The sequence below is a fragment of the Kitasatospora sp. NPDC058444 genome, from assembly GCF_042721415.1.
Taxonomy (GTDB): Bacteria; Actinomycetota; Actinomycetes; order Streptomycetales; family Streptomycetaceae; genus Kitasatospora.
Genome location: NZ_JBHXLL010000007.1, coordinates 168,612 through 272,606, shown reverse-complemented (window position 1 = coordinate 272,606; position 103,995 = coordinate 168,612). Strand labels below are relative to the sequence as shown.

At 73.8% G+C, this 103,995-nt stretch carries 82 protein-coding genes, 1 tRNA gene and 2 pseudogenes; 37 read left to right on the top strand and 48 right to left on the bottom strand.

Annotation, left to right across the window (positions count from 1 at the left end):
- Positions 1-348: 348 nt before the first annotated feature.
- Entirely contained in the window at positions 349-1,344 is a 996-nt protein-coding gene (locus tag ACFWP2_RS11645; protein WP_380450175.1) for a hypothetical protein, read from the bottom strand.
- Positions 1,345-1,562: 218 nt separating this feature from the next.
- Here ACFWP2_RS11645 and ACFWP2_RS11640 point away from each other — a divergent pair, with 218 nt between their 5' ends.
- From ACFWP2_RS11640 to ACFWP2_RS11630, 3 genes are all read left to right on the top strand, one after another.
- The gene (locus ACFWP2_RS11640) at positions 1,563-2,156 is read left to right on the top strand and encodes a transglutaminase family protein (RefSeq protein WP_380450174.1); all 594 of its coding nucleotides are present in this window, start codon (positions 1,563-1,565) and stop codon (positions 2,154-2,156) included.
- Between the two features lie 407 nt (positions 2,157-2,563).
- The gene (locus tag ACFWP2_RS11635; RefSeq protein WP_380450173.1) at positions 2,564-2,746 is read left to right on the top strand and encodes a hypothetical protein; all 183 of its coding nucleotides are present in this window, start codon (positions 2,564-2,566) and stop codon (positions 2,744-2,746) included.
- 189 nt (positions 2,747-2,935) lie between these two features.
- Positions 2,936-4,414, top strand: a complete 1,479-nt coding sequence (locus tag ACFWP2_RS11630; RefSeq protein WP_380450172.1) for a purine-cytosine permease family protein — start codon at positions 2,936-2,938, stop codon at positions 4,412-4,414.
- Between the two features lie 221 nt (positions 4,415-4,635).
- On the opposite strand, the gene ACFWP2_RS11625 is transcribed toward ACFWP2_RS11630, so the two are convergent.
- Positions 4,636-4,706, bottom strand: a tRNA-Cys gene (locus tag ACFWP2_RS11625).
- Between the two features lie 193 nt (positions 4,707-4,899).
- On the opposite strand from ACFWP2_RS11625, the gene ACFWP2_RS11620 reads away from it, so the two are divergent.
- Positions 4,900-5,724: a hypothetical protein gene (locus tag ACFWP2_RS11620; protein WP_380450171.1), complete on the top strand. Its 825-nt coding sequence runs from the start codon at positions 4,900-4,902 to the stop codon at positions 5,722-5,724.
- A gap of 6 nt (positions 5,725-5,730) precedes the next feature.
- Here the strand turns inward: ACFWP2_RS11620 and ACFWP2_RS11615 are convergent, their stop codons facing one another.
- From ACFWP2_RS11615 to ACFWP2_RS11605, 3 genes are all read right to left on the bottom strand, one after another.
- Positions 5,731-6,402, bottom strand: coding sequence for a polysaccharide deacetylase family protein (locus ACFWP2_RS11615; RefSeq protein WP_380450170.1), 672 nt, complete (start codon positions 6,400-6,402; stop codon positions 5,731-5,733).
- A 324-nt stretch (positions 6,403-6,726) separates the two neighbouring features.
- Positions 6,727-7,539 (bottom strand): hypothetical protein, encoded by an 813-nt coding sequence (locus tag ACFWP2_RS11610; protein WP_380450169.1) that lies wholly within the window; start codon positions 7,537-7,539, stop codon positions 6,727-6,729.
- Entirely contained in the window at positions 7,536-8,069 is a 534-nt protein-coding gene (locus tag ACFWP2_RS11605; protein WP_360354423.1) for a SigE family RNA polymerase sigma factor, read from the bottom strand. Before ACFWP2_RS11605 ends, ACFWP2_RS11610 begins: the two co-directional genes overlap by 4 nt.
- 309 nt (positions 8,070-8,378) lie before the next feature.
- On the opposite strand from ACFWP2_RS11605, the gene ACFWP2_RS11600 reads away from it, so the two are divergent.
- The 4 genes from ACFWP2_RS11600 (at position 8,379) to ACFWP2_RS11585 (ending at position 15,837) form a co-directional block, all read left to right on the top strand.
- Positions 8,379-11,822: a S8 family serine peptidase gene (locus tag ACFWP2_RS11600; RefSeq protein ID WP_380450168.1), complete on the top strand. Its 3,444-nt coding sequence runs from the start codon at positions 8,379-8,381 to the stop codon at positions 11,820-11,822.
- Positions 11,823-12,059: 237 nt separating this feature from the next.
- The gene (locus ACFWP2_RS11595; protein ID WP_380450167.1) at positions 12,060-13,553 is read left to right on the top strand and encodes an SDR family oxidoreductase; all 1,494 of its coding nucleotides are present in this window, start codon (positions 12,060-12,062) and stop codon (positions 13,551-13,553) included.
- Between the two features lie 181 nt (positions 13,554-13,734).
- Positions 13,735-14,820 (top strand): hypothetical protein, encoded by a 1,086-nt coding sequence (locus ACFWP2_RS11590; protein WP_380450166.1) that lies wholly within the window; start codon positions 13,735-13,737, stop codon positions 14,818-14,820.
- Between the two features lie 225 nt (positions 14,821-15,045).
- Positions 15,046-15,837, top strand: a complete 792-nt coding sequence (locus ACFWP2_RS11585; RefSeq protein ID WP_380450165.1) for an FAD-dependent oxidoreductase — start codon at positions 15,046-15,048, stop codon at positions 15,835-15,837.
- Between the two features lie 123 nt (positions 15,838-15,960).
- Here the strand turns inward: ACFWP2_RS11585 and ACFWP2_RS11580 are convergent, their stop codons facing one another.
- The 5 genes from ACFWP2_RS11580 to ACFWP2_RS11560 all read right to left on the bottom strand — a co-directional run bounded on the left by ACFWP2_RS11580 (position 15,961) and on the right by ACFWP2_RS11560 (position 20,953).
- Positions 15,961-18,309: an FtsX-like permease family protein gene (locus ACFWP2_RS11580; RefSeq protein WP_380450164.1), complete on the bottom strand. Its 2,349-nt coding sequence runs from the start codon at positions 18,307-18,309 to the stop codon at positions 15,961-15,963.
- Positions 18,306-18,992 carry an ABC transporter ATP-binding protein gene (locus ACFWP2_RS11575; protein WP_380450163.1) on the bottom strand — a complete coding sequence of 229 codons (687 nt, stop codon included), beginning with the start codon at positions 18,990-18,992 and terminating at the stop codon, positions 18,306-18,308. The genes ACFWP2_RS11580 and ACFWP2_RS11575 overlap by 4 nt, the downstream gene beginning before the upstream one ends.
- The gene (locus ACFWP2_RS11570) at positions 18,989-19,522 is read right to left on the bottom strand and encodes a PadR family transcriptional regulator (RefSeq protein WP_380450162.1); all 534 of its coding nucleotides are present in this window, start codon (positions 19,520-19,522) and stop codon (positions 18,989-18,991) included. The genes ACFWP2_RS11575 and ACFWP2_RS11570 overlap by 4 nt, the downstream gene beginning before the upstream one ends.
- A gap of 151 nt (positions 19,523-19,673) precedes the next feature.
- On the bottom strand, positions 19,674-20,159 hold the full coding sequence (locus tag ACFWP2_RS11565) for a hypothetical protein (protein WP_380450161.1): 486 nt from the start codon (positions 20,157-20,159) through the stop codon (positions 19,674-19,676).
- 110 nt (positions 20,160-20,269) lie between these two features.
- The gene (locus ACFWP2_RS11560) at positions 20,270-20,953 is read right to left on the bottom strand and encodes an aspartate/glutamate racemase family protein (protein ID WP_380450160.1); all 684 of its coding nucleotides are present in this window, start codon (positions 20,951-20,953) and stop codon (positions 20,270-20,272) included.
- 141 nt (positions 20,954-21,094) lie between these two features.
- Here ACFWP2_RS11560 and ACFWP2_RS11555 point away from each other — a divergent pair, with 141 nt between their 5' ends.
- Positions 21,095-21,364, top strand: a complete 270-nt coding sequence (locus ACFWP2_RS11555) for a hypothetical protein (protein WP_380450159.1) — start codon at positions 21,095-21,097, stop codon at positions 21,362-21,364.
- A gap of 27 nt (positions 21,365-21,391) precedes the next feature.
- Here ACFWP2_RS11555 and ACFWP2_RS11550 read toward each other — a convergent pair whose 3' ends face one another.
- Entirely contained in the window at positions 21,392-22,204 is an 813-nt protein-coding gene (locus tag ACFWP2_RS11550) for a maleylpyruvate isomerase family mycothiol-dependent enzyme (RefSeq protein WP_380450158.1), read from the bottom strand.
- A 427-nt stretch (positions 22,205-22,631) separates the two neighbouring features.
- Here ACFWP2_RS11550 and ACFWP2_RS11545 point away from each other — a divergent pair, with 427 nt between their 5' ends.
- From ACFWP2_RS11545 to ACFWP2_RS11525, 5 genes are all read left to right on the top strand, one after another.
- Positions 22,632-23,168 (top strand): EF-hand domain-containing protein, encoded by a 537-nt coding sequence (locus ACFWP2_RS11545; RefSeq protein WP_380450157.1) that lies wholly within the window; start codon positions 22,632-22,634, stop codon positions 23,166-23,168.
- A complete protein-coding gene (locus ACFWP2_RS11540) occupies positions 23,165-24,301 on the top strand; it encodes an isocitrate/isopropylmalate family dehydrogenase (RefSeq protein ID WP_380450156.1) in 1,137 nt (378 codons plus the stop codon). The genes ACFWP2_RS11545 and ACFWP2_RS11540 overlap by 4 nt, the downstream gene beginning before the upstream one ends.
- Positions 24,298-24,957 carry a cysteine hydrolase family protein gene (locus tag ACFWP2_RS11535; protein WP_380450155.1) on the top strand — a complete coding sequence of 220 codons (660 nt, stop codon included), beginning with the start codon at positions 24,298-24,300 and terminating at the stop codon, positions 24,955-24,957. The genes ACFWP2_RS11540 and ACFWP2_RS11535 overlap by 4 nt, the downstream gene beginning before the upstream one ends.
- Positions 24,945-25,925 carry an SAM-dependent methyltransferase gene (locus ACFWP2_RS11530; RefSeq protein ID WP_380450154.1) on the top strand — a complete coding sequence of 327 codons (981 nt, stop codon included), beginning with the start codon at positions 24,945-24,947 and terminating at the stop codon, positions 25,923-25,925. Before ACFWP2_RS11535 ends, ACFWP2_RS11530 begins: the two co-directional genes overlap by 13 nt.
- A gap of 66 nt (positions 25,926-25,991) precedes the next feature.
- Positions 25,992-26,249, top strand: a complete 258-nt coding sequence (locus ACFWP2_RS11525) for a hypothetical protein (RefSeq protein WP_380450153.1) — start codon at positions 25,992-25,994, stop codon at positions 26,247-26,249.
- Between the two features lie 149 nt (positions 26,250-26,398).
- Here ACFWP2_RS11525 and ACFWP2_RS11520 read toward each other — a convergent pair.
- Both ACFWP2_RS11520 and ACFWP2_RS11515 read right to left on the bottom strand, forming a co-directional pair.
- Positions 26,399-26,524 (bottom strand): annotated as a pseudogene (locus tag ACFWP2_RS11520) (carbohydrate-binding protein); the annotation flags it as partial.
- A gap of 12 nt (positions 26,525-26,536) precedes the next feature.
- Positions 26,537-28,438: pseudogene (locus ACFWP2_RS11515) on the bottom strand (M4 family metallopeptidase); the annotation flags it as partial.
- An 891-nt stretch (positions 28,439-29,329) separates the two neighbouring features.
- On the opposite strand from ACFWP2_RS11515, the gene ACFWP2_RS11510 reads away from it, so the two are divergent.
- From ACFWP2_RS11510 to ACFWP2_RS11480, 7 genes are all read left to right on the top strand, one after another.
- A complete protein-coding gene (locus ACFWP2_RS11510) occupies positions 29,330-30,712 on the top strand; it encodes a PLP-dependent aminotransferase family protein (RefSeq protein ID WP_380450152.1) in 1,383 nt (460 codons plus the stop codon).
- Positions 30,709-31,824 carry a 3,5-dihydroxyphenylacetyl-CoA synthase DpgA gene (gene dpgA / locus ACFWP2_RS11505; RefSeq protein ID WP_380450151.1) on the top strand — a complete coding sequence of 372 codons (1,116 nt, stop codon included), beginning with the start codon at positions 30,709-30,711 and terminating at the stop codon, positions 31,822-31,824. Before ACFWP2_RS11510 ends, dpgA begins: the two co-directional genes overlap by 4 nt.
- Before the next feature lie 22 nt (positions 31,825-31,846).
- Positions 31,847-32,530, top strand: coding sequence for an enoyl-CoA-hydratase DpgB (dpgB, locus tag ACFWP2_RS11500; RefSeq protein WP_380450150.1), 684 nt, complete (start codon positions 31,847-31,849; stop codon positions 32,528-32,530).
- The gene (gene dpgC / locus ACFWP2_RS11495) at positions 32,527-33,828 is read left to right on the top strand and encodes a (3,5-dihydroxyphenyl)acetyl-CoA 1,2-dioxygenase DpgC (protein ID WP_380450149.1); all 1,302 of its coding nucleotides are present in this window, start codon (positions 32,527-32,529) and stop codon (positions 33,826-33,828) included. Before dpgB ends, dpgC begins: the two co-directional genes overlap by 4 nt.
- A 75-nt stretch (positions 33,829-33,903) precedes the next feature.
- On the top strand, positions 33,904-34,131 hold the full coding sequence (locus tag ACFWP2_RS11490) for an MbtH family protein (RefSeq protein ID WP_380450148.1): 228 nt from the start codon (positions 33,904-33,906) through the stop codon (positions 34,129-34,131).
- Positions 34,128-36,149, top strand: coding sequence for an ABC transporter transmembrane domain-containing protein (locus ACFWP2_RS11485; RefSeq protein WP_380450147.1), 2,022 nt, complete (start codon positions 34,128-34,130; stop codon positions 36,147-36,149). The genes ACFWP2_RS11490 and ACFWP2_RS11485 overlap by 4 nt, the downstream gene beginning before the upstream one ends.
- Positions 36,149-41,200, top strand: a complete 5,052-nt coding sequence (locus tag ACFWP2_RS11480; RefSeq protein ID WP_380450146.1) for an amino acid adenylation domain-containing protein — start codon at positions 36,149-36,151, stop codon at positions 41,198-41,200. Before ACFWP2_RS11485 ends, ACFWP2_RS11480 begins: the two co-directional genes overlap by 1 nt.
- A gap of 43 nt (positions 41,201-41,243) precedes the next feature.
- On the opposite strand, the gene dpgD is transcribed toward ACFWP2_RS11480, so the two are convergent.
- From dpgD to ACFWP2_RS11460, 4 genes are all read right to left on the bottom strand, one after another.
- Complete coding sequence (gene dpgD / locus ACFWP2_RS11475) at positions 41,244-42,080, bottom strand: enoyl-CoA-hydratase DpgD (protein ID WP_380450145.1); 837 nt, start codon at positions 42,078-42,080, stop codon at positions 41,244-41,246.
- Between the two features lie 74 nt (positions 42,081-42,154).
- Positions 42,155-43,705 (bottom strand): hypothetical protein, encoded by a 1,551-nt coding sequence (locus tag ACFWP2_RS11470; protein WP_380450144.1) that lies wholly within the window; start codon positions 43,703-43,705, stop codon positions 42,155-42,157.
- A 14-nt stretch (positions 43,706-43,719) separates the two neighbouring features.
- Positions 43,720-45,765 (bottom strand): hypothetical protein, encoded by a 2,046-nt coding sequence (locus ACFWP2_RS11465; protein WP_380450143.1) that lies wholly within the window; start codon positions 45,763-45,765, stop codon positions 43,720-43,722.
- Positions 45,766-45,996: 231 nt separating this feature from the next.
- Positions 45,997-47,046 (bottom strand): hypothetical protein, encoded by a 1,050-nt coding sequence (locus ACFWP2_RS11460; RefSeq protein ID WP_380450142.1) that lies wholly within the window; start codon positions 47,044-47,046, stop codon positions 45,997-45,999.
- 355 nt (positions 47,047-47,401) lie between these two features.
- Here ACFWP2_RS11460 and ACFWP2_RS11455 point away from each other — a divergent pair, with 355 nt between their 5' ends.
- Complete coding sequence (locus tag ACFWP2_RS11455) at positions 47,402-47,869, top strand: helix-turn-helix domain-containing protein (protein WP_380450141.1); 468 nt, start codon at positions 47,402-47,404, stop codon at positions 47,867-47,869.
- Positions 47,870-47,993: 124 nt separating this feature from the next.
- On the opposite strand, the gene ACFWP2_RS11450 is transcribed toward ACFWP2_RS11455, so the two are convergent.
- On the bottom strand, positions 47,994-48,506 hold the full coding sequence (locus ACFWP2_RS11450; RefSeq protein ID WP_380450140.1) for a hypothetical protein: 513 nt from the start codon (positions 48,504-48,506) through the stop codon (positions 47,994-47,996).
- A gap of 106 nt (positions 48,507-48,612) precedes the next feature.
- The gene (locus ACFWP2_RS11445) at positions 48,613-50,160 is read right to left on the bottom strand and encodes an RICIN domain-containing protein (RefSeq protein ID WP_380450139.1); all 1,548 of its coding nucleotides are present in this window, start codon (positions 50,158-50,160) and stop codon (positions 48,613-48,615) included.
- Between the two features lie 487 nt (positions 50,161-50,647).
- Between ACFWP2_RS11445 and ACFWP2_RS11440 the strand changes: the two genes are divergently transcribed.
- Entirely contained in the window at positions 50,648-53,521 is a 2,874-nt protein-coding gene (locus ACFWP2_RS11440; protein ID WP_380450138.1) for a M48 family metalloprotease, read from the top strand.
- A 31-nt stretch (positions 53,522-53,552) separates the two neighbouring features.
- On the opposite strand, the gene ACFWP2_RS11435 is transcribed toward ACFWP2_RS11440, so the two are convergent.
- A complete protein-coding gene (locus tag ACFWP2_RS11435) occupies positions 53,553-54,392 on the bottom strand; it encodes an arylamine N-acetyltransferase (protein ID WP_380450137.1) in 840 nt (279 codons plus the stop codon).
- A gap of 272 nt (positions 54,393-54,664) precedes the next feature.
- Between ACFWP2_RS11435 and ACFWP2_RS11430 the strand changes: the two genes are divergently transcribed.
- On the top strand, positions 54,665-57,409 hold the full coding sequence (locus ACFWP2_RS11430; protein WP_380450136.1) for a WD40 repeat domain-containing protein: 2,745 nt from the start codon (positions 54,665-54,667) through the stop codon (positions 57,407-57,409).
- 53 nt (positions 57,410-57,462) lie between these two features.
- On the opposite strand, the gene ACFWP2_RS11425 is transcribed toward ACFWP2_RS11430, so the two are convergent.
- From ACFWP2_RS11425 to ACFWP2_RS11380, 10 genes are all read right to left on the bottom strand, one after another.
- The gene (locus ACFWP2_RS11425) at positions 57,463-58,080 is read right to left on the bottom strand and encodes an RICIN domain-containing protein (protein ID WP_380450135.1); all 618 of its coding nucleotides are present in this window, start codon (positions 58,078-58,080) and stop codon (positions 57,463-57,465) included.
- Positions 58,081-58,115: 35 nt separating this feature from the next.
- A complete protein-coding gene (locus ACFWP2_RS11420) occupies positions 58,116-58,754 on the bottom strand; it encodes a hypothetical protein (protein WP_380450134.1) in 639 nt (212 codons plus the stop codon).
- Positions 58,755-59,034: 280 nt separating this feature from the next.
- On the bottom strand, positions 59,035-61,098 hold the full coding sequence (gene ligA / locus ACFWP2_RS11415; RefSeq protein ID WP_380450133.1) for an NAD-dependent DNA ligase LigA: 2,064 nt from the start codon (positions 61,096-61,098) through the stop codon (positions 59,035-59,037).
- Between the two features lie 85 nt (positions 61,099-61,183).
- Positions 61,184-62,122: a hypothetical protein gene (locus tag ACFWP2_RS11410; protein WP_380450132.1), complete on the bottom strand. Its 939-nt coding sequence runs from the start codon at positions 62,120-62,122 to the stop codon at positions 61,184-61,186.
- Positions 62,119-63,597 (bottom strand): phenylacetate--CoA ligase family protein, encoded by a 1,479-nt coding sequence (locus tag ACFWP2_RS11405; RefSeq protein ID WP_380450131.1) that lies wholly within the window; start codon positions 63,595-63,597, stop codon positions 62,119-62,121. Before ACFWP2_RS11405 ends, ACFWP2_RS11410 begins: the two co-directional genes overlap by 4 nt.
- Positions 63,598-63,962: 365 nt before the next feature.
- Positions 63,963-64,958 (bottom strand): 3-oxoacyl-[acyl-carrier-protein] synthase III C-terminal domain-containing protein, encoded by a 996-nt coding sequence (locus ACFWP2_RS11400; protein WP_380450130.1) that lies wholly within the window; start codon positions 64,956-64,958, stop codon positions 63,963-63,965.
- A 240-nt stretch (positions 64,959-65,198) separates the two neighbouring features.
- The gene (locus ACFWP2_RS11395; RefSeq protein ID WP_380450129.1) at positions 65,199-66,350 is read right to left on the bottom strand and encodes a hypothetical protein; all 1,152 of its coding nucleotides are present in this window, start codon (positions 66,348-66,350) and stop codon (positions 65,199-65,201) included.
- Between the two features lie 433 nt (positions 66,351-66,783).
- The gene (locus ACFWP2_RS11390) at positions 66,784-67,203 is read right to left on the bottom strand and encodes an SRPBCC family protein (protein WP_380450128.1); all 420 of its coding nucleotides are present in this window, start codon (positions 67,201-67,203) and stop codon (positions 66,784-66,786) included.
- Between the two features lie 51 nt (positions 67,204-67,254).
- Positions 67,255-68,265 carry an aldo/keto reductase gene (locus ACFWP2_RS11385; protein WP_380450127.1) on the bottom strand — a complete coding sequence of 337 codons (1,011 nt, stop codon included), beginning with the start codon at positions 68,263-68,265 and terminating at the stop codon, positions 67,255-67,257.
- A 221-nt stretch (positions 68,266-68,486) separates the two neighbouring features.
- Positions 68,487-70,043: an alkaline phosphatase family protein gene (locus ACFWP2_RS11380; RefSeq protein ID WP_380450126.1), complete on the bottom strand. Its 1,557-nt coding sequence runs from the start codon at positions 70,041-70,043 to the stop codon at positions 68,487-68,489.
- Positions 70,044-70,293: 250 nt separating this feature from the next.
- Between ACFWP2_RS11380 and ACFWP2_RS11375 the strand changes: the two genes are divergently transcribed.
- Entirely contained in the window at positions 70,294-71,076 is a 783-nt protein-coding gene (locus tag ACFWP2_RS11375) for a GntR family transcriptional regulator (protein ID WP_380450125.1), read from the top strand.
- A gap of 28 nt (positions 71,077-71,104) precedes the next feature.
- On the opposite strand, the gene ACFWP2_RS11370 is transcribed toward ACFWP2_RS11375, so the two are convergent.
- Complete coding sequence (locus ACFWP2_RS11370) at positions 71,105-71,626, bottom strand: hypothetical protein (protein ID WP_380450124.1); 522 nt, start codon at positions 71,624-71,626, stop codon at positions 71,105-71,107.
- A 326-nt stretch (positions 71,627-71,952) separates the two neighbouring features.
- Here ACFWP2_RS11370 and ACFWP2_RS11365 point away from each other — a divergent pair, with 326 nt between their 5' ends.
- From ACFWP2_RS11365 to ACFWP2_RS11355, 3 genes are all read left to right on the top strand, one after another.
- A complete protein-coding gene (locus ACFWP2_RS11365) occupies positions 71,953-72,972 on the top strand; it encodes a helix-turn-helix domain-containing protein (RefSeq protein ID WP_380450123.1) in 1,020 nt (339 codons plus the stop codon).
- Positions 72,973-73,052: 80 nt separating this feature from the next.
- Complete coding sequence (locus tag ACFWP2_RS11360; protein ID WP_380450122.1) at positions 73,053-73,808, top strand: alpha/beta fold hydrolase; 756 nt, start codon at positions 73,053-73,055, stop codon at positions 73,806-73,808.
- Positions 73,801-74,259, top strand: coding sequence for a MarR family winged helix-turn-helix transcriptional regulator (locus ACFWP2_RS11355; protein ID WP_380450121.1), 459 nt, complete (start codon positions 73,801-73,803; stop codon positions 74,257-74,259). Before ACFWP2_RS11360 ends, ACFWP2_RS11355 begins: the two co-directional genes overlap by 8 nt.
- A gap of 341 nt (positions 74,260-74,600) precedes the next feature.
- On the opposite strand, the gene ACFWP2_RS11350 is transcribed toward ACFWP2_RS11355, so the two are convergent.
- Both ACFWP2_RS11350 and ACFWP2_RS11345 read right to left on the bottom strand, forming a co-directional pair.
- On the bottom strand, positions 74,601-75,443 hold the full coding sequence (locus tag ACFWP2_RS11350) for a hypothetical protein (RefSeq protein ID WP_380450120.1): 843 nt from the start codon (positions 75,441-75,443) through the stop codon (positions 74,601-74,603).
- 59 nt (positions 75,444-75,502) lie between these two features.
- Positions 75,503-76,519 carry a DUF4232 domain-containing protein gene (locus ACFWP2_RS11345; protein ID WP_380450119.1) on the bottom strand — a complete coding sequence of 339 codons (1,017 nt, stop codon included), beginning with the start codon at positions 76,517-76,519 and terminating at the stop codon, positions 75,503-75,505.
- 180 nt (positions 76,520-76,699) lie between these two features.
- On the opposite strand from ACFWP2_RS11345, the gene ACFWP2_RS11340 reads away from it, so the two are divergent.
- Both ACFWP2_RS11340 and ACFWP2_RS11335 read left to right on the top strand, forming a co-directional pair.
- Positions 76,700-76,993: a DUF6087 family protein gene (locus tag ACFWP2_RS11340; protein WP_380450118.1), complete on the top strand. Its 294-nt coding sequence runs from the start codon at positions 76,700-76,702 to the stop codon at positions 76,991-76,993.
- Positions 76,994-77,148: 155 nt separating this feature from the next.
- The gene (locus ACFWP2_RS11335; protein ID WP_380450117.1) at positions 77,149-77,715 is read left to right on the top strand and encodes a DUF6245 family protein; all 567 of its coding nucleotides are present in this window, start codon (positions 77,149-77,151) and stop codon (positions 77,713-77,715) included.
- 114 nt (positions 77,716-77,829) lie between these two features.
- Here the strand turns inward: ACFWP2_RS11335 and ACFWP2_RS11330 are convergent, their stop codons facing one another.
- The 6 genes from ACFWP2_RS11330 to ACFWP2_RS11305 all read right to left on the bottom strand — a co-directional run bounded on the left by ACFWP2_RS11330 (position 77,830) and on the right by ACFWP2_RS11305 (position 81,705).
- A complete protein-coding gene (locus ACFWP2_RS11330; protein WP_380450116.1) occupies positions 77,830-78,483 on the bottom strand; it encodes a LysE family translocator in 654 nt (217 codons plus the stop codon).
- A 90-nt stretch (positions 78,484-78,573) separates the two neighbouring features.
- Entirely contained in the window at positions 78,574-79,158 is a 585-nt protein-coding gene (locus tag ACFWP2_RS11325) for a DinB family protein (RefSeq protein ID WP_380450115.1), read from the bottom strand.
- Positions 79,159-79,315: 157 nt separating this feature from the next.
- Positions 79,316-80,164 carry a helix-turn-helix domain-containing protein gene (locus ACFWP2_RS11320; RefSeq protein ID WP_380450114.1) on the bottom strand — a complete coding sequence of 283 codons (849 nt, stop codon included), beginning with the start codon at positions 80,162-80,164 and terminating at the stop codon, positions 79,316-79,318.
- Positions 80,165-80,194: 30 nt separating this feature from the next.
- The gene (locus ACFWP2_RS11315; protein WP_380450113.1) at positions 80,195-80,725 is read right to left on the bottom strand and encodes a DUF6879 family protein; all 531 of its coding nucleotides are present in this window, start codon (positions 80,723-80,725) and stop codon (positions 80,195-80,197) included.
- A 369-nt stretch (positions 80,726-81,094) separates the two neighbouring features.
- Positions 81,095-81,340 (bottom strand): hypothetical protein, encoded by a 246-nt coding sequence (locus ACFWP2_RS11310; protein WP_380450112.1) that lies wholly within the window; start codon positions 81,338-81,340, stop codon positions 81,095-81,097.
- Complete coding sequence (locus tag ACFWP2_RS11305; protein ID WP_380450111.1) at positions 81,337-81,705, bottom strand: ATP-binding protein; 369 nt, start codon at positions 81,703-81,705, stop codon at positions 81,337-81,339. The genes ACFWP2_RS11310 and ACFWP2_RS11305 overlap by 4 nt, the downstream gene beginning before the upstream one ends.
- 73 nt (positions 81,706-81,778) lie before the next feature.
- On the opposite strand from ACFWP2_RS11305, the gene ACFWP2_RS11300 reads away from it, so the two are divergent.
- The 3 genes from ACFWP2_RS11300 to ACFWP2_RS11290 all read left to right on the top strand — a co-directional run bounded on the left by ACFWP2_RS11300 (position 81,779) and on the right by ACFWP2_RS11290 (position 83,355).
- The gene (locus ACFWP2_RS11300; protein ID WP_380450182.1) at positions 81,779-82,810 is read left to right on the top strand and encodes a helix-turn-helix domain-containing protein; all 1,032 of its coding nucleotides are present in this window, start codon (positions 81,779-81,781) and stop codon (positions 82,808-82,810) included.
- Positions 82,811-82,820: 10 nt separating this feature from the next.
- The gene (locus tag ACFWP2_RS11295; RefSeq protein ID WP_380450110.1) at positions 82,821-83,012 is read left to right on the top strand and encodes a DUF397 domain-containing protein; all 192 of its coding nucleotides are present in this window, start codon (positions 82,821-82,823) and stop codon (positions 83,010-83,012) included.
- A 73-nt stretch (positions 83,013-83,085) separates the two neighbouring features.
- Entirely contained in the window at positions 83,086-83,355 is a 270-nt protein-coding gene (locus ACFWP2_RS11290; RefSeq protein WP_380450109.1) for a DUF397 domain-containing protein, read from the top strand.
- Here ACFWP2_RS11290 and ACFWP2_RS11285 read toward each other — a convergent pair whose 3' ends face one another.
- Positions 83,356-84,105: an SDR family oxidoreductase gene (locus ACFWP2_RS11285; protein ID WP_380450108.1), complete on the bottom strand. Its 750-nt coding sequence runs from the start codon at positions 84,103-84,105 to the stop codon at positions 83,356-83,358.
- 155 nt (positions 84,106-84,260) lie between these two features.
- Positions 84,261-85,154, bottom strand: coding sequence for an AraC family transcriptional regulator N-terminal domain-containing protein (locus tag ACFWP2_RS11280; RefSeq protein ID WP_380450107.1), 894 nt, complete (start codon positions 85,152-85,154; stop codon positions 84,261-84,263).
- Between the two features lie 144 nt (positions 85,155-85,298).
- Here ACFWP2_RS11280 and ACFWP2_RS11275 point away from each other — a divergent pair, with 144 nt between their 5' ends.
- Together ACFWP2_RS11275 and ACFWP2_RS11270 are read left to right on the top strand one after the other, a co-directional pair.
- Entirely contained in the window at positions 85,299-85,616 is a 318-nt protein-coding gene (locus ACFWP2_RS11275) for an antibiotic biosynthesis monooxygenase (RefSeq protein WP_350600099.1), read from the top strand.
- Positions 85,617-85,719: 103 nt separating this feature from the next.
- Positions 85,720-86,688, top strand: coding sequence for an alpha/beta hydrolase (locus tag ACFWP2_RS11270; protein ID WP_380450106.1), 969 nt, complete (start codon positions 85,720-85,722; stop codon positions 86,686-86,688).
- 47 nt (positions 86,689-86,735) lie between these two features.
- Here the strand turns inward: ACFWP2_RS11270 and ACFWP2_RS11265 are convergent, their stop codons facing one another.
- Both ACFWP2_RS11265 and ACFWP2_RS11260 read right to left on the bottom strand, forming a co-directional pair.
- The gene (locus ACFWP2_RS11265; RefSeq protein WP_380450105.1) at positions 86,736-86,864 is read right to left on the bottom strand and encodes a hypothetical protein; all 129 of its coding nucleotides are present in this window, start codon (positions 86,862-86,864) and stop codon (positions 86,736-86,738) included.
- A gap of 101 nt (positions 86,865-86,965) precedes the next feature.
- Positions 86,966-88,462 carry an alpha/beta hydrolase family protein gene (locus tag ACFWP2_RS11260; protein WP_380450104.1) on the bottom strand — a complete coding sequence of 499 codons (1,497 nt, stop codon included), beginning with the start codon at positions 88,460-88,462 and terminating at the stop codon, positions 86,966-86,968.
- A gap of 271 nt (positions 88,463-88,733) precedes the next feature.
- Between ACFWP2_RS11260 and ACFWP2_RS11255 the strand changes: the two genes are divergently transcribed.
- Complete coding sequence (locus tag ACFWP2_RS11255) at positions 88,734-90,086, top strand: sensor histidine kinase (RefSeq protein ID WP_380450103.1); 1,353 nt, start codon at positions 88,734-88,736, stop codon at positions 90,084-90,086.
- Positions 90,083-90,772, top strand: coding sequence for a response regulator (locus ACFWP2_RS11250; protein WP_380450102.1), 690 nt, complete (start codon positions 90,083-90,085; stop codon positions 90,770-90,772). Before ACFWP2_RS11255 ends, ACFWP2_RS11250 begins: the two co-directional genes overlap by 4 nt.
- Before the next feature lie 79 nt (positions 90,773-90,851).
- On the opposite strand, the gene ACFWP2_RS11245 is transcribed toward ACFWP2_RS11250, so the two are convergent.
- The 5 genes from ACFWP2_RS11245 to ACFWP2_RS11225 form a co-directional block, all read right to left on the bottom strand.
- The gene (locus tag ACFWP2_RS11245) at positions 90,852-91,097 is read right to left on the bottom strand and encodes a contact-dependent growth inhibition system immunity protein (protein ID WP_380450101.1); all 246 of its coding nucleotides are present in this window, start codon (positions 91,095-91,097) and stop codon (positions 90,852-90,854) included.
- A 198-nt stretch (positions 91,098-91,295) separates the two neighbouring features.
- Positions 91,296-91,643: a hypothetical protein gene (locus ACFWP2_RS11240; RefSeq protein WP_380450100.1), complete on the bottom strand. Its 348-nt coding sequence runs from the start codon at positions 91,641-91,643 to the stop codon at positions 91,296-91,298.
- Positions 91,644-92,116: 473 nt separating this feature from the next.
- Complete coding sequence (locus ACFWP2_RS11235) at positions 92,117-92,335, bottom strand: hypothetical protein (protein WP_380450099.1); 219 nt, start codon at positions 92,333-92,335, stop codon at positions 92,117-92,119.
- A gap of 59 nt (positions 92,336-92,394) precedes the next feature.
- On the bottom strand, positions 92,395-92,910 hold the full coding sequence (locus ACFWP2_RS11230) for a hypothetical protein (RefSeq protein ID WP_380450098.1): 516 nt from the start codon (positions 92,908-92,910) through the stop codon (positions 92,395-92,397).
- A 3-nt stretch (positions 92,911-92,913) separates the two neighbouring features.
- Positions 92,914-103,575: a LamG-like jellyroll fold domain-containing protein gene (locus tag ACFWP2_RS11225; RefSeq protein ID WP_380450097.1), complete on the bottom strand. Its 10,662-nt coding sequence runs from the start codon at positions 103,573-103,575 to the stop codon at positions 92,914-92,916.
- Positions 103,576-103,995: the final 420 nt, after the last annotated feature.

Here is a 103,995-nt window from a genome sequence, read left to right as displayed (position 1 = left end):
GGAGCCGGTGTGGCTGGCGACGAATGCCAAGTTGCCAGACCGCGACGGCCGCCGCCAAGGCCCTCCCGCTACGATCCGCGGTCGTAGCCGGGAGGTCGGCTCCGAATCGAAGGGCGCACGGCCCGCGGCGCGCCCACCCCTCCCGGCCTGCGCGAACGCCCGCCGCCCCCACCGCGACGCGGGGCGGAACGGACACTGCTAGGTGCCGTCGTGCCCCCGCATCCGTGTGTGAGCGCACTCACCGCCCCCGCCCCGGCGACCTCACCGACCGGCCCGCCGCCACCACGCCGAGTCAGCACCGACCGGCCGCCGATGAGACCGCCGCCACAGGCGTGGCGCCCTGGACGGTCAGGGGCGGCCGCCGCGCTCGGCCGGCCCGGCGGGCGGGGTCGGACCGGCGTCACGTGGCGCGAGGGCTGCGGCGCGAGTGCGCTCCAACCAGTCCACGACCCGGTACAGCGTGACGAGGTCGAGGGTGCCGGTGAGTTCCCGGACGGCCTGGTGGTCCTCGTCGGTGAGGCGGTGCAGGCCGGCGCGCTCCAGGGCGCCGTAGAGGGTCTCGGTGGTGGGGCAGGCCGGGCAGCGGTGGGTGTCGGTGGCCCGGTGGGCGGGGCCCGCCGTCGGGTGGGCCCCGCCGCCGGCCTCGCGGGCGCGGGCGGCGATCTGCCGCCGGTGACGGTCCCGGCGCAGGGCCCGCTGGAGTTCGGGGTCCTCGTCCGGGTCGTAGAGCGGGGCGGCGGTGGCGGCGATGTGGTCGTGGATGCGCTGCCATTCGTCGCGGGCGGTGGCGGCCCGGCGGGCGGCTTCCCGGTCCCCGGGGTCGGTCTGCCGGTAGGCGGTGCGCAGGGTCTCCCGGGTGGCGGCGAGGCTCCGGCCGATGGCGCGCAGGCCCGTCCCGGCGGCCCGGCGGCGGACCCGGTACCGGACGTCGCCGAGCAGCCCGTGCTCCTGGTCGTCCGGGTCCTCCCGCTCACCGTCGGCCGGGCCGACGGGATGCCGGACGAGGACGGCGTGCAGGGTCGCCCCGGCCTGCCAGGCGTCGGCGTGCACCACCGGCGCGCCGTCGCCGGTGACGACGATCCGGCCGCCCAGCAGGGCCACCCAGCCGTCCAGGCCGTCGACATCCTTCTCCACCCAGCCGCGGGCGAGGCCGCCGTCCTGGTGCAGGGTGCGGATGCCGTCGTGGCCGGTCCAGCGCAGCCAGAGCGATCCGTCCACCGGCGGGGAGTCGAGGAGCGCCGAGCCGAGGTCGCGGTCGGCGGGTGCGGGGCGGCTGGGGGCCTCGGCCAGGCCGAGGCGGGGTGGGACGGCGAGGTCGAGGACGGGGCGGGCGGGATCGGTCATCGCAGGTGCCTTCCAGGGCGGGGACGCGGGTCGGGGCGGCCGGAACGGGGACTGGGACGAGCGGTGCCCGCGGCGGCGAGGTGCGCCGCGGCTGCCGGTACCGTGCCCTTCGACCCGCCACCCAGGCAAGGCGGGCGGCGCCCGTCCCCGTGGCCCCGCCCTGTCCGGGGAGTGGAATTCCGCCCCCGGTGGACGGTGCTCGCGGCACCGTGGACGGCATGATTCTGCGACCGGAGACCGACGACCTCGCCGCCTACCTCGCGGCGGACGAGGCGATCGACCACCAGCACCCGGAGCTGCGGCGGCTGGCCGCCGGGCTGGCCACACCGGAGGCGGCGTTCCACCACGTCCGCGACCGGGTGGCGCACTCCGCGGACGCCGGTGCGTACAGCGGGGCGTTCCGCGCCTCCGAGGTGCTGGCCGCGGGCAACGCGATCTGCCACGGCAAGTCCCACCTGCTGGCCGCACTGCTGCGGGCGCAGGGCGTGCCGACCGGCCTGTGCTACCAGCGGCTGGCGGACGGCGAGGGCGGATTCGCGCTGCACGCCCTCAACGCCGTTCACCTGCGCGGGCGCTGGTCCCGCCTGGACGCCCGGGGCAACCGGGAGGGGGTGGACGCGCGGTACGACCTGGACCGGGAACGGCTGGCCTGGCCGGTCCGGCCGGAGCTGGGCGAGCGCGACCACCCCGGGATCTTCGCCGCACCACCGGCCCCGCTGCTCCGGGCGCTCGCCCGGGCGGTGCCGGGCCGGGCCGGCTACGGCCACCTGCCGGCCGAACTTCCGGGCGGGGCGGCGGCCGGCCCCGCGTGAGGCGGGCCACGGCACCGGGACTGTCCGTGGGGGTGCGTATCGTCCGGTCGTCCGGGGCAGCAGGTGCCACGGACGTGAGAAGGAAGAGGTGGGGGCGGGCATGGACGAGCTCGGGCCGCAGACGCGCGAGTACCTCGACGGGCTGTTCACCCCGGGTGTGCGGATCGGCGGCAATCCGCACACCCCGTACAGCTGGATCGAGATCGCCGAGGTGCGGGAGGTCACCACGATCCGGCTGCCGAGCGGCCGGCTGGTCGTGGACTCGCCCTGGATCACCGGGGCGCCGCGCGAGCTCGCGCTCCGCGTCCCGCCCGGCGAGTACCGGGTGGACGTCTCCTGGGCCGACTCGCCCCGCCTCTTCGACGGCTACTACAGCGAACAGGCGGGAGACCGAGGAGCAGGCCGGCTTGGTCCGCCGGCAGCTCTGCGAGGGCTGGTTCGACCTGGTCCGCGACGAGGAGCACCGGGCCGACCTGCTGTCCTTCGGCGTCCCGGAAGGCTGGGGCCAGGTCTGGGAAGGCCGTGCCCGCGACGGCGGGACGGCGGTGATCGTCGCCCCCGGCCCGGTGTCCACCAGCCCGTGGGACTGAAACGGCCCGGCGCCCGGGCGGCCGCCCCTCGCGGGGCCGTGGTCGGGGACGGCCCGCCGGTCGGGCCGATCCGGGACCGAAGTGGACAAAGTAGGATGGCTGAACTCCCGCGCTACGCGCGAAGAGTTCCATAAATGTTCCATTTGTCTGTTTTCTTCTCCCCCGCTTCACACGCACGGAGCCACCCACATGGACAACCTGTCCACCGTCGACGACGACGGCGCGATAGAGACCCGCGGTATCGAACCCGTCCCGGACCACGAGCGCCGGGGCAGAGTCCGCGAGCTCTTCCCCACCTGGGTCGCGGCGAACATCAGCGTCCTGCTCCTCACCATGGGTGCGGCCCTGGTGGTGTTCAACCGGCTGAACTTCTGGCAGGTCCTGATCGTCGCCGCGTGCGCCGCGGTCGTCTCCTTCGGCATGGTCGGCGTGGTGTCGGTCTCCGGGAAGTGGGGCGGCGCCCCGGGTGCCACGCTCTCCCGGGCCACCTTCGGTGTGCGCGGCAACCTCTTCCCCGGCGCGATCCTCTGGGTCGCCCGGTTCGGCTGGGAGACGATCAACGCCGTCACCGGCGCCTACGCCGTGCTGACCGTCCTCGACCTGCTCTTCGGCGTCAAGAGCAACACCGCGCTGATCGTCATCACGCTCCTCGCCTTCGTCGCCTGCACCTTCCTGGTCTCCGGCATGGGCCGCAAGGCGCTGAACGTCTGCAACACCTGGTCGACGTACCTCTTCGGCGTCTTCAGCATCCTGGTGCTGGGCTACCTGGTCGCGACCATCCACTGGAGCGAGGTCTTCGCCAAGCCCGCGGGCACCACCGCGATGATGATCGCCGGCATCGGGACCATCGCCGCCGGCGGCATCAGCTGGGTCCCCACCGGCCCGGACTTCGCCCGCTACCTGCCGCACTCCGCCTCCGGCCGGAAGATCGCCGGCGTGACGGTCTCCGGCGCCGCCCTGGTGATGGTGCCGATGGTGCTGATGGGCGCCGTGATGGCGGTGGCCTCGCCCGGCCTGGCGCAGGCCACGGACCCGGTCTCCTTCCTCGGCGACCTGCTGCCGACCTGGCTGGCCGTGCCGTACCTGCTGACCGCCATCGTGGGCATGCTGCTGATCAACAGCCTCTCCATGTACTCGGCCGGCTTCACCGCGCAGACCATGGGCGTGAAGCTGCCGCGCGCCATGGCCGTCAGCATCAACGCCGTGATCTCGCTGGTCGCCGGCCTGCTGCTGATGCTGGTCGCCAAGAGCTTCCTGGGCTCCTTCATCACCTTCCTGATCCTGCTCGCCGTCTCCTTCTCGGCCTGGATCGGCGTCTACGCGGTGGACATGTTCCGCCGCCGCTCGCGCGCGGTGCGCTACGACGCCGACGCGCTGATGGACACCAGCAGGAACAGCCGCTACTGGTACAAGGGCGGCTACTGCTGGCAGGCGATGGTGTCCTGGCTGCTCGCGCTGCTGGCCGGGCTCGCCTTCACCAAGTGCGACTGGTTCGCCGGCCCGCTGTCCGACACTCCCGTCGGCAGGTACGGGCTCGCCTGGGCGGCGACCATCGTGATCTCCGCCGTGATCATGGCCGTGCTCCCCACGCCCCGGGAGAACACCCCCGCCACCGCCGAGCAGCCCGCCGACCTCCAGGCGGAGCGCACCGAGCGGGTCACCGTCTGACCGCACGGCACGAAACCCCCGCACGCCCCGGACCGCCCGGGCGCCGACTCGGTCGAGTCGGCGCCCGGGCGGTCCGGTTTTCCGTCTCGGTCGGCGCGGGGCGCGGCTCCCAGGTGCTCACGCCGGCCCGGGCTGACGCCGGGTCACCCGGGCCGGTGGGGCGCGGAGCGGGCCGCGGCGGGTTCCGCCCGTGCACCCGGCGCGCCGGAGGAGAGGAGAAAAGGTGGAGATAGGAATCGAACCCATCTGAACGGCCCTGCAAGCCGTCGCCTCGCCACTCGGCCACTCCACCTCGTCAACGGGGGAAACATTACACGCATATGAACCCGGATTCTCCGGAAGTGATGGGTTTTCACTCAAGAAGACTCTTAATGCGTCTAGTGTTATTTCTTTCGACATGGCGTCGAATGGGTCCGGTGGCCAGCACGGAAAAGCCGGGCTGCGCTAGCCTGTGCCGATATCTCCGACCCGATGGGATTTCATTGATGGCCGTCGAGGAATCACGGTTCACCGGTACCACGGAGCTGCGTTGCGAAACCGCCGCGAACCGGTGCCAGTACAAGAGCCTGCCCCTGCGCGACCTTCCCCCGCTCGGCGTGGTGCGCCGCGCGCGGATCGCCCGCGAGGGCCTGCGTGAGCGTCGCGCCGACATTCCGGCGCCCGGCCGGCCCTCCCGCTTCACCGAGGGGGACTGGGTCCGGGTGAAGGACGAGGCCGCGGTGCGCGCCACGCTGGACGACAAGGACCGCCATCGCGGCCTGTGGTTCACCCGGAGCCAGTGGTCGTTCTGCGGGGGCGTCTACCAGGTCGAACGCGTCGTGCGCCGCATGATCGACGACCACTACCGGGTGCGGCGCCTGTCGGGCACCGTCGCCCTGGCCGGGGCCACCTGCCACGGCGCCGACGGGGCCCAGGGCTGCGGGATGGACTGCGCGCTGCTGTTCCGTGACGAGTGGCTGGAGCCCGCCCCCGCACCCCCGCCCGTCGCCCGGCCGGTCACCCGGTGGGCGACGGTGCGCAGCCTGGAGGAGATCCACGCGACCCTCGGCCCCGACGGGCGCCTGCACGGCGTCCCCTTCCAGCCGGGGATGGAGCGCCACGTCGGCACCCGTCACGGTGCCACCGAACTGCTTCACCGGTCCCTCGCCTGGTGGCAGCACCCCACCGGAGGGCCCTGGTTCATCCTGGACGGCCTGCGCTGCGGCGGCGAACCGCTGGCCACCGGCTGCGACCGCCGGTGCGCCCTGCTGTGGCACGAGTCCTGGCTGCGCCTGGAGCCCGTGGTGGAGTCCGCCGCCGTCAGCCGCTGAGCGGCGTCAGCGCCGCCAGCGGTCGCGTACCAGCTTCGCGGTCAGGTGCAGCGGTCCGTCCCGGTCGCCGACGTAACATCGGGGAAGCGCGTACACCCCGCTGTGGGCGCCGGGGCTGACCGCGCAGGCGTACCCGTAGCCGGCGTGTTCCACCGCCTCCACCGCGGCGTCGTCGAGCGAGCCGTAGGGGTAGCAGAAGCCGTCGACCGCCTGGCCCGTGAGGTCCTCCAGGGCGTGGCGGCTGTCGGTGACCTGGGCGGCCAGGTCGTGCGCGTCCAGGCCTGCCAGCCGCCGGTGTGTCAGTCCGTGCGAGCCGATCTCCACCCCGGTGGCGGCGGCTTCGCGGACCTGGCGTGCCGTCATCAGCGGCTTGCGCGGGCCCTCGCTGTCCCAGTCGTTGTAGCCGCCGAGCCGGCCGGCGATGACGTAGACCGTCGCGGTGAAGCCGTGCTCCGCCAGTGCGGGCATGGCCTCCTCCACGAAGTCGCGGTAGCCGTCGTCGAAGCTGAGGCCCACCAGGCCCGCGGCAGTGCCGTCCCGGTGGGCGCGCATCAGGGCGCCCACCGACACCCCGCGCAGGCCGCGGGCGGACAGCCAGCGCAGCTGGCGGCGGAACCGTGCGGGATCGACGGTGATCAGATAGGGATCGTCGGCCGCCGGCGCCACCGAGTGGTACATCAGCGTCCACGGGAAGCTTCCCGCGGCTGCGCGGGATTCCCTTTCCGGACTCCTACGGGGTCGAGTGATTTGCATGTTCCGCTCCAGCCGTCCGGTGGCGCCGCCCGTGCGGGCGGGCCCGAGGAAACTGCATTCTGGCAGCGTCGGACCCGGCTTCCATTCGCGCCGGGCGACGCCACGTCATTTCACCCGGATGCCGGAGCGGGCGGATTCCGGCCGCGGGTGGGTGGAATTGGCGCGCTCGGGTCCGGTTTCGGAGCGGGGTTTTCGGGGCGGTACGGGGGCGGCCGGGCCGTGGGGCCCGGCCGGCCGGTGCGGGGCGGGTCAGAACTGCCAGGCGGGGTCGTCGGCGATCGCCAGCAGGGCGGCCGTGTCCAGTCCCGCGTCCGGCTGCCGGGCCCACTGCTGGAGCGTCACCGTGCGGCCGTCGGGGCGCTGGAGGCGGACGTACCGGGAGACCCGGTCGCTCTGCGGGAGGGTCATGGTCACGGCCTCGCCGCGGGCGCCGGAGGGCAGCTCGACCAGCCGGCAGTCGGTCCGCGGGGCGATGTCCTGCGGGCTGGGCACGCCGGGGCGCGGGGTGACCTTGGGCAGGGCGATGGTGGCGCAGAGCGGGACCTTCGGCGCGTCGGCGGTGTGGTCGGCGCCGCCGACGAAGTCCACCGGGCCGGCCGGGGACTGCCAGGCGACCCGGAAGCTGCGGCCCGGGATGTCGCCGGGGCGCACGGTCGTGGCGCCGGCGGGGAGGAGCGCGGCCAGGGTGGTGCCCAGGTGGTCGCTGGTCCAGTCGGTGGCGCGGCCGCTGCCGGGGCCGAAGGAGTCCGGGCGCAGCGGTTCGGCGGTGGCGCCCGCCGCGCCGGCGAGGGTGAGCGGGCCGGTCAGCGGGTCGGCGGCGGCCGCGGGGGCGCCGGGGGCGGGGGTGGTGCCGGTGGGCACGGTCGCCACCAGGGCGGCCAGGGCGGCGGCGCCGGCCGCGGTGGCGCCGGCGCGGACGGCCAGGCGGGTGCCGCGGCGGCGGCGTCCGGCCGCGACGGCCGCGTCCACGGTGCCGGAGCGCAGGGTCGGTTCGGCGCCGAGGCCGGCGGCGAGGAGGGTGCGCAGGTCGTCCTGCGGGTCGAGGGCGTCGTGGTGGGTCACAGGAGTTCCTTCAGGGGGGTCGGGGCGGTGGCGAGTTCGTCGAACGGGTCGGTGTCGCCGAGCAGGTCGCGCAGTCGGGTGAGGGCGCGGGCGGTGTGGCTCTTGACGGTTCCGGCGGTGCAGCCGAGGGCCTTGGCGGTGTCCGCGATGTCCAGGTCGGCCCAGAAGCGCAGGACCACGACGGCGCGTTGACGCGGCGGCAGGGCGGCGAGCGCGGCACGGACCTGGAGGCCGAGCGAGGGGTCGGTGCCCGGGCCGGGCCGGTCGGGCAGTGCGGGTGTCGGGTCCTCGCGTCGCCAGCGGCGCCGGGTGTGGTCGATGCAGGTGCGGGTCAGCACGCGGTGGGTGTAGGCCTCCAGGTTGGCGATCCGGTGCCGTCGTCCCCACGCGGCGTACAGCTTGGTCAGGGCGGTCTGGGTGATGTCCTCGGCGTGGTGCCAGTCGCCGCACATCAGGTAGGCGGTCCGCCGCAGGTGCGGCAGCCGTTCCTCGGCGAAGCCGCGGAACTCGTCCAGGTCTGCGCTACGCACAGGGTGTGTCCTCCGTTCGTCTCTGCCCGGTCCGACGGAACGCACCCGGTGCCGGGATGTCACGGGTGGCGGGAAATTTCGCCGGTCGTGCGGGGCGGGGAGGGCAGGAGGCCCCGCGGGGAGGCCGGCGGGTCGCGCGGGGAGGTCGGCCGGTCGCAGGGCGGGGAGGTCGGCGGGTCGCGGGGCGGGGGTTTCTCGGACTTCTGATCATCGGATGACATCCTCCGCTGCCCTTCCTTCCGTCGATTCCTCGACAGATCCCGTGAGCGGCCCCGGAATCCCCGGTGCCGCCCGAGCGAGAGGACACCCGTGCGAGGAACCCGCAGGTACCACAGGCATGGGCCGGGGCCCCGGACGGCCGGGCGCTGGCCGGCCGCCGTGCTGGGCGCGGCACTGGTCGGGGCGCTGACCGCCCCGGCCGGCTGGGCCGCTGACGGCCCGACGGACGGAGCGGGGACGGACGGGCCGGCGCCGGGCCGGCCCGTCCAGGTCACCCTGATCACCGGCGACACGGTCACGGCCCGGGTCGGGGCCGACGGCGCGGTGGCGCTGGCCGGAGTGCGGCCCGGACCGGGACGCGAGGAGGTGACGTTCGTCCGGCGCTCCGGTGCGCCCGGCTCGCTGGAGCTCGTCCCCTCGGACGCGGTGGAGGCGCTGGACTCCGGCCGGCTGGACCGGCGGCTGTTCGACGTCGCCGGGCTGATCGCCCAGGGCTACGACGACGGGCACACCGCCGAGCTGCCGCTGATCCTGGGCTCGGAGCACGGCGACGCGCCGGGCCTGGCCGCGGCCGCGCCGCCGGCCGGCGCCACCGCCGTCCGGGCGCTGGAGAGCGTGCACGGCGCGGCCCTGCGCGCCCCGAAGGCGCGGGCGGGCGAGCTGTGGCAGCTGGTCGCGCGGCCGGGCGCCGGGCTGGTCGCGGGCGGCGTGGACAAGGTCTGGCTGGACGGCAAGGTCAGCGCGGCGCTCGACCGCTCGACCGCCCAGATCGGCGCCCCGCAGGCCTGGGGCTCCGGCTGGACCGGCAAGGGTGTCAAGGTCGCGGTGCTCGACAGCGGCATCGACCGGGGCCACCCGGACGTGGTCGGCTCCCTCGGCGAGACCTCCGACTTCACCGGGCCCGCCGAGGCGCCGGTGACCGCCGACCCGGACGGGCACGGCACCCATGTCGCCTCGATCGTGGCCGGCACCGGCGCCGCCTCCGACGGCCGGTTCAAGGGCGTCGCCCCCGACGCCGAGCTGCTGGTCGGCAGGGTGCTCGACGACGAGGGCGACGGCCAGGAGTCCTGGGTGCTCCAGGGCATGGAGTGGGCCGCGGCCCGGGCGCCGATCGTCAACATGAGCCTCACCGGCGCCCCGACCGACGGCACCGACCCGATGGCCCAGGCCGTCAACGCGCTCACCGCCCGCTACGGCACCCTGTTCGTCGCCGCCGCCGGCAACAAGGGCCGCCCGGGCACCGTCGGCACCCCCGGGTCCGCCGACGCCGCGCTGACCGTGGGCTCCGTCGACCGCGACGGCGCGCTCGCCGCGACCTCCAGCCGGGGCCCGCGCGTCGGCGACCAGGCCGTCAAGCCGGACCTCACCGCGCCGGGCGTGGGCATCGTCGCCGCCCGGGCCGCCGGGACGAACGGTCAGGAACCGGTCGGCGAACGGTACACCGCCATCTCCGGCACCTCCATGGCGGCCCCGCACGTGGCCGGGGCCGCGGCCCTGCTCGCCCAGCGGCACCCGCAGTGGAAGGGCCCGCAGCTCAAGGCTGCGCTCACCTCCTCCGCGGCGCCGGCCGCCGGCCAGGGCGCGTACGAGCAGGGCGCCGGGCGCGTCGACCTCGCCCGGGCCACCGCCCAGGAGGTGTACGCCACCGCCGAGGGCACCGGGATCCACCTGGAGGGTCCGCCCGGCGGCGAGCCGCTCACCCGCACCGTCGAGTACCGCAACGACGGCCGCGAGCCCGTCACCCTGGAGCTGGCCGCCGAGACCACCGCCGCGGCCGGCGCGTTCACCGTCTCCCCCGCCCGCCTGACGGTGCCGGCGGGCGCCGCCGCGTCGGCCACCGTGACCGTCGATCCGGCCCGCGTCCCCTCGGGGGCGTCGCTGACCGGGCGGGTGCGCGCCACCGGGCCCGGCGGGACCGCCGTCACCACCGCCTACGCGCTCAACCGCGAGGCCGTGCGGCACGACGTCACCGTGACGGCCGTCGACCGCAACGGGGCGCCGCTGGGGCCGAGCACCTGGAACGCCTGGTCGATGATCAGCCTGGTCGACCTGGACACCCACGCCGCGTACCAGCTGCAGTTCACCGGCGGCACCGCCACCGTGCGCGTGCCCGAGGGCCGCTACAACCTCGGCGGACAGCTGGTCACCCCCGGCTCGGGCACCGCGAGCCCCACCACGACCCTGTTCCTGCAGCCCGAGCTGGAGCTGCGCGGCGACACCCGGCTCGCCGTCGACGCCCGCGAGGGCCGACAGCTGACCGTCACCGTCCCCGGCCGCGCCACCACCGGCTACTCGCTCTCCGCGGGCTACTGCTACCGCGCCGCCGGAAGCGCCGCCGAAGGCGACTGCACGGACTCGGCCACCGTCGTGGCCCGGCCCGGCAACCTGTACGTCGTCCCCACCGCCCGGCCCGTCACCGGCCGGCTCGACTTCGTCGCGCAGAGCCTCCAGCACGGTCCGGCCGCGCACAACGGCCGGCTGCCGGACCGCTACGACCTGCTGGTGCACACCACCGGCGGGCTGCCCGACCCGGCCCTGACCGTCACCCCCGGCGAACTCGCCACGCTCAACACCCGCTACTTCGCCCAGGGCCCGGGCACCGCGGGCGACTTCAGCAGCTTCGCGTCCGCCGGCGGTCTCGGCGCCCTCACCATCGCCGAACCCACCTTCGCGCTGCCGGCCACCCGCACCGAGTACTTCACCGTGAAGGACCAGCTCCGCGACACGACCTTCGGGCAGAGCGCGGGCCCCGGCGGCGAGATGGTGCGCACCGCCGTCAGCCAGAGCGGAACGGTGCGCTGCGCCGCCGGCGCGACCTGCGCGGAACGCTGGAACGCCGCCGTGATCGGCCCGGGCCTGGCCCCGGCCAAGGACGGCGCGACCACCATGGCCCGCACCGGCGACGGCTACCTCACCCTGGCCCCGCAGCTGTTCAGCGACGCCTCCCCGGGCCACGTCGGCTCCCCGTGGCCGCTGCGGCTGGACGACACCGTCCACCTCGAACTGGAACGCGACGGGCAGCGCGTCGGCGCCAGCGACCGGGAGCAGGCCCGCTTCGCCGTCCCGGCCGCCGACGCCGCCTACCGGCTGACCGCCAGGGCCGTACGGGCCGAGCCCTGGGCGACGCTGTCCGGCACCGTCGAGGCGGTCTGGACCTTCCGCTCGGCGGCCGTCGCCCCCGGGCCCGACGGCCGGGCCGGCGGCACGGCGCTGCCGGTCGACGCCGTCCGCTTCACCGCCCCCGTCGACCCGGACAACCAGGCGCCGCGCCACCGGCACACCCTGCTCGCCGCCGTCGAACGGCAGAGCGGCGCCCCGGCCTCGGCCACCGCGAGCCTGAACGTGCGGGTCTCCTTCGACGACGGCGCCACCTGGCGCGACGCCCCGCTCGCCCAGGCCGACGGCGGCTACCGCGTCACCGTCGAACCGCCGCCGGGCGCCGGCGGCTTCGTCTCGCTCAAGGCCACCGCACGCGCCGCCGACGGCTCCACCGTCGAGCAGACCGTGCTGCGCGCCTACCGCCTGGCGCCCTGACGACCTGACGTCCCGCCGCCGGCCCGCGGATCGCTCCGCGGGCCGGCGGCGGACCGTCGCGCGCGGCGGAGCGACCGGGGCGCCGACCATCCGGTGGTGGTCGGCGCCCTGCGGGGACCGGCCGGGGTGCCCACCCGGCTCGTCGCGCCGGTCGCGGGGAACCTGCGCGATGCTGGTTGCGTCGTTTCGACCGCCCGGCGGAAGCCCGCGAGCGCGGCCTGCGGAGGAGGTGTCGCCATGGACGCGCTGCGCCCCGGCCCGCCGCGGTGCCTGGTGACCGGTGCGACCGGCTACATCGGCGGCCGGCTCGTCCCCGAACTGCTCGCCCGCGGGCACACCGTGCGCTGCCTGGTCCGGGATCCCGGGCGGCTGCGCGACCAGCCCTGGCGGGCCCGGGTGGAGACCGCCACCGGTGACGTCACCCGCCCGGCCACCCTCGCCGGGGCCTTCGACGACATCGACGTCGCCTACTACCTCGTCCACTCGCTCGGCACCGGCCCCTCGTTCGAGGCGACCGACCGCGAGGCCGCCCGCGCCTTCGCGGCCGCCGCCGCGGCCGCCGGCGTCACCCGGATCGTCTACCTCGGCGGCCTCGTCCCCGCCGCGGTGCCCGAAGCGGACCTCTCCCCCCACCTGCGCTCCCGCGCCGAGGTCGGCCGCGTCCTGCGCGCCGGTGGTGTCCCGACGGCGGAGCTGCGCGCCGCCGTGATCATCGGCTCCGGCAGCGCCTCCTTCGAGATGCTCCGCCACCTCACCGAACGCCTGCCCGTGATGGTCACCCCGCGCTGGGTGTCCACCCGGATCCAGCCGATCGCCGTCCGGGACGTGCTGCGCTACCTGGTGGGCGCCGCCCACCTGCCGCCCGGGCTGAACCGCACCTTCGACATCGGCGGCCCCGACGTCCTCACCTACGAACAGATGATGCGGCGCTACGCCCGCGTCGCCGGCCTGCGCCGGCGCCTCATCGTGCCCGTTCCGGTCCTCACCCCCCGCCTGTCCGGCCTCTGGGTCGGCCTGGTGACTCCGGTGCCGAACTCCATCGCCCGCCCCCTCGTGGAGTCCCTGCGCCACGAGGTCGTCTGCGGCGAGCACGACATCGCCCGGTGGGTGCCCGACCCGCCGACCGGCCTGACCGGCTTCGACCGGGCCGTCACGCTCGCCCTGCGCCGGATCAAGGACGCCGACGTCGCCACCCGCTGGTCCTCCGCCTCGCTGCCCGGGGTTCCCAGCGACCCGTTGCCCACCGACCCCGACTGGGCCGGCGGCAGCCTCTACCAGGACGTCCGGGAACGCACCGTGACCGCGTCACCCGCCGCCGTCTGGCAGGTGATCGAAGGCATCGGCGGCGACAACGGCTGGTACTCCTTTCCGCCCGCCTGGGCCCTGCGCGGATGGCTCGACCGCCTGGTCGGCGGCGTCGGCCTGCGCCGGGGCCGCCGCGACCCGGCCCGGCTGCGGGTCGGGGACTCCCTCGACTTCTGGCGGGTCGAGGAGATCGAACCCGGTCGGCTGCTGCGCCTGCGCGCCGAGATGCGCCTGCCCGGGCTGGCCTGGCTCGAACTCTCCGTCGCACCGGACGGCGGCCACGGGACGCGCTACCGCCAGCGGGCGCTGTTCCACCCGCACGGCCTGGCCGGACACGCGTACTGGTGGGCCGTCGCACCGTTCCACACCGTGGTGTTCGCGGGCATGGCCCGCAACATCACCGAACGTGCCCGCCGCCGGCCCTGACGTTCCCGCACGAACGGCCGGGCGACGGGGCCGGACCTCCGGCGGGGAGCCCGGGCGGATGCGGGCCGACCGGCCCCGCCCTCCCCTGGCCAGGGCGGATACCCGCTTCCCAGCGATCTTCGGGCTCTGGTATGACTGCACCCGGCCCGACCGGGGCCATGTGAAACAGGGGGATGCTGACGTGCTGAAGACCACCCGCCGGCGCCGGATGCGCGCCGCTTCGATGCTGGCCGCGTCGGTGGCGCTCGCCACCGTGGTGACGGCCGCTCCGGCCGGGGCCGAGCCCCGGTCGGCCGGGAGCGACGCCCCGACGGCCGGGCTGAACCTGATGCTGCGCGCCGATCCGTGGAAGGTCGTCCAGACCCGCCGGGCACCGGACGGGACCTGGGACGCCGCCCGGGAGGTCCCGCAGTTCGGCGGCCTCCGGTACTGGACGACCGTCGTCGACTCCGGGCGGCTGCGGCTGTTCGGGCTCCGGGGATCCGGCCCGATGAGCATGCAGTTCGTCCAGTCCGCCCAGCAGCCCGACGGCAGCTGGTCCGAGCCGACCCCGATGACGGGCCTGGCCGAACTGCCCCTCTCCGACCAGTACTTCCAGCTGGGCCGGACCGGCGCGGCGGTGGTGGGCGGCCGGGTCCAGCTGGCGGCGATCGACCCCTCGGGCCGGCTCGTCCACACCGTCGAGGCCCCGGACGGGAGCTGGCAGCCCTGGGGAGTGGTCAACGCCCCCGCGGGGCTCGGCTCGGACAAGTTCTTCAGCATGGCGACGGCCGAGGTGAACGGCGAACTGCACATCGTGGTCACCATGTGGAACGACGGCGGCGTGTTCCACACCATCCGCCACGCGGACGGCAGCTGGTCCGGCTGGGGCAACGTCATGGCTTCGGGTGCGGCCGGCACCCCCTCCCCCTGGGGCTGGCCGCACGACGTGGTCGCGGCGGGCGTCAACGGGGCCCTGCAGGTCGCCGTGGTGAACAACAGCCAGACCGCCGTCTACCACACCATCCGCACCTCCGACGGGAACTGGGCCGGCTGGGGGCCCATCGGCCAGCAGATCCTCGACCGCACCCTCGGCGTGTGCGGCGTGGACGGCGCGAGTGTGAACAACGAGCTGCAGCTGGTCTTCGAGACCTGCTCCAACAGCGGCACGCTCTACCACACCATCCGTCACGCGAACGGCAGTTGGGACCGGGCGGGATACGTCCAGGGCGCCGTCGACCTCTCCCCCTGGCGGCCCGTCGCGGACGGATCGGCCGTCGGCGGCTGACCGCACCCGACAGCCGTCCCCCGCCCCGGGGCGGGGGACGGCGCGGGATCCGGCCCCGGGGTGACCTGGGGTGTCGGTGGTCCGACAGCCGCCTACGGGTGGTCTGCCGGTGGCCCGGGGCGGGACGACCGCCGGATGACGGTGGCGCGACGGCGGCGCCTGACAGTGTCCGGGAGGAAGGCCGGCCGGAGTCGATCCGGCGGCCCGATCCCGAAGGAGCCACCCATGCGCACACCCGTCACGATCATCGGCGCCGGGCTCGGCGGTCTCACGCTGGCCCGGGTCCTGCACCTGCACGGCATCCCGGTGACGGTCCACGAGGCCGAGCCCTCGCCGTCGGCCCGCACCCAGGGCGGGCTGCTCGACATCCACGACGACACCGGGCAACTCGCCCTGCGCGCGGCCGACTTGATGGAGGAGTTCCACGCCGTCGTGCTGGCGGGCCGCGAGGCGATGCGGGTGCTGGACCCCCAGGGGACCGTCCTGTTCGACCAGGCCGACGACGGCACGGGCGGACGCCCCGAGGTGCGGCGCGGCGACCTGCGGCGGATCCTGCTGGACTCCCTGCCCGCCGGCACCGTCCGGTGGGGGCGGAAGGCCACCGCGGTCCGCGCCCTGGGCGGCGGCCGGCACGTGGTGGCCTTCTCCGACGGCGCCACCGTCGAGACGGACCTGCTGGTCGGCGCCGACGGCGCCTGGTCGCGCGTGCGGCCGCTGCTCTCCGGTGCCAGGCCCGAGTACATCGGCAGGTCCGTCGTCGAGACGCTCCTGGTCGACGCCGCCCACCTCGCCGCCCCGAACGGCGAGGGCGCCAACCTGGCCATGCTCGACGGCGCCGAGCTCGGCGCGGCGCTCGCCGCGCACCCCGAGGACGTCGAGGCGGCGCTCACCGCGTACGAGCGGGCGATGTTCCCCCGCAGCGCGCAGGCCGCCGTCTCGTTCCCGGGGCTCGACGCCGGGGACGGCACCGTCCACCCCGTGATCGCACTCGCCACCGGGACCGGGCAGGGCCGGTGACGGGCCGCACCCCGGTGACCGGGGATCGCGGCTCGTGCGCGTCGTCCGTTCCACGCTTTCCGTGCGTCGCGGCGCCGTCCGGGATCCGGGCGGCGCCGCGACGGGCCGGTGCGGTGGGCGGGGCTACTCGTACCGCAGGGCGTCCGGGCGCATCAGCCGCAGGAGCTGCGGCAGTCCGAGGACGGTGGTGAGCAGGACCGCGCCGGCCGCGATCGCCGACATGGCCAGCATCGAGCCCCAGTCCACGCTCAGCGGGACGCCCGCCGAGTACTGCAGCACCGCCCCCGTCAGCAGGCCGCCGACGGCCGCCAGTACCAGGCCCAGGGCCATCGGGATGAGCGTCTGCCACAGCACCGACAGGCCCAGGACGCGCCGGCGGGTGCCGACGGCGTTGAGGACGCCGAGCACGCGGCGCTGCTCCCGGAAGCGTTCCAGCTGGCCGACCAGCAGGCTGAGGGAGACCAGCACGAGGGTGATCGCCGATCCCGCCGTCAGCAGGCGCTTGACGGCGAGGTAGGTGGAGTCGAGGGTGCGGTCGAGCGGGAACTCGGTGCGGGCCTGCGGGTCGATCGCCATCACGGCGGTGGTCAGCTGCTCCTTCGGGTCCGCCAGGGCGTCGGTGAGCGACACCAGCACGGTCGCCGGCTGCCCGCGCAGCGCGTCGGCGGGCACGGCGGCGGGGGTGAGCAGCAGCAGGCCGGCTCCGATCCGCCCGTTGGGGTCCGCGCCCTCGACGGGCGGGACGGTGGCGGTGACGGCGGGCAGCGGGAAGGAGACCGGCTCGCCCGTGCCCCGGAAGTCGGCCGCGTGGACGGTCGTCCCGGGCCGGACCGGTTCGGCGCCCGGCCGCCCGGCCTGGCCCTGGACCGCGAAGGCGTCGCCGTCCTTGCAGTCGGGCAGGGTCGCGAAGCCGCGCAGCACCGCGCAGGAGGCGATCCGGACCGAGGGCAGCTGCCAGGGCTTGGCGGTCTCGCTCTCCAGGGAGAACTCGGTGTACGCCGCGGTGGCCTCGACCCCGGTGCCGCGCGCCAGGCGCTCGGCGATGCCGTCGGCGGTGGGAGCGCCGCCCGGGAAGGTCACCGACTGCTGGTACGGCCCGGTGGCGGGCAGGTGCCGGGGGATGCCCTCGTACTGGGCGCCGATGCCGAGGAAGAGCGTCTGCAGGGCGATCGCCCCGGCGATCGCCACCACGACGCCGCTGACCGCCGCGGCGGCCGGTCCGGAGCCCAACTGGAGGCGGCGGGTGGCCAGTTGCCAGGACAGGCTGCCGCCGCCGGCCCGTCGGGTGACGGCCTCCACCAGCCAGGGCAGCAGGGTGCAGACGCCGATCAGCGTCAGCATCACGCCGAACGCCACGGGGAGCGAGCCGCCCGGGCCGTCCGGCGTGCCGGAGAGCGCGAGGGCGAACACCGTCAGGGCCAGGCCGGCCAGCGGCAGCATCAGCCGCCAGCCGATCCGGCGCCGGGCGGGGCCGGAGCGGCGGACCACGCCGAGCGGGTCGACGCTCGCCCGGCGCATCGCGAGCAGGGTGACGCCGATGCCCAGGAGCGGCACGACCACGGCGATCGCGGCGGCGACGGCGGGCTGCGGTGCGACGTCCTCGGGGTAGAAGCTGAATCCGGCGAGCCGGATCCGTCCGATCGCCTGGCGGCCGGTCAGGAAGAGCGCCGTTCCCACGGCCAGGCCCAGCACGGCGCCGACCAGGGACTCGCCGGCGGCGATCCGGGCGGTCATCCGGCGGTCCGCGCCGCCGAGCCGCAGCGCGGCGAGCCGGCGGTCGCGCCGTTCGCCGCCGAAGCGCGCGGCGGCGGCGAGGAAGACGCCGACCGGGGCCAGCATCACCGTCAGGCCCACGGCGTTGAGCAGGACCAGCCTCGGGTCCATGGGCTTGGGCGGCGAGAAGTGGCCGAACTCGGTGATCCGCAGGGCGCCGGTGTCCACCGAGAGGTGGTCGCCGCCGAGCACGAAGCCGGCCTGGCCGGGGCCGAGCAGCCCGGCCGGGCCGATGGTGCCGGCCACGGGGTAGGGCAGGCGTTCGCGCAGCAGCCCGTTGGCGGGGTCCTCGAGCAGGTCGGCCAGGGCCGGGGAGACGGCCATCTCGCCGGGCTTCGGGTAGGCGGTCAGCCCGGGCGGCAGCGCCGCGTCCGGGCCCTCGGGCTGGACGATCCGGCCGCGGACGGGCGTGCCGTGGAAGGTGGTGTCGGCGGCGGCGATGAGGACCGTCCGGTCGCCGGGGGTGGGCAGGTCCTCGTCGTGGAAGGTGTCGTTCTGGGTGTACAGGCGCTGGTCGCGGTGGTGCACGATGCCGGGGAAGGAGGCGGTGAACAGCAGCAGGGCCACCCCCAGTCCGACGCCGCAGGCGGTGAGCAGCAGTCGGCCCCAGCCGTCCCGTCCGCTGGTGACGGCCAGTCGGGCGCCGAGGGCGAGCTGGTCCGGGAGGAGTCGGCGGACCTTCGGGTCGGCGGCGCTCACCGGGCGGCGGCCAGGTCGCGGGTGCGGCCGTCGCGGACGACGACCTCGCGGTCCGCGTAGGCGGCGACCCGGGTCTCGTGGGTGACCAGGACGACGGCCGCGCCGGTCTCCCGCGCGGCGAGGGTCAGCAGTTTCATGACGCGTTCGCCGTTGAGGGTGTCGAGGGCGCCGGTCGGCTCGTCCGCGAACACCGCCTTGGGGCCGGTGATCAGGGCGCGGGCGGCCCCCACCCGCTGGCCCTGGCCGCCGGAGACCTCGCCGGGGCGCTTGGCGGCGAGGTCGGCCACCTCCAGCCGTTCCAGCCATTCGCCGGCCCGGGCTTCGGCGGCCTTGCGGCGCATGCCGTTCAGGCGCAGCGGCAGCGCGACGTTCTCCAGGCAGGAGAGTTCCGGGACGAGTTGGCCGAACTGGAACAGGAAGCCGAACTCGGTGCGGCGCAGGGCGCTCAGTTCGGCGTCGGTGCAGGCGGTGAGGTCGCGGCCCTGGTAGTCGATGGTGCCGCGGTCGGGGCGGGTGATGCCGGCGAGGCAGTGCAGCAGGGTGGACTTCCCCGAGCCGGACGGGCCCATGACGGCGACGAGTTCGCCGGCGGCGACGGTGAGCGAGGCGCCGTCGAGGGCCGGGGTGAGGCCGAAGGACTTGTGCAGGTCCTGGGCGCTGAGCAGGGGTCGGGCGGTGGTCAACGCGGGGTCTCCGTCAGGCGGGCGGTGAGGTCGTCGAGGCGGGCGGCGGTCAGTTCCAGCCAGCGCAGGTCGGCTTCCAGGTGGAACAGCGCGTGGTCGCAGATCAGCTCGTCGGCGAGGTCGCCGGTGAGTTTGCGGCGGGTCAGTTCGCGCATGGTGCGCAGGTGTTCGGCCCGCTGGGTGTCCAGGACGTCGGTGGCGCTGCGCCCGGTCAGGATGGCGAGCACGACCTTGTGGTAGAGGGTGCTCTGCAGGTACGGCTGCGGGTCCTCCGGTTGGGCGAGCCAGTCGGCGAGGTCGGTGACTCCGGCGTCGGTGATCGCGTACCGCTTGCGGTCCGGGCCGCTGCCGGCCTCCACGCCCTCCACGACGACCAGGCCGTTCTTCAGCAGCCGGGAGAGCGTCGCGTACACCTGCCCGTAGTGCAGGGCGCGGTCGCGGCCGAAGTGCTCGTCGTAGAGGCGTTTGATGTCGTATCCGTGGCGGGGCTCGGCTTCCAGGAAGCCGAGGAGCATCTGTCCGAGTGACATGATCAAGGACTATACACACCATGTATACACGGTGTGTATAGCGGTCGCGGGGCGGCCGCCACGATGGCGCGCGGGGGTCCGGGCGGGTCGGGCCGGCCGGGGCGGGGCCGGATTCAGGTCGTCACGGGAATCCGGCCCCGCCCCGGTTCGGTCAGGCGTCCGGCTGGGTGACCGTCAGCCCCCAGTGCACGTCGGGGGCCGACGTCCGCACCCCGACGTGGAAGGACCGGCCCTGCTCGGCCGTCACCACCGCCGAGCCCCTGCCGACGGCCTCCGCCGGACAGGGCACGGTGAACTGCACCGGGGTGGTGTCCCCGGAGTACGGCGTGAAGGTGACCTGCACCTCGCCCGCGCCCTCGCTGCCGCCCTGGCAGCCGACCGTGACGGTGACCGGCGGGCCGGAGGTGTAGGCGCCGCCGGTGACCGCCCCGCCGTCACCGATCCAGTCCGGGATCCAGATCAGCCCCTCCTGCCCCGGGTACGGCAGGATCTCGCCCGGCCCCGGCACTCCCTGCCCGGGCTCCCCGCCCTGCCCGGCCTGCCCGGCCGCCGCCGGGACCGCCGTCACCGCGATCGCCGCCGCCACGGCCGCCGCCGTCGCCGTCGCCGTCGTCCAGGCGAAACTCGCGCGCCTCATGGCTCTCCCCCTCCGTCGTGCCGGGCCCTGGCGTCCCGACGTGCCCGCACAGTCTCATCCGGCACCGACAGCGCCGCCTGAGTACGGATACGCATCCGCCGCCGGGCCGCCTACCCGGTCTCGTCCGCGGGGCGCGCCACGGCGCCGGCGGCGGCGCGCAGTCCCGGGGCCGGGCTGGACAGGACCGGTACGGCGGTCGTGACCCGGTGCGCGGCGTCCGCCATGGACGCCTGGGCGAGGACGATGACGTCCGCGTCGGCCGTGCCGTCCACGGCCTCGACGGCGGCGGCGACCGCGGCCAGGTAGCCGGCGCGGTCACCGCTCTCGAACCGCTCCCAGGCGCCGTCGACCACCGTGGTCGTCACCGTGACCGGCCGGCCCGATCGAGCGGCCTCCTCGTCGACGAGGGCCACGGTCGGGCCCACGGTGCCGGCCAGTGCGGCGATCACGGCGATGCGTGTCGCGGCCCGGCCCCCGCCGGGGGCGACGGCCACGGCGGCGGCCGCCATCGGACGGTCGACGCGTAGCACGGGCACTCCCAGCGCCGCGGCCCGGGACTCCGCGACTCCGCCGATCGTCGAACAGGTGCACAGCACCGCCGCGGCCCCGGCGGCGAGCGCCGGGGCGAGGATCCGGTCGATGTCCCCCGCGACGGCGTCGGGCCCCTCGGTCCGGGCCCTGGCCAGCAGCCCCTCGGAGACGACGTGCCGCAGCGGCAGGCCGGGGCGCTCGCGGTCGCGCAGCGCGTCGAAGACCGGGACGTGGACGGACGAGGTGTGGAGCAGCGCCAGCATGCACGTGATGGTAGGGGGCCCGGCCGGGCTCCCCCGTCGCCGGGGGCGGCGGGGGCACCGGGGGCGGCGGGGGTGGGCGCCGGCTGGGCCGGATGCCACGGTGCGCGTGCAGCGGGCCGGGCGGGCGGCGACGTTGTGGAGATGGACACCGTCATCGTGCTCGAACCCGATACGCCGACCAATGTGCGGATCCTCGGCCCCGACCGCGGGCCGGCGGACCCCGGAAATCCGGTGCGGCTGGCGCACTGCGCCCCCGCGGAGGCCTCCGGCACCTGCGGCCCCCTGACGCTGTGCGGTCTGAGCACCGCCGACATGACCCTCGCCCCGCGCCGCTCCCCCGATCCCGGCCGGCCCCGCTGGAACACCTGTGCGGCGTGCCGCGAGGCCGAGGAGGCCTCCCCGCCCGGATGAGGCGGCGGGCGGGTCCGGCGGGCGGGTTCAGGGGGCGGTGAACAGTCCGGGGAAGGCCGGGGCCAGCCAGGGGCGCCGGCCCCAGGCGAGCACCTTGCCGCGGGCGATGGCGCCGGCGGTGGAACAGCGGCCCAGGGCGAGGAGGAAGAACGCCACCGGCTCGATGAGGATGGTGCAGTCGGGGCGGCGCGGCGGCTCCTGGCTGACCGCGACGGCGCCGTCGGTGAAGGTCACCGCGAATCCGCCCGCGCCGCGCAGCCGCAGCCGGTAGCAGGCGCTGTGGCCGGCCGCGGTGCGGGCGTCCGCCACCAGCGGCATGGCCGTCCGCAGGAACGGCATGGTCAGCCCGACGCGCTGCCGGTCGATCGGGTGCGGCCGGCCGAGTGCGACGGCGACGTCGTAGAGGTGGGCGAGCATGTGGGTCAGCAGGTAGGCGCCGAGGGTGTCCAGGTCCATCGGGCCGAGCGGGGTCAGCATCGGCTCGGCACCCGTGAGCGGGCCGGCCGCGGCCGCGAACTCCCCTGCCTGCCGGGCTATTTGCTCGGCGAGCACGGCCGGGTCGCGCTCGGGCCGCGCGGCCAGCGAGACCTCGTTCGCCGCGGCCAGCGCGCCCGGGGTGCCGTCCCCGTACGGCCGCTCCTCTCCGGCGGCGAGCGCGGCCATCAGTTCGTTGGCCATCGCCAGGTGGGCGGCCGCCTCGGCGACCGTCCACGTGGCGTTGGGAATGCGGGTGTCGCCGCGGCAGTCGGCGAGCAGGGCGACGGCCTCGTCGCCGACGGCGGTGACGGCCTCGAGAAGCGCTGTGCGTGTGGCAGCAGGAGAGTGCTGGGGGAACGTCATGGTGGTGAAGACTGGACGACTCCCGCACCGCTGTCCAGTTCCGTGACACGGCGGGCGGGAACGCGCGTTCCCGTCGGCTGGACGGCGCGGCGCCCGGCGGGGCGGTCGGGGCCGGTTTCCGGTGATTCGGCGGAATCGTACGGCAGTTGGAGCGGGCCGGCCCGGTCCGGCACCGGGTGCTCGGCGGGTGCGTGACGGGTGCGCCCTCGCCCTCGGCGGCCCGGGTGCGGCCCGGGTGCGGCTCGCAGGCCAGTCTGACTACCTGTCCAGCGGACCACCGCGTCATGCGTGGCGGGGCGCATTGCCCCCGATCGGGTGGTCCGGCCGCGCTTCGCGCGCCGCCGGCCGGGGCGGGGCCGGATAGTGGAGCGGTCGCCGAGGCGCGGGCCCGGCGTCCCTACGTCCGGGAAACCAGAGGTGTACCGCCATGCCCACTGCCGCAGCCGCCGACCGTGTCGGGCTCGTGTTCTCACTGTTCGACGCCGACGGGAACGGTGTCCTGGAGCCCGCCGACTTCGACCTGATGGGCAGCCGCGTCGTCGCGGCGCTCCCCGGGGCCGGCGAGGACGCCAAGAACCGGCTGCTCGACGCCCTGCGGCACTACTGGCACACGCTGGTGACCGAGCTGGACGCCGACGGCGACGGGCGGATCAGCCCCGAGGAGTTCACCGCCGTGGTGCTCGACCCGCAGCGTTTCGACGCCACCATCGACGAGTTCGCCCGGGCGCTGTCCACGCTGGGCGACCCGGACGGCGACGGCCTGGTCACCCGCCCGGACTTCCTCGCCCTGATGACCGCGATCGGCTTCGACGACCGGAACATCACGGCGCTGTTCGACGCGTTCGGCCCGGTGGACGGCGACCGCGTTCCGGTCGCCGTCTGGGCGGAGGGCATCCGCGACTACTACCGCCCCGAGAAGGCCGGGATCCCCGGCGACCGCCTGGTCCCCGGCGCGGCCCGGTGAGCCCGGTCGTCCACCAGGGCGCCGGCTCGGGGGCGGCGCCCGCCCCCGGGCGGCCCGCGGTGGGGCTGGCGGTGGGCCGGGGCACCGGCCCGGAGCTCGCCGCCGTCTTCGAGCGCGTCCTGGGGGTGCTCACCGCCGCCCACCCGACGGGGGTGCGGATCGTCCGCTCCCCGCGCCTCTACCACTCCTACGTCTCGCTGCGCTCGCAGGGCGGCCCCGCCGACATCCAGGAGCTGACCGGGCGGGACGCGGAGCACTACGAGCGGTTCTGCCGCGACCTGGCCGCCGACGGCACCACGGCGGTCTTCCGCACCGCGATCAACGCCCAGTCCCTGTACCTGGTGCGCCGCCGCCTGCGCGCCGTCAAGGTGGACCTGTTACGGGCCGCAGAAACGTCCCTGCTGCTCGTCCGCGACCAGGCCCAGGGCTTCTACACGGGGGAGAACCTGCACACCTCGGGAGAGGTCACCCGCACCCTGGCCTTCAGCCGCGAGACCACCGAGGCCGTCGTGCGCCACGCCCTGGAGCGGGCCCGGCGCGAATGGCCCGACGGGCGGATCGACCGCATCGTCATGGCCTACAAGTTCCACCTCCTGGACGGCGCGTTCGACGCCTGGGTCGACCAGATCGCCGAGCGGCTGGGCGTACGGATCGAGGTGTTCCAGCCCGACACCGTCAACCGCAACCTGATCACCCACGGCCTGCCGCGGCGCACGCTGCTGATCGCCGGGAACGAGTGGGCGGACATCATGCACGTGGTCCTGCTGGACCGCTTCGGCTCCGAGCGGCAGGAGAACCGCTGCACGGAGAACGTCTGCCTCGACCCCGGCGCGGCCGGGCTGGTCGAGTACCAGACCGTGCACGGCTCCGCCGACGACCTGGCCGGGCGCGACCTGGTCAACCCGGTGGCCACGGTCCGCGCCGCCGCCCTCGTCGCCGAGCGGCACGCCGGGGTCCCCGGGGCCGTCCGGGCGGTCGAGGCCGCCCTCACCGCCCTGGACGACAAGGGCGTGCACACCCCGGACCTCGGCGGCCGGCACTCCACCACCGCCGTGGTCGACGCGCTGGTCGAGCTCCTCGACCTGCCCGGCGCCGCCGCCACGGGTGCCGCGGCCCTGGTGGGCGAGCTGTGACCGGCCCGACCGGAACGGCCCTGGTGGTGGTGGACCTGCAGAACGACTTCTGTGCCGGGCGGGTGGCCGGGGCCCGCTTCGGCGGCGACGGCGCCGTCCTGGAGGCCGTGGTCGCCCACAGCGTCCGGGCGGTGGAGCGGGCCCGGCACGCGGGCGTGGAGGTGGTGTTCGTCCGCTTCCTCGGCGACCCCGTCCACCAGGGCGCGGCCTGGCGCGCGCGGGACCGGCGGCTGGGCAAGGAGCCGAAGTGCCTGGAGGGCACCTGGGGGGCGGGGTTCCACGGGGTGGTCCCGGCCCCGGGCGAACGGGTCTTCACCAAACGGGCCCGCTTCGACGCCTTCCTCGGCGGGAATCCCGGCCCGGGCCCCGACCGGCCCCCGGGCGAAGGCCTGGAGGAGCACCTGCGCGCGAGCGGCACCGGGCACCTCGTGTTCGCCGGGCTCTACGCCGACGTCTGCGTGGACTCCACCGCCCGCACCGCCTTCCAGAAGGGCTTCCACATCACCGTCCTGACGGACTGCACCACCTCCCTGCACCTGCCCTACGACGACGTCCTGCGGTTCATGCGCGTCCTGTACGGCGCCCGCACCACCACCGGCGACGACCCCGCGGCCTGGACGGCGCCCGCCGACGAGGAGGAGCCGTGCACGCCGTGACCGGGCCGGCCGCCGCCGCGGCCGCGGGCGGCGGCGTCGCCTCCGGGGTGGGCCGTACCGCCCTGCTGGTGGCGGCCGCCCGCGCCATCGAGACCCACCGCCCCGACGCCCTGGCCCGCGACCCGCTCGCCGAGCACTTCGTCCGCGCCTCCCCCGCCTCGGCGCACTGGCCCCTGCACCCCGACCGGGTCCCCGGCGGAGAGGCCGACCCGCTGTGGGGCCGCCTCGGGCGCTACTTCGGGCTGCGCACCCGCGTCCTGGACGACCACCTGCTGGCCGCCGCACGGGCCGGCACCCGCCAGGTCGTCCTGCTGGGCGCGGGCCTGGACTCCCGGGCCTACCGGCTCGACTGGCCGCCCGGCTGCGTCCTCCACGAGATCGACACCGAGCGGGTGCTGGCCTTCAAACGGGCGGTCCTCGACGCGGCCGGCGCGGCTCCCGCCGCCGAGCGCCGCCCGCTGGCCGCCGACCTGCGCGAGGACTGGGCCCGGCCGCTGCTGGCGGACGGCTTCGACCCGGCGGCGCCGACCGCGTGGCTCGCCGAAGGGCTGCTGCTCTACCTCCCCGCCGAGGCCGAACGGCGCCTGATGGCCACCGTGCACCGGCTCAGCGCGCCCGGCAGCACCCTCGCCTACGAACTCAAGGACGTGGCCGGCGAGCCGGCGGCGGTCCGGAACTCCCCCGTGTACGTCGCGGCCCGCCGGCGCCTCGGCATCGACCTGCGCGCCCTCTTCGACACCGACCCCCGCCCCGACTCCGCCGCCCGACTAGCCCGCCGGGGCTGGACGGTGACCGTGCGCAGCCCGTACGACTTCACCGCCGTCCACGGCCGCGGCCCGAGGCCGGAGCCGGACGACGCCCTGGCGGCCAACCGCTGGGTCTTCGCCACCCGCCCGGGACCACCCGCGGGCGGGGAGCCGTCGGACGCCGGTCCCGGGCGGCGGGTGCCCGTCCCGGGGCCCCGGTGAACGCGGTCCGCCGGGAGCGCCACCGGCCGTAGGCCGCCCCCGGGTCCGCACGGGAGAATGGGCCGGGTGACCAACACTCAGCCGCTCCCCCGGGGCCTCACCGCCCTGATCCCCGTCGCCCCCGCACCGGCCACGCCCGGCGAGCGGGCGGCCTCCCAGCTCCTCCATCTGCGCACGGTGGAGGTGCCGCTGCCGCTCCTGGTGGCCGCCGCCGAGCTGATCGCCCCGCAGCTGGAGAGCGAGGATCCGGTCACCCGGGAGGCCGCCGAGGCCGTCCAGTCCCGCCTGCGGGCCGTCATCGCGCAGGCCGCGCTCGGGCGGTAGGCCGGGGAGCCGTCTGCACCGCACCCGCCGCGGGGGGCGGCCCGGCCGGCGGGCCGCCCCCCGCCGCGTCGGCGCGCGCGGCTGCGCCGCGGTCCGTCCCCCTCGACGGGCCGCGGCGCAGCGGTTCGGTGGGCGTCAGTGCGGGCCGGTCACACGGCCTGCCAGAGCGCCGGGACGTTCGGCGGCTCCCAGCCGACCTGGGCGGTGTGGCCCTGGAGGCAGCGGTAGCTGACGCCGTTGTAGGTCACGACGTCGCCGGCCTGGTAGGTGGTGCCGGCGGACCAGGTGCCGCCGGGGTTGGGGGTGCCGCTTCCGACGGTGAGGCTGTACTGGGCGGTGTGGGTGGTGGCGCCGGCGGTGCCGGTGACGGTGATCTGGTAGGTCCCGTTCGCCGCGCTGGAGGAGGCGGTCAGGGTCAGGGTGGCGGAGGAACCGGCCTGCACGGAGGAGGGGTTGAAGCTCGCGGTGACGCCGGACGGCAGGCCGGAGGCGGTGAGGGCGACGGTCTGGGCGGTGCCGGAGGTGACGGCGGTGCCGACCGTGGCCGTGGTGGAGGCGCCGGGCTGGACGGAGCCGGAGGCCGGGCCGAGGTTGAGCGAGAAGTCGTTGCCGCCGTTGTTGGTGCAGGTGGGGTCGCCGCTCTGGGCGGGGACGCTGACGGCGTCCCAGGCGGCCTTGGCTCGGTTGAAGAAGGTGCAGGTCGCGTCGAGGCTCTTGGCGGCGGTCAGGGTGGCGGTGCGGTAGCGCTTGTAGGTCATGCCGCTGGTCTTCAGCAGCATGCCGCCGTAGAAGACCCGGCCGGCGTCCTTGATGCCGATGCCGGTGACGGAGGAGTTGTTGCAGGTGGGGCTGGTGGGCTTGCCGCCGCCGGGGTTGGAGCCCTCGGCGAGCAGGTAGAACCAGTGGTTCAGCGGGCCGGCCGCCGCGTGCTCCTCGGTCTGCGGGATCGACGCCGAGTAGCAGTTGGGGTTGTTGCTCACCAGCGACGGGTTGTACATGTTGCGGATCGGGCCGTTGCCGACCAGGTTGATCATCTCGCCGACGGTGTAGTCCGGGGAGTCGTACGGGGCGGGCTCGTTGGCGTAGGCCTCGGTCAGGGCGCCCATGATGTCGCCGGTGGCCTCGCCCAGGCCGGACTCGTTGTTGGCGCCGCCGGGGGTGTACTGGTCGAGGCCGTGCCCGAACTCGTGGCCCACCACGTCGATCGAGGCGATCCACTTGTTGGCCTGGCTGTGGCCGATGGATATCGTGCTGCCGTCCCAGTAGGCGTTGACGTCGCTGAGCCCGACCTTGACCGGCCAGCTGCCGCCGTTGCCGTTGTGGCCGTTGCGACCCAGCCAGTCGCGGAGCATGTCCCATTCCTTCTGGGCCGCGAACATCGCGTCCCCGCAGCCGGTCTCCTTGCCGGAGGCGCTGCCGGTGCCCCAGGAGTCGCTCGACTTCGAGAACACCTGCCCGGTGCTGTAGTCGGAACACGACAGGCCCGGACGGTTCGGGTCGCGCAGCGAGTACGAGCCACCGGAGTTGGTGGTACTGATCGTCGGTGAGGGCCCGTTCCACTCGCTGTTCAGGGTGCCCGCGTGGACGTCGTCGTAGCTGTCCACGACCTCGCCGTCGGTGGCGTCGACGAACACGTGCAGGCGGCTGGGGGCGGCGCCCTTGTGGCCGGCCAGGACGGTCTCCCAGGACAGGCGGCTGCTGCCGTCCTTGACCCGCACGACCAGGCGGTGCGACTCGACCGAGTCCACGGAGGCCAGCTTGGTGCGCGCGGTCCTCTCCGCCTGGACGGCGCTGATCCGCGCCGTGGTGGAGGCGCCGAGGGGGCCGGTGGTGGCGGACTGGAGGGCGCGGACCTTGCCCTGGGAGTCGGCGAGGACGACCGCGTCGCCGCCGACCACGGGCAGCCCGCGGTAGCTGCGCTCGTAGGCCACCGAGTAGAGGCCGCCGACCCAGGGCGTGACGGCCTTGCGCTCGTACGTCTCGTCGGCGCCCTTGGCCAGGGCGTCCAGGCCGGCCGTGACGGCGGCGTCGGCGGCGTTGACGGCGGCGGCCAGGGCGCTGGGTGCCGGTGTCGGGGAGGGGGTGGGCGCGGCGGTGGCCGGGCCCGCGGCGGCGGCGATCATGCCGGCCAGCACGGTCAGGGTGGTCGCCGTGGTCAGCAACCTGCCTGCGGAAATCCTGCGTTGCATCGAGGCTCCTCGCATGTGGGGGTCCCCGTCCGCGGACGGCAGGGCTGGTGGCGCACCGCGGGGCCGTGTCGGGGGACGGCCGCGGCGGGCCGTCCGCGCTCGGGTGCCCGAACCCTCACACGGCGTCATGCCCGGGTCAATGGCTGGTGCGTGTGAGGCGCCCGGTTGGCAAGTTCCGTCAAGCCCGCAGGGGCGGTCCGGCGCCAAGCTGGGCTTTTTCTCCAGTGGTTGAGACCACGTCAGGGTGACGGACAGCGACCGGACAGGGGGCGGCGGACGGTGCGGGAGGCGGTGCGGGAGGCGGTGCGGGGGCGGCGCGGCGGACGGCGCGGTGATGCCGCCGCCGAACGCCACCGGACCGGGCGCCGCCGCCGTCGCACCCGACGGCTCGACGCAGCCCCCGAGCCGGTGGTAGCAGACCGTGACGGGACGGAAACCCTCGGCACTTGACAGTCTCTTGACGAAGGCGCGTACTGGAACGAGGACAAACAGCAGACAGGGCCCTGTGCTCCAGGTATCCGTTTGATATCCGTGGCCGGTGCGAAGCGGCGACAGGGCGTGCTGGGATGCTCCGCACCCCCGCGTCACATCCTCGCGTCGCACTCGGCGGCGGTGCCTTCGACGGGCCTTTTCGCGTGCCGCCGCACCCGTACCGCCGATGGTGCGCCCGCGGTGACGCCGCCGGGGACTGGAGCCGTGGGCCGGTCCGAGGGGCCGCCATGAGCTTGACGTCGAAAACGGCCGATGTTCGAACGCGGGAGGACGCCACCGGCGAACCGCCGGCGGGACGCCGTGGCATCGCCGCTCTGCCGCGCGTCCTTCACGCGAGCCCTGGCATCCGCGTCCCGACGGACTGCCCCACCGCGGCTCGTCCACGGAAAGGCGGGCACCATGGTGCTCGATTCGACCACACTGCACTCGAGCATCGAGGACCCGGTTCTCGACCGGATGAACTTCCTGAACGAGATCACGTTCAGCTACCCGGACGCGGTGTCCTTCGCGCCGGGGCGCCCCTATGACGGCTTCTTCGAGGTCGAGGAGATCCACGCCCACCTGCGCCGGTACGCGAAGTACCTGGAGAGCCGGGGCGCGGGGCCGGCCGAAGTGCGCGGCGCCTTCTACCAGTACGGGCCGGCCGCGGGGCGGATCCGGGAGCTGATCGCGTACTCGCTGCGGCAGGACGAGGGGCTGGAGGTCGCGCCCGAGTCGATCGTGGTGACGGTCGGTGCGCAGGAGGCGATGTTCCTGGCGCTGCGGGTGCTGTTCGCGACGCCGGAGGACGTGCTGCTGCTCGTGACTCCCTGCTATGTCGGGATCATCGGGGCCGCGCGGCTGCTGGACATCCCGGTGGTGGCGGTGCCGGAGCGTGACGGGCGGCTGGTGGTGGCCGACGTGGAGGCGGCGGTGCGGGCGCAGCGCGCGGCGGGCCGGCGGCCACGGGCCGTGTACGTGGTGCCGGACCACGCCAATCCGACCGGGTCCACGCTGGACCTGGCGACGCGTAGGGCGCTGCTGGAGCTGGCCGAGCGCCGGGGGCTGCTGGTCCTGGAGGACAGTCCCTACCGGTTGAGCGGTCCGGGGCCGCGGTGTCCGATGCTCAAGGCGCTGGACGGGTCGGGGTGCGTCGTGCAGCTCGGCACCTTCTCCAAGACGCTGTTCCCCGGCGCGCGGATCGGCTACGTCGTGGCCGACCAGGAGGTGCGGGACGGGCGCGGGGGCGTGCGGCCGCTGGCGCGGGACCTGGCGAAGGTGAAGAGCATGGTCACGGTGAACACGTCCTCGCTCAGCCAGGCGGTCGCGGCGGGTGCGCTGCTGGGTGTGGACGGCCGGCTCTCCGTGCTGAACGCCCGGGCCGCCGAGCACTACCGCCGCAGCATGGCCGCGACGCTCGCGCAGTTGGAGCGGTGGCTGCCGGAGGGGCGGCGCCGGGAGCTGGGGGTGGGGTGGAACCGTCCGGAGGGCGGATTCTTCCTGACGCTGCGCACCGGTTTCCGTACCGGCACCGAGGCGCTGGAGCGTTCGGCCCGCGAGTTCGGGGTGATCTGGACGCCGATGGAGTTCTTCCATCCGTACGGCGGGGGCGAGCAGGACATCCGGCTCTCGATCAGCTATCTGACGCCCGGGCAGGTGACGGAGGGTGTCGAGCGGCTCGCGCGGTTTGTGGAGGCGCTCAGCGGCGAGACGCGTGGCAGGGGGACGCACGGCAGGGGGACGCGCGGCGGCGGGAACAGCGGCGGCGTGCCCGGCACCGGAACGGAGAGTGACGCATCATGACCGCGGCCCTGGACCGAGCACTGGTCACCACGGCCCCGCGCATCCTGAGCGTGGGCACCGCGGTGCCACCCGAGCACTATTCGCAGGAGGAGCTGCTCGACCTGTTCGGGATCACCGACCGCAAGGTGCGCTCCGTCTTCCTGCTGGGTTCCATCCGGCAGCGTTCGCTGGTGCTGCCCCCGGCGGGGCCCGACGGCACCAGGCTGCGGGAGTCCCAGGGGGACCTGCTGGACAAGCACAAGGCGTGGGCCGTGAGCATGGGCTCGGACGCGCTGTCCGTGTGCCTCAAGCGGATCGGGGCCGACCTGTCGGAGGTGGCGTACCTGTGCTGCGTGACCTCGACCGGTTTCCTCACCCCGGGCCTGAGCGCGCTGATGATCCGCGAACTCGGCATGGACTGGCACACGGCGCGGGCCGACATCGTCGGCATGGGCTGCAACGCGGGGCTCAACGCGCTGGCCGTGGTGGGCAACTGGGCGGCGGCGCATCCGGGCCGGCTGGCCGTGATGGTCTGCTCGGAGGCCTGCTCGGCCGCGTACACGATGGACTCCACGATGCGGACGGCCGTGGTCAACAGCCTCTTCGGCGACGGCGCGGCGGCGGTGGCGGTGATGTCCGACCCGCCGGACGGCGCGGGGGCCGAGGAGGAGGGCTCCGGCCGCCGCCCGGAGGGTCCGCGGATCCTGAGGACGGCGAGCGTCACGATCGTCGACGCGATCGACGCGATGCGCTACGACTGGGACCGCGACCAGGACCGCTTCAGTTTCTTCCTGGACCCGCAGATCCCGTACCTGGTCGGCGCGCACGTGGAGGGCGTCATCGACCGGCTGCTGGCCGACACCCCGCTGCGCCGCGACGACGTGGCGCACTGGCTGGTGCACTCCGGCGGTAAGAAGGTCATCGACGCGGTCGCCGTCAACCTGGGGCTGACCCGCCACGACCTGCGCCACACCATCACCGTGCTGCGGGACTTCGGCAACGTCTCCAGCGGCTCGTTCCTCTTCTCCTACGACCGGCTCCTGCAGGAGGGCGTGGTCCGCGACGGCGACTACGGCGTGCTGATGACCATGGGGCCGGGCTCGACGATCGAATCCGCGCTCATCCAGTGGTGAACCGACGCGAGGGAGACCGCACATGCCCGTCAACGCCCTGCCCGAAGGCCCCGTGCTGCACGTGGACGGCGGCCGGGAGATCTCGGCCGAGCTGACCGCCGCCGTCTCGGCGCTGTGCGACGAGGCGGAGTCCGCCGGAGCCGACTTCGCGACCCTGTACGTCCGCGGCGCCCCGACCGGCGAGGCGGTGGCCAAGCCGGCCGACGTGGCGACCGTGACCAAGTGGGAGCGGGCCGTACGGCGCTTCGAACGGCTGCGGCTGCCCACGCTGGCGGCGGCGAGCGGGGAGTGCGGCGGCGCGGCGCTGGACCTGCTGCTCGCGGCCGACGTGCGGGTGGCGGCGCCGGACCTGCGGCTGCTCCTGGCCTTCCACGGGCAGGCGACCTGGCCGGGCATGGCCGGCTTCCGGCTGGTCCAGCAGCTCGGGCTGGCCGCGGCGCGCCGCACGGTGCTCTTCGGGGTGCCGATCACCGCCCGCGAGGCGCTGGAGCGGGGCCTGGTGGACCGGGTGAGCCGGGACCCCGGGCGCACCCTGGCGGCCGCGGCCCGGCTGCTGCGCCGGCTGTCCGGCCCCGAACTCGCGATCCGCCGCCAACTGGCCTTCGACGCCCAGTGGATGAGCTTCGAGGACGCGCTCGGCACGCACCTGGCCGCCTGCGACCGCTCGCTGCGGCGCACCCGGGACGCGGACGGGGTGACGGCGTGAGCACCGCGAACGGGCAGGCGCCCGCCCCCGTGCGGGAACGCGCCGCGGACGGGTTCGAGCGGGCGGCCCGGCTGCTGCCGCCGTTCCCCGAGCCCGGACCGCGCCCCGACGGGCCGAACCCTGCCACCGAGCGGGCGCTGGAGGCCGGCCGCGCGCAGCGCACCGCCTTCCTGGAGTGCCACGCCGAGGCGCTGTACGACCGGCTCACCCGGGGCCGCACGCTGCGCCCGCGGCTGGCGGCCCTGGTGGAGGACGCCGCCCTCGCCGTGCCCCGCCTGGTGCCCACGCCCGCGCAGCTGCGGGCGGAGCGGGCCGTGCCGGTCGTACAGCGCCTGGGCTACGAGATCGACGTGGGCGTCCTGCTGCGCGGCCTGCTGCGCTGCCCGGCCGCCGGACGCCACCTGATGGACTCCATGCTGTGGCCCACCGGGCGCGCGCTCGGCCTGCTCGGGCGGTTCCGGGCCACCGGGGTGGTGCGGATGGACAGCACGCTGCTGGAGCGGCGCGCGGGGGTGGCCCGGATCACCATGTGCGCCGGGGACCGCCTCAACGCCGAGGACGAGCAGCAGGTCGACGACATGGAGACGGCGGTCGACCTCGCCCTGCTGGACGAGCGGTGCGAGATCGGGCTGATCCGGGGCGGCGAGATGACCCACCCGCGCTACGCGGGCCGGCGGGTGTTCAGCGCCGGGATCAACCTCAAGCGCCTGCACGCGGGCGAGATCACGCTCGTCGGCTTCCTGCTGCGCCGCGAGCTCGGCTACCTCAGGAAGCTGCTGCTCGGGCTGCGCACGGACGAGCCGTCCTGGCGCTACCCGCTCACCGACATGCCGTGGGTGGCCGCGGTGGACGGCTTCGCGATCGGCGGCGGCATGCAGCTGCTGCTCGCGGTGGACCACGTGCTGGCCGCCTCCGACGCCTATCTGAGCCTGCCGGCCGCGCAGGAGGGGATCGTCCCGGGCGCGGCGGACTTCCGGCTGCCGGCGGTGACGGGCCCGCGGCTGGCCCGGCAGATCGTCCTCGGCGGGCGGCGGGTGCGCGCGAACGAGCCCGAGGCCCGCACGCTCGTCGACCGGGTCGTCGACCCGGCGGAGCTCGACGGGGCCGTGGAGCACGCCGTGGAGCTGCTGCGCGATCCGGCCGTCACCGCCAACCGGCGGATGGTGAACCTCGCCCTGGAGCCCGCGGACGGCTTCCGCGCCTACATGGCGGAGTTCGCCGTCCAGCAGGCGCTGCGCGTCCACGCGGCGGACGTGCTCGGCAAGGCGGGCCGCTTCACGGCCCGGCCGCCCGGCTGAGACCTGCCGCGACCACTGTGCCGGGACCTCGCCCGCCGCCCGGCGGGCGGCCCCGGACGAACGAGGAGATGTGAGATGACCAGCCCCTTCGACGACCCGGACGCCTCCTACCTCGCCCTGGTCAACCCGCTGGGCCAGTACTCGCTGTGGCCGGCGTTCGCGCAGGTGCCGCCCGGGTGGCGGATCGCCTACGGCCAGGGCTCGCGCGACGAGTGCCTGGAGTACGTCGACCGGGCCTGGAGCGACCAGCGGCCGCCGGGTGAGGCCATGCCCGCGAACGGCAAGGAGGTCGCCGCGCCATGATGGCCGGCCCGGGCCCGCTGATCACGGTACGGGCCACCGGCGGCGACGGGGCGGACCCGGCCCGGGGCCGGGTCAGGCCCGGCACCGCCCGGCGGATCCGGCCCTACCTGCGGCCCTACCGCCGGCAGATCGTCGCGCTGCTGAGCCTGACCGTGGTCGACGCCGTCATCACCGTCTCCACGCCGCTGCTGTTCAAGGTGCTCATCGACCACGGCATCGTGCCCCACGACCGGGGCGTGGTGGCGGGCGCCGCCGCCGCGGTGGCGGTCCTGGCGCTGCTGCAGGCGCTGGTGGGCTTCCGGGTCAGCCGCAGTTCGGCGCGCATCGGCGAGGGCCTCGTCTACGACCTGCGCACCGAGGTCTTCCGGCACGTGCAGCGCCAGCCGCTGGCGTTCTTCACCCGCACGCAGACCGGTTCGCTGGTGAGCCGGCTCAACACCGACGTGATGGAGGCCCAGCAGGCGGTGACCGTGCTGCTGTCCAACGTGCTCTCCAGCCTGGTGGTGCTGGGCCTGGTGCTCGCCACGATCTTCTTCCTGTCCTGGGTCGTGGGCCTGGTCGTGCTCGTCACGGTGCCCCTGTTCGTGCTGCCCGGCCGCGTCGTCGGGCGCCGGCTCCAGCGCAACCTGCGCACGTCGATGCAACTGGACGCCGAACTCGGCTCGTTCATGCAGGAGCGCTTCAACGTGGCCGGCGCGCTGCTGGTCAAGCTGTACGGCCGGCCCGCCGGCGAGGCCCGGCGCTTCGCCGGCACCGCGGCGCGGGTGCGGGACGTCGGCGTGGTCACCTCCGTCTACTCGCGGATGCTGCTGGTGACGGTGACGCTGCTGGCGTCGCTGGCCACCGCGGTGGTCTACGGCGTCGGCGGCGAGCTGGTGATCGACGGGGCCATCCAGATCGGCTCGCTGGTGGCCCTGGCCACCCTGCTGGCCCGGCTCTTCGGCCCGATCAACCAGCTCTCCAACCTCCAGTCGAACTACCTGACCGCCCTGGTCTCCTTCGACCGGCTGTTCGAGGTGCTGGACCTGAAGCCGCTGATCGTGGAACGGCCCGACCCCCTCGTGCTGCCCGCCGGGGCCCCGGCCCCGGAGGTCGAGTTCGAGGACGTCTCCTTCCGCTACCCCACGGCCAAGGACGTCTCCCTCGCCTCGCTGGAGACGCTGTCGCTGCCGGCCCCGGAACGCCCCGGCGACGCCACGGCGCTGCGCGGGGTGAGCTTCCGCGCCCCGGCGGGCCGGCTGACCGCGCTCGTCGGGCCCTCCGGCGCCGGCAAGACCACGATCAGCCAGCTGGTCGCGCGGCTCTACGAGCCCACCTCCGGCACCGTGCGGATCGGCGGCCACGACGTGCGCGAGCTGTCCCTGGCCTCGCTGCACGACACCGTCGGCATGGTGACCCAGGACGCGCACATGTTCCACGACACCATCCGCGCCAACCTGCTCTACGCCGAGCCGGACGCCACCGAGGCGCAGCTCGTCGAGGCCTGCCGGGCCGCGCAGGTCTGGGACCTGGTCTCCGCGCTGCCCGACGGCCTGGACACCGTCGTGGGCGACCGCGGCTACCGCTTCTCCGGCGGCGAGAAGCAGCGCCTGTCGATCGCCCGGCTGCTGCTCAAGAAGCCGTCCGTGGTCGTGCTCGACGAGGCCACCGCCCACCTGGACTCCGAGTCCGAGGCGGCCCTGCAGAAGGCGCTGTGGACCGCCCTGGCCGGGCGCACCGCCCTGGTGATCGCGCACCGCCTGTCCACCGTCCGCGAGGCCGACCAGATCCTCGTGGTCCGGGGCGGGCGCGTGGTCGAACGCGGCCGGCACCCCGACCTGGTGGACGCCGGCGGCCTGTACGCGGAGCTCTACCGGACCCAGTTCGCCAAACCGCCCGCGCCGCGCCCGGAAGCCGAGCAGCACCCGGCGAACGGCTACGGCGACCTGCCCCCGCTGCCGCGCGGCGGAGGGCCCCTGCGCCGGCTGCCGCCGCCCGAGACGGCGCCCGAGCCCGGCCGACCCGAACGGAGAGCATGATGAGCCAGTTGACGGTCGAGGACGTGTGGCCGCTTTCCCCGCTGCAGGAGGGACTGCTGTTCCACGCCTCGTACGACCAGGACGCGCCCCGGGACGTGTACGTGGGGCAGCGGATCCTCAACCTCGAAGGGGACCTGGACCCCGGGGTCCTGGAGGCGTCCTGGCAGGCGATGCTGGACCGGCACGCGAGCCTGCGCGCCGCCTTCCGCTCCCGCGCGGCCGGCGACACCGTCCAGGTGATCGCCAGGGGCGTGCGGATCCCGTGGACGTACGCCGACCTCGGCGCCCTGGGCGGGGAGGAGGCCGAGCGGGAGGCCGCGCGCCTGGCCGAGGTCGACGCGCGGCGCTTCGACCTCGGCATGCCGCCGCTGCTGCGGGTGCTGCTGCTGCGCGCGGGCCCCGGCCGGCACCGGATGGTGGTGACGATGCACCACATCCTGATGGACGGCTGGTCGCTGCCGATCCTGTTCGGCGAGCTGTGGGAGGTCTACGGCAGCGGCGGCGACGCCTCGGTGCTGCCGAAGGTGCCGCAGTACCGCGACTACCTCGCCTGGCTGGTGCGCCGGGACGCCGACGCCTCGCGCGAGGCGTGGCGGGCGGTGCTGGCCGGGACGGAGGAGCCCACCCTGGTGGGCCCGGCCGACCGCGGCGGCCCGCCGGTGATGCTGCGGCACGTGGTCGAGCGGATCGGCGACGACCTCGCCGAGCGGCTGCGGGAGACGGCGCGCTCCGCCGGGGTCACCTTCAACCGGGTCTTCCAGGTCGCCTGGGCGCTGCTGGTGGGCAAGCTGTCCGGCCGGCTGGACACCGTCTTCGGCGCGACCGTCTCCGGCCGGCCGGCCGAGGTGCCGCAGGCGGACCGGATGGTCGGGCTGTTCATCAACACCGTGCCGGTACGGGTGCGGCTGGACCCGACGCTGCCCTTCCGCCGGGCCATGGCGGCGCTGCAGGACCAGCAGACCGCCCTGCTGGACCACCAGCAGCTGAGCCTGCCGGAGATCCAGCGCGCCGGCGGGCCCGGCGCGGTCTTCGACACCCTGATGGTCTTCCAGAACTATCCGCGCGGGCCGATGGCGGCCCCCTCGGCCGGGCCGTCGCGGCCCGGCGGGCCGGGCCGGGCGCCGCGGCCCGCCGACGGCTCGCCCCCGGGCGAGGGCCTGGGCGGCACGGCGCTGCGCAGCGGGCGGCAGGCCGGCGGCCCGCTGCGGGAGCCGGGCGGCGGGATGCCTCCGGGGCCGGGCGACGGGCCGGGGCCGGGCGACGGGCGAGGGCCGGGCGACGGGCGGGAGCCGCCGGGTGCGCCGGGCGGCGGGATCGGCCTGCGGGGCCCGGCCGGCATCCGGGTCTCGGCCGGCGGCGGCGAGGAGGCCGCCCACTACCCGCTGACGATCGTGGTCACGCCGACCGACGACATCGAGGTCCGGCTGGACTACCGGCCCGACCTGTTCGACGAGCCCACCGCCCGCGGCCTCGTCGACCGGATGCTCCTGGTGCTGCGCCAGGTCGCGGACGACCCGGACGTGCCGCTGGGCCGGCTGGAGGTGCTGACCGGCGAGGAGCGGCGCGAGCTGGACGGCTCCGGGTACCGCACCCGCCGCGAACTGCCCGACGCGACGCTCGCCGGGCTCTTCGAGCGGCAGGTGCGCCGCACCCCCGGGGCGGTGGCGGTGGTGTCCGGGGACACCGAGCTGACGTACGCCGGGCTGGACCGGCGGGCGAACCGGCTGGCGCGCCGGCTGGCGGCGCTCGGGGTGCGCCCGGAGACGCTGGTGGGCGTGGTGGCCGAGCGGTCGCCCGAGCTGATCACGGCGCTGCTGGCGGTGGTGAAGGCCGGTGCGGCGTACCTGCCGCTGGACGGCCGGCACCCGGCCGCCCGGCTCGCCGCGGTGGCGGCGCAGGCGGGTGCGTCCGTCGTGCTGGTCGACGGGCCGAACGCCCGGCGGGGCCTGGCCGACGCCGCGCTGTTCGAGGGCGCCGAGGTGCTCCCCCTGGAACCGGACCCCGCCGACCCCGACCCCGCCGGTCAGGGCGTCTCCGGGAACGGCGACGGCGCGGCCTTCCCGGCGGTGCCGGTGCGGCCGGAGAACCTCATGTACGTCGTCTACACCTCGGGCTCCACCGGCCTGCCCAAGGGCGTCGCGGTGACGTACGGCAGCGTCCTGGCGTTCTGCCTGGACGGGTGCTGGTCGGCCGAGACCCTCGAACGGGTGCTGGTGCAGGCCAACCACGCCTTCGACGCCTCCACCTACGAGATCTGGACGACGCTGCTGCACGGCGGCCGGCTGGTGCTGGTGCCCCCCGGGGACATCGACACGGTCGAGCGCGGCCGGCTGATCGCGGACCAGAAGGTGACCAGCGTGCACGCCACGGCGGGGCACTTCCGGGTGCTCGCGGAGCAGGCCCCGCACATCTTCGCCGGGGTGCGCGAGGTCTCCACCGGCGGTGACGTCGTCTCCGCGCACGCCGTACGCACGCTGCTGCGCTCGCACCCGGGCCTGGTGGTGCGCACCACCTACGGCCCGACCGAGTCCACCGCCTTCGCCACCCAGCTGCCCTTCACCGACCCGGACGCGGTGCCCGACGTGGTGCCGCTGGGCCTGCCGATGGACAACACCAGGGCGTTCGTCCTGGACGCGTTCCTGCGGCCCGTGCCGGTCGGCATGACGGGCGAGCTCTACCTCGCCGGGGCAGGGCTGGCGCGCGGCTACCTCGGGCGCGCCGCGCTCACCGCGGAGCGTTTCGTCGCCTGCCCCTTCCCCGCCGAGGGCGAGCCGGCGGGCGCGCGGATGTACCGCACCGGCGACCTGGCGCAGTGGACCCGGGACGGGCGGCTGCTCTTCCTCGGCCGCGCCGACAAGCAGCTCAAGATCCGCGGGTTCCGCGTCGAGCCGGCCGAGATCGAGGCCGTGCTCGCCGCGCACCCGGACGTCGCGCAGGCGCTGGTGGTCGCGGTCGAGGACGCGGACGGCCGCAAGCGGCTGGCCGGGTACGTGGTGCCGGCCGGCGGCGGGCAGGCCTCGCCCGAGCCGGGGGCGCTGGTGGAGTACCTCGCCGGGAGGCTGCCCGACTACATGGTCCCGGCCTCGGTGACGGTGCTGGAGTCGCTGCCGGTGACGGTGAACGGCAAGGTCGACCGGGCCGCCCTGCCGCGGCCGGTCTTCTCCGGCCTGGCGGCGGGGCGCGCCGCGGCCACCGACGCCGAGGAGCTGCTGTGCCGGCTGTTCGCCGAGGTGCTGAACCTGGAACGGGTGGGGGCGGAGGACTCGTTCTTCGGCCTCGGCGGCGACTCGATCACCTCGATGCTGCTGGCGGGGCGGGCCCGCAAGGCCGGGCTGGCGATCACGCCGCGCCAGGTCTTCGAGCTGCGCACGCCCGCGGAGCTCGCGCGGGTGGCCGAGTCGGTCGACGCCGAGCGGGCGGCGGGCGCCGGGGACGTCCCCTGGGGGCCGGTGCCGCTGACCCCGGTGATGCGCGAGATCGCGGCCCGTACGGGTTCGGCGGCGCGCGCGGGCAGCCAGTCGATGGTGCTGACCGCGCCGCCCGGTCTGACGCCCGAGCGGCTGGCCGCCGTGCTGCGGGCCGTCGCCGACCGGCACGAGGTGCTGCGGGCGCGGCTGGAGGAGGCCGAGGGGCGGCTGGTGGTCCCCGAGCCCGGCGCGGCCCCCGCCGCGGCCGGCCTCGTGACCCGGGTGGAGGCGGTGGGCCTCGACGGGGCGCGGCTGGAGGCGCTGCTGGACGAGCAGGCCGCGGCCGCCCAGGCCGCGCTCGCGCCGCGCGACGGCGTGATGCTGCGGGCCGTGCTCGTCGACCGCGGCGCCGCCCAGGACGCCCTGGTGCTGCTGACGGCCCACCACCTGGTGATCGACGGGGTCTCCTGGCGGGTGCTGATGCCCGATCTGGCGCTCGCGGACGCGGCCCTGGACTCCGGGGGCGCGGACGCGGCGCGGGCGGCCCTCGCCCCCGAGCCGACCTCGTTCCGGCGCTGGGCGGGCGCCCTGGCGGAGCGGGCCAGGGCGCAGCGGACGGTGGACGAGCTGCCCGCCTGGCGGCGGATGCTCGACCGGGTCGAGCCGCCGATCGCCGGGCGGGCGCTGGATCCGCGGACCGACACCGTGGGGGGCGGGGTGTCGCGCGCCGAGCTGACCGTCGCGGCGCCGATGGCGGGTTCGCTGCTGGCGGCCCTGCCGGCCGCCTACCACGCGGGGGTCGACGACGTGCTGCTGTCCGGGCTGACGGCGGCGCTCGACGAGTGGCTGCGGGCGCGCGGCGGGCCGGTCCCGGAGGGGTTCCTGATCGACCGGGAGGCGCACGGGCGGGTGCCGCTGGCCGAGGACATGGACCTGACGCGGACCGTCGGCTGGTTCACCGCCGTCCATCCGGTGTGGCTGGAGCCCGGTCCGGTGGACACGGCCGAGGTCCGGGCGGGCGGGCCGGACGCGGCGCGGCTGATCAAGCGGGTCAAGGAGCAGCTGCGGCAGGCGCCGGGCGACGGCCTGGGGTACGGGCTGCTGAGGTATCTGAACCCGGCCACGCGCGCGGTGCTGGAGCCGCTGGCGCGGCCGCAGATCGGGTTCAACTACCTGGGGCGGTTCGGTGCGTCCGGCGGGGCCGGCGGGGAGGCGGAGCTCCCCGGTGTCGGCGGGGCGCCGGCCGGGGCGGACGCGCGGGCGCGGGCGTGGACGCCGGCGGGTGAGCGCCCGGTGCCCGACGGCGGGGTGGACCCGTCGATGCCGCTGCGGCACGTGCTGGAGATCAACGGTTCGGCGCGGGACCTGCCCGAGGGGCCCGAGCTGGGCTTCGTCCTGGAGTCGCCGGGCGGGCTGCTCACCGAGGCGGAGCTGGGCGACCTCGCCGGGCGCTGGCGGGCGGTGCTGGAGGGCCTGGTGCGGCACGCCGCCGAGGGGCCCGGCGGTCACACCCCGTCGGACTTCTCGCTGATCTCGCTGGGGCAGGAGGACATCGACGAGTTCGAGTCGGCCTTCGGCGACGGCGGCGAGGGCGACGGCAGCGGCGGGGGTAGCGGCGACGGCAGCGGCGGGGGCGGCGGCTGAGCGGGCTCCGGCGGCGCGGGCGCCGGACCGGCCCCCGGCCGGTTCAGCGCCCGCGCCACACGGGTTCGCGTCCCTCGGTGAAGGCGCGCGGCCCCTCCTTGGCGTCCTCGCTGGCCCGGCGGACCTGCTCCCAGCGGTAGCGGGTGGTGAACGCCCGCTCCAGGGGAAGGTCCACCGAGCGCAGCACGGCTTCCTTGAGGGCGCGCTGGGACAGGGGTGCGCAGCGCAGCAGGTCGGTGGTCCACCGCTCGACGCACGCGTCCAGCCGGTCGTCCGGGACGACCTCGTTGACCAGTCCGTGGGCCAGTGCCTCGTGCGCCGTCATCCGGTGCCCGGTGAGCAGGTAGCCCATGGCGGCCTTGAGCGGGATCTGGCGGGCCAGTCGGAAGGCGCCGCCCGCGCCGGGGACCAGGCCGAGGGTGGCTTCGGGCAGGGCGAAGACGGCGCTGTGGGCGGCGATCACCAGGTCGCAGGCGAGGACCAGTTCGAAGCCGCCGCCGAGGGCGTAGCCGCGGACCCGGGCGAGGACCGGTTTGGAGAGGGAGAAGCGGTCGGTCAGGCGGGGCGATCCGGGCAGGCCCTTGGAACCGAAGGTCGTCGGCGGGGTTCCCTCGCGGTCGAGCCGGGCCCGTTCCTTGAGGTCCTGTCCGACGGAGAAGGCGCGTTCGCCCGCGCCGGTCAGCACGACCAGCCGTACCGCGTCGTCGCGTTCGACCTCGTCCCAGACCGCGCCGAGTTCGGCGTGCATCCGCTGGTCCATCGCGTTGAGCACGTGGGGCCGGTTCAGGGTGACGCGTGCGACGTGGCCGGCCCGTTCGTAGAGCACGGGCCGGTCCGTCGCGGGGTCCTGGGTCGCGGGTGGCTGCGTCGCGGGGTCCACGCGGGCAGGCTACCGGTGGGGGCGGGCCGTGGTGCGCAGGCCGTGCGGTGGCGGGTGGCGGCGGGTGGGGCGGTTCAGCCGTCGCTGCCGATCGCGCAGTTGGCGTCGGGGGCGTGGCCGAGGGGCCAGGCGAGGGTGTCCAGGACGGCGTTCTTGCTCGCCGGGTCGAGGTGGACGATGGGCACGGCCTTGTTGTGGGCGTTGCCGTACTGGTCGAGGCAGATCCAGCCGCTCGCGCCGTCGACCCGGTACTCGCCGTGCATCCGCAGCCAGCTCCGGACGACGTCGTCGGTCGAGGGCTTCTTGACCTCCCCGACCGTCCGGTCGCGGATGCCCGCGATGGCGGTGGAGACGGAGTCGTAGGTGATGATCACGCGGCCGTCGCGCAGGTCGGCGGGGCCGATCGCGTCGGGTGCCTTGGTGTCGGGCTGGCCCAGGAGGTCGGCCAGGTCCTTCGAGGCTTCCTTGGAGCCGCCGGGGGCCTCGGTGCTCTTCTCCCCGAAGGTGTCGGGGTGGGCGAGGGCGGTGTAGCGCACGGTGATGCCGGCGCCGGCGGTGAGGGCGTCCCACTTGTCGGCGAACTTCGCGTCGACCATCAGGGTGGAGGCGTGCGAGCCGGTGACGACCGTGTAGTGCTTGTTGCACTTGCGGTTGCCCAGTTCGACGAGGAACTGGCGCAGTTGGACCGGGCGGCCGGCGAAGTAGAGGGTGGTGGCGGCGGAGGTGCAGATGCTCGGCACCATCTGGTGGAAGTCGTTGGCGAGGTTGCCCTCGTCGTTGAAGTCGGGCGGCGACTGGTAGGTCTCCGGGGCGTTGGGGGCGCCCTTGGTGAGCTTCTCGAAGGTCTGGCGCAGGGTGGAGAGGTAGTTGTCGTTGTCGCGGGTGTCCTCGATCACCAGGGCTTCTTCGGGCTTGACGGCCGCCCCGTACGAGGTGAGGGCGCCCGCCTGGTCGGCGTTGCCGGGGGCGATGCGCGCCAGTCCCGGGTAGCGGCGCGGGTCGGCGGGGGTGTTCTTGATGTCGTCCGCGGTCATGGGGCCGGCGACGACCGGGATGTGCTTGTCCGCGGTGAGGTAGCGCACGGCCTGTTCGGTCTCGGCGATGCTGATGTTGATGCCCGCGACGGCCCGCAGGTTCTGCTTGTCGTCGGTCACCGCCTGGGCGAGCTGGTCGGCGACGGCGCGCCACTGCTGGTAGCCGCGGCCGGGGTTGGCCAGCACCAGCCGGATCGGGGGCTGCCGCTTGTCCTTGTTCCGGTCGTCGTTGGCCCAGTGCTGGGCCAGGTAGGCGCCCTGCACCTGTTCGACCAGCTCGCGCCGTTCGGCGGGCGCGGCGGAGGTCATGGGGATCATCAGGGCGACGGTGACGGGCGAGCTGTCGGCCACGCGGTCGTTCTCGGCCTTGATGCGGGCGCTGACCTGCTTCAGCTCGTCGGTGAAGACGTAGGCGCCGTCGGTGACGCCGATGCACTCGTTGCGGTCTCCGCGCTGTTCCACGCCGGGGGCGCAGGAGGGGTCGTCGACCACCCACTTCTCGTATCCCAGGTAGCCACCGGTGGCCAGGACGGCGACGGCCACGGCGGCCGCCAGCGCGCGGTTCAGGGGCCCGGAGGGCAGCAGGCTCATGGTCGGGAGTCTCCTCAGATCGGGAGGTGGGGGGCCTGGACCCAGCGCCGCAGGAGCTGCGGCCAGGTCTCGTACGCCCGGAAGAACACCGCCTGGTGGGCGGCCCCGGCATGCTGGGCCAGGGTGAGCAGCTGGAGCCGGACACTGCCGATCAGCTGCTCGTCGGGTGGTGCGAGCGGGTGCGACTGCCGCCACAGCGCGTGGACGAGGGACTCGATCGCCTGGTGCACGGGGGCGTCGGTGCTCCCGCAGGCCGGGCAGTCCTCGGGCGGTGCGGCGAGGGCGGTCAGGTTCCGGGGCGGGTGCGGCGCGGCGCAGATCAGGTTGAGGGCGGTGAGCCAGCCGACCGGGTCCTGGTCGGCCAGGCGCCGGTGGAGGGCGCGGGCGACGGTGCCGGTGTCGAGGACGGCGAGCGCGTGGTGCAGGAAGCGCTCGTCGGGCGGGGCGGCGTCCTGCGGGGCGTGGTGGTCGCAGAGGGTCTCGTGGAGGTCGTGCCACCGGTCGGCCCCGGGGGTCTCGCCGAGCAGGGTGACCAGGTGGTGGCCGAGCAGGGCGCGCAGGGTGGGGTCGCCGACGAACGGCACTCCGGTGACCGGCCACGGGCGGGCGCCCCAGCGGTCGCGCACCAGCAGCTGTCCGGTCGTCTGGACGCGCAGGAGGTCGTTGTCGCCGGGCGGGTGTTCGGCACCGAGCGCCTGGGCGGCCTCCTCGTCGAGCGCCGGGGAGAAGTGGGCCAGGCGGGCCCGGGCGGTGTCGTCGGGGACCAGCAGGCGCAGCAGCCGCTCGTGCACCCGGGTGTCGGGCTCGTCGTCGGCCGGCAGGTCGAGCAGGGCGCGGGGGTCGGGGCTCTGCCCGAGGCGCACGGCCCGTCGGCCGGCCTGGACCAGGGCGTGGGCGATCCCGGCCCGTCCCGCGCTGAGGCGGTGGATCAGCTGGGCGATGTCCGGCCCCGGGTGGTCCGTGCCGAACATCCACGTGATCTCGTCGAGGGTGAGCTGGGCCAGGGGCAGCCGCAGGGTCCAGCCGTCCGGCGTCCGCGGCCGGTCCGCGCGCCAGAACGGGCCGGCGGCGTTGCGGGTCGTCGCCTGGACGTCCTCCGGTTCGGGGGCGGCCGGTTCCGGGGCCAGGACGGTGGCGACCACGCCGGGCCGCGTCCGGACGTCCTCCTGGTGCCAGACCTCGGTCAGCATGTCCAGGACCGGCCGGCCGAGCGGGGTGTGGGCGTTGTCCAGGAGCAGCAGCGGGCGCGGCAGCCGGTTCTTCCGGCGCGGCCAGGTGTAGTGGTCGTCGATGTCGGCGAGGAGGGCGGCCATCAGGTGGCGCTCGGCGCGCTCGCGGTCGTGCGGGTTGCCGCGGAAGGCCCGGGCGAGTTCGGAGAGCTGGACGTTCGCCTCGCCCTGGGCGCTGACCCTCCGTTCGGCCCACCAGCGCAGGCCGTTCTGGTTGGCGCGGGCGCCGAGCAGTTCGGTGGCGACGATGTCGGCGAGCGAGGCGACGAGTTCGTTGACGCCGGGGCCCAGTCCCGCCGCGGTGCCGAGGTTCGGGGCGACCTGTCTGATCCAGCCCGCCACCTTGTCCCGGCGCGCCTGGGCGTCGGGCTGGCTCTCGCGCAGCAGGCTCTCCAGGCGCCGGCCGGCGGCCTCCAGTTCGCCGAGCCCGACGGTCTGCCAGCTGGTGACCGCCAGCAGGCCCTGGGTGAGCCGGGGGAAGGACACGCCCGCGCCGAACCGCTTCGCCCGCCGGCTCAGCTCGTAGCGCAGGTGGAAGAGCAGGTCCGAGGTGTGGGAGGCGTTGCTCAGGTGGGGGGCCTCGTTCTCGGCGGGCAGGGCCAGGCCCGGCCGGCCGAAGTCCGCGCGCCCGAGGTCCGCGTACGCCTGGGGCAGGCGCTCCGCGTACCGGTCCTCCAGGGTCTTCAGGAGAGTGGTCTTGCCGGTGAGGCGCCCGCCGGCGCACTCGACCAGCAGGGGTGTCCCGGCCGGGGTGCGCAGCCGGTCCCCGTCCCCGGGGTCGGGCCCCACCAGTTCGAGGCCGACCAGTGAGGGAACGACAGCCTTGAACACAGCCGCTCGTCCGTCCAGAACCACCGCGCCCCCAAGTCCTCCGGCGCGGCGGGAGTGCGCCGCGACGGATGGAGGATAGGGGAGCCGGACGCTCCGCCACAGGGGTATCGCGGTACGGCCGGTCCTCGGTTGCCGATTCGTGATCTGCCTGATATGTCGTCAAATCGCTTGCGGGGAGCGGGCGGTGGGGCTGGTGGTGCCGGCGGTACCGGTGGGACTGATGGGGCCTGGTCAGCTGGGCGGGCCGGTCCAGATGACGTTCTTGTGCTCGCTCCCGGCGCCGTGGTCGAACCTGACGGAGAACGGGTCGGCCGCGTCGGCCGGAAGGGCGTACGCGGTCAGCCCGTCGGCCTCCTCCCCCGGGGCCAGGGACCTGGTGAGGATCTTCATCCGTCCGCTGCCGTCGATCAGGGTGAAGACGAGGCCGCCCTTGGCGTCCCTGACGGTGGGCAGCCCCGACCCGTAGAGCGAGACCTCCGCGGACCCGGTGTTGACGACGGTGATCCTCACCTGGACGATCCTGGCGTCCTTGGGGATCTCGCCCACGCTCCCGCGCGGGACGTACGGCTCCGGCGCGGCCATCGTCACCTTCAGCCCGTCCGGGTACGTGTAGGACTGGCCGAACGACAGGCGCCGGGCCCGCTCGTCCGCGGCCTCCTTCTCCTTCTCGGCCTCGATCCGCTTGCGCTCGGCCTCGATCCGCGCCTTCTCCTTGGCCGCCCGTTCCTGGGCGGCCTTGGTCGCGGCCTCGGAGCGGGCGCGCTCGGCGTCCGCCTCGGCCCGCCGCTCCTCCTTGACCGTCTGCACCCGCGACACGACGAACACCCCGGCGCCGACCGAGACCAGCAGGCCGGTGACGCCCAGGATCACGCCCGCCAGGGCCATCGCCCGGTTGGTCGCCACGCCCCTGCGCGCGTAGCCCAGGCCGATGGCGCCGAAGACGACGGCGAGCAGGGCCGGCAGCCAGGACAGCCAGAACAGGATGACGGCCAGGCCGAGGACGACACCGAGGATGCCGAGCACCAGGGCGGCGATGCCCAGGCCGTTGCGGGGCTGCGGGGCGGGCATCGGCATCGGGTACGGCGGCCAGTACGGCACGCCGGGGGCCCCGGCGGGGGCGGGCGCGGTGACGGGCGGCGCGGTGGCGGGAGCGGGGGCGGTGGCCTCGCCCCCGCGCGGAGTCTCGCCCTGACCCGGGATCAGCGGCGGCGCCCACGGGTCGGCGCCGGCCGGCTCCTCGGCGGGCGGCGGGCTGCTGTCGGGCGGGACGGGAACGGTCATACGGGATCCTTCGAGAACGTTGGGATGACGAGCTGCCGTTCGACCCCGGGCCGAGGCCCCTCTCCCCGGCTCCCCGGCGGCAGCGCCCCGCCCTGCGCGGGACGGCCGCCACGTCGTGCCGGACCCGCGCGTCAACCCCCTGGGACGGGACGCCGACGGAATCGGCGAGTGATCAACATACAGGTGCCCGGTGCCGGCCCCGACGCCGCGGTCCGCGGGCAGCACCCACCGGCGGGCGGCTTCCCCGGGGCGGATTCCGTGGGGCGGATTCCCGGGGCGGCTTCCCTGAGTCGGCTTCACCCAGGGCAGAACGCCGTGCCCTTCCCCCCGGGCCCGCCGTCCCTAGGCTGAAGGGGTGAGCACTCATGCGCCGAACGAAGCCCGCGTCATCCCCCTGCGACCGCACGCCTCGCCGCCCGCCTCCGACGAGCAGTCCCGCACCCCGCGGACGCCCGCGCGCAGGGAGCCGCTGTGGCGCGATGTCGTCGGCGACGTGCTGCGGCGCGAACGGCTCGCCCAGGAGCGCACGTTGAAGGACGTCGCCGAGGCGGCCCGGATCTCGATGCCGTACCTGTCGGAACTGGAGCGCGGCCGCAAGGAGGCCTCCTCCGAGGTGCTCGCGGCGGCCGCCCGGGCACTGGGGCTCGGCCTCGCGGACCTGCTCTCGCTCGCCCAGGACGAGCTGGCCCGCTACGCCCCGAGCCGAACGGGCCGGGCGGGCCTGGCGGGCCTGGCGGGCCGGGGCCGCTCGGGCCACGACCTGGCGGGCCGGGGCCGGACCTCGCCCACCGGGCGGTACGACGGCCTCTGCCTCGTCGCCTGACGGGACCGGAGCGCGGCCGGCCGCCGCCGGGAACGCGGCCGGCCGGCCCGACACAGGTCGGACCGGCCGGGCCGCTCACCACGGTGGGGTGCTCCCGTGGTGCCGTATCGCGGTGGTGCGGTGGCTACCGGGACCAGGCGGAGAACTCGGCGGTGGCGTTGTTGCCGCCGCCGCCGGCCGGCTGCGGCACGTAGAACTTCAGGTCGGTGAAGCTGGAGTCGTAGCTGTTGGAGCCCACGTACGGGTTGTTCCAGTGCACCTGGACGATCCGGCCGTTGAGGACCGGGTCGGCGCAGTTCTCGCTGAAGAACCGGGCGTGGCCCTCGGTGCCGGTGGCGAAGCCGTTGGACTCCGAGGACCACTGGCCCTGCTGCTTGTCGTAGATGTGCACCGGCGGCTCGGAGGTCCAGATGCCGTGGTCGAGCCACCAGTTCTCTCTGGTGAGGGTGCAGCCGGTCCAGTTGTTCAGCTTGACCGCGGTGCTGCGGGCCGCGGCGGTGACGGCGGGAGCGGCGACCGTCTTCGTCCCGGCCGTGGCCGTCACCGGTGCGGCGGAGGCCGCCCCGGCCAGTGCGAGCGTGAGCGCGGCCGCGGCCGCGGCCGTCACGGTGCCGGTGATCCTGGCGTACGTTCCCATGGTGTCCCCCCCATTTCGGGCCGCCGGGCTCTCCGGCGGCCGTGGATCACTCTGCGGCAGCGCGATAAACCGCGAATTGACGTCCGCTGACAGGGCGGCGGCCCCGTCAGGCGAGGGTGGCCCAGTCCTGGGTGTTGGCGCTGCTGGACGGGTTGACGGTCACCGCGGCGCCGGCGCTGACGGCGGCGCTGTCGAGGACGTAGCCGGTGGCCGGGTTGGTGATGGTGAAGGTGCCGCTGGCGTTCTGGGTGACCTGCCACTTCTGGTACTGGCTGGCCGAGTTGAACGCCTGCAGGGTGACCTGGGCTCCGGCGCCGGTGGGGGCGGTCAGGGTGAGCGGGGTCGGGCAGCTGTCGTAGATCCTGGCCGTGCCGTCGCCGTTCGCGTCGAACTTCCACCGCTCCGAGGCGTGGGTGGAGTCGTAGGTGTTCAGATCGGCGACGACGTTGGTGGTGGCCGCGCACTGGCCGGCGTGCTCCAGGGCCAGGCCGCCGCCGTTGGTGAGGGCGTGGTACTGGTTGTCGCCCACGACCGTGGGGCCGTAGTCGATGGTGTGGGCGGCCAGGGAGGTGAGCGCGCTCCCGGTGGTGGAGAGGTTGCCGGCCGGGCGGTCGGTCTTGAAGTAGTCCGCGAAGGTGTTCGGGGTGTGCGAGGTCAGCACGGCGATGGTGCCGTTCCAGCCGCCGTCCACGTGGTTCCAGAGGTCCAGCAGCGAGCCGTCCACGTTGCCCTGGACCTGGTCCCCGGTGTTCCAGCCGGTGGTGTAGGTGAACGGGTAGCTGCTGCCGTCGGGCCAGACGTAGCGGTAGTCGCCGAGGAGGTAGGCGGCCGTGGAGTCGGCGAAGCCCTCGGTCCAGGCGCAGCTGCCGGAGCTGACCAACTGGACGTAGTGCGGGCTGCAGTTGGTGACGGCCGGGAACGAGCCGTTGTACAGCCGGTGCATCAGGAAGTGGCCGGACTCGTGGAGCACGGTGTGCTCGGAGTCCGGGTCGGCGGCGGCCAGGTGGACGGTGTTGGACAGGTCGTAGTACGTGCCGTCGGTCGAGTTGGCCGTCCACCGGATGTTGAGCTCGGTGCAGGAGTCGCTCGCCTCGTGGGAGGACCAGCAGGCGGTGGTGGGGTTGTTGCGGTTCGCGTACAGCAGGTAGACGGTGTCGAAGGCGTGCCAGGCCCGGGAGGTGGCCGCGGTGGGCTTCAGCGTGCCCAGGGAGGTGCTGGCGGCGAGGTTGTTCTGGGCGGTCGAGTCCATCGTGTAGGGCGTGCCGGTGGTGTCGCTGACCTTCCAGTACTGCACGCTCTCGGTGCGGAAGCGCACCCACATGGTGCTCATCGAGGTGGTCGTGGTGGGGGTGTAGCAGAGGTTGAAGCTGCCGTCGGTGCCGGTGGTGCGGTAGTCGGCGGTGAGCTGGTGGGAGGTGTCGGTGGCCTTCTCGGCGCCCCACAGCTGGATGTCGGCGTTGCGGACCGGCTTGGTCATCGTGGGCTTGTTCGTGCCCGCCTCCGCCGACTGGTAGTCGTACTGGAGGGTGCCGCTCAGGCAGATGGGGGACGCCGCCGCGGCGTCGGACGCCGTCAGCGGGACGAAGGCGGTGGCGGCGAGCAGGGCGGTGCCCAGGGCGGCGAGGCCGCGCGGGAGTCGCAGTCCGATGGCCAAGGTCGGTTCCTCTCGGGAGAACGGGCACGCCCGGCGTGCCGGTGACGGTGCGGAGGGTGCGGTCGCGGTACGGTGCGGTGCTGTACGCGGCGGACACCGTCGGCGGTCGGGTGTGGTGGAGCGTCCCCGACCGGTCGGAGCCGCGGCGCCGTTCACCGGCGTCCGGACCCGCATCGCCCAGGATCACCTCGGGGTTCCGGCCGCGGTAGGAGCGCTCGGAAGCGCAGGTGTGGGCCGCGGATCCGGCGGAATCACTTCGGTCGCGAACCCTCCTCCGCACGCCCGGCACGCCGCCGGCGCGCCCGGCGCGGACCGGCCCGCCGGGCGCAGCTGGAAGAACCGCTGGATACCGGCCCTCTCTTGGGGGTAAGTTCCGCCCACACACCGGCAGTTGACGAAAGATCAGCTGGGAGGTCGGGCGGATGGCCGGATCGCTTCGGGACGTCGTCGTGGCAGTGGTGGCACAGCCGGCCGTGGAGCCGCCGGCATGAGCGCGCCCGCCGCGCCGCCGGTGCCACCGATGCCGCCGGAGCCGCCCGCCGCCGCGCCGGTCCTGGACCCGCGGGTGCTGCCCGCCGGAACCGCTCTGCGGTTCGGCCTGCTGCTGCTGTCCATGGTCGTCGCCGGCCACCACATGCTGACGACCATGCTGGACCTGGTCCGCACGGGCCGGGGGGCGGAGTACGTCTGCAAGCTGGCCGCCGGGTTCGACCCGGACGCGGACTTCCTGGCACAGCTGGACGTCGCCCCGTGGACGGACCCGGCCCTGCGCGCCTGCCTGGCCGCCGTTCCGGGCGATCCGTCGTGGCCGGTGCCCGTCGCGTTGGCGCTGGTGCTGGCCGCGGCGGCGGCGCTGTACCTGCTGCTGCCCCGCTGGCGTCGGCGCTCCCGCCGGCTGGTGCCCGTCGACGAACCGCTGCGGGCGGAGCTGCGGCGGCTGGCGGAGCGGGCGCGGCTGCCCGTGGTACCGGAGTTCGTGGTGGACCCGGGCCGGCTCGACCCGGGGGCGGTGGCGTTCGGCCACCCGCGCCGCCGCACCGTGTGCCTGTACGGGGGGCTGTCGGTGACCTGGCGGACCGACCCGGCCGGGTTCCGGGCCGTGGTGCTCCACGAGTTCGCGCACATCCGCAACCGGGACGTGGACCTGGGGTACGCCGTCACCGCGCTGTGGCGGGTGTTCGCGCTGCTGGTGGCCCTGCCGTTCGTGCTGCTGGTCGGCGGGACGCTGGTGGGCGCGGAGTTCGGGCTCTTCGTGGGCGCCGACCGGGTGTTCTGGCCGGCCGGGCGGGCGCCGCTGGTGCGGCAGGCGGCCACCGCGCTGGGGATGGCGCTGCTGGTGGTCCTGGCCCGCGCCGACACGCTGCGCCACCGGGAGCTGTACGCGGACGCGGACGCCGTCGCCCTCGGCGCCGACCGGCGGGTGTGGGACGTGCGCGACCCCGTGGGCCCGGCCGCCCGGCTCGGCCGCCTCTGGCGCTCGCACCCGACCTGGGCGCAGCGGCGCCGGGCCTTGGACGATCCGGCGGCGCTGTTCACCCTGGCGCCGCTGCAGACGTTCCTGGTGGGCGCGGCCGGCGTCGCCGTGCCCCTGCTGCTGCCCCCGCTCGCCGGCGGGGCGGTCGGGGTGTGGCTGGCCACGGTGCCGGCGGCGCTGATCCTCGCGGTGGCGGCCTGGCGGTCGACGGCGTACGCGGCGCACCGCGGGACGGCCGGGCCGGACGGCCTGCGGGCGGGGCTGTGGCTGGGCGCCGGCCTGGTGGTGGGCGAGCTGGCCGTGGACATCACCGCCGGCGGCCGTTGGCTTCCGGAGCATCCGCTCGCCCTGCTCGTGTTGCCGCTCGGCGCCTTGGCGTACGTCCCGTGGCTGGTGCAGTGCGCCCGGCTGGGGCTGGCTCCGGGGCGCCGAGGGCGGGTGGCCGCGGTGGTGGCGACGGCGGCGGCGGTGCTGGTCGCCGCGGCCGGGCTGGCCTGGTGGTCGACGGGCGGCCACCTGTACACCGCCGGGGACTTCCTGGCCCAGAGCGGGATCCGGGAGGTGCTGCTCCAGCAGTTCCCCGAGGCGTGGGAGCGGCACCGGGCCGAGCTGGAGTGGATCGCCGCCGTGCTGCCGCGGCTCGGCACGGACGGGAGCACCGTGGCCTTCGCCGCGGCCGCGGGGGCGCTGTGGGCGCTGCCGTACCTGCTGTGGCTGCTCGGCGGGCGCCGGGGGCTCGGCCGGGCGCTGCGCCGCGGGCTGCTGGGCGGTGTCCTGTGCGTGGTCGGGGTGCTGGCGGTCAAGGCGGCGCTGTACCCGGGCCGGCCGCCGCTGGGTGAGCGCGCGGGCGGGTTCGCGCTGCGGTACATGTGGTGGCTGACGGTCGCGATCTGGGCCGCGGTGGTGGTCACGGCGGTGGTCGTGGCGCTGGTGTCCCGGCGGCTGTGGCTCGTCGGGGCGCTGGTGGCGGCGGGGATCGCCCAGGCGTTCGCGCTGGTGGCGGTGTTCCTGCTGATGTCGGTGGACGGCTGCCTCGGGCCGCTGCGGACCATGGGCGACAGCTGTCTGTGGGTGCCGCAGGGCAGTTGGCCGCTGGTGCGGATGCTGGCCGGGCCGGTGCTGCCGGCGCTGTTCGGGGCGGCGATGGCCGCGGCACTGGTGCGGCTGCCGCTCGCGCTCGTCCGGCGGTGGAGCGGCGGACCGCAGGTGGACGGCCGGGAGGCGGACGGCCGGGTGGCGCGTTCCGGCGCCCGGCGGGCGGTGCTCGCCGGGGTCCTCGTCGGGGCGCTGGCGCTGGGGCCCGTCGCCGTGCAGGCCTCGGCGTCGGGCTCGGGTTCGGGTTCGGCGGGCGGGCTCGGCTCCGCGGTGCAGCGTCCGGCCGACGCCCGGTCCGAACGGGTGCGCGTCTTCCAGCTGCTGATGTGGTACCTGGTCGGCGGGAAGCAGGACGTCCTGGCGCTCATCGAGGGGTACCGGGCCTTCTACGACGAGGTCCAGGAGCTCGATCGGATGGCGCGCGAGCACCCGGGCGAGCAGATCCAGGTCGACGGCAGCCGCTTCGCCGGGATCTGCACCACGCTGGACCGCGCCGCCGGGACCGCCCTGGGACACCTCCACATCCCCGACTCCGGTCTGGACGGGCCGTGGTGGGCGGCGCTGGAGCAGACCCGGCGGGCCGGGCAGCACTGCGCGCAGGTCATGGACCGCGACCGCGAGGAGCAGCCGGGCGAGGGCGACGCCGTGCTGGCGGAGGTCGCCGACGGGTTCCGTTCGACCGTGGGCGCCATCGAACCCGTCATGCGGCGGATCGAGACCGACGGGCCGCGGTACTGGCCGGACCTGGTCCGCATCACCGGCCCTCAGCCCTCGGGGCGGGCTGAGGGCTGAGGGCGGTCCTGTGCGGGCGGCCGCCGGTCCCTCAGCCCGGGAGGACCGGGAGGACCGGGAGGACCGGGAGGACCGGCAGGCGGTCCAGGGTGATCCCGAAGCGGGTGCGGTAGGCGGCGAGGGCCTCGTCGGCGGCGAGGGTCCGCTCGGTGCGCCCGCCGGCCGGGGTGGTGGTGATCAGGCGGCTGCCGCTGATGGTCACCCGGCCGCCGTCCGCGGTGAGCAGTGAGCAGGTCGTCGAGCGGGTGAAGTGGGAGTGCGGCGAGGTGGCCTGCCACCAGCAGGTCGGGGCGAAGTCGGCGAGCTCGTACGGGCGCAGGCCCAGGCGGTACTGCGGTGTGCCGTTCTGCAGGACGTCCAGGTCGCCGTGCCCGCCGGTGGGTGCGAGGGTGAACACGCCCTCGGCGTCGGCCTGTTCGCCGCGTTCGTCCAGGCGCAGCGGGTGGCGGCTGAAGCGGCCGAAGCCGACGTCGACCAGCCACGGCTCGTCGAGGTCCACCCGCAGGGCGAGGTGGTCGAAGGGCGGGCCGAGTCGTTCGCCGTCGAAGACGCGGGCGGCGAGCAGGCTCACCCGGTAGCCGAGCGAGGTGAGCAACTCGGCGAAGGCACCGTTGAGTTCGTAGCAGAAGCCGCCCCGGCGGCGGGTGACGACCTTCTCCTGGAGGGCGTCGGGGTCGAGGTCGACGGGCTCGCCGAGGTGGATGCTGAGGTTCTCGAACGGGACGGTGCGCAGGTGTGCGAGCTGGAGCCGGGCGAGGGCCTGTGGGGAGGGCGCTCCGGGGTCGGGGAGGGCGATGCGGTCGAGGTAGGCGGAGCGCTGGGCGGCGGTGAGGCCGGCGGACGGCTGCTCGGGGTGGGGCGCGTGATCCATCCGACCATTCCACCGGGGGTGCGGACCGCGGGGCCATCGACTTTTGGTCCTACGTCCTGAGTCCTGAGTCCTGCCGTCCTGCGTCTTGCGTCCTGTCGTCCTGCGGTTTCCTGCCGGCGAGCCGCGGGGCAGGGCGGGGGCAGGGCCGGGCGGGCTTGCGGGCGGGACGTCACTTTCCGTCCGGTCGCCCGGGGTAGGCGCCCCGGGGCCCGGTCGGCGTGGCGGGGTGGGTCATTAGGGTGAACCGTCCGGGTACGGGAGTGGGGAGAGCGATGAGTGACGCGAGGGAACACCGCGGCTGGGTGGGCCGGTTGTTCGGCGGCCGCCGGGAGCGCTCCGGGGGCGGCGCACCGGTGCGGCCCGCCGCCGAGGACCGCAGGGCGTGGGCGCGCCCCGGGGAGCTGGTGGACCTGTCCGCCCTGCCGCCGCGGCTGGCCGAGGAGATGGTCCGGGTCGCGGCGGCGATCGACGCCGCCGACCAGGCGCGCTTCCGCGGTGACCGGGCCGAGGCTCACCGGCTGCTGCGCGGCGCGGTGACGACGGAGATCGATCCCTACCGCCAACTGGCCGAGGAGCGGCTCGGGGTGATGGTGTCCGAGGACGGCGGGATCGAGGAGGCGGTGGCGCTGTGGCTGCGCGCGGCCCAGGGGCCGGACGCCCAGCTGCGCCGCGCCGTCGCGGTCTACCTGGGCTCGATCCCGTTCGCCGACGCCGGGTTCCTGGTGAACGCCGATCCGGCGACCGTGCTGGCCCTGCTCCCCGAGGCGTGGGGGTTCGGGCGGGTGGGCGCCGCGGTGTACGAGGCCTCGGCCCACCGCCACCGGGAGGCCGGCGCCGCGGTGCGCCGCCAGCTGCTGGCGCTGGACGCCCTGCGGTACGGGGACGGCGAGCTGGCGGCCCGGTTCGAGGCCGTCCCGGTGGCGGGCGAGCGCTTCCCGCGCCGGCGCGCCGAGTGGGCCAGCGGCGCCCAACTGGGCGGCTGCCGCTGGAGCGTGGCCGGCCACGAGGAGGGTGTCGCGGCCGTCGCCGCGGTCCCGGCCGAGGTGGACGGCCGCCCGGTCGTGGTCACCGGCGGGGACGACGGCACCGTGCGCCTGTGGGACCTGGCCACCGGCGAGGCGGTCGGCGAGTCGATGGCCGACCACGCCGGGAAGGTCTTCGCCGTGGCGGCGGCCGAGCTGGACGGCCGGGCGGTGGCGGTGTCGGCCGGGACCGACAAGGCCGTGCGGGTCTGGGACCTGACCACGCGCCGGCTCCTGTACCCGCCCCTGCCCGGGCACACCGACTGGGTGACCGGGGTGGCCACCACCGTGGTGCGCGGCCGGCCGGTGGCCGTCAGCTGCGGCCACGACCGCACTGTGCGGGTGTGGGACCTGGCCACCGGGGAGCCGGTCGGCAGGCCGATGCGGGACCCGGCCGACTCCCGCGCGGGCCGGCTGACGGCGCTGGTGACGACGGTGGTCCTGCGCCGGCCGGTGGCGGTGACCGGCGACTTCCACGGGACCGTACGGGTGTGGGACCTGGTGAAGGGGCGTCAGCTGCCGCCGGTGCCGGACGCCGGGGTCGGCTCGGTGCAGTCGCTGGCCGTGGTGGACTCCGGCGGCCGCCCGGCGGTGGCCGTCGGCGGGTCGGGCGGCGCGACCGCCCTGTGGGACCCGGCGACGCTCAAGCGGCTGGGCGAGCGCCTGGTCGCGGCGAACGAGTGGCCGCAGGAGGTGGCTGCGGTGGCGACCGGGGCCGGGGCGGCGGTGGCCACCAGCGACGCTTCCGGCCTGGTGCGGCTGTGGGATCCGGCCACCGGACGGCAGTTCACCCAGGCCTTCGCCGGGCCCCGCGGCCGGACCCGGGCGCTGGCCGCGACGACGGCCGAGGCCGGGGACGCGCGGCCGGTGGTGCTCGTCGGCACCGGCGACGGCCGGGTGCACCGCTGGGACCCGGCCGTCGACGGCCGGTCCGTGGGCGACCCGCGGCCCGGGCACGGGGCCGAGGTGACCGCCGTGGCGACGGTCGAGGCCGACGGCGCCTCGCTGGTGGTCAGCACCGCCTGGGACGGCTCGGCGCGCCTGTGGGAGCTGGCCACCGGCGCCGAGGTGAGCACGCCCTTCGCCGAGACCGGGGAGCCGGTGGAGGCGATGGCGACGGCGGTCGTCGGGGGCCGGCCCGTGGTGGCCACGGTCGAGTCGTACGACCGGGCGCTGCGGCTGTGGGATCCGGCCTCCGGGGAGTCGGCGGGTGCGCCGCTGGTCCACGACGCCGACGTGGGCGCCGTGGCGACGACGGTGCTGGACGGCCGGGCGGTCGCCGTCACCGGGAGCGCGGACGGTCTCGTCCGCGTCTGGGACCTCGCCACCGGCGAGGTCCTCCACGGGCCGCTGGCCGGGCACGGGTCCGAGGTGACGGCGGTGGCCACGACGGTGCTGGACGGCCGGGCGGTCGCCGTCACCGCGGACGAGGGGACGGTGCGGGTGTGGGAGCTCGCCTCCGGCGCCGCGCTCGGCGGGCCGATCGGGCTGCCGGGCGGCGGGCCCTCGCGTGACGCGGACGAGGCGGACGACGAGGACGACGAGGACCGGGACGACGAGGACGCGGACGACGAGGACCGGGAGGACGAGTCGGAGGACGGGCCGGTCATCGAGGTGCTGGCCACCGCGGTGGTCGACGGCCGCCCCGTCGTGGCGGCGGGCAGCGACGACGGCCTGGTCCACGTCTGGGACCTGGCCACCCGCACCCTCCTCGGCCCGCCCCTGCGCGCCGCCGACGACGACACCGCCGCGCTGGCCACCGGCCGGGTCGCGGGCCGCTCGGTCCTCCTCACCGGCGGCGACGACGGCACCGTCCGCACCTGGGACCTGGCCACGCTCGCCCCGGTCGGCCCCGACCTGGTGCTGCCGCTGCCGGTCCACGCCCTGGCCGCGGCCGCGGCGGACCGGCTGGTGGTCGGATTCGGCTGGGAGGTCGCGGTGTTCCGCCTCGTGGAGGGCGCCGAGCCCGCCGAGCCCGCCGACGCTTCCGCGTGAGCGTGGGGGGTCCGGCCCCGGCGGGCCGGACCCCCCACGTGCGGCACGGGACGTCAGGGGGCGAGGTGGTCCAGCGTGAACAGGGTGGACCGGTAGGAGTACTGGGCCAGGACCGAGCCCGCGGCGCCGTTCGGGTCGGCGACCGCGGCGAATTTCGCGCTGTGGCCCACCCGGAGGACCACCTGGTCCGAGCCGGGTATGGCGGGATGGATCCGGAACTGCTGGTTGCCGTAGATCCAGTCCCAGCAGTCGGACACGGAGAAGTTGGCGCCGTCGGCCAGCCCCTCGTTCGGGTCGGTCGGGTTCTGCTTCCAGATGCCCAGGCAGGCGTTCTCGTTCGACCGGTTGCGGAAGATGAAGAGCTCGCTGTCGTTCTCGTAGTGGCACAGCTTCCACTGCTGGTTGTAGCCGCCGGTGTCGGGGTTCTGGACCACCTGGCTCCAGGCGCTGCTCAGGCTCTTCTCCAGGAGCTGTCCGTACGGCGTCTTGATCCGGTAGTAGCCGTCGTCGCAGACGTAGTGGTGCCAGTCGGTCGAGGACAGCCCCTGGGGCGCGGCCGACGCGGGCGCCACGAACAGGGTGAGGCCGGCCAGCGGGGCGAGGAGGGCGGCGCCGAGGGCGCGCAGCGCCGTGCCCCGGCGGGTGGTCGTGCGGCGCTGCGGGTTCGTCACGGTTTCCTCCGTCGTCAGGTCGGTGGGCACGGCGGTCAGCAGCTGCTGATGAGGAGTTGGGCGGCCCGGCGCACGGTGCCGGCCGGCTGGGCGGGCGCGCAGCCGACCGAGCCGATCTCCGGGGACTCGTAGGTGGTGAACGTCCCGGGGGTCGGCGAGGAGGTGACCCAGATGCCGCTGGTGGGGCCGGTCTGGGCGCAGATGCGGTTGACGTACTGGCCGGTGACGACCCGGGTGCCCCGGTAGAGGCCGTACCGCCCGGGGTCGTTGAGGTTCCAGACGTCGCTCACGGTCTGGCTGGTGGTGCTGGAGGTGGTCTTCTGGACGGAGAAGCCGACCTTGGCCTCGACCTTGAGCCACAGCGGGCCCGCCGAGGCGGTGATCTCGGTCCTGTTGTCGACGGTGGTGGTCACCGAGCTGATCCTGGTCAGGGTGTCGCTGTGCTGTCCGGTGGTGCCCGGGGCGACGTTGACGATGAGGAAGTCGGTGACCGTGGGGGTGACCTGCACGTTGACGGCTTCCATCGTGGTGCGGTCCACGGCCGGGTTGCAGAACGTCGGGAGGGTGTCGGCGTGGGCGGCCGGGGCGGCGCCGAGGCCTAGCAGGCCCACGGCGACGGCGGTGGTGGCCGCGGCGGCGAGGGTCCGCCGGCGGGTCCTGTGGACGAGGGTCATCTGGTCTCCTCCGTGGTGGGGTGGACGGTCCGCACTCCCGCGACCGAACGCGCGCGGGGACGGGCGGGGCGCGGGGGTGCGATCCGTCGTGCGGTGGACACCGCGCCCGGCCCGATGACCATCCTGCGCAAGGCCGTCACGATTTCCTCACGACCGGCTCACGGTGCGGTGAGGGCTGGGGCGCGCCGGTGTCGGGGTCGTCCACGTCCACGGGGTGTGTCCGGACCCGTCCGCGGGCCGGCGGGGCCGCGGAGGGGGCCGGTCGGGGCCTGAGCCGTGGTCAGGCCGGGAGGTGGGCGGCCACCAGGGTGGCGAACTCCTCGGGGGTGAGGATGCGGATGCCGAGTTCCTCGGCCTTGGCGCGCTTGGAGCCGGCCTTCTCGCCCGCGACCAGGAGGGTGGTGCGCTTGGAGACCGAGGAGGAGGCCTTGCCTCCGGCGCGTTCGATCAGTTCGTTCATCTGGTTGCGGGAGAGGTCGGCGAGGGCGCCGGTCATGCTGCCGGTGACGACGACGGCCTCGCCGGCCAGCGGGCCGCCGTCCCCGGCGCTCCCGGCGTTCCCGTCGCCGGTGCCGCTCTCCCCCGCCGCCGTGGCGGGGGTGGTCGGGGCGGTGACGGCGGTGCCCACGCCGAGGGCGGCGAGGCGGTCCAGCAGCGGGGCGAGGTCGGCGAGTTCGGCGGCGACGACGCGGGCCTTCTCGGTGCCGATGCCGTCGACGCCGGCCAGGGTCTCGGCGTCGGCGGCGCGGATCGCCGCCATGGAGCCGAAGTGGGCGGCGATCCGGCGGGACATGGTCCGTCCGGTGCCGCGGATGCCGAGGGCGCAGAAGACCCGGTTGAGCGGCTGGGTGCGGGCGGTGTCGATCGCGGCGAGCAGGTTGTCGGCGCTGGTCTCCCCCATCCGTTCCAGGGTGAGCAGTTGCTCGCGGGTGAGGGTGAACAGGTCGGCGAGGTCGGCGACCAGGCCGGCTTCGACGAGCTGGACGGCGCGGGTGCCGCCGAGGCCTTCGATGTCGAGCTGGTCGCGGCCGGCCGCGTAGAGGACGGAGGCGACGGCCTGGCAGTTGCGCCCGCGTATGCAGCGCCAGCGCTGTTCGGTGGTGTCGATGGCGTCGCCGCAGCGCGGGCACGTCTCGGGGAAGGCGATCGGCTGCTCGGCGCCGGTGCGGGCGTCGAGCACCGGGGCCTCGACCCGGGGGATGACGTCGCCGGCGCGGTAGACGAAGACCTGGTCGCCGATCATCAGCCCGCGCCGTTCGATGTCGGCGGGGTTGTGCAGGGTGGCGAAGGTGACGGTGACGCCGTCGATCACCACCGGTTCGAGGACGGCGCGCGGGGCGATGATCCCGGTGCGGCCGACGTTCCACTCCACCGCGAGCAGCCGGGTGACCTTGTGCTGGGCCGCCAGTTTGCGGGCCACCGCCCAGCGCGGCGCGCGCGAGCCCAGGCCGGCCTCGGCGCGGTCGGCGGCCAGGTCGGCCTTGACCACCACGCCGTCGATCCCGAAGGGCAGTTCGGCGCGCAGGGCGGCGATCTCCTCGATGCGCTGCTGGACCTCAGGGATGCCCGCACAGTGCCGCGGGCGGGCCGCGGTGGTGGCGGCGGTGTTGGCGCCGAGGGCGGCGAGGTGTTCCAGGAGGGCGCTGTGGTCGAGGCCCTCGGGGCCGACGGCGTCGTAGGCGAAGAAGGTCAGTTCGATCCGGTAGGGGCGGTCCTTGGCCCGCAGGGTGCCGGCGGCGCCGCTGCGGGGGTGGGCGAAGGGGGTGGCGCCGTGCTCGGCGCGCACCCGGTTGGCGTGCTCGAACTGGTCCTGGGTGAGCAGGACTTCGCCGCGCAGTTCGATGTCGGCGGGCTCGGCGAGCTCGGCGGGCAGGCCGAGGACGGCGTCGGCGGCGTGGGTGATGTCCTCGCCGGCGAGGCCGTCGCCGCGGGTGATCAGCTGCTGGAGGCGCCCGGCGCGGTAGCGGGCGGCGACGGCGAGGCCGTCGAGCTTGGGCTCCACGCACCAGGCGGCGACGGGCCGGCCCAGGCGCCGCTCCAGGCCGGCGGCCCAGGACTCCAGTTCCTCGGCGGAGAACACGTTGTCCAGGGAGAGCATCGGCGCGCTGTGCGGGACGTCGCCGGTGGCGGCGCCGCCGGCCACCTTTCCGGTCGGCGAGTCGGGCAGCGTCTGGCTGGGGTGGGCGCTCTCGTAGGTGGCGATGGCCCGCAGCAGGGCGTCGTACTCGTCGTCCCCGAGCGGGGTGGAGCCGTCGGCGTAGTACGCGGCGGCGGCCTGGACGGCGGCGGCGACGGCCTCGGCGTACGCGGAGGGCGAGGACAGCGGGGCTGCGGTGTCAATCATGGGGGAATCATGACGGCCGGCACTGACATCGACCAGGCGGTGACGGCGGCGCCGGGCGGGCCGGGCGAGCGGCCCGGAGGCGGGCCTAGGCTCCCTCGGGGGTGCCCTCGGGGACGGGGACGGCGAGGGCGGCGTCGGGTTCGGCGCGGGAGCGGGCCGGGAGCGGGAGCGGGAGCGGGTGGCCCGCGCGCCACTGGGCGGTGGTCCGCTCGCCGCCGTGGCGACGCCGCCAGTACAGGTGCTGGGCGACGATCAGCGGGCCCAGCGCGGTGAGCAGCGGGAATCCGGTGGTGAGCCACCCGAGGGCGAAGCAGGCGCTGACGGCGCTGGTGGTCAGCAGGCCGGTGAGGGCGGCGGCGGTGGCGGCGGTGCGGCCGTGGGCCTTGGCGGCGACCAGCGGGTAGAGGACGAGCAGCAGCAGGTCGCCGAGGCCGACGGCGACGGGCTGCGGGCCGCCGGTGAGGGCGAGCAGCGGGGCGAAGGGGCGGTCCTGGACCTGGGCGAAGAAGCGGGCGGTGGTGTCGGTGAGGGTGGTGGCGGCCAGGTCGTAGCCGGTGAGGACGGCGGCCAGGGCGGCGGTGTGGGCGGAGCGCAGGCCGCTCTGGGCCCAGAGGTTGGCGACGCCGAGGACGGCGACGGCGATCACCAGGTCGCTGCCGGCCCGGGCGGCGCCGGGGTGGCCGGTGAGGGCGGCGAGCGTGGTGGCGGCGGTGGCGGTGAGGGCGGCGGCCCAGGACCAGGGGGCGGCGCGCAGCCGGGTGGGGGCGAGCAGCGGGGCGAGGGTGAACTGGACGGCCAGGCAGCCGACGAGGCCGAAGACGGCGGAGACGGCCGCGCCGGGCAGGGCGGTGTAGAGCAGCGGGGCGAGGACGACGCCGGCGCACAGGACGGCGACGTCGCCGCCGGTGTAGACGCCGACCGGGGGGCGGGGCATCCGGACGCGGGCGAAGTAGCGGGCGGCCAGGGCCAGTTCGGCGGCGACGGCGACGCTGAGGGCGGCCAGCGCGGCGGGGCTGACGGTCATGCGCTGCCTCCCGGGGCGCGGTCGGAGTCGTCGGGGGTGTCGAAGGTGTGCTCGCGCAGGTCGGCGCGCAGGGGCGCGGTGGGCGGCATGGCGGCGCGGTCCTCGTACAGCACGATGTCGGACAGCCGCAGGCCGGCGGCGTGGGCGCGTTCCTCCAGCCGGCCGAGCAGGGCGGTGGCGGGCAGGCGGGCGACCAGCAGGTGCAGGCGGGCGGGTCCGTGGGGGCCGTCGGGGCCTTCGGTGAGGGCGTGGCGGGCGGGCAGCGGGACCTCCGGTTCGGCCTCGACCAGGTCGAGCACCTCGCGGGTGGTGACGGTGCGGCTGAGCGGTCCGTTCCAGCGGCCGAGGATCTCGGAGGTGGCGGGCAGGTGGGCGAGTTCGCAGGTGGGCGGCTCGGCGGGGAGGCGGACGAGGTCGCCGGTGGCGTAGCGCAGCAGCAGGGTGCAGTCGCGGTAGGGCACGTAGGGGGTGTGCACGACGGTGCCGGTGGCGCCGGGGGCGGTGGGTTCCCGGGTGAGCGGGTCGAGGACTTCGAGGTGTCCGAACTCGGTGGTGTGGTGGAGGTGGCCCTGGGTGCAGGGGGTGGCGCCGGAGGGCACGATCTCGGTCATCAGGTAGGCGGAGGTGGCGGGGGCGCCGAACACCGCCTCGGCGCGGCGGCGCAGGGGCGCGGAGAGCACCTCGCCGCCGACGCTGATCGACCGGAGGCCGAAGTCGCGGCTGCGCCACGGGTGTTGTTCGGCTTCCTGGACGAGGGCGGCCAGGTAGGAGGCGGAGGTGGTCAGGTGGGTGATCCGGGGGTCCTTGCCGGGCAGGCCGAGCGGGGCGGCGAGGCGGGCGAGGGCCACGGCGGGGGCGACGGTGCCGAACTGGACGAAGCCGGCGCCGGCGCGGGTGGCCGACTCCTCGGCGTTGACCAGCGGCAGGGTGGCGCGGGAGCAGCCGGCGTAGGCGACGGTGTGGCGGGGGCGCAGGCCGAGGCCGAGCACGGCGGAGATGGTGCTGAAGGCGACGGCGCACTCGAGTTCGGCGCGGGAGAACCACACCGCGGTGGGGGTGCCGCTGGTGCCGGTGGTGAGCGCCATCAGGGCGGGGGTGGCGGCGTCCGAGACGAAGTCGGCGGGCCGGGCGCGCAGCGCCTGTTTGGGGGTGACGGGGACGCGCGACCAGTCCTCGGGCTCCAACCGGGCCGGGTCGAGGCCGAGTTCGGCGAACCGCCGGCGGTAGTGGGCGGTGTGCCGGGCGGCGGCGCGGGCGGTGGCGCGCAGGCTGCGCCGGGTCACCTCGCGCCGCACTCCGGGGTCGACGTGTCCGGCCCGGCCGGGCAGCAGGGCGGAGTCCTCGCCGGGTTCGCCGAACTCGGCGATGGTGGCGACCAGGTCGCGCGCGAGGCGTTCCAGGTCGCTCGGGTGTATTCGACGGTTCGTCAGAATCGCTGCGCCGTAGCGCAGTTGGCTCAGCGCTGTCGCGAACAAGCGGGCTCCCCAAGCCAGGGTCGGACGGTACGCCACCCGGCCCCGGCCGGGGCCGATCGGGCCGGACCGCCGGTTCCGGTCAGACCGTCGATCGGGTCGGACGGTCGGGTCAGACCATGTGGAGGAACATCGCGGCGGTGAGGGTGCTGAAGGCGTACTTGAGGTAGTGCTTGACCATGGTCGGTTCTCCCTCGTACGGGCCGGCCGGCCGCCCTGGCCGGGCGCGGCAGCGGATGCCCGTGGCCGGTTCCGGTCGACGGGCAACGGCAGTATAGGGACGGTCCGGCCGCCCGCAACAGCCTGTGTGCACGGCCAACCATCCGGCTGTTCACGTCAGTTCGGGATCGGTCCGGGGCGTCGGCCGGTCAGCACTCCAGGAGGGTGCAGCTCCAGTGCATGCCGCGTCCCATGCCGGCCAGGGCGATCAGGTCGCCGTCGCCGAAGTGCCCGGCCGCGCGGTGGTACTGAAGGTCGAGGATGTGGTCCGCGGCCCCGAAGTGGCCCCGCTCCAGGGAGACTTCGAGGTTGGTGCGCTCCACCGGGACGCCGAGCCGGTCGGCCAGCTTCGTCAGGGTGGCGAGGTTGTCGTTGGGCAGCACCACCCTGGCCAGGTCCGGGACGGAGGCGCCGATCCGCTTGCAGGCCCGCGCCACCACCTCGTGCACCCGTTCGCCCATCAGGCCGATGAACTCCTGGAAGCGCTCGGTGTCGTAGTCGAAGAACTCCATCAGGCCCCAGGCGTCGCGGGCCGGCGCGGGCGCCGGGCCGCCACGGAAGGGGGCGGCCGCCCCGCCCTGGTCCATCCGGAACAGGTCGGCGTAGCGGCCGTCGCTGATCGTCTCGCCGGCCCGCCAGCGCAGTTCGGGGTGGCCGCGCCCGGCCACCGCGGCGCCGGCGCCGTCGGAGAACAGCAGCGAGTTGGTGTACATCCGGTTCCAGTACGGCTCGCACGTCCGGTTCGCCCCGACCACCAGCGCCCGCTGGTACTCGGGGTGGGTGGCGAAGCGGCCGGCGAGCAGGTCGAAGCAGGTGATCCCGCTGACGCAGCCCTGGCTGACGAGGACCGCCTCGGCGCGGCGGGCACCGAGGCGGTCCTGGAGGGCCGCGGCCGCGTCCCAGTACAGGTACTCGGGGATGTCGGTGATCGCGAGGACCACCAGGTCCAGGTCGGCGGGGTCGGTGCCCGCCTCGTCCAGGGCCGCCCGGGCGGCGTCGGCGGCCAGGTCGGTGAGCCCGACCCCGTCCGGGCTGCGGTGGACGGTGCGGTAGCCGTACCCCTGGACGCGCTCGACGTCCTCGGTGTACTCGCAGGCCGCGTCCGCGACGGCGACGGGCTCCCCGAGTGCCGATCCGAATGACATCAGTCCGTAGTCCACGCCATTGCCCCTTCCGGCCGGCAGCTCGTCCTCGCGCGCGCTGTCCGGTACCGCAGAGGGGTGCCGCTTCCACCGCCGGAGGAGTTCGTCATCGAACGTCCCTGTCCCGGTCCGGCCCGACGCCCCGTCAGGCTATGCAGCCCGAGGGGCCCTGACCAGCACCGACACCGGCGCCCTCGCCGCACGGACGGGCCACGCCACGGACGGGCCCGGGGCACCGCCGGGCTACGAGACCGACGGGACCCCGATGTGCGGGAGGGCGAGGTCGAGCATGTGGTGCATGACGGCGGCGGGGACGGCGGGGTTCTGGGCACCGGTCTCGGAGCGGCGCGGTGCGAGCAGCAGCGCCACCAGGTCCTCCAGGGGCAGGGCCGGGTTGGTCCGGGCGAGCCACCGCACGCCGCGGTCGGTGTCGGCCGTGAGCGCGACCGCGGTTTCCGGGGCGAGCCGGTGGTGCCCGGCGGCGGCCTTGCGGACCACCGGGTCGGGGTCCGCGGCGGCCCGCTCGGCGTCGGCGCGGGTGGCGGCGGGGTCGTCGAGCGCGGCGGCCCGCAGGAGCGGGTTGGGGTCGGCGGCCAGGCGCAGCAGGCCCTCGCGGGGGAAGTTGGGGTGGTTGCGCGGGCGGCCGGGGAAGGAGAAGGTGCCGTCCCACCAGGCCGCCATGTCCAGGAGCATCCAGGGCGGGGCGTCGTCGCAGGACTCGGCCAGGAAGATCCGCACCGCGCGGTCCTCGTCGCGGGCGAGGAGTTCGGCCACGTCGGCGGGCAGCCGCGGCGCCCGGGCGACGCTGCGGCGGACCAGCAGCTTCGGGGAGGCGGCGAGCAGCCGCATGGCCTCGGCGTCCGCGTGCAGGGCGGTGACCCAGCGCAGGGGCATGCTCCGGCCGGCGGGGTCGATGTCGGGGACCTCGGCGGCCATCGCCGCCAGCTCGGCGGGGGTGGCGGAGCGGAGGGCGTCGCGCTCGGCCGCGCGCTCGGCGCCCCGGGCCTCCTCGGCGAGCAGCGTGAACCGCCGGCACAGGCGCGGCTCGGGCGAGGCGGCGACGAGCCGCTCCCACTGTTCGGGTGACAGCCGGCGGGCCTCCGTGACGCCGGTGCGCACCTCCCGGCTCGGGTGGGCGATCGCGGCGTCGACGACCTCCTGGGGCAGGTCCTTGCGGTGCAGCAGGCCCCATTCGCCGGTGTCCAGGATGCGCAGCAGCAGGTCGGCGGGCGCCGCGCGGTTGAAGCCGAGCCCGGTCAGCCAGCCGAGGCCCGTCCTGCGCTCGACGTCGGTGACGGAGAGCAGCGGGGCCCAGGCGGGGTCGAGCGGGACGGGCGACGCGGGCGGCGCGGGCGGCGAAGACGAGGCGGGCGGCACGGGCTGAATCGGTGTCACCGGCTGGAGACTACTCCCCGGCCGCACGGAGCCGCGTGGGGCCGTACGCCCGGACCGGTCCGCCCCGGCGGGGCGGGTGGCGCGGTCAGTGGGCGAAGCTCAGGAAGCCGATGATCGGACTTGCTCCCGCGAGGAGGCAGACGAGGATCGTGGCCACCCATGTCCCCAGGCCGGCCGGGGGCTCGCCCGTCACGGGCACGGGCTCGCCCGTCACGGGCACGGGCGCGGGCGTCACGGGCACGGGCTCGGCCGTCACGGGCACGGGCTCGGCCGTCACGGGCGCGGGCGTCACGGGCTCACGGGGAGACCGCGGGGCCGGGAGCGGGTGGCCGAGCCGGGATGTTTCCATGACGCGTCCTTCGTGGGTGGCGTGGCAGTGCCCGCTCCGGCCGGTCACGGGCCGGAGCGGGCACGACGGGGGTACGGGCCCTGATCAGGCCGCGAGGGTCGTGAGCAGGGCGTCGAGGCCGTCGGCGTAGATGCCGGTGAACAGGTCGACGACCTCCTGCTCGGTGGCGCCCACGGGGTTGAAGCGGCCGGACCACTGGACCTCGGCGAGGTCGTCGCGGCCGGGGACGGCGTGGACGCGGAGGGTGGAGACGTATCCGTCGACCGGGAACGGGGCCCGGAGGATGGCGTAGCTGTAGTGCCGCTCGGTCTCGTTGAAGTCGACGAGTCGCTCGACGATGACCTCGCCCTCGGGGTTCTTCAGGCTGCGGACGCGGCCGCCCTCGGAGGCGGTGCTCTCGGGGATGTAGGGCAGCCAGTCGGGCAGGGCGTCGAAGCCGCCGATCAGGCTCCAGACCTTCTCGGGGGTGGCGGGGACGATGCGGCTGACGGAGGTGGAGGCCATGATCGCTTCTCCTGGTGGTCCTTGAGCGGGGGTGGGGGTGGGGGTGGAGGTTCAGGCGCCGTTGGGTAGCGGGGCGGCCTCACTGACCAGGCCGGCGGCGCGCAGCTCCTGCCAGAACGCGGCCGGGACGGTCTCGTTCAGCGCGGCGACGTCCTCGGCGATGCGGCTGGGCTTGGTGGCGCCGGGGACGGCGGCGGCGGTGACGGGGTGGGCGAGGGAGAACTGGAGGGCGGCGGCCTTGATGGAGACGCCGTGCCCGGCGGCCAGGGCCTTCAGGCGGGCGACCTTCTCGATGATCTCCGGCGGGGCGGCCTGGTACTCGAAGTGGGCGCCGCCGGCGAGGATGCCGGAGCTGTAGGGGCCGCCGACGACCATGTCGACGCCCTGCTCCTGCGCCATCGGCAGCAGTCGCTCCAGCGCGTGCTCGTGGTCGAGCAGGGTGTAGCGGCCGGCCAGGAGGAAGCCGTCGGGCCGCGGCTCGTCCAGGGCCAGGGTCAGCTCGATCGGCTCGGTCTTGTTGACGCCCAGGCCCCAGGCCTTGATGACGCCCTCGTCGCGCAGGCGGGACAGGACGCGGAAGGCGCCGGTGCGGGCCTCCTCGAACTTGGCCAGCCACTGGTCGCCGTGGAAGTCCTGGGCGATGTCGTGGACCCAGACGATGTCCAGGCGGTCGGTGCCCAGGCGCTTGAGGCTGTCCTCGATGGAGCGCTCGGTGGCCTCGGCGGTCCACACGTGGAGCATCTTGTTGGGGTTGCCGTGCTCGAACAGGCCGCCCTTCTCGCCGAGGTCGCGGTCGCCCTCCTCCGGCTCGTCGAGGACGACGCGGCCGACCTTGGTGGACAGCACGTAGGCGTCGCGCGGCTTGGCGGAGAGCACCTCGCCCAGGCGCTCCTCGGAGAGGCCGGCGCCGTAGAAGGGGGCGGTGTCGTAGTAGCGGACGCCGTGCTCCCAGGCCGCCTCGACGGTGGCCAGGGCCTCGGCGTCGGGGATCGCGCGGAACATGTTGCCGAGGGGGGCGGTGCCGAAGCCGAGCTTGCCGGGGAGGAGTTCCTTGAGGGACATGTCAGTGCCTTTGCGGAGCGGGCGGGCGTCCGTGGGGAGACTCCCGCCGGGGGTTGCGTACGCACCGCTTGATCGGTGCAGACGCGCCTTACATGCAGAAACAATAGTTGCACGCGCTGGGCAATGCAAGGGGTGGCCACTCCGCGGCCGGACGGCGGGATACGGCCGCAGGCGGGGGCGGGGCCCGGCGCCCCTCCCCCGCCCGCGCGCCCCGGTGCGGGTCAGGAGGTGGCGAAGGCGACCTGGTCGACGGTCCAGAAGGCGCTGTTCGTGCCGGTGTACCGGAACTGGAAACGGGCCGTGGTGGCGCCGGCGGGGACGGTGACGGGCAGGTTCTCGACGGTGTTGAGGTCGCTGCGGTAGGACTTCACCAGCTGCGGGGCGCCGTTGTCGAAGACCACGTAGACGTCGCCGGTCTGCGGCCCGTCGATCTTGTAGTTCGTCGCGAAGGACAGCACGCCGCGGCCCTGGCCGGAGACCGGGTAGGCGGGGCTGACCAGGGTGGAGTCGAACTGGCCGGCGCCGTGCGCCTTGTCGTCCCACTCGTCGGAGTCGGCGACGGCGAAGACGTTGCGGGCGCGCACGTTGGTCTCGCGGGACTGGCCGAGCTGGGCGGCGGTCCAGAACTCGTCGGTGGCGAAGGTCCAGCCGCGCCACTCGGTGACGCCGCCGCTGGGCATGCGGGAGTTGTCGATGCTCCAGCCGGCCGGCGGGGTGTGGGTCCAGCCCTTCACCGCGGCCGGGATGCCGCTCTCGTCGGCGCGGGCCTGAAGGCCGGGGCGCAGCGCGTCGAAGGCGTCGGGGGCGATCTCGTCGATCGGGCGGCCGTCGAGCTTCCAGGCGGGGTCGATGGCGGCGCCCTCGTGCTTGAGGACGGTGGGGGCGATGTCGACCGGCTTGACGTCGTAGCGGCGCGAGCCGGGGGTGTAGCCGGTGCCGTCGGCGATCAGGAAGGTCTGGCGCTCGTTGGCGCTGTTGCCGCCGTGGCCGCCGGCGTCGGTGTGGCCGTGGTCGGTGGTGACGACGATCAGCCAGTCCTCCGAGGCGTACGTGGCACGGGACTTGACGGCCTGGAGGACCTGGCCGACCAGGGCGTCGGCGGAGTGCAGGGCGGCCGCGTACTCGGGGCTGGTGCCGCCGTGGTTGTGGCCGGCCTCGTCGACCTGGTCGAAGTGCAGGAAGGTGGCGTCGGGGTTGCCGTGGGAGAGGTAGTCGACGGCGTCGGCGGCGGTCTTGGTGTCGTTCTCGCTCTCCTGGAGGCGCAGGTCGGCGCGGCCGTTGAAGACGTTGCCGGCGATGGGGTTCCAGGAGCCGATCACCAGGGTGGAGTTGCCGGGGTCGGCGTTCTCCAGGCGGGTGGCGAAGTCGGGGAACAGGTCGAGGCGGGAGCCGGTGAAGGCGTTGTCCTTCACCTGGTGCTTGTCGGGCCACACGCCGGTGGCGATGGTCGACCAGCCGGGGCCGGAGAGGGTGGGGGCCAGCGGGTTGGCGTAGAGGTTGCCGGTGGCGGTCATGCCGTCGGCCATCAGGGCCTTGAGGTTGGGGGCGTCGGCGGTGAGCAGCTTGTCGTAGCGGGTGCCGTCGACGCCGATGACCAGGGTCTTGGCCTGCTTGGTGCCCTCGGGCAGGTTCCGGTACGGGCCGGCGGCGGCCCCGGCGGCGGTGGCACCGGCGGTCACGGCGGCGGTCGCGGACGGCGCGATCAGCCCGGCGACGGCGGTGGCGGCGGCGAGGGTGACGGCCAGGGCTGCGGTGCGGGTGGAGCGCGAGGTGCGCAACGGAGGACTCCCAACTGATCGGCGGCTCGGTGCAGTTGCACCGGAAGCGAGGATGGGCCGGGCGGGCGAGGACACCCCCTCCGCGAATCCACGGTTGTATGAACAACCGCCGAAATTCAGTCCAGACCCGTTACCCTTCCGTGACCAGAGACCCTCCATGACCACAGGCCCTCCGCGACCACCCGCCCCGGGGCACCCGTGGAGCCCGGGGCACCCGTACGGCCCGGGCGGCGCTCGATAGGGTTGCCCGGTGAACCACCCCACCCCCCGGGCCGTCCCCGAGCCCGCCCGCGCCGGCGTCCCCGAGCACGGCCGGGTGCCCAAGTACTACCTGGTCAAGGCCCGCCTGGAGGAGCTGATCGCCGAACTGGGCCCCGGCGGGCGGCTGCCCACCGAGGTCGATCTGGCGCAGCGTCACGGTGTCGCCCGGGCCACCGTGCGCCAGGCGCTGCGCGAGCTGCTGCTGGAGGGCCGGCTGCGCCGGCAGGGCCGGGGCACGGTCGTGGCCGGGCCGAAGATCGAGCAGCCGCTGTCCCTGAACAGCTACACCGAGGGGGTCTCGCGCCAGGGCCTGCGTCCGGGCCGCACCCTGATCGCCCTGGACCGGCTGCCCGCCGACGCGGCGATGGCCCGGCTGCTGGAGGTGCCCGAGGGCGAGGCGCTGTGGCACCTGGAGCGGGTGCTGCGCGCGGACGAGGAGCGCGTCGGGCTGGAGTCCACGTACGTGCCGGTCGCCCGGGTGCCCGCGCTGGCGCGGGACTTCGACCCCGAGGGGTCCTTCTACGGCTACCTGCGCGAGCAGGGGGTGCGGATCGGCGCCGCCGACGAGCGGATCGAGACGGTGCTGGCCACCCCGCGCGAGGCGCTGCTGATCGGCACTCCGCCGGCGCTGCCGATGCTGCTGCTGCACCGCCGCAGCCTGGACGCCGCGGGGCGGCCGCTGGAGCAGGTGCGCACCCTGTACCGCGGCGACCGGTTCAGCTTCACCCTCGCCCTCGGCGCCCCGGACGCCGGCCGGCCCCAGGAGGGCTGAGGCCGGTGCCGGGGGTGGCGAAGGTTCGTCAGCAGGTGCCGACGCGGCCGTTGTACGAGGACCAGACCGGCGTCCAGGGGCTGTTGTTGTCGTGCGGGCGGTAGACGACGACGTTGCCGTCGTTCTGCATGCGCACCCAGTTGGCGCTGGGGTTGCAGCCGAGGGCGGTGCCGGACCACCACTTGGCCTTCTTGAAGGTGTCGTAGACGACGAAGTTGCCGTCGTACTGCATGATCACCTTGCCCGGGCCGCCGCTGTTGGTGCCGCTGGCCCACAGCGCGTAGCCGGTGTTGGTGTCGTACTCCACGAGGTTGCCGTCGTTCTGGTAGAGCAGCCGGTAGTCACCGTTGCCGGAGACGAGCGAGTCGCCGGGCAGCAGGCAGCTGCCCCAGTTCATGTGGTCCCAGCCGCTCGGGTTGCGCGAGCAGTTCCACTCGCTGTTGACGTCGGCGGAGGCGCTGGTGGCGGTCGTCAGCCCGGTGAGCGAGGCCAGCGCCAGTGCGGCGCCGGCGAAGGCGAGCGTGCGCTTGGTCGTTCCGGTCTTCCTCATCGTTCCCCTCATTCCGCTGCGGCCGGTTCCTGGCCGGCCGCGGCACGGTCTCCTTGGCGGCGGTGCGGGCCCGGGGATCCGGCCGCCGTCGTGCGATGGAATCGGGGCCCGTCAGCCCCTGCGTTCATGCCAACGGGTGATGGTCGACCACCGGTTCAATGGGGTCCGCGCCGACGACGGCCGCACCCGGGGGCCGGGCTTAGGCCGCCGGGCCTGACCTTGTAGGTTTCGGTGTCACCGGCTGCGAGGAGCCGGTGACACCGGGTGGAGAGGGAGGGCTCCGGCCGGGTTGGGAGGGGACGGACCCCGGAAGGGAAGGGCGGACGGTGGACCCGAGCACGACGGGCGTGTTCAGCAGCGAGGGCGTGCCCGTGAAGGAACGGTTCGACTGCTGGCGGGAGTTGGTCAGCCGCACCCGGGACAGCGAGGTGACCAGCGACCACCGCGAGGACTTCCGGGCGGAGATGCGGCGCCTGGAGCTGGGCCCCGTGACCCTCCTGCGGACCTCCTTCCCGCCGACCCGCTTCCACCGCACCGCGCGCCGGGTGCGGCGCTCGGACCCGGAGGCGTTCCACCTCACCCTGCTGCTCGACGGCGGCTTCACCCTGACCCGCGACACCGGGCGCACCGAGACCTTCGGGCCCGGCAACCTGCACATGCTCGACAGCTCGCACCCGTTCGACCTGCGGGCCTTCGGCTCCCGCGCCGCCCGCGCCCCCGGGGACCTGCGGATCGAGGCCGTCGGCGTCGACTTCCCCCTCGCCCTGCTGCCGGTGCCGCCGCACCGGCTGGAGGACCTGCTGGGCCGCGGCTTCTCCTCCCGGGAGGGCAGCTGCGCGCTGCTCTCGGAGTTCCTCCTCGGCCTCGACCGGCAGGCCGCCGCACTGGGGCCCACCGAGACCCCCCGCCTGGGCGGCATCGTGGTCGACCTGGTGGCCGCCTGGCTCGCCCGGGAACTGGACGCCGAGGCCGCCGTACCCGACGACACCCGCCAACGGGCCCTGGTCGAGAACGTCCGGGCGTTCGTCGGACGCCACCTGCACGACCCCGAGCTGACGCCCGCCGTGATCGCCGCCGCCCACCACATCTCCGTCAGCTACCTGCACCGCCTGTTCGCCCGCCAGTCCGGCGGCGAGACCGTCGCCGCCTTCGTCCGCCGCCGCCGGCTGGAGAAGGCCCACCGCGACCTCGCCGACCCCGCCCTGCGCGCCCTGCCCGTCCACGCCGTCGCCACCCGCTGCGGCCTGCCCCGCGCCGCCGAGTTCAGCCGCGCCTTCAAGGCCGCGTACGGCCTCTCCCCCCGCGAACACCGCCACCTCGCCCTGGCCGGGACGGCGAACGGCTAGACGAGCCCCCAGGGGCGATGCAGGCAGGTGACTCGAGGAAAACATATGCCACGGCATATATGTCGTGTAATGTATTCGGTATGGACACGACCGAGAAGGTTCCGACCCTCGTCTTCATCCCCTGCTTCTCCGGCGCCCCCTGGAGCGCCGAGCAGCTCGCCCCCTACGGCGAGGCGCCCAGACGGACACTGCGCCTACCCGAAGGCGTCGACGACATCGAGCGCTACGCCGACCACGTCGAGAACGCGATCGCGGACCTGGACGACTACGTGCTCGTCGGCGACTCCTTCGGCGCCAACATCGCGCTCGCGCTCGCCACCCGCCGCCCCCGGGGCCTGCGCGCCCTGGTCCTGTCCGGCGGATTCGCGGCCAACCCGGTCGACTCGAAGCCGTGGAAGGCCCTGATGCGGGCGATCGGCAAGGCCCGCGGACCGCTCTACCGGCAGCTGACACTGCGCGCCCACGCCCACCGCCTCGCCTCCCCGTTCGACGGCGAGGGCCAGGTGCCCTGGAACGAGGCCCGCAGCCGCGAACTGTTCCTCGCCAACACCCCGGCCGCCTCCTTCGGCGCCCGCGTGCGGGCCTCCCTCACCGCCGACTACGTCGACGCGCTGGGCCGGGTCCGGGTGCCGACCCTTCTCCTCACCCCCTCGCACGACGTGTTGATCGGCGAGAACGCCTCCAAGGTCATGCTCGCGGGCATCCCCGACGCCCGGGAGGTCGTGCTGCCGCGCACCGGCCACATGTTCCGCTTCTCCCACCCGGACACCTACGCCGCCGCGGTCAACGACTTCCTCGCCACCCTGCCCTCCACCCGACGGGACGCCGATGCGTAAGGCCGAACACCTGCGGTTCGCGATCCTGGCGGCCCAGCGCGAGGGCAACCGGCTGCTGATCCAGGCCCTCAAGCCCCACGGCATCACCCCGTCGCAGGCCGAGGTGCTGCGCCTGCTCCAGCAGCACGGCACCTTGAGCCTCAACGGGCTCGGGCAGCTCCTGGTGTGCGAGAGCGGCACCAACCCCAGCCGGCTGGTCGAACGCGTCGTCGCGGCCGGACTGGTCGAACGCCGCACCGACGCCGCCGACCGCCGCTACCTCCAGCTCAGCCTCACGCCCGAGGGCGAGCGCCTGGCCACCGCGGTCACCGAGATCGAGGATCTCCTCTACGCCGGGATGGACGCCGCCTCCGAGGGCCTGGACACCGACGCGATGCTCGAGTTCCTGCACCGCTTCATCGACCCCCTGCCCTCGGGTGAGGCCCTCAACAAGCGCCTCACCCTCGACTGACGGCCACGCACCCGCCCGGACGCGCCGCCCGCCCGAGGGCCCGCCGCCCCGCCCGGGGGGCCACCGCCGCGAAAACCCCGCACCGTGAGCACCTGATGCGCACGAACGGGCGGGAACCGCGGATCAGTGCACGCATTGCCAAGAACTGTCCACTCAGTGCCAACACGGCGGGGGTGCCGCCCTGACATGCTCCCCATGGAACACCGCGCAGCGGAACGTCGAGTTCCGCTTCCATGCCGGCGGCCCGGCACGCCACGGGGGAGCGTGCCGGTCCGCCGGGTCCCGCACCGGGCGGGCCCGCGGGGCCCTCGGCTCGGCGGGCCGACCGGTGGGGCCTCGGCTCAGCGGGCGGACTCGTGGGCGAAGACGGCCTGGGCGACCGCCTTCTGCAGCGGGCTCAGGTGCTTCTCGACGAGGGTCTTGTAGTCGGTGGCGCGACCGTCGGACCACTGGCCCAGGCCCGCGACCATGGCGCGGCCGGCGCCGGAGAACGCCTGCACCATGCCGCTGTCCGGCGGCAGGGTGGCCAGGCCCGAGGCGGGCGGCGGGGCCTGGGCGCCGACCTGGTAGTCGTCGAAGGCCATGCTCAGCTCGGTGACCAGGTGGACGGTGTCCTTGGGGTCCGCCATGGTGAAGACGGCCAGGTTGTACTGGTTCTTGGCGCTGTCGGTGTACAGGGCGATCTGCTCGCCCAGGCAGCCCTTCGACGCGCGGATCATCCCGATCAGCCGCGGGCCGACCGAGTCCGGCTCGACGCAGGACTTCATGACGGTCGACCCGACCCGGGTGTAGACCTCGCCGCCGGCCGCCGTCACCTGGGCGGGGAACAGCTGGTCGAGCGGCAGCAGGGAGGCGTCCGGGGCGGCGGAAGCCCGGGCCGCGGAGGCGGAGACTGACGGAGTGGCGTCCGGGGTGGCGGCGACCGTGGGGGCCGCGGCGGCCGGGGCCCCGTCCCCCTCGTCGGAGGGGCGCAGCAGGGCGAAGGCACCGGCGGTCACCGCGGCGGCGGCGAGGGCGAGCGCGAGGTTGCGCGGCCAGACCCGCTTGGGGCCGGGCGGGGCGCCGGCGGGACGGTGGATGTCCTTCTCCTTGAGGCCGGCCGCGCGGATGAAGTCCTCGTCGAGGGTGATGTTGTTCCAGCGGGAGTCGTCGTCGGGCCGCTGGTCAGGATCGGTGTGGGACATGACCCCGTACCGTAGTGATCTTGGTTGCGGCGCTTGACGACGGTTCGATCACAGTGCGATCACAGTGTCGGGACCGGTGACGGCTTCTCGTTCACGTCTTCCTTGGTCCAGGCGCCGGCGCCGAGGCGGCCGGTGGTGCCGAGGTCGAGTTCCGGGGTGACCATGACGGGCGCCGCGTCGGGGGTGGCGCGCACCCGGACGTAGGGGGCGTTCTGCGGTTCGCCGGCGATGTCGACGGTGTTGCGCCACACCAGGGTGGTGCGGGCGCCCTCCCCCGGGCGCAGGGCGATCTTCTGCGGCGGGGCGTCGGCGCCGGTGCCGGTGGCGATCTCGGCGCCGCCGCGCAGGATCCGCACGCCGTCGAGGGGGCGGTGGTCGAGGTCGAGCGGCTGCACCTGGGGGTAGCCGTCGAGGGTGACGGTGGCGGTGCCGCAGTTGCGCAGGTGCAGGCCGACCACGCGCAGGCCCATCGCGGCGTCGCCCTCGTCGGCGTAGAGCCGCAGGCCGGTGGGCGGGCAGGGGCCGCCGGCGTTGGGCGCCTCGGCGGTGGGCACGCCGCGGACCTTGAGGATCTCCGGCTTCGTCGGGCGGATGCCGGGCTTCGTCTGGCCGGTCCGGGGCGGGAAGGCGGGCTCGGCGGGCCGCGTGGGGGCCGTGTTCAGGTCGACGCTCCCCTTCTCGGTGGCGCCGGGGGCGAGCCCGGTGACGGTCCGGCTGAGGTTGTCCAGCGTGGCCCCCTCCGCCGAGCGGAGGCTGAACACCACGGTGATGTCGTACGGTTCGCTGTTCGGGTTGGTCACCTCGTACTGGAAGCAGGTGGGTCCGACGGCGGTGATCCGCACCCCGCCCTGGGCGAGCCCGGTCGGCTGCGCGGCCACGGGAGTCGTAGACGTCGGCGTCGCGGTCGCCGTCGGCGTCGGCGTGCCGCACGGCGCGGGGCTGCCGGAGGCCTCCGGGTCGCCGCCCGCGCCCGTGGTCACCACGGTGCCGCAGCCCGCGAGCAGGAACACGGCGGTGGCGGCGAGGGCGGAGTGACGGACCGTCAGCCTGGGGCGGGTCGCGGAGGTCTGGCGCATCGGGCGAGTCGATCACGCCTCGCGCCGGACGGCTGTGAGCGGCGTCACTTCGCGTGCAACAGCCCTGCCACGGTCCGCGCACCGTCGACGGGCGGGATCGCGGACCCGGGCGGCCGGAGCCGACTCCCCCGGTCTGCCCGCCGGTAGGCTGGGCGGCCCCCCGCAGCGGAGGAGGAGCAGGTGGACGAGGACGAACCCCTGGAGCAGTGGGCGGCCCGGCGGGACGCGCGGCGCCGGCCGGTCGGCGCGCTCAAGGCCGTGACCATCGGCCACGAGGGCGCGTCGGCCCACCTGCACCAGGACGCACCTCGGCTCATCTCCCGCTGGGACGGCTACCAATGGATGCCGGAGACGGTCGCCCCGGACTACGCGGCCGCGCAGCGCTTCCTCCACGGCGTCGAGGGCGACGGGGTGATCCCGATGCCCTCGGCCCAGCCCCCGAAGAAGCCGACGGGAAAGCACCGCAAGCCCTGACCGCCCGGGTGCCGGGCAGAGCACCGCGCTACGGACCGTCACGACCCGCCCCGGGCACCCTGTCCCGGGCGAGCTCGTTCGGCAGCGGACAGCCCGGGCATTTGAGGGGGCAATTGCCCTCCCCAGGCCCGGACCCGGGCGGGTAGCGTGCCGATATGACAAACGATCACGCTCCGGTGACGGTGGAACAGATCAGCAACGCCCTGACCGCGTTGGGCTACTTCGACCACGAGATCACGCCGGCCGAACACGCCGAGTTCGCGGCACTCAACAACCACCCCGACATCTACCGGGTGCGTTTGATCAACGCCCTGCTGGGCCTCGTGCAGAAGGAGGCGATGTTTGCCGACGGGGTCCAGCTGGACGAGGAGAACCAGTTCGCCGCGGTCGGCGAGCAGATGAAGGCCGCCGAGGCCTGGGACGACCTGGTCCTGCAGATGGCCTTCACGGGCTGGCAGGTCGCGCGGGCGATGATCCCGCTGCGGATCCACGCCCCGCTCGAGGAGAGCGGGCCGCTGCCGATGGCCGCCGTCCAGGCCGCCGAGGGACTGCACGTCATGCTGGGCGCGCTCGGCGGGACCTACGCGGCGAGCGCGGCCGGCGACGTCGAGGGCATCGCCTTCCAGCTGGAGATGCAAAGAGCGGCCCGAGGGCTGCTGCAGACCGCCATCGACAACATCGACTACGTGCTGGACGCGGTCGAGGCGGCCAACAACCAGTAGCCGTTCCCCTCCCCCGGCCACCCGGCTGACCGCCCGGGTGGCCGGGCAGCCGCCGTCACACCCTGCCGGGACCCCGGGCCCGAGGGCCCGGGCGGAGTCGGCCGTCCCGGCCGGTCATGCGCCCCCGAGGGCCACCTTGACGCCGAAGCCGACGAGCACCGAGCCGGTGACCGCGTCGATGGCCCGCCGCACCGAGCCGCGGTCCAGCCACCGTCGCACGAGCTGGGTGCCGAATATCAGCGCACTGAACCAGACCAGCCCCTCCAGGTCGTGCACGGCCGCCAGGACGACCCCCATCAGCAGGTGCGAGGAGCCGCCGGGGATGAACTGCGGCAGCATCGCCATGTAGAAGACGCCGTTCTTCGGGTTCAGCAGGCTGGTGCCCAGCCCGCGCGCCCACGAGCGCGCCCACGTCTCCCCCGCGGCCGTGGCCCCCGCTCCGTCCGTCGCGTCCCCCGACCCGGACCGGCCGCGCTCCTTGAGCGTGCGGCGCAGCATGCCGATGCCCAGCCACACCAGGTACCCGGCACCGGCCAGGCGCAGCGCGTCGTACAGCAGTCGGGAGGCCGTGAGCACCGCCGCGGCCCCGACCGCGGCGGCCACGCCCCACACCAGCACGCCGGACAGGATGCCGAGCGCCGTCGCGAAGGCCCGGCGCCGGCCCTGGGTGATGGCGGAGCGCAGCACCAGGGCGGTGTCCAGTCCCGGCATGACGGTCAGCATGCCGGCCACGACGGCGAAGGAGGCGATGGCGGAGGAGACGGTCATGCGGCCATCCTGGAGCCGCGGCCGCGACGGCGTCCAACACGGGCTGCTTCACCGTGTATCAGCGGGACTGATGCCGCCGCCGGCGCCCCGCTACGTCTCGATCGGTGCCGCCGACCTGGCGGCCTGCTCGATCTTCGCGCGGTAGGCCGCACGGGCTTCCTCGTCGATCTGCCTCTCGTGTTCGGGGCGCACCCCGGTCCGGCCGTCGACGCCCTCGCGCAGGATGTCGGCGTGCCCGGCATGCCGGTTGGTCTCGCCGAGGACATGGACCAGGACTGCGAACAGGTTCGTGTTGGGAGAAGGCTCCGGCCACCACGGCACGTGGCCGGGGGCGTCGAGCGGAAGCTCGTTGATCGTCGCGTCCGAGTGCTCCCACGTGCGCCGGTAGAACCCGGTGATCTGATCGCGGGTCTCGTCCTCGGTCGCCCACAGATCGCTGCCGTCGTGGTCCTGCCACCGGGGCAGCGGTTCCGGGGAGGGGCGGTCGAAGACCTCGCCGAAGTACCTGGCCTCGACGGTGGCCACGTGTTTGACCAGGCCGAGGAGGTTGGTCCCGGTCGCTGTCAGAGGTCGGCGGGCGTCGTATTCGGACAAGCCGTCGAGTTTCCAGAGCAGCGCCTCGCGGTCCCGCCGCAGTCTCCGGTGCAGGTTGTCCTTCGCGAAGTCATCGATCATGCGGCACGAGCCTGCCATGGGCTGCTCGTGAGCTCAAGATCCCGTAGGGGCGGACGAAGCATCCTCGGAGGCCGACGAATGGTTCGGTGAGTGCGTGATAGACCGTAGGAGCCCTGATGCGACACGCTCAACGAACTTGCGCCTTATTGCGAGTCCATCACTCCAAGGAGGCAATCGCGTCGGTGATCAGCGCCCTGGCCCTCACCCCGTACACGGCCATGTCGGACAGGCCCCTGAAGGCCCGGAGGTAGTCCGCGATCTCTCTGGGCTGGAGCACGTTGACCTTCGCCGTCAGGGTCTCCACTGCCACCCGTTGGTCATCGAACAGGTAGAAGGCTTCCAGGGGCCAGATGGCGCGCGGGCGGCCGGCCGGGATGATCCCGATGGAGACGGACGGCAGCGACGTCAGGGTGAGCAGGTGGCGGAGCTGCGCGGCCATGTCCTCCGCGCTGCCGATCCTGGTTCGCAGCACCCACTCCTCGATCAGGACCGCGAACCGTCGCGTCCCCGTGTACATGAGCTGTGCCCGTGCCAGACGCGCTGGTACGGCTGCTGCAACGTCGTTCGGGGTGCCCTGGAAGTCCGTGATGGACTGCATGAGCGCCGTCGCGTACTCGGCGGTCTGGAAGAAGCCGGGGAGCACGTTCGAGACGTAGATCCGGAAGAGCCCCGTGCGCTCGTAGTCGCTGATGACTTTCTCTTGGGCAAGCCTCATGCCGGAGCTGTTCCGGCGTCTCCACTCCTGGTACATCGAGTCGGCGGCACGGGATGCCGCGATCAGGTCAGGGATCCGGCCACCGGCCCCGCAGGCGGTGCACCAGGCCCTTATGTCGTCTTCCGACGGGGCGGCCTTGCCGGACTGGATGCGCGAGGTCTTGGCCGGATGCCAGCCGCACAGGGCGGATAGCTCGCCCCCTTTGAGTCCGGCGTCCTTGCGGATCTCGACCAGTTGGTCGGCGATGGCCTTCCGCGCCGCGACAACACTGGACGAAGGAGACGATGACATGTGCTGCCCACCCGGTGGTTCGGACCTGACTCAGAGGTCGAAGTCCTCGTGGGGTACCGCCCGTTCCCACACGGCCTCGAAAGCCTTCGTGCACAGTTCCACGGTGGCCGGCTCCTCCGTCATCACGTTCCGGGGATCAGCCCACTCCCCGTCACCGGCGAACAGGTTGAACCGCACGATCCGATTGTCGAACAGCCAGAAGTCGGCCCCCGGCAGCGCCAGGTCCAGCGCCCGGGCCCGGGGAAGCCATCGGATCTGCTCACCGGCTGCGATGTTGGTGAACGTGTGGGAGTGCTCATAGCGGATGTACTCGGTGACGGGTTCCGACACGATCCGGGCACGCCGAATGGTCACTCCACGGGCGATGGTCTCCACCACGAAGTCGTGGAAGGGATGCCACCACTCGTCCCGGTCCTCCAGGGAGTACCGGTGCCCGGCCTTCCACGCGGCGAACTGTTCGGCTTCGTCGGCGACGCTGTACTGATCACGCATCTCCAGGTGGACAGCCGAGTACTCGGCGGCATCCAAGAGCTCATAGAAGCTCGGAACCTTCTGTGACATCGCATGCCTTCCTGAGGATCGGCACCGTTCAGAGCGGAATCGAATCACTTACTTCGTCATCGGGGATGAAAACGAACCGGTTCCACGAACTCATCATCTTGCACACGGAGTTGACGCGGCCACCAGCATCTGGCGCCAGAGGCCACCTTGTCAGGCGTTTCATCCCTGACGAGCCGCCAACGTAGGGGGCTTTCGGCCCCTGGAGCAGTGCCGCAGCCCCCGGCGCGTGGGCGGCGGGGGCTTGGCGGGGGCCGGCGGGTCAGGTGTCCTCGTCGGGCGGGGTGGCACGCAGGGCGGTGACCAGGCCCAGGGCGGCGATCGCGCCGGCGAGGGTGAGGAGGGCGGCGAAGGCCATCCCGATCAGATACCTCACGAGAAGTCCCGTTCCGCGTCGAGGAGCAGGACGAGGAGGTTGAGGAGAGTCGACGCGGGCGCGGTGTTGAAGCGGACGAGGACGCGGCCGTCGAGGGTCTGGTCGGTGGCGGCGGAGGGGAAGATCAGGCCGAACTTGCGCCCCCGCTCTTGGACTTCGGTGAGCAGGGTGCGGAGGTGGTCGTCGGTGTAGTGCCGGATCCGGGGGTCGGTCGGCAGCATCGGATGGCGGCGGGCGGTCACGCGGCACCGTCCAGCTCCAGCTCAAACCAGACGGACTTGGCGCGCTCGTGGGGCTCCACGCCCCAGCGGTGGGTGAGGGCCTCGACCAGCTGGAGGCCCCGGCCGGACTCGGCGAGGAGGGACAGCGGCGGGGTGGTGGGAAGGATCGGGCTCTGGTCCGTGACCGAGACGTGGAGGTTGCCGTTGGTGGAGATGACCTGGACGAGCGGGGCGGGGGTGTCCCCGTGCCGCCAGGCGTTGACGAGGAGCTCGCACAGGGCGAGCTGCGCGTCGAAGATCACGGACGGGGCCCAGCCGACGCCCGCCATGGTGCGGTGGAGGCTCTGACGGGCGATGGCGATGGTGGGGGTGTTGATGTGACGCATGGGAGTTCTCCCGAGGCGTGAGTGAGGGGAAGAACCGGCGGAACAGGTGTCGCCGTGAGCCAGGCCGGTGGAGATGGACGTGGCTGTTCTGCGGTGCTTGCTAGCAGGCGTTACTGACGATCCGTCGGATCGATGTGAGATCGACCATACCCGATTGGAATCACATGTGATCCCGGATCCGGATACATTCACCCCCAAGTGGACCCTGCACACAGCAGCGCGGCAGACTTGGTCCACACGGGCCAGGAAGGTGCCAATGCCGCCACGAACACACCCAACGCTTCGCCAACTCCGGATCGGGACCGAACTCCGGAAGATGCGCGAGGCAGCCGGACTGTCGACCTCCAGCCTGAGCAGAGCCCTCGGTATCGACAGAACTCAGGTCAGCCAGATCGAAGCGGCCAAGGTCGGCGTGAGCCCTGACCGGCTCCGCTCCTTCGCTGCTGCCTGCAAGTGCATGAACGATCCTCTGATCGACGCGCTGGAAACCATAGTCCTGGACCGTTCCAAGGGCTGGTGGGAGGAGTATCGGGGTACGGTCCCCGACGGCGTTCTCGAGAACGCGGAGCTGGAGAAGACCTCCCACGGACTCAAACTGTGGCTTCTCACGCACATGCCCGGCCCCTGCCAGACCCTCAGCTACGCCTCGGCCGTCTTCGGGCGAGTCTTTCCTCCACTGCCCCGGCATGAGCTGGAAGCACGCACGGCGTTCAGAATGCAACGCAAGGCAGATCTGCGTCGTAATCCGAAGCCGACTACGCTCTTCATCTACGAGTCAGTTCTTTGGACGCGGTTCGGTGGCACTCCGATCCTCAAGGAGCAGCTCTCCTCGTTGCTCGAAGACTCCGAGCTGCCCTGGCTGACCGTCCGAGTTGTACCCTTCGACATCGAAACCTTCCCTGGGGCCGCCGAGAACCTCACCTACTCCTTCGGTGCTATCCCTGAACTCGACACGGTCGAACGGGAGTCCTCCCAGGGGCCCGAATACCTCGATGCCGTCAGCGAGCTGAACAGCTACCACTACATCTTCGATCGCACCGAAGCTTCGGCGCTGAGCGAGACCGACTCTCGTGACTTGATCCACAAGATCGCACGGAACCTATGAAAGGCCCGATATGACGGACACCGAGTGGCAGAAGTCCTCCTTCAGTGGCAACGTCGAGAACTGTGTGGAGGTCCGCACGGTCGCTGGAGCGGTCGAGCTCCGGGAGTCCGACGAGGGCCACCTCATCCTCCGCACCAACCCCACCACCCTCGCCGACCTCCTCCACGCCCTCAAGACCGGCGAGTTCGACCACCACGCCTGACGATTCCACTCCGTGCCCCGCGCCCCTCGCCCACCCCGGGCGAGGGGCGCAACGCGAGAAGCGGAGGACAGCGATGCCTGATTCCACGTGGCAGAAGTCCAGCTACAGCGCCGCAAACAACGAGTACATGGAGGTCCGCACGGCCACCGGAACGGTCGAACTCCGCGATTCCGACGACGGCGTCCCGGCGGTGACCGTGGCCCAGGGCGAACCGGTCCGGCTTCTCGTCGTTGGTCAGGTTTCCGTTCATCGGGGTGAGCGCCCGACGGCGAGCCGACCCGGTGCGCGGGCGCGGGGCCGGCTCCTGGTGTCAGTGCGGCGTGACCTTGCCTGCTCTGGCTGATCACTTCGCCTGGGAGAGCGAGACCGCGTCGGGGCCGGCGGGGAATCGCAGCTGGCCGGTCGTGTCGTGCACGGCTCGCCACACTGTCTCGGCGACGTCGCTCTCCTTGGTGAACAGGTCCTGGCCCGTGAAGTCGCCCATGGCCTTCTTCGCCCATGGTGCGTAGGGCGCCGGGACCAGCTCGTCCAGCGAGGCGCCCTTCGTCGCGTTGGCCGCGAAGTTCGTCGTCAGGCAGGCGCCCGGCTCGACCGTCTTGGCCTGCACACCGAAGGGCGCGAGCTCGAGCGCGAGGGATGCGGTGAACCCCTCGATGGCCATCTTGCTTGCCTTGTAGACGGCCGAGAGCGGCATGTGGCCCAGCACCACGCTGGAGGTCACGTTGACCACCACGCCGGAGCCGCGCTCGCGGAACTGGGGCAGCACCGCCTGCGTCGTCGCCATCACGCCGAACGTGTTGGTTTCGAAGACTTCCCGCACTCGGGCCATGGGGGTGCCCTCGAACACGCTGATCAACGGGACGCCCGCGTTGTTGACCAGGACGTCGATGGGCCCGGCCGCCTCGAACGCGGCGGTGATGCTCTGGGGCTTGGTCACGTCGAGCTCGACGACGCGGAGCCGGTCCGACTCGGGCAGGACGCCCGCACGCGAAGTGCGCATCGTGGCGATGACGTTCCACCCCTGCGAGTGGAAGTACAGGGCGGTCTCCCGTCCGTATCCGGATGAGGCACCAGTGATCAGAACGGTCTTCATGCGGTGATCCTTGCGATGTAGTGGGATCCGCGGATGGACGGGCATTTTCCTGCCCCGCGGAAGAACGGGTGATCCCATTGAATCGCTCTGACCTGCTGGAATAGTAGAACTATCGTCGCTTCGTCTTGCACGATCCTCCCTCATGGTCCGGCCGCTCAAGGAAGGACGCCTGCGGTGCTTCGCAGACGGGCCGCGTCCCGGCTCGGGGGTGCGCCGAACTGGCGGCGGTACTCGCGGCTGAACTGCGACGGGTTGTCGTAGCCGACGCGGTGGCCGACTCCGGTGACGTCGCCCGGGTGGGTGGCGAGCAGCAGCCGGGCCTCCTGGAGCCGGATCTGTTTCTGGAACTGGATGGGGCTCATCGCGGTCACCGCCTGGAAGTTGCGGTAGAACGCGGAGACGCTCATCCCGGAAAGCCGTGCCACGTCCTCGACCCGGAAGGGCTCGGCGTAGTGCTCGCGGATCCAGCGCACGGCCCGGGCGACATGGCTGAGGCCGCTGTCGGCGAGGCCGAGCTGGCGCACCGTCGCGCCCTGCTCGCCGGTGATCAGGCGCCACAGGATCTCGCGTTTGACCAGCGGGGCCAGTACGGCGCGGTCGCTGGGCTCGTCGAGCAGGCGCAGCAGCCGGACCACCGCGTCGAGCAACGCGGGCGGGGCGTCGCTGACGGCGATCCCCGACGGAGTGCCTCCGGCGGGGCGGGGGATGTCGCCGGGACCGGCTTGCAGCAGCAGTTCGGCGACGGCGGACGGTTCCAGCGTGAGGCCGAAGCCGAGGGCCGGCTGCTCGGGGGCGGCCTGGGTGAACTGTCCGGTGACGGGCAGGTCGACGGATGCGACCAGGTACTGCCCGGCGCCGTACGCGTAGACCCGGTCGCCCAGCGCGAGGCGTTTGGCGCCCTGGGCGATGACTGCGAGCACCGTGCCGGACATCGAGGGTGCCGGCGGATCCGGCCGGTCGACCTCGGAGATGAGGACGCCGTCGATGGCGGTGGTCCAGTCGGGCCGGGCATGCCGGGCCAGCAGGGTGCGGAGCTCTTCGAGGTGCATGCGTCCATTGCAGCACTGTTCTGTGCTGCGGTTCCTGTGCTCGCGAGGATCGTGCAAGTACCGGCGAGCATCGTTCTAACGTTTACGCAGGTCACGGCGATTGAATGGAATCACCGCACTCCATCAACGCAGAAGAAGGCCTCCATGATTGCCACGTACGGCTTCAACGCCACGCTGACCGCCAGGCCCGGAATGGGCGACCGGCTCGTCGACCTGCTGCTGACCGGCCTGCACGAGGGCAGCCCCGGCGCGAGCGAGTACTGCGTGGTCTACCTCGTCTCCCGTTCCGCGTCCGCCCCCGACGTCGTCCACGTCACCGAGGGCTGGACCAGCGAGGAGGACCACCACCGGATCTTCGCCGGCGAGGCCGCCCAGGCCATCGTGGCGCAGATCGGCGGACTGCTGGCCAAGGAGTCCGAGTACACCGACTACGTGCCGGTCCGCGGCAAGGCCGCCTTCTGACCCGCCGAACACCCCACACCCCAGCCCCTGCCGCCGCGGTGCCCGCCGAGGTGGCCCCCGTCCTCGCCCGACCGTCCGCCAGCACCCATGAAAGGCAACGACCATGACCACGGCACGCCCCTCCCTCGACCCCGAACTGCATGAACTCCTGGCCGACATGCCGCTGATGTCCCAGCTCAGCCCGGAAGTGCTGGCGCAGGTACGCCCCTTCTCCTCGATGCCCGTCGAACCCCTCCTGGAAGGTCGCGCGATCGACCGGCGCGAGGTCACCGCTGCGAGTCCGGACGGCACCCCGATCCCCTTGTCCGTCTTCAGCCCCGCGAACACCGATCGCGCCATCGCCGCACCCTGCGTCTACTGGATGCACGGCGGCGGGATGGTCATGGGCGACCGCTTCTCACAGATCGACATCCCGCTGGAGTGGCTCGACGAGTTCGGCGCCGTCGTGGTCTCCGTCGACTACCGGCTCGCGCCCGAGTCCACCGGCATCATCCCGGTCGACGACTGCTACCAGGGACTGCTCTGGATCGCCGAACACTCCGAAGAACTGGGCATCGACCCCGCCCGGATCATCGTCGCAGGCGCCAGCGCGGGCGGCGGCCTCGCCGCCGGCGTCACCCTGCTGGCCCGCGACCTCGGCACCCCGACGATCGCCGCCCAAGTCCTGATCGGCCCCATGCTCGACCACCGCAACACCACCACCTCCAGCCTCCAGTACTCGAACGGGCCCGGCGTCTGGACCCGCGAGATGAACGGATTCGGATGGCGCTGCCTCCTCGGCGACCTCACCGACGACGAGGTACCCGCATACGTCTCACCCGCCCTGGCCGACGACCTCGCGGGCCTGCCGACCACCTACATCGACACCGGCTCCGCCGAAGTCTTCCGCGACGAGGACACCGACTACGCCACCCGCATCTGGGCGGCCGGCGGCCAAGCCGAACTCCACGTCTGGGCAGGCGGCTTCCACGGATTCGACGCCCTGTACCCGCAGGCACACATCTCGGCCACAGCCCGCCGAACCCGCACCGACTGGCTCGCCCGACTCCTGCCCACGAACCCCGCCGCATAGGTGAAGTCGACGAGTTCCGGTCGTACGCTTCAGCCTTGGCCAAGACCTCAGCGTCTGCTGTCTCCGGGCGCGAGCAGGCTGGTGACCTCGGCGATCGCCTCCGCCGAGGGGTGGAAGTGGCGCCGTACGTTCTCCGGCTTCTTGTGCCGGGACTTTTTCGTTCCGATGTTCCTCAACCCCAATTCGACCACCACGGCTGACAGCCCCCCACCGCGCCCTCGCCCACCCCGGGCGAGGGGCTCAGCCGTACGCCGCCTCCGTGCCGCGGAGCGGCCGATCAGCGGCTGTCGCCCGGGCGATGCACGGTGAGGTCGCCGTAGGTCCGCAGGGCGCCGGCCGGGTCGCCGGATCCGTTCCGCAGAACGGCGTCCAGGAAGGCGAGGGTGGCCGCGGCGACGACGTGCGGGCTCTCGGTGCGGCCCAGGGAGCCGACGATCGAGGGCACGGGCGGCAGGTAGAGGGGTCCGTCCATGAACGTGAGGTGGGCGGCGCCGGGGATGGTGAGCCGGTAGCTCGTCGCGGTATTCGCCGTGAGCGCCTCGGTGAGGCGGGGCGGGTAGCGCGGGTCGGTTGCCGGGGTGATGGCCTGGGTGAGGGCGAGCGTCGGCTGGTGGAGGGCGGGCGTGGTGGGGCCGTGGGGGTAGCCGTCCAGGTCGATGACGGCGGCGAAGCGGCCGTCCTGCCGGGCCGCCTGGAGGGCGGCGGCGCCGCCCATGGAGTGGCCGCCCACCGCGACCCGGCTGGTGTCCAGGCGCCCGGTGAGCGGGCCGGCGCTCTCGCCCCGGGCCTCGGCGTCCAGCCGGGTGAGGACGAAGCCGAGGTCGGCGGCCCGGACCGCCGTCCAGCCGGCCGCCAGTTCCTCGTCCTTGTCCGGGTCGCCGCTGGAGGCGGTCTCGCTGGTGATCGTCCGGCCGTCGGCGAGGACGACGGCGGCGGAGTCGTACGGGTGGTCGAGGGCGGCCACCACGTAGCCGTGGCTGGCGAGTTCCTCCGCCCAGGCGGTGTTCTGGGTGCGCACCCCGCCCGAGCCGGGTGAGAACAGCACGACCGGGAACCGCCGGCCGCCGGTGGCCGGCGGGGCGTCGAAGACCGCACGGCTGCGGGCGCGCGGGGCACCGTCGACCAGGAAGCCCGGCAGGCCGACTCCGCGGGCGAGGGCCTCGGAGACGGTGCGCGCCTCCTGCTCCGTGCGCCCGAGGTACTGGGCCCGCCGCGTGCCCGCGGGGCTGTGCTGCGCGGGGTACCAGAGCTGGACCACGACCGTGCGCAGGTCGCCCGGATCGGCGGTGAAGGTCTCGGGGCGGCGCGGGTCGGTCCACTGCACCACGCGGGTGCCGACCGCGAACTCGCCGGACGGTTCGGGGAACACGGGCACGGGGAAGGCCCAGGCGGCCACCGGGCCCGTGGCGATCAGGGCGGCACAGGCCACCGATCCCGGCAGCGCCAGCCACCAGCGCGCCCGCCACGCCGGCCGGCCGCCGCGGCGTCGGCCTCGCAGCAGGGGTGCGAGGGCGAACGGCGCCGCGAGGGCGGCGCCCGCCAGGACCGGCAGCAGCTGCCAGCGGATCCCCACCACAGCCGTCACGATCGTGGACGGCACGAGGACCGCCGCCGCCGCGACCGTGACGCGCGGGCGGGCGGCGGGGGGAAGCCAGCGCGCCACCACCAGCGCGACGGCCCCCAGCAGGGCGAGGATTTCCAGGGGGGACATCTGCGGTCCCGTCATGATCTCGGTCACCCGGCCATGCTCGGCGCCGGGTGCGCGCCGCCGCATCGATCACGGGTCGCCGTCGTCTGCGCCCGGGGGCGCAATCCGCGGCGGGTCGCCGTACGACCGGGGCAGCAGTCCAGCACGCCGGAGCGGCGGCCGGGCTGCGACCACGGGAGGTAGCGGGACTCCTCCTGCGGTCGTATCCCGCTGCGGTGCCGTCCGACGATGGGATCATGTGCCGGGCGGGGCCCGCGGCCTACGGTGGCAGGGCCGCCTCCGCGGTGGCGGCTCCGACCTGGGCGCTGCCGTGACGTCGAACCGACAGGGACGAGTGATGACCGAGGCCGCCGCGGAACCCGGCCACGCCCATCGGGTACTCCAGCGGGACCAGGGCCGGGTACTCCAGCAGGTGCGGGACCGGGTGCGGGACCGGGTGCGGGCGCGGTGGGCGCGGACGGCCTCACGGCTGACGACGTACGCCGACCAGGCCGCCGCACGAGCGGCGCGAATCGTACGGGCAGCCGGGCGCCGCGGCCCCCGGCTGCCGCCCGTCGTGTGGGACTCGCTGCTGCCGGCGCTCCTGCTCCTCAACGTCCTGACCACGCGCGCGCCGCACGAACTGCCGGTGGCCGCGGCCCTCACCGCCGCCCTCGCGCTGCCGCTGCTGTGGCGGCGCCGGGCCCCGCTCGCGGTGTTCGCCGTCGTGGCGGCCGCGGCCTTCGTCCAGTGGCTGGTGGACGTCCAACTCCCGGCGGACCTCGCCGTGTTGGTGACCCTCTACACCGTGGCCGCGCGCTCGGGCCGGCGCGGTGCGCTCGTCGCCGCCGCCGTCGTGGAGGCGGGGGTCCTGCTGGCCTGCCTGCGCTGGACGACGCAAGGCGCGTTCCTGACCCCGTTCGTCGCGGTCACCGCGATGAACATCGCCACCGCCGTCCTCGGGGTGAACGTGCGCACCAGCCGCGCCTACCTCGCGGCCCTGGAGGAACGGGCCGCACGCCTGGAGCACGAGCGGGAGCAGCGGGCGCGGCTGGCCGTCGCCGAGGAGAGGGCGCGCATCACGCGGGAGATGCACGACATCGTCACCCACAACCTGTCCGTCATGGTCGCGCTCACCGACGCCGCCGTCTACGCGCAGCACCGCTCCCCCGACCGGGCCACCACCGCGATGCTCCAGGTCTCCGAGACGGGCCGGCAGGCCCTGACCGACATGCGGCGCTCGCTGGGCGTGCTGCGGACCGACGAACCGGACGCGCAGCGCCACCCGCTGCCCGGCATCGCCCAGTTGGAGGCCCTCGCCGAGCAGATGTGCGCGGCCGGGCTGCCGACCCGCCTGGAGGTCCACGGCGGCCACGGCCACATCCCCGCCACCGCCCAACTCACCGTCTACCGCCTGGTGCAGGAAGCCTTGACCAACACCCTCAAGCACACACCCGCCGGCACCCGCGCGGCGGTCCGCATCCAGTGCTCGCTCGAGAGCGTCACCGTGGACGTCACCGACAACGGCCCCCACCCGCCGCACTCCGCCGCCGCCACACCCTCCGCCGCACCGTCCGGCCACGGCATCCCCGGCATGCGCGAGCGCTCGGCCGCCTACGGGGGGACGTTGGAGGCCGGGCCGCTTCCGGGCGGCGGCTGGGCAGTCCGCACCCGCCTGTTCCTCGACGGCGCCGGGGCGGCGTCCGCATGACGATCCGCATCCTGATCGCCGACGACGAGGCGCTGCTCCGCATGGCCTTCGCCACGGTCCTGGACGCCCAGCCCGACATGGCCCCGGTCGGCGAGGCCGCGGACGGTGCGCAGGCCGTACGCCTCGCCCGGGAGTTGCGCCCCGACGTCGTCCTCATGGACGTCCGGATGCCCGGGACGGACGGGATCGAGGCGACCCGGCAGGTCGTCGCGGCCTCCCCGCAGAGCAGGGTGCTGATCCTCACCACCTTCGACCTGGACGAGTACGCCTTCGCCGGCCTCCACGCCGGGGCGTCGGGCTTCCTGCTGAAGAACACCCGGCCCGAGGAACTGCTCACCGCGATCCGCAACGTCGCCGCGGGCGACGCGGTGCTCTCCCCACGGATCACCCGCCGCCTGCTGGAGAACGTCCGCCCGCACATCCCCGGCGCCGCCGGGACGGCCGGCACGGTCGGCGTCGACCACGACGAGCGGCTGAGCCGACTCGGCCGACTCAGCACCCGCGAACGCGAGGTGCTCGTCCAGGTGGGCTGCGGCCTGTCCAACAGCGAGATCGCGGCCACCCTGCACCTCGCGGAGGCGACCGTGAAGTCCCACCTGGGGCGCATCCTGCACAAGCTCGAACTCCGCGACCGGATCCAGGCCGTGGTCTTCGCCTATGCAACCCGCCTCGTCCACCCGTCCTGACGCGCCGCCGCCCCGACCCGGGCCAGCGGAACCGTCCTCAGCCCCGCCCCGGCCCACGACCGCTCGTGAGTCAAGCGATCTACCGGGCCAGGAACCCCTCAACCTCCCGTTTCAGGGCGGGCGGCACGTCGGCCAACTCCGAGACGATCAGGCGGACATCCCGCCCGAGTTCGGGGAACTCCCTCCAGACCTCCGCACTCCTGGTGAGCACCGCGGCCAGCAGATCGCCCTCGAACATGTCGCCTTCCGCCAGTGGGTCGCCCCGGAGGGCCTCCACCGCCAGCGGCAGGAGATGGGCGAGGCCTACGTTCTGCCCGATGAGCAAGCGTCGTGGGCCGCGGCCCGGACGGGCCGCCCGCCGACCACGGCGGTCGGCGACTCCTCCCCGTGTCCGCGAGGTTCCGCCAAGACCGCAGGCCGAGACTGCGGGAGAGTTGACGGGACCGTCAAGGGCGCCGGCCGGTCAGTCAGCTAACGCAGCGCTCTCGCTCGTGGCCAGACGGACACCGCCACGGACGGTGGATCACTCCCAAGGATTGATCCCTTGTTCCCAAGCGGTTTCCTCGTCGCGGTCATGCAGGAAACGCGGATCGGAGATCGTCCGGAGGCCTACGTCGCTCAGCGGCCATTCCTCGAACTCGTTGCGCAGGAGCCTGAGGAGGAACTCGGTCATTCCGCAGCTGTATACCAGCCAGGCGGCGTGAAATCGCGAATACAACGCGACCGGCCACCGGTCCGGATCCGGGTCCGCAGCAATCCAGCAGAGAATGTCCGCCGCCTCGGTGTCACCCCAGACAAGCATGTCTTCCAGCCGGTGCAGACCCACCTGGGCAGTGTCGTACCAGTCGATCGCCGAGTCGTCGACCAGCATGGAGTCGTGGAGACGCGACACACACGTACCCACCAGCTCCGCAGGGCTCGTGGCCGGGCCACGAACGCCCACCATCTGCTCGATGGTGCCGTGTCCGAGCTTTTCTACGAACTGCCGGTAGTCGGATGGGAGGCGGCTGCCCTAGACCGACCCGACGTCACCCCAGTCGAAATCGTCCCCACGGGTCGGACCGATGCACGACAGAAGGCGCCCGAGCTCGATCATCACGCCGGTGCCCGCGGCCTCGTCGCTGCCCATGTCAGAGCCTTGGCTCGGTCCGGGCGAACTGACCCATGTTGTGCCACTTCTGATCGTAGGGACTGTACATGTCATTCGGCACGTAGTAGTCCAGCGGTAGATCGTGATCTTGGCGAGTGCCCGGGGGTGTCGTCACCTCCGACGGGAATCGGTGTCGGGCCGACCTGGCCGGCGAGGGTGCCCCGCGGCTGCTTGCCGGACCGCTGCGCCGTCGCTCACCCGTCGGCTGACGGCGGCCGAGCTTCCAACGCTTCTGCCTGCTGGAACATGGCATTGGCCTGGTCGTCCCAGTCCGACCCGAAGGATAGGAGGTCTGCGGCGGCTTCGCGGTGTAGCGCCGGGTCGTCCGGGCGCTGGAGGCAGGCCAGCCGGAACGCCAGGTTGCGGGCCCAGACGGGCAGTCCCATCCAGTCGTCCGAGAACACCTGGTGCACTGCGTCGAGGATCTCCTCGGGGCCGGTGAAGGTGATCGTCTCAATGAATGTCCGCTCGTCTACGGAGCGGTGTCAATCGGCCGCCATGCCGGCTCCATGTTCGGCCATCCCGGGGGCACCGCCGTCCCGGCGATCACCCCGGCTACGAGCTCCGAGAACCCCGCGTCATAGAACTGCACACTGACCAACTGACGGAACACCAGGAGAATACGCCAGGAGGAACCCTCGGCTGGCACAAAGAAACATTGATCCCCATCCCAGTTCGAATATGCCCATGGCACCACCGACCCCGGGTCGAAATCTTCCCCACCCAAATCGTCGGAAAAGTATCGGAAAATCTTCTCGAACGCCCGACGGCCACTCTTCATGAATTCAAGAAGCGACTCCTCGTCGCACGGGTGCGGCACAAACAGGTGCCCCCTGATCAACCCACCCCCGTAAAGTTCAACGAACCCCTTAAAGTCGACCGGCAACTTTCTGCCGGCCCACGCTTCAATCTCACCCCAAGCTTCGAGTGGAACCCTTCCAGACCTAGGCTCCACACCAATCAACTGGCGGAAATCAAATTCAGACATATCTCAGTATCCTAGATTGTAAGATCCACAGATCGCCTCATTGTCATCCCTATTTCGCTTCCTCTCATTTATCACCAGGCAGTCCACATTAAGGCCGAGAGACCCGCGAGCCTCAAGATGAATTGCCACAGGCCTGGCAGAGGCCTTCCCCGCATAGACCACTTCAACCTTGTAGACAACCCCCTGTCCACCCTTCTTTATTACCCCAGCGATATCCATTTCCACCGTCCACATGGCAGGGGCATTGGCATAATCCCATAGCGGCACAAGATTTCTCAAATTATCTCCAGAGCCTCCGAACTGCTTGCCCATCAAGTGCCCCCTGGCCCGTTGCTTTTCGGTAAGGTCCCAGTATCCCGGGGGTACCACCATAGGCCTCCGTGGCGTATTCTTCCACGCCGTTTCCGTCCCATCCTCCATGTCTTCAGGACCTGAAAACTCCCCGATCGCACCAGTTGCACGGCAGCCGTCAGGACCGGGCTTGAAACGCTCCCGAGGGAAGTACGTGATGTTCCCATGCGCATTCTGAGGAGTGTCCGTTGGGCCATCGACACAGGGCTCTTCTCCCCTCGCTGGTTCGGTGCCGTTGCCCGGCTGGGGGCCGGGGGCGTCTTCCGTGCTCGGGGTGACATTGGGCTGGACCGCCACCATGGCGGAGAGGTCGGCGGCATTGTAGGAGGCCGCGATGACGTTGAGGGTCTCGCGGGGGTCGCGCGGGGTCCAGTCGAGTTGGAGGGCGGGACGCTCGACGGCGGGCCGGGTCCGGTCGAACAGGGGCCTGGGGGGATCGGGATGGAAGACGGCAGGGCGGGCGTTCGACGTCGGCCGGCGGCAGGTGGTGCACTTGCCGTCCGACGGCTGCGGGCGGCCGCGGCCCGTGGGAATCCTGGGGTCTTCGGCCGAGGGACCGGACGGTCCCGGTGAGGAAGAGGACGACGGAGAGTTGGACCTCGCGCGCTCCCGGGCCTCCCGCTTCTCCAGCCAGTACTCGCTGAGGTCGTAGTAGCCGTCCGATGTCGCGCTGTAGTACCCGACGTAGCCCGACGGGTTGGTGTAGGGGGCGGTGAAGCTGTTCTGGGTTGGGGCCTTCCCGGTGTACGTGTTGAGCTGGTCGGCGTAGGCCTGGGAGGCCCGGGGCTTGCCCGGCTTGATGGTGATGGAGCCGTTGAACTTGCCGCTGCCCCACTGAATGCCCTGGTTGCCGTTGTTCGCGGGTGCCCGCTCAGCGGCGGCGGGGGCGGGGGCAGGCCTGACGTATCCGCCACCACCGGCCGAGCCGGCGCCACCGGAGTTCGCGATCTTGTCGTGCCCCGTCGGGTCGGTGCCGTTCAGCGGGCTGCCGTTGGCGTAGGTGTAACGGTTGGCCTGGACGGAGGGGCTGGGGTTCAGCAGGTAGGAGTCGCGGCTGGTGAAGCCGCCGGTGCCGGGGCGGTACCAGCGGGCGGCCATGTTGACGTCGCCGGTGCTGGGGTCGGTCCAGCCGCTCTGGTAGCCGAGGCTGGTTCCGGTGCCGCTGGTAACAATGGGCTTGCCGAAGGGGTCGTAGGTGGTGGTGCCGGTGACGGTGGTGCCGTTGGTGTCGAGGGTGGTGGTGACGTCGGTGTGCTGGTCGGTGCGCAGGCGCACGCTGCTGGTGGCATTGCCGGCGCCGAGCAGGTTGCCGGCGGTGTCGCGGGCGTAGGTCCAGGTGCCGTCGCCGGTCAGGTTGTTGGAGCCGCCGTCGTAGCTGAAGCGGGTGGCGCCCCGGCTGGTGACGCGGTCGAGGCCGTCGTAGGTGTAGCTGGTGGTGCCCTCGGTAATCAGGCGTCCGAAGGCGTCGTAGGCGAGGGCGTCCTGCTTGGTCCCGGTGGTGACGGCGGCCAGGGTGCCGCGCGCGGTGTAGCGGTAGGTGCTGGTGCCGTCCGCGAGGAGTCGGTTGCGTTCGTCGTAGGAGGCGGTGGCGGTGCCGTTGCGAGTGCGGTTTCCTGCGGCGTCCCACTCGTACGCCGTGGCGGTGCCGTCGGCGGTCCAGGACGTGAGGCGGTCGGCCAGGTCGTAGCCGTAGCGGCTGTCCTTGACCGGGTCGGTGGCACCGCCGCTGACGGTCTTGCGGGTCAGGCGGTCGTCGAGGTCGTACTCGTAGGCGGTACCGGCCAGCGGGGTACCGGCGCCGCCGACGGCCACCAGTTGGTCACCGGAGAGACGGCCGAGCGGGTCGTAGCCCAGGCGCCGCTCGGACATCACCGTGTCCTTGGCCGCGTCGACCGGATCCGCCTGGATGTACGACTGCTTGCTCAGGCGGCCGTCGCCGTCGTAGCCGTACCGGTTCTTGGTCTTCAGCTTGGGGTTGTTGGCCCAGTCGAGCCGGCCGTCCGTCTGGTAGCCGAAGAGCGTCAGGTCGGTGTCCTTGTCCCAGCGCCTGGTGACGCGTCCGTCGGCGTCGTACTCCCAGGTCTGGGTGGCCGCCGCCAGGTCGGTACCGGCCTTGGTGAGCAGGCCGCGGTCGTTGTACGCGTAGTTCTGGCCGTTCAGGGACGAGGAGTTGTGCCGGATCAGGTGTCCTGCCTTGTCGTAGGCCAGCTCCCGGTCGGTGGTACCGGTTTCCGCGCCGGTGCCGCTCTCGTGCGCCAGGCGTCCGAGCGGGTCGTACGTACTGGTGCGCACGACGCCGCCCGGCTCGGTGCTGCGTACGGCCTGGCCGGCCGCGTCGTAGGCGGTGGTCCAGGTGCGGTCGGCCGTAGCCGGGTGGGCCGCGGTGGAGGGCTCGACGGTGGACTCGGGCAGGCCCCAGGTGTTGAAGGTGTAGACGGTGGTATTGCCCTTGCCATCGGTGAGGCGGGTGCGGTTCCCGGTGGCGTCGTAGCCGAAGGTGGTGGTGATGCTCTGGCCGGCGGCCACCGGTTCGATGAGTTTGACCGGGCGGCCCAGGGCGTCGTAGGCGGTGCTGGTGACGGCGCCGGTGGTGGGGCTGGTGCTGGTGAGGACCTGGCCTTCCAGGTCGTAGGTGGCGGTGGTGGTGCGCAGCACGGTGCCGGCGGGGTCGAGGTTGTCGGTGGCAGCGGGGTTGCCGAGGGCGTCGTAGCGGGTGCGTACGGACTCGCCGAGGGGGGCGGTGGCGCGCACGGTGCGGCCGAGGCCGTCGTAGTCGGCCTTGCTGACGCGTCCGGCGGGGTCGGTACTGGTGAGTACCTGGCCGGCGGGGTTGTGGGTGGCGCTGCTGGTGCTGCCGGACGGGGTGGTGAGGTTGGTGAGGTTGCCGGCGTCGTCCCAGGTGAGCTTGGTGGTCAGGTTCTGGAGGGTGGGCTGGCGCTCGATCACGGTCGTGGTGAGGGTGCGGCCGAGCTGGTCGTAGGTGGCCTCGGTGCGGGCGCCGAGTGGGTCGGTGGCGGACAGTTGGAGGCCGGTGGGCGTCCAGGTGGAGGTCCAGGTGGGCGGGTTGCCGTCGATCGGGGGCTGGAGTCCGCCGGGAGAGTTGGGGTCGACGCGCTGGATCTGGTGGTCGAGGCGGTCGTAGCCGAAGGTGGTGCGTCGTCCGAGCGGGTCGGTGGTGGCGCTGACGCGGGAGAGCTTGTCGTATTCGATGCGGCTGACGGCGGTGAGCGCGGTGGTGGCGCCGGGCGGGGTGTAGGAGGGCAGGCGGGTCTCGGTGATGCGGCCGAGCTGGTCGATGGCGATCTTGCTGACCTGGCCGAGCGGGTCCTTGGCTGATACGGCCTCACCGAAGGCGTTGTAGCCGGTGGCGGTGGTCGGGCGCACCGTGGTGGCGGCCGCTCCCCCGCTCTCGGCGGCGACCAGCGGCGCGGTGGTACCGGTCTGCCGCCCGAGGGTGTCGTACTGGTAGGTGGTGGTGTAGGCGGCCGGGTCGGCGCCGGGCGCGTTGCCGTTGGGCGAGGTGGTGGCGGTGAGCAGGCCGCGCTGGTCGTAGCTGAAGGTGCTGACGGCGGTGGGGCCGCCGGTGGAGGAGGCGGTCTGGCTGCGGGTCAGGCGGCCGGCGGTGTCGTAGGTGTTGGTCTGGACGCTGTTCTCGGTGTCGCTGACCTTGAGGGCGCTGGTGGTGACGCGGTCGTCGGCGTCGTAGCCGAGGGTGGTGGTGCGGCCCAGGCCGGCCGGGTCGAGGACGGTCTGGGTGACGCGTCCGGACGGGTCGATGGTGCGCACGGCGGTGGTGCGGCCGCCGCCGGTGGTCTGCTTCACGAGGTGGCCGGCGCCGTCGTACTCGTCGGATTCCAGGACGATCGAGCGGGTGGTGCCGTCGGCCCGGGTGACGTTCTGGGCGGTGACGGTGGCGGGCAGGCCGTCGTCGAAGTAGGTGTAGCTGGTGACGGCTCCCATGGCGTCGGTGCTGGAGGCCAGGCGGCCGGCGGGGTCGTAGGCTCGGGACTCGACGGTCAGGTCGCGGGAGCCCTTGCCGTCGCCGTTCCAGCCTTCGACGACGGTGGTCGCCGGCTGGCTGCGCGGGGTGTAGGTGTAGCGGGTGACCTGACCGAGCGGGTCGGTGACGGATGTGCGGCGGCTGAGCGCGTCGTAGCCGTAGCGGGTGACGCCGCCCATCGCATCGGTGTCGCTTTCCACCCGGCCGGCGCTGTCGTAGCTGCTGGTGGCGGTGCGGGTGCCGTCGGTGCCGGTGATGTCGGCGGTGGCGCTGCCGGTCGGACGGCCGTCGGCGTCGAAGGTGACGGTGGTCTTGGTCTGATGGGTGTCGCCGCTGACGGCGTCGGTGACCTTGGGGCCGGTCTGGGCGACCTGGCGGCCGAGCTCGTCGTAGCCGTAGGTGGTGGTGACTCCGGTGGGCTGGGCATCGGAGGTCTCGGTGGTCCAGATCCTGCGGCCGGCGGCGTTGTAGCCATAGGTGAGGGTGAGGCCGCTGGGCAGGGCGGTGCGGGCCAGGTCTCCGGAGGAGTAGTAGGTGTAGCTGGTGACGGCTCCGGCAGCGGTGGTCTCGCTGGCGAGCAGCCCGGCCGGGGTGGTGCCGCCGCTGTGGGCGGGTTCGGTGCCGGTGGTGTAGGTGACGCGGGTGGTACGCCCGTCGGGGCGGGTGGTGGACTCGGGCAGGCCGAGGGCGTTGTAGGCGACGGTGGTGCGGTAGGTGGTGTCGCCGGGGCCGGCGGAGCGGGCGTCGCGGGTCTCGGTGGGCTTGTCGTTGCGCGGGTCGCGCGGGTTGGCGGGGTCGTAGTGGTAGCTGGTGTAGGAGGTCCAGCAGGAGTTGACGTCGCGGCAGGTGGTCACGGAGACGGTGTTGCCGCGGGCGTCCTGGCCGCTGACTGTGGAGTGGCCGTTGGGGTCGGTGACGGTGTGGACGAAGCCGCCGGTGTCGTAGGTGTAGCTGGTGGTGTTGCCGGCCTCGTCGGTGCGGGAGATGAGGCGGTTGCCTCGGGTGGCGTCGTGGATGTCGGTGGTGGTGTTGCCGGCCGGGTCGGTGAGGGTGACGCGAGAGGCGAGTTCGGTGGCCGAGGAGGCGGAGCGCCCTTGGTAGTGGGCGGCGATACGCTCGGCGGTCAGCGGGTGCTGGTAGAGGGCGACCTCGTCGATCTGGCCGGTCAGCCAGGACCAGCCGCCGTTGCCGCCGGGCCAACTGCCGACGTAACCGCCGCCCAGGTAGGTGCGGGTCATGTTGAGGTGGTTGACGGTCCCGGAGACCGTGCCGACCAGGCTGCCGTCCAGGTAGAGCGACTGGGTGCCCTGGGATGCGCTGATCGCCGCGTAGTGCCAGGAGCCGTCGGTGACGGCCCCGGCGGAGGCGATCGGGTCGGTGCTGATCCCGTTCATTGCGCCGCGGAGCTTGCCGTCGGATCCGACGTACAGCACTGGCACGGTGTTGAAGGGGGTCGCCCCCATCGGTTCGCTTTGGACGTTCAGTAGGACGCCGGGACCGCTGGTGCGGAACCAGAGTTCAGCGGCGATGTCGGTCTTGGTCTGGAGGATCGGGGTGGGCAGGTCGATGTAGGAGGAGGCGGTGCCGTTGAACTCGGCGGCGCGGTTGTCGCCCGGGCCGAAGACGCCGGTGGTGCCGGGTTTGGCGGCGGGCGCGTAGGTGCCGTTGCCCTTGATCGCGGCGACCTCGCTGGCGGCGGTGGTGCCGCCGGTCTCGTCCAGGCGCCAGTAGCCGCCGGGCGAGTCGGCGACGACGGAGCCGCGGTAGCCGATGCCCTGGCCGCCGACCTGGACGCTGCGGGCGCGGTAGTGGGCGACGACGTCGCTTTCGCCGAGCGGGTGCTGGTAGAGGGCGACCTCGTCGATGGTGCCGGTGAAGTGGCTGGTGTCGGCGGGTGGTTCGGGCCAGTAGCGGGCGTAGCCGGCGCCGATGTAGGTGTGGCTGTTCTGCTGGTGGTCGACGGTGCCGTTCTGGACGCCGACGATCTGGCCGTCGAGATACAGGGTCTGGGCGGTGCCCTGGACGGAAAGGACGGCGTGGTGCCAGGCGCCGTCGGTGACTTCCCGCGGTGAGGCGGCGAAGGTCTGGGCGCTGCCGTAGAAGCGGCCGCGCAGCTTGCGGTCGGCCCCGATGTACATGACCGGGGTCCAGGTGCCGCCGGGGCCGGCGGGGTTGTCGATCGCCTGGCTCTGGTCGCCGATCAGGACGCCCGGGGTGGTGGTGTTGAACCAGAGCTCGACGGCGAGATCGGTCTTGGCGTGCAGCACGTCCTGCGGGATCTCGATCTGGGACTTGGCGGAGCCGTCGAAGCGGGCGGCGGTGTCGTCGGTGGGTGCGAAGACGCCGGGGGCCTTCTTGGCGATGCCGTCGCCGTAGGTGCCGGTCAGGCCGTTGCCGACCTCGCTGGCCGCGGTGGCGCCCTCGCGTTCGCCCAGGCGCCAGTATCCGGCCGGATCAGAGGCCTTGACGGCGTTGCTGTAGAGGAAGGAGCCGCCGCTGTAGGTCGGTTCGGAGACCTTCCAGTCGCCGCTGGCGGCGTCGGTGACCTTGGTGACGCGTTCGGTGGTGGCGTCGTAGGCGATCTGAGCGCTGGTACGACCGCTGGGCAGGGTGGTCTTCGTGAGCTGGGCGCTGCCGGTGCGCAGGGCGTAGTGCTCGGCGACGGTCTGCTCAGTGAGCGGGGAGTCGTAGATCGCGGCTTCGTCGATCTGGCCGGTGAACCAGGACCAGCCGCCGTTGCCCTCGGGCCAGCCGCCGGTGTAGCCGCCGCCGAGGTAGGCGCGGTCCATGTTGAGGTGGTCGATGTCACCGGGCGTGGTGCCGACCAGCTCGCCGTCGAGGAACATCGCGGTGTTGTCACGGGCACCGGACAGCACGACGTGGTGCCAGGTGTTGTCGGTGACGTTCTTGGTGCTGGTGACGGGGGCGTTCGGACTGTTGAACTTGCCGCGCAGCTTGTTGTCGGAGCCGACGTACAGCGCCGGGACCACGTTGTACGGGTCTTCGCCCATGGCGCGGTTCTGGTAGGTGAGGATGACACCGGGCGCGGCGGTGCGGAACCACAGCTCGACGCTGCGGTTGACCGAGGCGCTGATGGCGCGGTTGGGCAGCTCGACGTAGGAGGTGGAGCGGCCGTTGAAGGTGACCGCCTGGCTGCCGCTGGCACCCAGCGCGCCGTCGGCTCCCCAGGTGACGTCCCGGCCCTCGGCCGGAGAGCGGTCGCTGACCTGTGCGTCGTTGGTGAGGGAGCTGCCGTCGGCCTGACCGAGACGCCAGTAGCCGGAGGGGCCGGCGTCACGCACGGCGGTGCGGTAGCGCGAGCCGGTGCCGTAGTCGTAGACGGTGCAGCCGGTGGCGGCGGCGAGTGCGACGCCGGGCGGGCAGACCTTGGTGAGCCGGTCGCCGTCGTACTGGTAGGTCCAGCCGCCGCTGGAGCCGACGGCGGTCACGGAGGTGACGTGGTTGCCGGTCCAGTTGAGGTTCAGGTAGCGGCCGGAGGCGGTGTCCTTGACCTGGACGAGGAGGCCGGAGGCGTAGACGAGGTCCTGGGTGTGGCCTGCCGGGTCGGTGATGCGGGTGAGCCTGCCGTCGGCGCCGAAGGTATGGGTCTTGCCGGCGCGGTCGGTGAGCGTCCAGCCGCCGCCGTCGGCCTTGCGCAGGTCGGCGGCCATTCCGCTGCCGGGCACGTAGGCGTTCTTGCCCGGGTCCCAGCCGAAGCGGGCGCGCGAGCCGTTGGAGGCGGTGAGCAGCACGTTGCCGGGCAGTGCGAGCCAGTTGCTGGACTCGGCCTGGATGCGCATGTCCCAGGGGGTGGACCAGCCGGCGCCGAAGGCGCCGTCGGTGCGCGGGTCGAGGGAGTTGTAGCTGCGGGTGACGGACAGCTCAGGTCCGACGACGGGCAGCGCGGCGTCGGTGGCGGCGGTGGTGTAGTTGCCGACCGCGGTGTTGACGCTGCGTCCGGCGTCGGCGGCGGTGGTGTACTGGTTGGGCTGGGGCAGGACGGTGCGGATGTAGGAGGCCGCGGTCCAAGGACTGTCCGTTTGACCGTCGCCGACCTTGGCGTACCAGGCGTACTGCTCGTTCCAGGTCAGCCAGCCGGGCGGGACGACGAAGCGGGGCTGGCGCTTGAGCCAGTCGGTCTGCTTGCAGTCGACGCCGGCGTCACTGCCGACGATCCGGCAGACCTGGAACCTGTAGTCCGGTTCGGGGAAGGGAGAACGGTCGGGGTCCACGCCCTCGGCGGTGAGGGTGGGCTGGAGCTGGTAGACGACCGCGCCCGAGGGCGGGGCGAGGCGGGTGATGTGCGGGGGGACGTTGACGGAGGAGATCTGGATGGTGACCGGGGGCACCCCGGCGTCGTTCCAGAAGTTGCTGACCTGGTACTGGTCCATGGTGAATGCGACGAAGTAGGTGCCCTGTGGGAGGGCGCGGATGCGCGCGTCGATCACGGCGCTGCCACCCGGCGGGACGTCGTGGGGCATGGACGTCCAGGCGATGTTGGTTCCGTAGTCGGTGATGCTGTTGTTCCACTGGTCGGCCAGCAGGTACGACATCTTGTAGTTGTTGGTAGGCGTCCAGGTGTCCATGCCACGGTTCCACACGCGCAGGCGGACGATGCCCTCCTGGGTGGCGGTCACCGGCTGCTGGAGGCCAAGGAGTTCGTAGTCCGCGCCGTATCGGGACCAGGTGACGTCCAGAGAGGGCTGGCCGCCGGGCATGTTGGCGCTGCCGAACTGCTTCCAGGACATGGAGTCCCACACGTCGGTCTTGAGGGCGAGGCCGTAGTTCGGAGTCCAGTGGTGGGTCCAGGAGTTGACCAGGTTGCGGCCGTCGGCGCCGAGGTCGATCGGCTCCCAGTCCTGCGGGCAGGCCCAAGCGCTGGTGGAGTTCGGCCGCCAGCCATGGGCGAAGGAGGGGGCGGCCAACGCGCCGCCGGTCGAAGGGCCGGGCATGGCGCGTACGGAGCCGGGCGACCAGTCGGAGGTGATCTGGTGGACGGTCACGGTGCGCGGGGTGCAGCTGTAGGACCAGGCGTTGTACACGTTCAGGCGGGCGCTGAGGATGTTGGCGTTGCTCAGGGAGTCCTCGATGCCGCGGAAGCGGATGAACGAGGCGGCCTGGTGCTTGCCGCCGTCGTTGGTGCCGGCCTTGAGGATGGTGTCGCCGGAGAAGTCCTGGTTGTACGGGGAGTAGGCGTAGGTGCTCTCGGTGGCCAGGACGCGGGAGAGCGACGGATCGACCTTGACCGGGTAGACGCGTTCGGGGGCGTGCAGCCAGGCCTCGTCCAGTTTGACCTTGAGAGCCTGGCCGCCGGCGGGCAGCTGGACCAGCTCGTAGGCGACGCCGCCGGTGATCACGCCTTCCTCGGTGTTGGGGGCGAAGGCGGAGTCCTGCATCCAGCCGGCGGGCATGCGTCCGCGCAGGGCGCCGGCGGCGTCGGTGAAGTGAACGGAGCCGTCGGCATCGAGAGAGGCGCTCACGCCCTGCAGGCGCAGCGGGAAGACCCACTCGGTGGGTGCGGTGGCGTCCTTGAGTACCAGCGTCTCCTTGAAGGAGGAGCTTCCGGCGAGGACCGTCACGTCGGCCTGCGGGCGGGCGTCCGGGTAGGTGACGGTGCTGCCCTGGGCGGTGCCCTGAGCGGGGGCGGCGTCCTGGAGGCGGTAACCGACGAAGAGACCGTCCCCGAGCTGGAGCTGGACGAGCGGGTCGGCGTCGGCGGTGAGGCCGAGCTTGAGCTGCTGCTCGGTGGCGGTGGTGGTCCAGGCGTTCTGGACGGGGGCGGCACGGCCGGCGGTGGCGGTGCCGGCCGGTATCAGGGTGGTGTCGATCGCGGCCCAGGAACCGTTAGAGCGACGGAAGTTGACCGGTTCGGTGTAGCTACGAGTGGTGAAGGTCCCGTCGGCGTTCTGGAAGGTCCGCTGCTGTGCGGTGCGCTTCTCGGGGAGTTCCTTGCTGGTGGCGACGTCGAAGCCCTTGGCCGGGCCGGCCTTGCCGGCCTGCGGGACGGCGGAGTTGTCGACGACCTTGGCCTCGGAGGCAGGCAGCTCTACGGGCTGGGGCGCGAGGTTCTGGGCGGGGGCCGAGGCGGCCTTGTCCTCGGGTAGTTCACCCGGCGCGGGGGTCGTGTCCGAGTGCCCCGAGCCGTCCTCTGCACTGGTGGCAGCGGTGGTCGCGGCATGGCTCAGGCCATCGGCGCTGCCCTGCTGCTGCTTGGGGCGCGGGCCAGGGTCGGCGGGCGCGGTGTCGGCGGCCCGGCGCAGCAGGGTCTCGGCGAAGGCCGTTCCCTCCGCTGTCCCGAGGACGATCAGGGTCATGGCCAGCAGAACTGCCAGAGGGCGGCGCAGCACTCGTTACCCACCAGGTGGTCAAGGAGAGGCAAATGAAACGCCGACAGATATACCGGGTAGTCAGTAGACAGATAAAGAGACAATTGGTCTTCCGTGTCATAGATCACAGAGAAAATACGGACAGCGGGGAACCAACTACCATAAGTGACACCCCTGTAAGCGTGCAGCATCGGCAGACTCGCAGGCGGCGGCGAGACGCACCGGACAAGTCCGGGGCGGTGCACTACATCCGGAGGCATCCCAGGCCTCGGGAGGAGTGGCCGCGACAGTTACGGGAGCCGGTGGGCGAACGTACTCGGTGAAGGTTCTGGCACCTCCGCGCACCCACCTACACAGGTGATGCCACATCGGCTCCGGTGGATTCTTCGACACGGGTCCTTGCCGACC

Excerpts from the sequence above, each read along its gene's own strand:
- ACFWP2_RS11645 (WP_380450175.1), bottom strand. The coding sequence starts at position 1,344 with ATGACCGATCCCGCCCGCCCCGTCCTCGACCTCGCCGTCCCACCCCGC.
- ACFWP2_RS11640 (WP_380450174.1), top strand. The coding sequence starts at position 1,563 with ATGATTCTGCGACCGGAGACCGACGACCTCGCCGCCTACCTCGCGGCG.
- ACFWP2_RS11630 (WP_380450172.1), top strand. The coding sequence starts at position 2,936 with ATGGACAACCTGTCCACCGTCGACGACGACGGCGCGATAGAGACCCGC.
- ACFWP2_RS11620 (WP_380450171.1), top strand. The coding sequence starts at position 4,900 with ATGGCCGTCGAGGAATCACGGTTCACCGGTACCACGGAGCTGCGTTGC.
- ACFWP2_RS11615 (WP_380450170.1), bottom strand. The coding sequence starts at position 6,402 with ATGTACCACTCGGTGGCGCCGGCGGCCGACGATCCCTATCTGATCACC.
- ACFWP2_RS11595 (WP_380450167.1), top strand. The coding sequence starts at position 12,060 with ATGGACGCGCTGCGCCCCGGCCCGCCGCGGTGCCTGGTGACCGGTGCG.
- ACFWP2_RS11585 (WP_380450165.1), top strand. The coding sequence starts at position 15,046 with ATGCGCACACCCGTCACGATCATCGGCGCCGGGCTCGGCGGTCTCACG.
- ACFWP2_RS11570 (WP_380450162.1), bottom strand. The coding sequence starts at position 19,522 with ATGTCACTCGGACAGATGCTCCTCGGCTTCCTGGAAGCCGAGCCCCGC.
- ACFWP2_RS11565 (WP_380450161.1), bottom strand. The coding sequence starts at position 20,159 with ATGAGGCGCGCGAGTTTCGCCTGGACGACGGCGACGGCGACGGCGGCG.
- ACFWP2_RS11560 (WP_380450160.1), bottom strand. The coding sequence starts at position 20,953 with ATGCTGGCGCTGCTCCACACCTCGTCCGTCCACGTCCCGGTCTTCGAC.
- ACFWP2_RS11555 (WP_380450159.1), top strand. The coding sequence starts at position 21,095 with ATGGACACCGTCATCGTGCTCGAACCCGATACGCCGACCAATGTGCGG.
- ACFWP2_RS11550 (WP_380450158.1), bottom strand. The coding sequence starts at position 22,204 with ATGACGTTCCCCCAGCACTCTCCTGCTGCCACACGCACAGCGCTTCTC.
- ACFWP2_RS11545 (WP_380450157.1), top strand. The coding sequence starts at position 22,632 with ATGCCCACTGCCGCAGCCGCCGACCGTGTCGGGCTCGTGTTCTCACTG.
- ACFWP2_RS11510 (WP_380450152.1), top strand. The coding sequence starts at position 29,330 with ATGGTGCTCGATTCGACCACACTGCACTCGAGCATCGAGGACCCGGTT.
- dpgA (WP_380450151.1), top strand. The coding sequence starts at position 30,709 with ATGACCGCGGCCCTGGACCGAGCACTGGTCACCACGGCCCCGCGCATC.
- dpgB (WP_380450150.1), top strand. The coding sequence starts at position 31,847 with ATGCCCGTCAACGCCCTGCCCGAAGGCCCCGTGCTGCACGTGGACGGC.
- ACFWP2_RS11490 (WP_380450148.1), top strand. The coding sequence starts at position 33,904 with ATGACCAGCCCCTTCGACGACCCGGACGCCTCCTACCTCGCCCTGGTC.
- ACFWP2_RS11485 (WP_380450147.1), top strand. The coding sequence starts at position 34,128 with ATGATGGCCGGCCCGGGCCCGCTGATCACGGTACGGGCCACCGGCGGC.
- ACFWP2_RS11480 (WP_380450146.1), top strand. The coding sequence starts at position 36,149 with ATGAGCCAGTTGACGGTCGAGGACGTGTGGCCGCTTTCCCCGCTGCAG.
- ACFWP2_RS11470 (WP_380450144.1), bottom strand. The coding sequence starts at position 43,705 with ATGAGCCTGCTGCCCTCCGGGCCCCTGAACCGCGCGCTGGCGGCCGCC.
- ACFWP2_RS11460 (WP_380450142.1), bottom strand. The coding sequence starts at position 47,046 with ATGACCGTTCCCGTCCCGCCCGACAGCAGCCCGCCGCCCGCCGAGGAG.
- ACFWP2_RS11450 (WP_380450140.1), bottom strand. The coding sequence starts at position 48,506 with ATGGGAACGTACGCCAGGATCACCGGCACCGTGACGGCCGCGGCCGCG.
- ACFWP2_RS11440 (WP_380450138.1), top strand. The coding sequence starts at position 50,648 with ATGAGCGCGCCCGCCGCGCCGCCGGTGCCACCGATGCCGCCGGAGCCG.
- ACFWP2_RS11435 (WP_380450137.1), bottom strand. The coding sequence starts at position 54,392 with ATGGATCACGCGCCCCACCCCGAGCAGCCGTCCGCCGGCCTCACCGCC.
- ACFWP2_RS11430 (WP_380450136.1), top strand. The coding sequence starts at position 54,665 with ATGAGTGACGCGAGGGAACACCGCGGCTGGGTGGGCCGGTTGTTCGGC.
- ACFWP2_RS11420 (WP_380450134.1), bottom strand. The coding sequence starts at position 58,754 with ATGACCCTCGTCCACAGGACCCGCCGGCGGACCCTCGCCGCCGCGGCC.
- ligA (WP_380450133.1), bottom strand. The coding sequence starts at position 61,098 with ATGATTGACACCGCAGCCCCGCTGTCCTCGCCCTCCGCGTACGCCGAG.
- ACFWP2_RS11410 (WP_380450132.1), bottom strand. The coding sequence starts at position 62,122 with ATGACCGTCAGCCCCGCCGCGCTGGCCGCCCTCAGCGTCGCCGTCGCC.
- ACFWP2_RS11400 (WP_380450130.1), bottom strand. The coding sequence starts at position 64,958 with ATGTCATTCGGATCGGCACTCGGGGAGCCCGTCGCCGTCGCGGACGCG.
- ACFWP2_RS11390 (WP_380450128.1), bottom strand. The coding sequence starts at position 67,203 with ATGGCCTCCACCTCCGTCAGCCGCATCGTCCCCGCCACCCCCGAGAAG.
- ACFWP2_RS11385 (WP_380450127.1), bottom strand. The coding sequence starts at position 68,265 with ATGTCCCTCAAGGAACTCCTCCCCGGCAAGCTCGGCTTCGGCACCGCC.
- ACFWP2_RS11370 (WP_380450124.1), bottom strand. The coding sequence starts at position 71,626 with ATGAGGAAGACCGGAACGACCAAGCGCACGCTCGCCTTCGCCGGCGCC.
- ACFWP2_RS11360 (WP_380450122.1), top strand. The coding sequence starts at position 73,053 with ATGGACACGACCGAGAAGGTTCCGACCCTCGTCTTCATCCCCTGCTTC.
- ACFWP2_RS11355 (WP_380450121.1), top strand. The coding sequence starts at position 73,801 with ATGCGTAAGGCCGAACACCTGCGGTTCGCGATCCTGGCGGCCCAGCGC.
- ACFWP2_RS11350 (WP_380450120.1), bottom strand. The coding sequence starts at position 75,443 with ATGTCCCACACCGATCCTGACCAGCGGCCCGACGACGACTCCCGCTGG.
- ACFWP2_RS11345 (WP_380450119.1), bottom strand. The coding sequence starts at position 76,519 with ATGCGCCAGACCTCCGCGACCCGCCCCAGGCTGACGGTCCGTCACTCC.
- ACFWP2_RS11335 (WP_380450117.1), top strand. The coding sequence starts at position 77,149 with ATGACAAACGATCACGCTCCGGTGACGGTGGAACAGATCAGCAACGCC.
- ACFWP2_RS11330 (WP_380450116.1), bottom strand. The coding sequence starts at position 78,483 with ATGACCGTCTCCTCCGCCATCGCCTCCTTCGCCGTCGTGGCCGGCATG.
- ACFWP2_RS11325 (WP_380450115.1), bottom strand. The coding sequence starts at position 79,158 with ATGATCGATGACTTCGCGAAGGACAACCTGCACCGGAGACTGCGGCGG.
- ACFWP2_RS11320 (WP_380450114.1), bottom strand. The coding sequence starts at position 80,164 with ATGTCATCGTCTCCTTCGTCCAGTGTTGTCGCGGCGCGGAAGGCCATC.
- ACFWP2_RS11315 (WP_380450113.1), bottom strand. The coding sequence starts at position 80,725 with ATGTCACAGAAGGTTCCGAGCTTCTATGAGCTCTTGGATGCCGCCGAG.
- ACFWP2_RS11305 (WP_380450111.1), bottom strand. The coding sequence starts at position 81,705 with ATGCGTCACATCAACACCCCCACCATCGCCATCGCCCGTCAGAGCCTC.
- ACFWP2_RS11300 (WP_380450182.1), top strand. The coding sequence starts at position 81,779 with ATGGACGTGGCTGTTCTGCGGTGCTTGCTAGCAGGCGTTACTGACGAT.
- ACFWP2_RS11295 (WP_380450110.1), top strand. The coding sequence starts at position 82,821 with ATGACGGACACCGAGTGGCAGAAGTCCTCCTTCAGTGGCAACGTCGAG.
- ACFWP2_RS11290 (WP_380450109.1), top strand. The coding sequence starts at position 83,086 with ATGCCTGATTCCACGTGGCAGAAGTCCAGCTACAGCGCCGCAAACAAC.
- ACFWP2_RS11285 (WP_380450108.1), bottom strand. The coding sequence starts at position 84,105 with ATGAAGACCGTTCTGATCACTGGTGCCTCATCCGGATACGGACGGGAG.
- ACFWP2_RS11280 (WP_380450107.1), bottom strand. The coding sequence starts at position 85,154 with ATGCACCTCGAAGAGCTCCGCACCCTGCTGGCCCGGCATGCCCGGCCC.
- ACFWP2_RS11275 (WP_350600099.1), top strand. The coding sequence starts at position 85,299 with ATGATTGCCACGTACGGCTTCAACGCCACGCTGACCGCCAGGCCCGGA.
- ACFWP2_RS11270 (WP_380450106.1), top strand. The coding sequence starts at position 85,720 with ATGACCACGGCACGCCCCTCCCTCGACCCCGAACTGCATGAACTCCTG.
- ACFWP2_RS11260 (WP_380450104.1), bottom strand. The coding sequence starts at position 88,462 with ATGCGGCGGCGCGCACCCGGCGCCGAGCATGGCCGGGTGACCGAGATC.
- ACFWP2_RS11255 (WP_380450103.1), top strand. The coding sequence starts at position 88,734 with ATGACCGAGGCCGCCGCGGAACCCGGCCACGCCCATCGGGTACTCCAG.
- ACFWP2_RS11250 (WP_380450102.1), top strand. The coding sequence starts at position 90,083 with ATGACGATCCGCATCCTGATCGCCGACGACGAGGCGCTGCTCCGCATG.
- ACFWP2_RS11240 (WP_380450100.1), bottom strand. The coding sequence starts at position 91,643 with ATGCTGGTCGACGACTCGGCGATCGACTGGTACGACACTGCCCAGGTG.
- ACFWP2_RS11230 (WP_380450098.1), bottom strand. The coding sequence starts at position 92,910 with ATGTCTGAATTTGATTTCCGCCAGTTGATTGGTGTGGAGCCTAGGTCT.
- ACFWP2_RS11225 (WP_380450097.1), bottom strand. The coding sequence starts at position 103,575 with ATGACCCTGATCGTCCTCGGGACAGCGGAGGGAACGGCCTTCGCCGAG.